The sequence below is a fragment of the Cupriavidus sp. F041 genome (assembly GCF_057814235.1).
Window position 1 is genome coordinate 1 of the sequence record NZ_JBVASY010000002.1, and the last position, 111,065, is coordinate 111,065.

At 65.1% G+C, this 111,065-nt stretch carries 108 protein-coding genes, 1 tRNA gene and 2 pseudogenes (1 of these 111 running past the window's edge); 63 read left to right on the forward strand and 48 right to left on the reverse strand.

Going from position 1 to position 111,065, the window contains the following annotated elements; all coding sequences use genetic code 11:
- Nucleotides 1–9 precede the first annotated feature (9 nt).
- A protein-coding gene (locus ACZY0R_RS16985) for an IS5 family transposase (protein WP_488859801.1) occupies nt 10–761 on the reverse strand; the annotation gives its coding sequence in 2 pieces (ribosomal slippage) (nt 10–441 and nt 444–761; 750 coding nt in all).
- A 425-nt stretch (nt 762–1,186) separates the two neighbouring features.
- The gene (locus ACZY0R_RS16990; RefSeq protein WP_488859803.1) at nt 1,187–2,341 is read right to left on the reverse strand and encodes an IS110 family RNA-guided transposase; all 1,155 of its coding nucleotides are present in this window, start codon (nt 2,339–2,341) and stop codon (nt 1,187–1,189) included.
- A gap of 228 nt (nt 2,342–2,569) precedes the next feature.
- Between ACZY0R_RS16990 and aptA the strand changes: the two genes are divergently transcribed.
- From aptA to bcaP, 3 genes are all read left to right on the forward strand, one after another.
- On the forward strand, nt 2,570–3,901 hold the full coding sequence (gene aptA, locus ACZY0R_RS16995) for an omega-aminotransferase AptA (protein WP_488859805.1): 1,332 nt from the start codon (nt 2,570–2,572) through the stop codon (nt 3,899–3,901).
- 39 nt (nt 3,902–3,940) lie between these two features.
- Nucleotides 3,941–5,458: a CoA-acylating methylmalonate-semialdehyde dehydrogenase gene (locus ACZY0R_RS17000; protein ID WP_035869886.1), complete on the forward strand. Its 1,518-nt coding sequence runs from the start codon at nt 3,941–3,943 to the stop codon at nt 5,456–5,458.
- A gap of 226 nt (nt 5,459–5,684) precedes the next feature.
- Nucleotides 5,685–7,076 (forward strand): branched-chain amino acid transporter BcaP, encoded by a 1,392-nt coding sequence (gene bcaP / locus ACZY0R_RS17005; RefSeq protein WP_488859807.1) that lies wholly within the window; start codon nt 5,685–5,687, stop codon nt 7,074–7,076.
- Nucleotides 7,077–7,089: 13 nt separating this feature from the next.
- Here the strand turns inward: bcaP and ACZY0R_RS17010 are convergent, their stop codons facing one another.
- Nucleotides 7,090–8,496, reverse strand: a complete 1,407-nt coding sequence (locus tag ACZY0R_RS17010; protein WP_045236130.1) for an aminotransferase-like domain-containing protein — start codon at nt 8,494–8,496, stop codon at nt 7,090–7,092.
- 180 nt (nt 8,497–8,676) lie between these two features.
- On the opposite strand from ACZY0R_RS17010, the gene ACZY0R_RS17015 reads away from it, so the two are divergent.
- The 6 genes from ACZY0R_RS17015 (at nt 8,677) to ACZY0R_RS17040 (ending at nt 16,206) form a co-directional block, all read left to right on the forward strand.
- The gene (locus ACZY0R_RS17015; RefSeq protein ID WP_488859809.1) at nt 8,677–9,015 is read left to right on the forward strand and encodes a DUF2917 domain-containing protein; all 339 of its coding nucleotides are present in this window, start codon (nt 8,677–8,679) and stop codon (nt 9,013–9,015) included.
- A gap of 368 nt (nt 9,016–9,383) precedes the next feature.
- On the forward strand, nt 9,384–12,686 hold the full coding sequence (icmF, locus tag ACZY0R_RS17020; protein ID WP_488859811.1) for a fused isobutyryl-CoA mutase/GTPase IcmF: 3,303 nt from the start codon (nt 9,384–9,386) through the stop codon (nt 12,684–12,686).
- A gap of 169 nt (nt 12,687–12,855) precedes the next feature.
- A complete protein-coding gene (locus tag ACZY0R_RS17025) occupies nt 12,856–13,278 on the forward strand; it encodes an HIT family protein (protein ID WP_441630684.1) in 423 nt (140 codons plus the stop codon).
- A gap of 75 nt (nt 13,279–13,353) precedes the next feature.
- Nucleotides 13,354–14,208, forward strand: a complete 855-nt coding sequence (locus tag ACZY0R_RS17030) for a 3-hydroxybutyryl-CoA dehydrogenase (RefSeq protein ID WP_045236126.1) — start codon at nt 13,354–13,356, stop codon at nt 14,206–14,208.
- A 17-nt stretch (nt 14,209–14,225) separates the two neighbouring features.
- Nucleotides 14,226–14,498: a hypothetical protein gene (locus tag ACZY0R_RS17035; protein ID WP_488859814.1), complete on the forward strand. Its 273-nt coding sequence runs from the start codon at nt 14,226–14,228 to the stop codon at nt 14,496–14,498.
- A 163-nt stretch (nt 14,499–14,661) separates the two neighbouring features.
- Entirely contained in the window at nt 14,662–16,206 is a 1,545-nt protein-coding gene (locus tag ACZY0R_RS17040) for a methyl-accepting chemotaxis protein (protein ID WP_488859816.1), read from the forward strand.
- 58 nt (nt 16,207–16,264) lie between these two features.
- On the opposite strand, the gene ACZY0R_RS17045 is transcribed toward ACZY0R_RS17040, so the two are convergent.
- Nucleotides 16,265–16,933 carry a Crp/Fnr family transcriptional regulator gene (locus ACZY0R_RS17045; RefSeq protein WP_035875771.1) on the reverse strand — a complete coding sequence of 223 codons (669 nt, stop codon included), beginning with the start codon at nt 16,931–16,933 and terminating at the stop codon, nt 16,265–16,267.
- Nucleotides 16,934–17,170: 237 nt separating this feature from the next.
- On the opposite strand from ACZY0R_RS17045, the gene ACZY0R_RS17050 reads away from it, so the two are divergent.
- From ACZY0R_RS17050 to ACZY0R_RS17080, 7 genes are all read left to right on the forward strand, one after another.
- Nucleotides 17,171–19,141 carry an AMP-dependent synthetase/ligase gene (locus tag ACZY0R_RS17050; RefSeq protein ID WP_488859818.1) on the forward strand — a complete coding sequence of 657 codons (1,971 nt, stop codon included), beginning with the start codon at nt 17,171–17,173 and terminating at the stop codon, nt 19,139–19,141.
- Nucleotides 19,142–19,155: 14 nt separating this feature from the next.
- Nucleotides 19,156–20,067 carry an ABC transporter ATP-binding protein gene (locus tag ACZY0R_RS17055; protein ID WP_488859820.1) on the forward strand — a complete coding sequence of 304 codons (912 nt, stop codon included), beginning with the start codon at nt 19,156–19,158 and terminating at the stop codon, nt 20,065–20,067.
- A 36-nt stretch (nt 20,068–20,103) separates the two neighbouring features.
- Nucleotides 20,104–21,018: a branched-chain amino acid ABC transporter permease gene (locus tag ACZY0R_RS17060; RefSeq protein WP_035875777.1), complete on the forward strand. Its 915-nt coding sequence runs from the start codon at nt 20,104–20,106 to the stop codon at nt 21,016–21,018.
- A 26-nt stretch (nt 21,019–21,044) separates the two neighbouring features.
- Nucleotides 21,045–22,121: a branched-chain amino acid ABC transporter permease gene (locus ACZY0R_RS17065; protein ID WP_035875779.1), complete on the forward strand. Its 1,077-nt coding sequence runs from the start codon at nt 21,045–21,047 to the stop codon at nt 22,119–22,121.
- 96 nt (nt 22,122–22,217) lie between these two features.
- Nucleotides 22,218–23,552 carry an ABC transporter substrate-binding protein gene (locus ACZY0R_RS17070; protein ID WP_488859823.1) on the forward strand — a complete coding sequence of 445 codons (1,335 nt, stop codon included), beginning with the start codon at nt 22,218–22,220 and terminating at the stop codon, nt 23,550–23,552.
- Nucleotides 23,553–23,646: 94 nt separating this feature from the next.
- Nucleotides 23,647–24,462, forward strand: coding sequence for an ABC transporter ATP-binding protein (locus tag ACZY0R_RS17075; RefSeq protein WP_045236120.1), 816 nt, complete (start codon nt 23,647–23,649; stop codon nt 24,460–24,462).
- 87 nt (nt 24,463–24,549) lie between these two features.
- Nucleotides 24,550–25,800 (forward strand): phenylacetate--CoA ligase family protein, encoded by a 1,251-nt coding sequence (locus tag ACZY0R_RS17080; RefSeq protein WP_488859825.1) that lies wholly within the window; start codon nt 24,550–24,552, stop codon nt 25,798–25,800.
- Here the strand turns inward: ACZY0R_RS17080 and ACZY0R_RS17085 are convergent.
- From ACZY0R_RS17085 to ACZY0R_RS17115, 7 genes are all read right to left on the reverse strand, one after another.
- On the reverse strand, nt 25,791–26,228 hold the full coding sequence (locus ACZY0R_RS17085; RefSeq protein WP_488859827.1) for a YbaN family protein: 438 nt from the start codon (nt 26,226–26,228) through the stop codon (nt 25,791–25,793). The two genes, ACZY0R_RS17080 and ACZY0R_RS17085, sit on opposite strands and share 10 nt — an antisense overlap.
- A 35-nt stretch (nt 26,229–26,263) precedes the next feature.
- Entirely contained in the window at nt 26,264–27,241 is a 978-nt protein-coding gene (locus ACZY0R_RS17090; protein WP_045236117.1) for an NAD(P)H-dependent flavin oxidoreductase, read from the reverse strand.
- A 495-nt stretch (nt 27,242–27,736) separates the two neighbouring features.
- Nucleotides 27,737–28,930, reverse strand: coding sequence for a class I SAM-dependent rRNA methyltransferase (locus tag ACZY0R_RS17095; RefSeq protein WP_488859829.1), 1,194 nt, complete (start codon nt 28,928–28,930; stop codon nt 27,737–27,739).
- Between the two features lie 295 nt (nt 28,931–29,225).
- Entirely contained in the window at nt 29,226–29,531 is a 306-nt protein-coding gene (locus ACZY0R_RS17100) for a YbeD family protein (RefSeq protein WP_488859831.1), read from the reverse strand.
- 16 nt (nt 29,532–29,547) lie between these two features.
- Entirely contained in the window at nt 29,548–30,756 is a 1,209-nt protein-coding gene (locus tag ACZY0R_RS17105; protein WP_488859833.1) for a D-alanyl-D-alanine carboxypeptidase family protein, read from the reverse strand.
- A 72-nt stretch (nt 30,757–30,828) separates the two neighbouring features.
- Nucleotides 30,829–31,473: an alpha/beta hydrolase gene (locus ACZY0R_RS17110; RefSeq protein WP_488859835.1), complete on the reverse strand. Its 645-nt coding sequence runs from the start codon at nt 31,471–31,473 to the stop codon at nt 30,829–30,831.
- 87 nt (nt 31,474–31,560) lie between these two features.
- Entirely contained in the window at nt 31,561–31,881 is a 321-nt protein-coding gene (locus ACZY0R_RS17115) for a (2Fe-2S) ferredoxin domain-containing protein (protein ID WP_488859837.1), read from the reverse strand.
- A gap of 412 nt (nt 31,882–32,293) precedes the next feature.
- Here ACZY0R_RS17115 and ACZY0R_RS17120 point away from each other — a divergent pair, with 412 nt between their 5' ends.
- From ACZY0R_RS17120 to ACZY0R_RS17130, 3 genes are all read left to right on the forward strand, one after another.
- Nucleotides 32,294–33,595 (forward strand): dicarboxylate/amino acid:cation symporter, encoded by a 1,302-nt coding sequence (locus tag ACZY0R_RS17120; RefSeq protein ID WP_488866000.1) that lies wholly within the window; start codon nt 32,294–32,296, stop codon nt 33,593–33,595.
- An 82-nt stretch (nt 33,596–33,677) separates the two neighbouring features.
- Entirely contained in the window at nt 33,678–35,663 is a 1,986-nt protein-coding gene (locus tag ACZY0R_RS17125) for a sensor histidine kinase (RefSeq protein ID WP_488859839.1), read from the forward strand.
- A gap of 8 nt (nt 35,664–35,671) precedes the next feature.
- Nucleotides 35,672–36,988: a sigma-54-dependent transcriptional regulator gene (locus tag ACZY0R_RS17130; RefSeq protein ID WP_488859841.1), complete on the forward strand. Its 1,317-nt coding sequence runs from the start codon at nt 35,672–35,674 to the stop codon at nt 36,986–36,988.
- Nucleotides 36,989–37,011: 23 nt separating this feature from the next.
- Here ACZY0R_RS17130 and ACZY0R_RS17135 read toward each other — a convergent pair whose 3' ends face one another.
- The 3 genes from ACZY0R_RS17135 to ACZY0R_RS17145 all read right to left on the reverse strand — a co-directional run bounded on the left by ACZY0R_RS17135 (nt 37,012) and on the right by ACZY0R_RS17145 (nt 40,440).
- Nucleotides 37,012–39,129 (reverse strand): ATP-dependent helicase, encoded by a 2,118-nt coding sequence (locus tag ACZY0R_RS17135; RefSeq protein WP_488859843.1) that lies wholly within the window; start codon nt 39,127–39,129, stop codon nt 37,012–37,014.
- A 184-nt stretch (nt 39,130–39,313) separates the two neighbouring features.
- The gene (locus tag ACZY0R_RS17140) at nt 39,314–39,868 is read right to left on the reverse strand and encodes a TlpA disulfide reductase family protein (RefSeq protein WP_045236111.1); all 555 of its coding nucleotides are present in this window, start codon (nt 39,866–39,868) and stop codon (nt 39,314–39,316) included.
- Nucleotides 39,869–40,005: 137 nt separating this feature from the next.
- On the reverse strand, nt 40,006–40,440 hold the full coding sequence (locus ACZY0R_RS17145; RefSeq protein WP_488859845.1) for a thioredoxin fold domain-containing protein: 435 nt from the start codon (nt 40,438–40,440) through the stop codon (nt 40,006–40,008).
- A gap of 236 nt (nt 40,441–40,676) precedes the next feature.
- Between ACZY0R_RS17145 and ACZY0R_RS17150 the strand changes: the two genes are divergently transcribed.
- The 3 genes from ACZY0R_RS17150 to ACZY0R_RS17160 all read left to right on the forward strand — a co-directional run bounded on the left by ACZY0R_RS17150 (nt 40,677) and on the right by ACZY0R_RS17160 (nt 42,323).
- On the forward strand, nt 40,677–41,321 hold the full coding sequence (locus tag ACZY0R_RS17150; RefSeq protein WP_488859847.1) for a hypothetical protein: 645 nt from the start codon (nt 40,677–40,679) through the stop codon (nt 41,319–41,321).
- Between the two features lie 75 nt (nt 41,322–41,396).
- Nucleotides 41,397–42,047, forward strand: a complete 651-nt coding sequence (locus ACZY0R_RS17155) for a LysE family transporter (RefSeq protein WP_488859849.1) — start codon at nt 41,397–41,399, stop codon at nt 42,045–42,047.
- Between the two features lie 105 nt (nt 42,048–42,152).
- Nucleotides 42,153–42,323, forward strand: coding sequence for a hypothetical protein (locus ACZY0R_RS17160; protein WP_200876850.1), 171 nt, complete (start codon nt 42,153–42,155; stop codon nt 42,321–42,323).
- Between the two features lie 24 nt (nt 42,324–42,347).
- On the opposite strand, the gene ACZY0R_RS17165 is transcribed toward ACZY0R_RS17160, so the two are convergent.
- The 4 genes and pseudogenes from ACZY0R_RS17165 to ACZY0R_RS17180 all read right to left on the reverse strand — a co-directional run bounded on the left by ACZY0R_RS17165 (nt 42,348) and on the right by ACZY0R_RS17180 (nt 44,272).
- On the reverse strand, nt 42,348–42,818 hold the full coding sequence (locus tag ACZY0R_RS17165) for a magnesium chelatase subunit ChlI family protein (RefSeq protein WP_488859852.1): 471 nt from the start codon (nt 42,816–42,818) through the stop codon (nt 42,348–42,350).
- Nucleotides 42,819–42,879: 61 nt separating this feature from the next.
- Nucleotides 42,880–42,945, reverse strand: a pseudogene (locus ACZY0R_RS17170) (ATP-binding protein); the annotation flags it as partial.
- 55 nt (nt 42,946–43,000) lie between these two features.
- Nucleotides 43,001–43,885: pseudogene (locus ACZY0R_RS17175) on the reverse strand (ATP-binding protein); the annotation flags it as partial.
- A gap of 123 nt (nt 43,886–44,008) precedes the next feature.
- Nucleotides 44,009–44,272, reverse strand: a complete 264-nt coding sequence (locus ACZY0R_RS17180) for an accessory factor UbiK family protein (RefSeq protein WP_045236107.1) — start codon at nt 44,270–44,272, stop codon at nt 44,009–44,011.
- 377 nt (nt 44,273–44,649) lie between these two features.
- Between ACZY0R_RS17180 and ACZY0R_RS17185 the strand changes: the two genes are divergently transcribed.
- The 12 genes from ACZY0R_RS17185 to mnmH all read left to right on the forward strand — a co-directional run bounded on the left by ACZY0R_RS17185 (nt 44,650) and on the right by mnmH (nt 56,568).
- Nucleotides 44,650–45,459: a TorF family putative porin gene (locus ACZY0R_RS17185; protein WP_488859854.1), complete on the forward strand. Its 810-nt coding sequence runs from the start codon at nt 44,650–44,652 to the stop codon at nt 45,457–45,459.
- 64 nt (nt 45,460–45,523) lie between these two features.
- Nucleotides 45,524–45,862, forward strand: coding sequence for a P-II family nitrogen regulator (locus ACZY0R_RS17190; protein WP_006159494.1), 339 nt, complete (start codon nt 45,524–45,526; stop codon nt 45,860–45,862).
- A 31-nt stretch (nt 45,863–45,893) separates the two neighbouring features.
- On the forward strand, nt 45,894–47,426 hold the full coding sequence (locus tag ACZY0R_RS17195; RefSeq protein ID WP_488859857.1) for an ammonium transporter: 1,533 nt from the start codon (nt 45,894–45,896) through the stop codon (nt 47,424–47,426).
- Nucleotides 47,427–47,948: 522 nt separating this feature from the next.
- Entirely contained in the window at nt 47,949–49,244 is a 1,296-nt protein-coding gene (gshA, locus tag ACZY0R_RS17200) for a glutamate--cysteine ligase (RefSeq protein ID WP_488859859.1), read from the forward strand.
- An 86-nt stretch (nt 49,245–49,330) separates the two neighbouring features.
- Nucleotides 49,331–50,284: a glutathione synthase gene (gshB, locus tag ACZY0R_RS17205; RefSeq protein WP_488859861.1), complete on the forward strand. Its 954-nt coding sequence runs from the start codon at nt 49,331–49,333 to the stop codon at nt 50,282–50,284.
- A 90-nt stretch (nt 50,285–50,374) separates the two neighbouring features.
- Entirely contained in the window at nt 50,375–50,830 is a 456-nt protein-coding gene (locus ACZY0R_RS17210) for a PTS sugar transporter subunit IIA (RefSeq protein WP_035860999.1), read from the forward strand.
- The gene (locus tag ACZY0R_RS17215; RefSeq protein WP_035861002.1) at nt 50,799–51,068 is read left to right on the forward strand and encodes an HPr family phosphocarrier protein; all 270 of its coding nucleotides are present in this window, start codon (nt 50,799–50,801) and stop codon (nt 51,066–51,068) included. The genes ACZY0R_RS17210 and ACZY0R_RS17215 overlap by 32 nt, the downstream gene beginning before the upstream one ends.
- Nucleotides 51,069–51,205: 137 nt before the next feature.
- The gene (gene ptsP / locus ACZY0R_RS17220; RefSeq protein WP_045241378.1) at nt 51,206–52,981 is read left to right on the forward strand and encodes a phosphoenolpyruvate--protein phosphotransferase; all 1,776 of its coding nucleotides are present in this window, start codon (nt 51,206–51,208) and stop codon (nt 52,979–52,981) included.
- A 244-nt stretch (nt 52,982–53,225) separates the two neighbouring features.
- Nucleotides 53,226–53,522, forward strand: a complete 297-nt coding sequence (locus ACZY0R_RS17225) for a (2Fe-2S)-binding protein (protein WP_045241377.1) — start codon at nt 53,226–53,228, stop codon at nt 53,520–53,522.
- Between the two features lie 111 nt (nt 53,523–53,633).
- Nucleotides 53,634–54,113 (forward strand): bacterioferritin, encoded by a 480-nt coding sequence (gene bfr / locus ACZY0R_RS17230; protein ID WP_488859864.1) that lies wholly within the window; start codon nt 53,634–53,636, stop codon nt 54,111–54,113.
- 275 nt (nt 54,114–54,388) lie between these two features.
- The gene (selD, locus tag ACZY0R_RS17235) at nt 54,389–55,456 is read left to right on the forward strand and encodes a selenide, water dikinase SelD (RefSeq protein ID WP_488859866.1); all 1,068 of its coding nucleotides are present in this window, start codon (nt 54,389–54,391) and stop codon (nt 55,454–55,456) included.
- The gene (gene mnmH / locus ACZY0R_RS17240) at nt 55,456–56,568 is read left to right on the forward strand and encodes a tRNA 2-selenouridine(34) synthase MnmH (protein WP_488859868.1); all 1,113 of its coding nucleotides are present in this window, start codon (nt 55,456–55,458) and stop codon (nt 56,566–56,568) included. Before selD ends, mnmH begins: the two co-directional genes overlap by 1 nt.
- A 7-nt stretch (nt 56,569–56,575) precedes the next feature.
- Here the strand turns inward: mnmH and ACZY0R_RS17245 are convergent, their stop codons facing one another.
- The 3 genes from ACZY0R_RS17245 to gpmA form a co-directional block, all read right to left on the reverse strand.
- On the reverse strand, nt 56,576–57,346 hold the full coding sequence (locus ACZY0R_RS17245) for a HesA/MoeB/ThiF family protein (RefSeq protein WP_488859870.1): 771 nt from the start codon (nt 57,344–57,346) through the stop codon (nt 56,576–56,578).
- A gap of 51 nt (nt 57,347–57,397) precedes the next feature.
- Nucleotides 57,398–58,990, reverse strand: coding sequence for a S41 family peptidase (locus tag ACZY0R_RS17250; protein ID WP_488859872.1), 1,593 nt, complete (start codon nt 58,988–58,990; stop codon nt 57,398–57,400).
- Between the two features lie 165 nt (nt 58,991–59,155).
- The gene (gene gpmA, locus ACZY0R_RS17255; RefSeq protein WP_045241372.1) at nt 59,156–59,902 is read right to left on the reverse strand and encodes a 2,3-diphosphoglycerate-dependent phosphoglycerate mutase; all 747 of its coding nucleotides are present in this window, start codon (nt 59,900–59,902) and stop codon (nt 59,156–59,158) included.
- A gap of 140 nt (nt 59,903–60,042) precedes the next feature.
- Between gpmA and ACZY0R_RS17260 the strand changes: the two genes are divergently transcribed.
- The 5 genes from ACZY0R_RS17260 (at nt 60,043) to ACZY0R_RS17280 (ending at nt 63,802) form a co-directional block, all read left to right on the forward strand.
- Nucleotides 60,043–60,456, forward strand: coding sequence for a rhodanese-like domain-containing protein (locus ACZY0R_RS17260; RefSeq protein ID WP_035861019.1), 414 nt, complete (start codon nt 60,043–60,045; stop codon nt 60,454–60,456).
- A 135-nt stretch (nt 60,457–60,591) separates the two neighbouring features.
- The gene (gene grxC / locus ACZY0R_RS17265) at nt 60,592–60,849 is read left to right on the forward strand and encodes a glutaredoxin 3 (protein WP_488859875.1); all 258 of its coding nucleotides are present in this window, start codon (nt 60,592–60,594) and stop codon (nt 60,847–60,849) included.
- Nucleotides 60,850–61,010: 161 nt separating this feature from the next.
- On the forward strand, nt 61,011–61,529 hold the full coding sequence (secB, locus tag ACZY0R_RS17270) for a protein-export chaperone SecB (protein WP_441626966.1): 519 nt from the start codon (nt 61,011–61,013) through the stop codon (nt 61,527–61,529).
- A gap of 108 nt (nt 61,530–61,637) precedes the next feature.
- A complete protein-coding gene (locus ACZY0R_RS17275) occupies nt 61,638–62,654 on the forward strand; it encodes an NAD(P)H-dependent glycerol-3-phosphate dehydrogenase (protein ID WP_488859877.1) in 1,017 nt (338 codons plus the stop codon).
- Between the two features lie 140 nt (nt 62,655–62,794).
- Nucleotides 62,795–63,802, forward strand: coding sequence for a Bug family tripartite tricarboxylate transporter substrate binding protein (locus ACZY0R_RS17280; RefSeq protein WP_488859879.1), 1,008 nt, complete (start codon nt 62,795–62,797; stop codon nt 63,800–63,802).
- Nucleotides 63,803–63,822: 20 nt separating this feature from the next.
- On the opposite strand, the gene trmL is transcribed toward ACZY0R_RS17280, so the two are convergent.
- Complete coding sequence (gene trmL, locus ACZY0R_RS17285; RefSeq protein ID WP_441626972.1) at nt 63,823–64,293, reverse strand: tRNA (uridine(34)/cytosine(34)/5-carboxymethylaminomethyluridine(34)-2'-O)-methyltransferase TrmL; 471 nt, start codon at nt 64,291–64,293, stop codon at nt 63,823–63,825.
- A gap of 128 nt (nt 64,294–64,421) precedes the next feature.
- Complete coding sequence (locus ACZY0R_RS17290; protein WP_488859881.1) at nt 64,422–65,354, reverse strand: double zinc ribbon domain-containing protein; 933 nt, start codon at nt 65,352–65,354, stop codon at nt 64,422–64,424.
- Between ACZY0R_RS17290 and ACZY0R_RS17295 the strand changes: the two genes are divergently transcribed.
- The 8 genes from ACZY0R_RS17295 (at nt 65,343) to ACZY0R_RS17330 (ending at nt 72,078) form a co-directional block, all read left to right on the forward strand.
- The gene (locus ACZY0R_RS17295; protein WP_488859883.1) at nt 65,343–66,293 is read left to right on the forward strand and encodes a methyltransferase domain-containing protein; all 951 of its coding nucleotides are present in this window, start codon (nt 65,343–65,345) and stop codon (nt 66,291–66,293) included. The two genes, ACZY0R_RS17290 and ACZY0R_RS17295, sit on opposite strands and share 12 nt — an antisense overlap.
- A 264-nt stretch (nt 66,294–66,557) precedes the next feature.
- On the forward strand, nt 66,558–67,067 hold the full coding sequence (locus ACZY0R_RS17300) for a DUF2244 domain-containing protein (RefSeq protein ID WP_488866002.1): 510 nt from the start codon (nt 66,558–66,560) through the stop codon (nt 67,065–67,067).
- A 58-nt stretch (nt 67,068–67,125) separates the two neighbouring features.
- Nucleotides 67,126–68,391 (forward strand): cytochrome c oxidase subunit II, encoded by a 1,266-nt coding sequence (gene coxB, locus ACZY0R_RS17305; protein ID WP_488859885.1) that lies wholly within the window; start codon nt 67,126–67,128, stop codon nt 68,389–68,391.
- A gap of 23 nt (nt 68,392–68,414) precedes the next feature.
- Entirely contained in the window at nt 68,415–70,019 is a 1,605-nt protein-coding gene (ctaD, locus tag ACZY0R_RS17310; protein ID WP_488859887.1) for a cytochrome c oxidase subunit I, read from the forward strand.
- A gap of 60 nt (nt 70,020–70,079) precedes the next feature.
- Nucleotides 70,080–70,211 (forward strand): cytochrome oxidase small assembly protein, encoded by a 132-nt coding sequence (locus tag ACZY0R_RS17315; RefSeq protein ID WP_276265928.1) that lies wholly within the window; start codon nt 70,080–70,082, stop codon nt 70,209–70,211.
- A gap of 17 nt (nt 70,212–70,228) precedes the next feature.
- Nucleotides 70,229–70,843: a cytochrome c oxidase assembly protein gene (locus ACZY0R_RS17320; RefSeq protein WP_488859889.1), complete on the forward strand. Its 615-nt coding sequence runs from the start codon at nt 70,229–70,231 to the stop codon at nt 70,841–70,843.
- Between the two features lie 31 nt (nt 70,844–70,874).
- Entirely contained in the window at nt 70,875–71,087 is a 213-nt protein-coding gene (locus ACZY0R_RS17325) for a DUF2970 domain-containing protein (protein ID WP_035861042.1), read from the forward strand.
- A 130-nt stretch (nt 71,088–71,217) separates the two neighbouring features.
- The gene (locus ACZY0R_RS17330) at nt 71,218–72,078 is read left to right on the forward strand and encodes a cytochrome c oxidase subunit 3 (RefSeq protein ID WP_045241362.1); all 861 of its coding nucleotides are present in this window, start codon (nt 71,218–71,220) and stop codon (nt 72,076–72,078) included.
- A 167-nt stretch (nt 72,079–72,245) separates the two neighbouring features.
- Here ACZY0R_RS17330 and ACZY0R_RS17335 read toward each other — a convergent pair whose 3' ends face one another.
- Complete coding sequence (locus ACZY0R_RS17335) at nt 72,246–72,455, reverse strand: twin transmembrane helix small protein (RefSeq protein WP_035861044.1); 210 nt, start codon at nt 72,453–72,455, stop codon at nt 72,246–72,248.
- An 84-nt stretch (nt 72,456–72,539) separates the two neighbouring features.
- Here ACZY0R_RS17335 and ACZY0R_RS17340 point away from each other — a divergent pair, with 84 nt between their 5' ends.
- The 5 genes from ACZY0R_RS17340 (at nt 72,540) to ACZY0R_RS17360 (ending at nt 76,893) form a co-directional block, all read left to right on the forward strand.
- Nucleotides 72,540–73,283 carry an SURF1 family protein gene (locus ACZY0R_RS17340; protein WP_488859892.1) on the forward strand — a complete coding sequence of 248 codons (744 nt, stop codon included), beginning with the start codon at nt 72,540–72,542 and terminating at the stop codon, nt 73,281–73,283.
- Between the two features lie 132 nt (nt 73,284–73,415).
- On the forward strand, nt 73,416–74,072 hold the full coding sequence (locus tag ACZY0R_RS17345) for an SCO family protein (RefSeq protein ID WP_488859894.1): 657 nt from the start codon (nt 73,416–73,418) through the stop codon (nt 74,070–74,072).
- A gap of 7 nt (nt 74,073–74,079) precedes the next feature.
- Nucleotides 74,080–75,183 (forward strand): COX15/CtaA family protein, encoded by a 1,104-nt coding sequence (locus ACZY0R_RS17350; RefSeq protein WP_488859896.1) that lies wholly within the window; start codon nt 74,080–74,082, stop codon nt 75,181–75,183.
- Nucleotides 75,180–76,115 (forward strand): heme o synthase, encoded by a 936-nt coding sequence (locus ACZY0R_RS17355; protein ID WP_488859898.1) that lies wholly within the window; start codon nt 75,180–75,182, stop codon nt 76,113–76,115. Before ACZY0R_RS17350 ends, ACZY0R_RS17355 begins: the two co-directional genes overlap by 4 nt.
- Before the next feature lie 148 nt (nt 76,116–76,263).
- The gene (locus ACZY0R_RS17360; RefSeq protein ID WP_488859900.1) at nt 76,264–76,893 is read left to right on the forward strand and encodes an SCO family protein; all 630 of its coding nucleotides are present in this window, start codon (nt 76,264–76,266) and stop codon (nt 76,891–76,893) included.
- Nucleotides 76,894–77,006: 113 nt separating this feature from the next.
- Here the strand turns inward: ACZY0R_RS17360 and rpoH are convergent, their stop codons facing one another.
- Nucleotides 77,007–77,903, reverse strand: a complete 897-nt coding sequence (gene rpoH, locus ACZY0R_RS17365; protein ID WP_488859902.1) for an RNA polymerase sigma factor RpoH — start codon at nt 77,901–77,903, stop codon at nt 77,007–77,009.
- 391 nt (nt 77,904–78,294) lie between these two features.
- On the opposite strand from rpoH, the gene ACZY0R_RS17370 reads away from it, so the two are divergent.
- On the forward strand, nt 78,295–79,170 hold the full coding sequence (locus ACZY0R_RS17370; protein ID WP_441626989.1) for a pirin family protein: 876 nt from the start codon (nt 78,295–78,297) through the stop codon (nt 79,168–79,170).
- Nucleotides 79,171–79,187: 17 nt separating this feature from the next.
- Here the strand turns inward: ACZY0R_RS17370 and ybiB are convergent, their stop codons facing one another.
- The 5 genes from ybiB to ACZY0R_RS17395 all read right to left on the reverse strand — a co-directional run bounded on the left by ybiB (nt 79,188) and on the right by ACZY0R_RS17395 (nt 84,470).
- Nucleotides 79,188–80,198, reverse strand: a complete 1,011-nt coding sequence (gene ybiB / locus ACZY0R_RS17375) for a DNA-binding protein YbiB (protein ID WP_488859904.1) — start codon at nt 80,196–80,198, stop codon at nt 79,188–79,190.
- Between the two features lie 114 nt (nt 80,199–80,312).
- On the reverse strand, nt 80,313–81,116 hold the full coding sequence (locus tag ACZY0R_RS17380) for an ABC transporter ATP-binding protein (protein WP_488859906.1): 804 nt from the start codon (nt 81,114–81,116) through the stop codon (nt 80,313–80,315).
- A gap of 34 nt (nt 81,117–81,150) precedes the next feature.
- A complete protein-coding gene (gene ntrB, locus ACZY0R_RS17385) occupies nt 81,151–81,978 on the reverse strand; it encodes a nitrate ABC transporter permease (protein WP_488866004.1) in 828 nt (275 codons plus the stop codon).
- Between the two features lie 200 nt (nt 81,979–82,178).
- Nucleotides 82,179–83,498, reverse strand: a complete 1,320-nt coding sequence (locus tag ACZY0R_RS17390) for a CmpA/NrtA family ABC transporter substrate-binding protein (RefSeq protein WP_488859908.1) — start codon at nt 83,496–83,498, stop codon at nt 82,179–82,181.
- Between the two features lie 324 nt (nt 83,499–83,822).
- Nucleotides 83,823–84,470, reverse strand: coding sequence for an ANTAR domain-containing response regulator (locus ACZY0R_RS17395; RefSeq protein ID WP_045241354.1), 648 nt, complete (start codon nt 84,468–84,470; stop codon nt 83,823–83,825).
- A 210-nt stretch (nt 84,471–84,680) separates the two neighbouring features.
- Here ACZY0R_RS17395 and ACZY0R_RS17400 point away from each other — a divergent pair, with 210 nt between their 5' ends.
- Together ACZY0R_RS17400 and maiA are read left to right on the forward strand one after the other, a co-directional pair.
- A complete protein-coding gene (locus tag ACZY0R_RS17400) occupies nt 84,681–85,382 on the forward strand; it encodes a fumarylacetoacetate hydrolase family protein (protein ID WP_488859911.1) in 702 nt (233 codons plus the stop codon).
- 4 nt (nt 85,383–85,386) lie between these two features.
- Nucleotides 85,387–86,034 carry a maleylacetoacetate isomerase gene (gene maiA / locus ACZY0R_RS17405; protein ID WP_488859913.1) on the forward strand — a complete coding sequence of 216 codons (648 nt, stop codon included), beginning with the start codon at nt 85,387–85,389 and terminating at the stop codon, nt 86,032–86,034.
- An 82-nt stretch (nt 86,035–86,116) separates the two neighbouring features.
- Here maiA and ftsY read toward each other — a convergent pair whose 3' ends face one another.
- On the reverse strand, nt 86,117–87,298 hold the full coding sequence (gene ftsY / locus ACZY0R_RS17410) for a signal recognition particle-docking protein FtsY (RefSeq protein WP_488859915.1): 1,182 nt from the start codon (nt 87,296–87,298) through the stop codon (nt 86,117–86,119).
- 60 nt (nt 87,299–87,358) lie between these two features.
- Between ftsY and ACZY0R_RS17415 the strand changes: the two genes are divergently transcribed.
- The 5 genes from ACZY0R_RS17415 to ACZY0R_RS17435 all read left to right on the forward strand — a co-directional run bounded on the left by ACZY0R_RS17415 (nt 87,359) and on the right by ACZY0R_RS17435 (nt 91,999).
- A complete protein-coding gene (locus tag ACZY0R_RS17415; RefSeq protein ID WP_488859917.1) occupies nt 87,359–88,885 on the forward strand; it encodes a M16 family metallopeptidase in 1,527 nt (508 codons plus the stop codon).
- Nucleotides 88,886–88,905: 20 nt separating this feature from the next.
- Nucleotides 88,906–90,267, forward strand: coding sequence for a M16 family metallopeptidase (locus ACZY0R_RS17420; protein WP_488859919.1), 1,362 nt, complete (start codon nt 88,906–88,908; stop codon nt 90,265–90,267).
- Between the two features lie 72 nt (nt 90,268–90,339).
- Entirely contained in the window at nt 90,340–90,993 is a 654-nt protein-coding gene (gene rsmD / locus ACZY0R_RS17425) for a 16S rRNA (guanine(966)-N(2))-methyltransferase RsmD (RefSeq protein ID WP_488859921.1), read from the forward strand.
- A 191-nt stretch (nt 90,994–91,184) separates the two neighbouring features.
- Nucleotides 91,185–91,670: a pantetheine-phosphate adenylyltransferase gene (gene coaD / locus ACZY0R_RS17430; RefSeq protein ID WP_035861092.1), complete on the forward strand. Its 486-nt coding sequence runs from the start codon at nt 91,185–91,187 to the stop codon at nt 91,668–91,670.
- Between the two features lie 68 nt (nt 91,671–91,738).
- On the forward strand, nt 91,739–91,999 hold the full coding sequence (locus tag ACZY0R_RS17435) for a YfhL family 4Fe-4S dicluster ferredoxin (RefSeq protein ID WP_035861094.1): 261 nt from the start codon (nt 91,739–91,741) through the stop codon (nt 91,997–91,999).
- Between the two features lie 99 nt (nt 92,000–92,098).
- Here the strand turns inward: ACZY0R_RS17435 and pth are convergent, their stop codons facing one another.
- The 7 genes from pth to ACZY0R_RS17470 form a co-directional block, all read right to left on the reverse strand.
- Nucleotides 92,099–92,692, reverse strand: coding sequence for an aminoacyl-tRNA hydrolase (pth, locus tag ACZY0R_RS17440; protein ID WP_488859924.1), 594 nt, complete (start codon nt 92,690–92,692; stop codon nt 92,099–92,101).
- 452 nt (nt 92,693–93,144) lie between these two features.
- On the reverse strand, nt 93,145–93,741 hold the full coding sequence (locus tag ACZY0R_RS17445) for a 50S ribosomal protein L25/general stress protein Ctc (RefSeq protein WP_183032821.1): 597 nt from the start codon (nt 93,739–93,741) through the stop codon (nt 93,145–93,147).
- 117 nt (nt 93,742–93,858) lie between these two features.
- Entirely contained in the window at nt 93,859–94,812 is a 954-nt protein-coding gene (locus ACZY0R_RS17450) for a ribose-phosphate pyrophosphokinase (RefSeq protein WP_017229695.1), read from the reverse strand.
- 103 nt (nt 94,813–94,915) lie between these two features.
- A tRNA-Gln gene (locus ACZY0R_RS17455) sits at nt 94,916–94,992 on the reverse strand.
- Between the two features lie 60 nt (nt 94,993–95,052).
- A complete protein-coding gene (gene ispE / locus ACZY0R_RS17460; RefSeq protein ID WP_488859927.1) occupies nt 95,053–95,931 on the reverse strand; it encodes a 4-(cytidine 5'-diphospho)-2-C-methyl-D-erythritol kinase in 879 nt (292 codons plus the stop codon).
- Entirely contained in the window at nt 95,928–96,542 is a 615-nt protein-coding gene (gene lolB / locus ACZY0R_RS17465; protein WP_045241344.1) for a lipoprotein insertase outer membrane protein LolB, read from the reverse strand. Before lolB ends, ispE begins: the two co-directional genes overlap by 4 nt.
- A gap of 84 nt (nt 96,543–96,626) precedes the next feature.
- Nucleotides 96,627–98,519 carry a tetratricopeptide repeat protein gene (locus tag ACZY0R_RS17470; RefSeq protein WP_488859929.1) on the reverse strand — a complete coding sequence of 631 codons (1,893 nt, stop codon included), beginning with the start codon at nt 98,517–98,519 and terminating at the stop codon, nt 96,627–96,629.
- Between the two features lie 139 nt (nt 98,520–98,658).
- Here ACZY0R_RS17470 and mutM point away from each other — a divergent pair, with 139 nt between their 5' ends.
- The 3 genes from mutM to mutY all read left to right on the forward strand — a co-directional run bounded on the left by mutM (nt 98,659) and on the right by mutY (nt 103,054).
- Nucleotides 98,659–99,573, forward strand: coding sequence for a bifunctional DNA-formamidopyrimidine glycosylase/DNA-(apurinic or apyrimidinic site) lyase (gene mutM / locus ACZY0R_RS17475; RefSeq protein ID WP_488859931.1), 915 nt, complete (start codon nt 98,659–98,661; stop codon nt 99,571–99,573).
- A gap of 273 nt (nt 99,574–99,846) precedes the next feature.
- Nucleotides 99,847–101,790 (forward strand): dynamin family protein, encoded by a 1,944-nt coding sequence (locus ACZY0R_RS17480; RefSeq protein ID WP_488859933.1) that lies wholly within the window; start codon nt 99,847–99,849, stop codon nt 101,788–101,790.
- Nucleotides 101,791–101,881: 91 nt separating this feature from the next.
- On the forward strand, nt 101,882–103,054 hold the full coding sequence (gene mutY / locus ACZY0R_RS17485) for an A/G-specific adenine glycosylase (protein ID WP_488859935.1): 1,173 nt from the start codon (nt 101,882–101,884) through the stop codon (nt 103,052–103,054).
- 28 nt (nt 103,055–103,082) lie between these two features.
- Here mutY and ACZY0R_RS17490 read toward each other — a convergent pair whose 3' ends face one another.
- The 10 genes from ACZY0R_RS17490 to lptC form a co-directional block, all read right to left on the reverse strand.
- Nucleotides 103,083–103,763: an LON peptidase substrate-binding domain-containing protein gene (locus ACZY0R_RS17490; RefSeq protein WP_488859937.1), complete on the reverse strand. Its 681-nt coding sequence runs from the start codon at nt 103,761–103,763 to the stop codon at nt 103,083–103,085.
- A gap of 65 nt (nt 103,764–103,828) precedes the next feature.
- Complete coding sequence (gene rapZ / locus ACZY0R_RS17495) at nt 103,829–104,746, reverse strand: RNase adapter RapZ (protein ID WP_488859939.1); 918 nt, start codon at nt 104,744–104,746, stop codon at nt 103,829–103,831.
- Between the two features lie 110 nt (nt 104,747–104,856).
- On the reverse strand, nt 104,857–105,243 hold the full coding sequence (locus ACZY0R_RS17500; protein WP_488859941.1) for a PsiF family protein: 387 nt from the start codon (nt 105,241–105,243) through the stop codon (nt 104,857–104,859).
- Nucleotides 105,244–105,417: 174 nt separating this feature from the next.
- Nucleotides 105,418–106,389: an HPr(Ser) kinase/phosphatase gene (gene hprK / locus ACZY0R_RS17505; RefSeq protein WP_006159437.1), complete on the reverse strand. Its 972-nt coding sequence runs from the start codon at nt 106,387–106,389 to the stop codon at nt 105,418–105,420.
- A gap of 78 nt (nt 106,390–106,467) precedes the next feature.
- Entirely contained in the window at nt 106,468–106,923 is a 456-nt protein-coding gene (gene ptsN / locus ACZY0R_RS17510; protein WP_006159436.1) for a PTS IIA-like nitrogen regulatory protein PtsN, read from the reverse strand.
- A 381-nt stretch (nt 106,924–107,304) separates the two neighbouring features.
- The gene (hpf, locus tag ACZY0R_RS17515; protein ID WP_006159435.1) at nt 107,305–107,655 is read right to left on the reverse strand and encodes a ribosome hibernation-promoting factor, HPF/YfiA family; all 351 of its coding nucleotides are present in this window, start codon (nt 107,653–107,655) and stop codon (nt 107,305–107,307) included.
- A gap of 49 nt (nt 107,656–107,704) precedes the next feature.
- Complete coding sequence (locus ACZY0R_RS17520) at nt 107,705–109,180, reverse strand: RNA polymerase factor sigma-54 (RefSeq protein ID WP_488866006.1); 1,476 nt, start codon at nt 109,178–109,180, stop codon at nt 107,705–107,707.
- A gap of 147 nt (nt 109,181–109,327) precedes the next feature.
- Nucleotides 109,328–110,113 carry an LPS export ABC transporter ATP-binding protein gene (gene lptB / locus ACZY0R_RS17525; RefSeq protein WP_045241335.1) on the reverse strand — a complete coding sequence of 262 codons (786 nt, stop codon included), beginning with the start codon at nt 110,111–110,113 and terminating at the stop codon, nt 109,328–109,330.
- A gap of 36 nt (nt 110,114–110,149) precedes the next feature.
- Nucleotides 110,150–110,794: a lipopolysaccharide transport periplasmic protein LptA gene (lptA, locus tag ACZY0R_RS17530; RefSeq protein WP_488859944.1), complete on the reverse strand. Its 645-nt coding sequence runs from the start codon at nt 110,792–110,794 to the stop codon at nt 110,150–110,152.
- Between the two features lie 189 nt (nt 110,795–110,983).
- Nucleotides 110,984–111,065, reverse strand: the 3' portion of a protein-coding gene (gene lptC / locus ACZY0R_RS17535) for an LPS export ABC transporter periplasmic protein LptC (RefSeq protein ID WP_488859946.1). 542 nt of this gene lie beyond the right edge of the window; 82 of the gene's 624 nt are visible here — the last part of the coding sequence; its start codon lies beyond the right edge, outside the window; its stop codon occupies nt 110,984–110,986.

The window sequence follows — 111,065 nt, forward strand, 5'->3', positions numbered from 1 at the left end:
TGTTGACAATCAGCAGACCCAGATGAATGCGGCGGCGAGCGCAACGAACGATGAGAAACGTTCGGAGAGCTTGTCGTAGCGCGTGGCAACGCGGCGGAATTGCTTGATGCGGCAGAAGAAGCGTTCGACCAAATTTCGTGAGGCATACAGATGCTCGTCCAGGGGGCGTTGTTCAAGACGATTGGCGCGACTGGGGATGACGGCTTGAATACCCGCGGACTGCAGGTGTTGCAGGATCGCGTTCGAATCGTAGGCTTTGTCGGCGGCCAGACTGGCGGGCTTCAGTTCGTCAAGCAAAGGCAGCGCTTCGGGGCTGTCTCCGGCCTGGCCGCCGGTCAGGCGAAAGCGCGCGAGCATACCCAATCCATCGACCAGCGCATGAATCTTGGTGGTCAATCCGCCACGCGAGCGGCCGATCGCCTGATCGCCTTTTTTTGGGGCGCGCCGGCGGCATGCTGGTGGGCACGCACAATGGTGCTGTCGATGAAGACTTCCTCGAAGTCGGCGTCGCCCCCAAGCTCAGCAAACACCATGTGCCACACCTGCGCCCGAGACCATCTGGCAAAGCGCTGGTACACACTGTTCCAAGGTCCGAAATCGGGAGGTAGATCGCGCCATGGGCTGCCGGTACGCGCCATCCACAGCACGGCCTCGACAAACAGTCGATTGTCTGCCGCCGTTCGACCCGGGTCCGTTGCCTTGCCGGGCAGCAAGGGGGCGATCCGTTCGTATTGTTCATCGCTGAGCATCAACCTTGGCATCCTGTCTTTCCGCAAAAGACAGGATGTAAACAGATTTCTTCACAAGTTAACAGCCCACTCGTTGCTGATTGTCAACAGGCCCTTCTATGAGCAGTCCCTTGTCAAGCCGTTTTGCAAACTGACTGATTGATCGATATACGAATCCTCCCTTATCGCGACAGAGCGGGTTGGCTCCGTTGCGGTGAAACACGATGGCCCGAAGCCGGGTCTTGCGCTCGTGAGAAATGACGTCTCACCACCTTCTATCCGCTGGCGTGAAGCCAGCCTCATCCTGCATGCGCATTACGCCGGAATTGTCACCGGGAGCATGCCCCATCTAGAAAATCGGTTGCCTGTGCAACCCGGGTCTGTTACGGGCATGTTCACTTCAGGCTGTATGGATTGCGTATCACCATCCCCTGCATCTTCCTCCAAACCTCAATGGATTAAGCCGGCTTCAGTTGTGCCCCTTCGGGGATCACGCCATCCTTCAGATAGCGCCACATCGCAATCGCGAGACGTCGTGCCACCGCGACGATCGCAATCCGTCGGGCCCTTCGGTTCGGGCCTGTGCTCTGGGTGCGCTGGTTGAACCACTGCGTCAGTGCGCTCTCTGGCTGGTAGCGGATCCAGGACCACGCCATCTCGATCAGGAGTGCCCGCACCCGTCGGTTTCCCTGTTTGCTAATGCCCTGGTCCACCTGGCTCTCGCCGCTGTCGTAGGGTTGCGGTACAAGGCCAACGCACGCACCGACCTGGCGGCGGTCGCTGAATTCCCGCCAGAACAGCTCGAGCGCCAGTCGCGAGCCGCCAACCGGTCCGATGCCTTTCAGGCGAGTGAGGTGATCGACCCGGGCGCGTGCTGGCGCAGGCAGCTTCGTCGGAAGCGTCTGCTCCAGTGCGGTCAGTTGCTGCTCGGCTACTGCTAGCCGTTCGCACTCGCGTACCAGTCGATCGTTTAGCTCTGCTGGCAGTGGTGTGCCATCGTGACACCGTACCTCGCCGCGGGCGAGTCGGCCGGCGAACTTCCTGCTGTCGACCTCATCCCAGCAACCGAATGTGGCCAGCAGTTTGCGCATGCGGTCGCGGTGTTGCAGGATTTCTTTTTGCAGTTGTCCGCGATCGCGCATGAGATGGCGGGACGCTTCGTCCTGCAAAGAGGGCACCCGGATTGCGCGCATCCGGTCGCGTTCGCCGCGCAGCCAGGCACGTAGGTTGATCACCAGCTTGATCGCATCGAGGCGATCCGTCTTCGCGCGCCGTTTCTGGCGCTCAACGGGAATGCTCGCGGGATCGACGACATGACATTCGATCCCGCGAGCCTGCAGCGCGCGACAGATCCAGAATGCGTCCTGGCCGGCTTCATAGCTCACGACAACCCGTACATCCGCCGGCAGCGACCACTCCTCCTTGTACCGTTCAGTCAGGGCCAGCGCTGCCTGCAGCCGCAGCGTAGCCTGCGGTTGCGCGACAGTGTGTACTGTAGGACTATCACGACGGCCGTCGTGCAGTGCAACCATCCACTTGGCCGCCGCCAGCTCAAGTGACACCGCCAGCACCATGTGCCCGGTGTACGTCGTATCTGCCAGATCTGTGCGCATGATGCCCTCCATTAGGTCAAGCCTCGACACGCTGATTCTATCTATCCGTTGATTGCCTCTCCTGCTACATAGGATCTAGTCTTAACTGTACGGTCAGGCGATGTTCTGCCGACCGTATATTCTTTAAGCTGCACCGGGCCGCTACAGTGGCCGCATTCACCAGAATCACTCGACAACCCCGGTGCGGCGCAACCGCCGCCGCCCGAGCCAATGCCCTGAGGAGGACGTATGGATGCCGCCAAGACCGTGATCCCCGATCTCGATGCCCTGTGGATGCCGTTTACCGCCAACCGCCAGTACAAGGCGGCGCCGCGCCTGCTCGCCTCGGCCAGCGGCATGTACTACACCTCGCATGACGGCCGCCAGATCCTCGACGGTTGCGCCGGCCTGTGGTGCGTGGCTGCCGGCCACTGCCGCAAGGAGATCTCGGAAGCGGTCGCGCGCCAGGTGCAGACCCTGGACTATGCGCCGCCATTCCAGATGAGCCACCCGCTGACCTTTGAGGCCGCCACCAAGCTGGCTGCCATCATGCCGTCCGGGCTGGACCGCATCTTCTTCACCAATTCGGGTTCGGAATCGGTCGACACCGCGCTGAAGATCGCGCTGGCGTATCACCGCGCGCGCGGCGAAGGCCAGCGCACCCGCTTTATCGGCCGCGAGCGCGGCTATCACGGCGTGGGCTTCGGCGGCATGGCAGTGGGCGGCATCGGCGGCAACCGCAAGGTCTTCTCGGCCAACCTGATGCCCGGCACGGACCACCTGCCGGCCACGCTCAATATTGCCGAGGCTGCCTACTCCAAGGGCCAGCCGCAATGGGGCGGGCACCTGGCCGAGGACCTGGAACGCATCCTGGCCCTGCACGATCCGTCCAACGTGGCTGCCGTGATCGTCGAGCCGCTGGCCGGTTCGGCCGGCGTGCTGGTGCCGCCGGTGGGCTACCTGGAAAAGCTGCGCGAGATCACCAGCAAGCACGGCATCCTGCTGATCTTCGACGAAGTCATCACCGCCTTCGGCCGCCTGGGCGCGGCCACCGCCGCCGAGCGCTTCAAGGTCACGCCGGACCTGATCACCATGGCCAAGGCCATCAACAACGCGGCCGTGCCGATGGGCGCGGTGGCGGTCAGGCGCGAAGTGCACGACACCGTGGTCAATTCCGCCGCGCCGGGTGCGATCGAGTTCCTGCACGGCTACACCTATTCCGGCCATCCGCTGGCAGCGGCCGCGGCCATCGCCACGCTGGATATCTACAAGAACGAGAACCTGTTCGGCCGTGCCGCCGAACTGGCGCCCAAGTTTGAAGCCGCTGTGCACGCCGTGCGCGGCGCCCCCCACGTGAAGGACATCCGCAACCTCGGCCTGGTGGCCGGCATCGAACTGGAACCGCGTCCCGGCCAGCCCGGCGCGCGCGGCTACGAGGCCTTCCTCAAATGCCTGGAACGCGGCGTGCTGGTGCGCTACACCGGCGATATCCTCGCCTTCTCGCCGCCGTTGATCATCACGGAAGAGCAGATCGGCGAAATGTTCGACACCGTGAAGAAGGTCCTGCAAGAAGTGCAGTAAGTACGCACGCATGGCAGGAACAACACAAGGAACACTGACGTGAACATCGCAGAAAACCGGCAGATCGCCGACATCGCGCACTACATCGGCGGCACCGTGCGCGCCGCCTCGTCGGACCGTTATGCCGACGTATTCAACCCCGCCACCGGCGCGGTGGCCGGGCGGGTGGCGCTCGGCTCCGCGCAGGACGTGGATGCCGCGGTAGCCGCCGCGCATGCGGCCTTCCCGGCGTGGTCCGAGACTGCGCCGCTCAAGCGCGCCCGCATCCTGTTCAAGTTCAAGGAACTGCTCGACCGCCACCATGACGACCTCGCCGCGCTGATCACGCGCGAGCACGGCAAGGTGTTCTCGGACGCCAAGGGCGAAGTCACCCGCGGCATCGAGGTGGTGGAATTCGCCTGCGGCATTCCCAACCTGCTCAAGACCGACTTCACTGACAACATCGGCGGCGGCATCGACAACTGGAACCTGCGCCAGCCGCTGGGCGTGGTGGCCGGCATCACGCCGTTCAACTTCCCGGTGATGGTGCCGATGTGGATGTTCCCGGTGGCGCTGGCCTGCGGCAACACCTTCGTGCTCAAGCCGTCCGAGCGCGATCCCTCGCCCTCGCTGCTGATCGCCGACCTGCTCAAGCAGGCCGGCCTGCCGGATGGTGTGTTCAACGTGGTGCAGGGCGGCAAGGAAGCCGTCGACGCGCTGCTGGCGCACAAGGATGTGCAGGCGCTGTCCTTCGTCGGCTCGACCCCGATCGCCGAGTACATCTATACCGAGGGCACGAAGCATGGCAAGCGCGTGCAGGCCCTGGGCGGCGCCAAGAACCACCTGGTGGTGATGCCCGACGCCGACCTCGACCAGGCCGTGGACGCGCTGATCGGCGCGGCCTATGGCTCGGCAGGCGAACGGTGCATGGCGATCTCCGTAGCCGTGGCGGTGGGCGACGTCGCCGACAAGCTGGTCCCGCGCCTGGCTGAACGGGCACAGTCGCTGAAGATCCGCAACGGCATGGAAGCCGATGCCGAGATGGGTCCGCTGGTGACCGCCGCGCACAAGGCCAAGGTGGAAGGCTATATCGCCAAGGGCGTGGAAGAGGGTGCGAAGCTGGTGACCGATGGCCGCGGCCACAAGGTCGAAGGGCATGAAGATGGCTTCTATGTCGGCGGCACGCTGTTCGACAATGTCACGCCGGACATGACGATCTACAAGGAAGAGATCTTCGGGCCGGTGTTGTCGGTGGTTCGGGTGCATGACTTTGCCCAGGCGGTGGACCTGATCAACGCGCACGAGTATGGCAATGGCGTGTCGTGCTACACGAGCGACGGCGGCGTGGCGCGCGCTTTCTCGCGCCAGATCCAGGTTGGCATGGTAGGCATCAACGTGCCGATCCCGGTGCCGATGGCATGGCACTCCTTTGGCGGGTGGAAGCGTTCGCTGTTCGGCGATCACCATGCCTATGGCGAGGAAGGCATCCGGTTCTATACGCGCTACAAGAGCATCATGCAGCGCTGGCCGGACAGCATCGGCAAGGGCGCGGAATTTACGATGCCGGTGGCTAAGTAGGTTTCACGCGCATCGCTTGACGATGGGACTGGAAAGCACGGGTTTGCGCCCGTGCTTTTCTTGTTCCTGGGGCATGCAACGTGGCGCAAGCCTTCGGATGGCTATCAATGGTTGCCGATGGCTAACGCGGCAAGCCACGTAATCCAATGTGACGAGTCCGCCGGCTCCACGCGCTAGAATACGGCGCTTTTCAAAGCCGCCCAGCGCGCCCCAGGAGTACCCGCCGATGAGTCTCTTCCGCACCAAGAACATCGAGGCCATGCTGGCCGCCGCCCGCGACGATGGCCTCAAAAAAGTGCTCGGACCGGTGGACCTGATCCTGATGGGCATTGGCGCCATCATCGGCACCGGCATCTTCGTGCTCACCGGCACCGGCGCGCTCACCGCCGGGCCCGCGCTGACCGTGTCCTTCGTCATCGCGGCGCTGGCGTGTGGGTTCGCCGCGCTGTGCTACGCCGAGTTCGCTTCGGCGATTCCCGTCTCCGGCTCCATCTATACCTACAGCTACGCCACCCTCGGCGAGATCGTGGCGTGGATGATCGGGTGGGACCTGCTGCTCGAATACGGCCTGGCGACCTCGGCGGTGTCCGTGGGCTGGTCGGGTTACTTCCAGTCGCTGATGGCGGGCTTCGGCCTGCACCTGCCGGCCATGCTCACCGCGGCGCCGGGCGCGGTGCCAGGTGTGCAGACGCTGTTCAACCTGCCTGCCGCGCTGATCATGCTGGCCATTACGTGGGTCGTGTCCTATGGCGTGCGCGAGTCCACGCGCCTCAACAATGTGATGGTGGCCATCAAGATTGCGGTGGTGCTGCTCTTCATCGCGGTGGGCGTGTGGCACGTCAAGCCGGCCAACTGGCACCCGTTTGCACCGTTCGGACTGGACGGCATCTTCAATGCGGCGGCGCTGGTGTTCTTCGCTTTCATTGGCTTCGATGCCGTCACCTCGGCCGCCGAGGAAGTCCGCAACCCGCGCCGCGACCTGCCTGTCGGCATCATCGGCTCGCTGGCCGTGTGCACCGTGCTGTACGTGACGGTGGCAGCCATCATGACGGGCATAGTGCCCTTCGCCAAGTTCGCCGGCATCGATCACCCGGTCTCGCTTGCGCTGCAGTACGCCGGGCAGAACTGGGTGGCGGGCTTCGTCGATCTTGGCGCCATCCTGGGCATGACCACGGTGATCCTGGTGATGACCTTTGGGCAGACGCGCATCATCTTTGCCATGTCGCGCGACGGCCTGCTGCCGGAGCGCTTGTCGAAGGTGCATCCCGTGCATGCCACGCCGTTCTTCGCCACCTGGACGGTGGGCATCGTGTTCGCGTTTATCGCGGCGTTCGTGCCGCTCAACGTGCTGGCGGAGCTGATCAATATCGGCACGTTGTCGGCCTTCACGCTGATCTCGGTGGCGGTGCTGGTGCTGCGCAAGACCCGGCCGGACCTGCCGCGCGCTTTCCGCTGCCCCGGTGTGCCGGTGGTGCCGCTGCTGTCCGTGGGCTTCTGCCTGTTCCTGATGGCTCACCTGCAGGCACTGACCTGGATCGCGTTCTCCAGCTGGCTGGCGATCGGGCTGGCCATCTACTTCCTCTACGCGCGCCGCAACGCGGTGCTGCACGGCGGTTGACGCCGCCCCGCCGTCACCGTTCGCGCGCGCCGGCCTCCCGCAGGAAGGCCAGTGCGCGTGGCTCCTCGACAAATGCGGAGTTGATGCGGATCCATGCCGAGGTTTCGCCACCCGGCCGGAAGTAATTGCCGGGCGCCAACGTCACGCCGTGCCGCTCCGCGAGCGTCACCAGTTCGCGCGAATCATCGATCCCGCGTGTGCGTGCCCATAGGAAATTGCCCCCCGCCGGTTCGCAAAACACCTCCCAGCCAAACTCGCCCAGGCGCCGCACCGCGCCGGCGGTGGCCTGCCGCACCCGCAGGCGCAGCCGTTCCATGTATTTGCGATAGGCGCCCCGCTCCAGCAAGGCCGTGGTGACGGCTTCCGCGAAATGCGAGCCGGCCACGCTGGTCAGCACCTTCACATCCACCAGTTCCTTCACCAGCGCCTTGTCGGCGACCAGGTAGCCGATCCGCAGCGAGGCCGACACCGTTTTGGAAAAACCGCCGATATAGATCACATGTTCGAGCTGGTCGAGCGTGGCCAGGCGATCGGTGAAGTGGGTCTGGAAGTCCGAGAAGATATCGTCCTCGACGAAGCGGAAGCCATGCCGCCGTGCCAGTTCGAGCAGGCGGAATGCCACCGGCGGCGCCATGGTCGAGCCGGTCGGGTTCTGCAGCACGCTGTTGGTAAAGAACAGCTTGGGCTTGTGCTCGCGCAGCAGCGCCTCCGCGGCGTCCGGGTCCGGGCCATTGCGGGTTTGCGGCACGCCCACCAGCCGCACCCCGTGCAGGCGCAGCAGGCCGAACAGGTTGTAGTAGCCGGGATCTTCCACGAATACCGTATCGCCTGGCTTGAGCAGGCGGCGCACCACCAGGTCCAGCGCCTGGCTAGCGCCGGTGGTGATCAGTACCTGCGGCAGTTCGGCGGCGATGCCGAGTTGCCTCACGCGGGTCAGCACATGCTGGCGCAGTTCCGGAAGGCCCATTGGCGTGGCGTAATGGATCACGCTGCAGACGTCGGTGCGCGAGACCTGGCGGATCGCCTGCGTCAGCCCGTCCAGGTCGCGCCAGGTCTCGGGCACGAAGCCGCCCGCCAGCTTGAGGGTGGCGCTGGGGTGGTTGAACTGTTCCAGGATATGGTCCGACAGGTCCTCGGCCAGCTTCGGATCCGACCAGCCATTGGCGGCCCGCGCCAGCAGCGGGCTGTCCGCGACAAAGAAGCCCGAGCCGTGGCGGGAGTCGAGCAGACCCTGCGACACCAGCCGGTCATAGGCCTCGATCACCGGGAAACGGCTGATGCCATGCTCCGCCGCCAGTTGGCGGATCGACGGCAGGCGGGCGCCGGGACGCACCTCGCGCGTGCTGATCCAGGTCTTGACCTCGTTGACGATCTGGTCGGTCAGGGGCACGCCGGTGGCGGGGACTAGGGTCAGCTTCATGACGGGCGCGCTTGCAAAGTGTCAGGAAAAACTACTGAACAGTGCATAGAAAACTGTTCGCAACTGTTCATGGGATTGTAGTAGCCGCTGTGAATAATGGAAGGCATGCGGAGGAGGGTGCCGGCACCGGCCAGGCCGGGCGGCACGAGACATCACCGCAATGCAGAAAGGAGTGGCGAAATGCGCGAACTACGGATCTTCGAACTGGATGAACCCGGCCGGCCGGTGAGCTGGCGCGCCCCCGAAGGGCAGAGCGTGAAGGTGCTGGAAGGGCACCTGTGGCTGACACTGGAGGGCCATCACGCTGATATCTGGCTGCTGCCGGGCGCCGTGTACTCGCTGCCAGCCGGCGCGACGGTATGGCTGTCGGGAGAAAGCGAAGGCGCGCGATTCACGCTCGCCGAGTCGGCCGCCCCCCTGTGGTGGCGCTGGCTGGGCGGGTTGACTGGCGCGCTGAAGCGCCGGTTTGGCGAGCGCCGGGGCAACGGCGCGGGCGAATGCCCGGAGCCGGGTCTCTGACGTGATGCAGGCTGGCTGGCGCGGGCGAGTGGCCCCCCGCCGGCCGGCAACGGGCGCGCCGGTTCCCGGCCCGCCCGCGGAGCCCGAGGCCGCTTGCGCGCGCCGCGGATGCCTCCGCCCCGCCCGTTTTCCCCCCTCAGAATCCATCACACCGCCTCGCCAACTGTGCGAGGATGTCCGTCATGGCAGCCCGCGCCGCGCGGTAGGCAGGGTGTCCCTGGCTTGATTTCCGTTAACGTAAACGTCATATAATCAAGCCGCCGGGCCGGCGCCAGCCAGACCGCTCGCATGCGGGATCCGAGCCGCCTCCAGAGCGGCAGCCATGGACGTCATGCGACCAGCCAGAACACCGAACATGGTGGAGACAAATGACCGATCTTTCCGATGTGCAGAAGGGTGCCCAACCCGGCGTTTCCCATCAGGCGCAGGGACCGAAAGGCCCCGTCAACAAAGTGCGCTTCGTCACCGCGGCTTCGCTGTTCGACGGCCACGATGCCTCCATCAACATCATGCGGCGCATCCTGCAGTCCTCGGGCTGCGAGGTGATCCATCTGGGGCATAACCGCTCGGTGCAGGAAGTGGTCAGTGCGGCTCTGCAGGAAGACGTGCAGGGCATCGCCATTTCCAGCTACCAGGGCGGCCACGTCGAGTACTTCAAGTACATGATCGACCTGCTGCGCCAACGTGGCGGCGGGCACATCCAGCTATTCGGCGGCGGCGGGGGCGTGATCGTGCCGGACGAGATCCGCGAACTGCAGGCCTACGGCGTGGCGCGCATCTTCAGCCCGGAGGACGGCCAGCGCATGGGCCTGGCGGGCATGATCGCCGACATGGTGCAGCGCTGCGATATCGACCTCGCGCGCTATGCGCCGACCGCGCTCGACGCGGTGAAGGGCGGCGACCGCCGCGCGCTCGCGCAAGTGATCACCGCGCTGGAAAACGGCAAGGCGGAACCGTCGCTGGCCGACGCGCTGCGCGCCGAAGCGGCAAAGGTGAAGACGCCCGTGCTCGGCATCACCGGCACTGGCGGCGCCGGCAAGTCCTCGCTGACCGATGAACTGATCCGCCGCATCCGGCTGGACCAGCAGGATGCGCTGTCGATCGCGGTGATCTCGATCGATCCCTCGCGCCGCAAATCCGGCGGTGCGTTGCTGGGCGACCGCATCCGCATGAATGCGATCAATCATCCGAACATCTTCATGCGCTCGCTGGCCACGCGCGAGGCCGGCTCCGAGATTTCGCAGGCGCTGCCGGATGTGCTGGCAGCGTGCAAGGCGAGTGGCTTCGACCTGATCATCGTCGAGACCTCGGGCATAGGCCAGGGCGATGCGGCCATCGTGCCGCATGCGGACCTGTCGCTGTATGTGATGACGCCCGAGTTCGGCGCCGCCAGCCAGCTCGAGAAGATCGACATGCTGGACTTCGCCGACTTCGTCGCCATCAACAAGTTCGACCGCAAGGGCGCGCGCGACGCGTGGCGCGACGTCGCCAAGCAAGTGCAGCGCAACCGCGAGCAGTGGCATGCAAAGCCCGAGGAGATGCCGGTGTACGGCACCCAGGCGTCCCGCTTCAACGACGACGGCGTGACCATGCTCTACCAGGGCCTGCGCGAAGCGCTGTGCGCGCGCGGCATGCGCGCGCCGGCGGGCGTGCTGCCGCTGCTGAGCGGACGCATCTCCACCGGCCAGAACGTGATCGTGCCGCCGGCGCGCAACCGCTACCTGGCGGAGATTGCCGACACCGTGCGCGCTTATCACCACCGCGTGGAAGCGCAAAGCCAGCTGGCGCGCGAGCGCCAGCAATTGCGCGAGGCACGCCGCATGCTGCTGGCCGCGCCGGAGCCAACGCCGGGCGATGCCGGCGACGCGCTGCAGGCGCTCGCCACGGAACGCGACGCCGCGCTGGGCGCGCAGGAGCGCAAGCTGCTGGCGATGTGGCCGGAGATGCGCAAGGCCTACAGCGGCGACGAGTACGTGGTGAAGATCCGCGACAAGGAAATCCGCACCACGCTCACCTCCAGCACCTTGTCCGGCACCACGGTGCGCAAGGTGGTGCTGCCGCGCTTCGCGGACGATGGCGAGGTGCTCAGGTGGCTGATGCGCGAGAACGTGCCCGGCAGCTTCCCCTACACTGCCGGCGTGTTCGCCTTCAAGCGCGAGAACGAAGACCCCACCCGCATGTTCGCCGGCGAGGGCGATGCCTTCCGCACCAACCGCCGCTTCAAGCTGGTCTCCGAAGGCATGGATGCCAAGCGCCTGTCCACCGCCTTCGACTCGGTCACGCTGTACGGCGAGGATCCGCATACGCGACCGGATATCTACGGCAAGGTCGGCAATTCGGGCGTGTCGATCGCCACGCTCGACGACATGAAGGTGCTGTACGACGGCTTCGACCTGACCAGCCCGTCGACCTCCGTGTCGATGACCATCAACGGCCCCGCGCCCACCATCCTGGCGATGTTCATGAACACCGCCATTGACCAGCAGCTCGACAAGTTCCGCGCCGACAACGGCCGCGATCCCACCAGCGACGAGGAGGCCAAGATCCGCGCCTGGGTGCTGCAGAACGTGCGCGGCACGGTGCAGGCCGACATCCTCAAGGAAGACCAGGGGCAGAACACCTGCATCTTCTCCACCGAGTTCTCGCTCAAGGTGATGGGCGATATCCAGGCCTACTTCGTGCACCACCAGGTGCGCAATTTCTACTCGGTCTCGATCTCCGGTTATCACATCGCGGAGGCTGGCGCGAACCCGATCTCGCAACTGGCATTCACGCTGTCCAACGGCTTCACCTATGTGGAGGCGTATCTCGCGCGCGGCATGCATATCGACGATTTCGCGCCCAACCTGTCGTTCTTCTTCTCCAACGGCATGGACCCGGAATACAGCGTGATGGGCCGCGTGGCGCGCCGTATCTGGGCCGTGACGATGCGCGAAAAATACGGCGCCAACGAACGCAGCCAGAAGCTCAAGTACCACATCCAGACGTCCGGCCGCTCGCTGCATGCGCAGGAGATCGACTTCAACGATATCCGCACCACGCTGCAGGCGCTGATCGCGATCTACGACAACTGCAATTCGCTGCACACCAACGCCTACGACGAAGCCATCACCACGCCCACCGGCGAGTCGGTGCGCCGCGCGCTGGCGATCCAGCTCATCATCAACCGCGAATGGGGCGTGGCCAGATGCGAGAACCCCAACCAGGGCAGCTTCCTGATCGATGAGCTGACCGACCTGGTGGAGGAAGCGGTGATGCAGGAGTTCGAGCGCATCGCCGAGCGCGGCGGCGTGCTGGGGGCGATGGAGACCGGCTACCAGCGCGGCAAGATCCAGGAGGAGTCGCTGTACTACGAGCAGCGCAAGCACGACGGCACGCTGCCCATCATCGGCGTCAACACCTTCCGCAATCCCAACGGCGAGCCCGCCACGCAGACGCTCGAACTGGCGCGCTCCAGCGAAGAGGAGAAGCAGGGACAGCTCGCGCGGCTGGCGGATTTCCATGCGCGCCATGCGGATGCGGCGCCTGCGATGCTGCAGCGCCTGCGCCAGGCCGTGATCGACAACGACAATGTGTTTGCGGTGCTGATGGATGCGGTGCGCGTGTGCTCGCTGGGGCAGATCACGCATGCGCTGTTCGAGGTGGGAGGACAGTACCGGCGCAATATGTGATGTGTCAGCCGGGGGCTGTTTCGTGCGAGGCCCCTGCGTTAAACTTGACGTTTGCATAAGGCCATAACGCGGCCATAACGCGGCCATAGCGCGGCCGTCGAGCGCCAGGGCCAAGCCAATACCAAGACAAGATCAAGACAAGATCAAGACAAGACCAATCAGGAGCACCGTGTACGATCCAAACAATATCTTCGCCCGCATCCTGCGTGGCGAATTGCCTTGCAACAAGGTGTATGAAGACGCCGACACCGTTGCCTTCATGGACATCATGCCCCAGTCCGACGGCCACGTACTGGTGGTGACCAAGGAGCCGGCCGCGGAGATATTCGACCTCTCCGACGCCGGCGCCGAAGCCGCCATCCGCACCACCAAGCGCGTAGCCCGCGCGGTGCGCGCCGCCTTCAGGCCGGACGGCATCTCGATCGGCCAGTTCAACGGCAGCGCCGCGGGCCAGACCGTCCCGCACGTGCATTTCCACATCGTGCCCCGCTATGCCGACCGCACACTGCGCGGCCACGGCACCGACATGCAGGATCCGGAAATCCTCAGCCAGCACGCCGATCGCATCATCGCCGCGCTGCGCGACGCCTGACCCTATGAAACACCGGTCCGCCGCACCCGCGGCGGGCCGGATCTGCATCAAGCAACCAGCAACAAGGAAGAGAAGATGGGAATCAGGACAGTTGGCATCGTAGGCGCCGGAACCATGGGTAACGGCATCGCGCAAGCATGCGCCGTAGTGGGCCTGGACGTGGTGATGGTGGACATCAGCGACGCAGCGGTGAACAAGGGCATCGCCACCGTTGCGGGCAGCCTGGACCGCCTGATCAAGAAGGACAAGATCAGCGAAGCCGACAAGGAAGCCGCACTGGCGCGCATCAAGGGCTCGACCGCCTATGAATCGCTCAAGGCCACCGACATCGTGATCGAAGCCGCCACCGAGAACTTCGACCTCAAGGTCAAGATCCTCAAGCAGATCGACAGCATTGTCGGCGACAACGTGATCGTGGCGTCCAACACTTCGTCGATCTCGATCACCAAGCTGGCGGCGGTCACGACCCGGCCGGGCAACTTCATCGGCATGCACTTCTTCAATCCGGTGCCGATGATGGCGCTGGTGGAACTGATCCGCGGCCTGCAGACCAGCGATGCCACGCATGCGCTGGTGGAAGAACTCTCCAAGGCGCTGGGCAAGTACCCGATCACCGTGAAGAACAACCCGGGCTTCGTGGTGAACCGGATTCTCTGCCCGATGATCAATGAGGCGTTTTGCGTGCTGGGTGAAGGCCTGGCGTCGCCGGAAGAGATCGACGAAGGCATGAAGCTGGGCTGCAATCACCCGATCGGCCCGCTGGCGCTGGCCGACATGATCGGCCTGGATACGATGCTGGCGGTGATGGAGGTGCTGTACACCGAATTTGCCGACCCGAAATACCGTCCGGCCATGCTGATGCGCGAAATGGTGGCAGCGGGCTATCTCGGCCGCAAGACGGGCCGCGGTGTGTACGTCTACAGCAAGTAATATTGAAGCAGTAAGAGATGGAAAGTCCCCCTTCCCCAGGGCGGGGGAAGCTAAGAAAGCTGGCAACGGAGCGATCCGTTGCCAGCTTTTTTTCGTTTGCGGAACGCCCCTGCCTGCCGGTTCTCCAGCATGTCGTGATCAATGAACCATGCCCCTTCCGGTACCTGACGATTTGCTGTCTGCTTGAATTTTCAAACAAGAATCGATATCAATATGAATTAAATAGAACGAACGTATTAAAAAATATTGTCAAGCCTTTGGCGGCGATAAAGCCGATTAACACCGAGTGAAATCAATCTCGATCCAAGTGAAACCGGGTGAATGTCTTCATTTGTCCCTAATCGCTAAAGCTTTGCACAGACATTTCCGTAAACGCTGAAATGCACTACGCGCCGCCGCAGTCGTGGCACTGTCTGTGCGTCGCGTGCTTTGGAAAACCGATGGGGAATCTTTATGCGCAACAACCAACCCGTCTCGCAGCGCGAATACGAACTGTCTGAGAATGCGACGCTGATGTCGACCACCGACACCAAGGGCCGCATCGCCTACGCCAATGCGGCCTTCGTCGATGTCAGTGGCTTCACGCGCGAGGAAATCCAGGGGCAGCCCCACAATATCGTGCGGCACCCGGACATGCCGGCCGAGGCGTTCGCCGACATGTGGGCCACGCTCAAGGGCGGAGAGCCCTGGACGGCGCTGGTAAAAAACCGGCGCAAGGACGGCGACCACTACTGGGTACGCGCCAACGCCATGCCGCTGGTGCGCAACGGCAAGCCGGTGGGGTACATGTCGGTGCGCACCAGGCCCTCGCGCGAGGAGATTGACGCCGCCGGGCGGCTCTACCAGGACTTCCGCGAGGGTAGTGCGGGCCAGCGGCGCTTTCACAAGGGCTTGATCATTCAGGGCGGCTGGAAGCGGTGGGCATCGGCCTTCAAGACCATGCCGGTGCGCTGGCGCATCCGCGGCGCCCTGGCGACCTTGCTGCCGGCCTCGGTCATTGGTGCGGCGGCGCTTGGCATGAGTGGGATGCCGCTGGCCGGCCTGGGCGGCATCGTCGCCGCCATGCTGCTGCTGGTCTCCGGCTGGCTGGAGGCGCAGATCTCGCGGCCGCTGGAGCGGGTCATGGCACAGGCCTTGCGCGTCGCGTCAGGCGAAAGCCAGCAGGTCGAGCATATGGACCGCGTGGACGAGATCGGCATGACCCTGCGCACGATCAGCCAGCTTGGCCTGATGTTCCGCTGGCTGATCGACGACGTGAGCGAGCAGGTGCTGAACGTGCAAGGCGCAAGCAGCGAGATCGCGCAGGGCAACAGCGACCTGAGTCAGCGTACCGAGCAGGCGGCATCCAACGTACAGGATACGGCGTCGTCGATGACGCAGATGACGGCCACGGTCAAGAGCAATGCCGAGACCGCGGCCCAGGCAAACGAGCTGTCCGGCTCCGCCAGCACCGAGGCGGCCAAGGGCGGCAAGGCGATGTCGCAGGTGGTGGCGACCATGGAGGAAATCAGCAGCAGCTCGAAACGGATCGCTGACATCATCAGCGTGATCGACGGCATCGCCTTCCAGACCAATATCCTTGCGCTGAATGCCGCGGTGGAAGCCGCGCGGGCGGGGGAACAGGGCAGGGGCTTCGCGGTGGTGGCCGGTGAGGTGCGCGGGCTCGCGCAGCGCAGCGCCAGCGCGGCCAGGGAGATCAAGGCGCTGATCGGCGCCAGCGTGGAAAAGGTCGACTCGGGGGCGCAACTGGTCAACGACGCCGGCCAGACCATGGACAACATCGTGGCCCAGGTCAGGCGCGTCTCCGACCTGATCGCCGGGATCAGCCTGGCTACGTCCGAGCAGAGCGCGGGCATCAGCCAGGTTGGCGATGCCATCGGCGACCTCGACCGCATCACCCAGCAGAACGCGGCGCTGGTGGAGCAGAGCGCGGCCGCCGCACAGAGCCTGAAACGGCAGGCCAACCGGCTGGTGGAGGCGGTCGGCGTATTCCGTTGATTGCGCGACAAACCGCGTCGGGCCATGGCGCAAGGTGGCCGCGAGGGGCGCGGCGGTCCTATTCGCCGTACTGCCGCAGCCCTTCCAGGTCCAATACCTCGATCACGCCATAGTCGACCTTCACCAGTCCCTGCTGCTCCAGCACCTTCAACGCCTGATTGGCCCGCTGCCGCGATATGCCCGCCAGCAGGCCGATTTCTTCCTGCGAAATCTCCAGCGTGGTTCCCAGGCCGGGGTACAGGTGCTCGTTGAACAGCGACGACACCGCGCGTGCCACCCGCGAATCGATATCGAGCAGCCGTTCGTATTCCACGGCGGCAATGAACTGCCCCAGCCGCTCGTTGAACTGCGTCAGCAGGAACCGCGTGAACGGCAGGCTGGTATCCAGCAACCACTGAAAAGTCTCGCGCGGAAGAAAAGCAATCCGCGAGCGCCGCAGCGCCATCACATCGTATTTGCGGATCTCGGCCTTGAGCACGGCGCCTTCGCCGAACCAGCCGCCGGTAGGCACGCCGGTGAATGTCACCGACTTGCCGGAAGGCGACACCGTAGTGATCTTGACGATCCCTTCCAGCACCCCCAACCAGTGCTCGGCCTTGTCACCCTTGTGACAGACGTAATCGCCCTGGCTATATTCGCGCACGCACATGGCGCGGCGGACCACGTCGCGTTGTTCCGGACTGAGGTCGGCTGCCCACACGCAGCGGTCGACAAAATCGTTGAGCATGAGCTGGAAAACCTTCCCGTAGGGATTAACCCGGAATTGTCATCGGCGTGACAACCGGGGGAAATGGCATGCACTATCTTACGATCACACCAACCGCGAGTGCGTGCCAGGACAAGGCACGACGGACTTGTTGCGCTGCGGCAGAAACCGCGCGGGGCAAAACAGGCCAAGTATAACCAGCGGAAGCAGGCTTGACACCGGTGGCGGATCCCCGCCCCGGAGGGACAGGAGACAGCGATGCAGGAACCGTCGGCGACGACCTTCCCGCGCCTGCTGCTTGCGCATGCGCAGCAGCGGCCGGAAAGCCCGGCTTACCGCGAGAAGGATCTCGGAATCTGGCAAACCTATAGCTGGGCGCAGACCGCGCAGGAGGTCCGTGCGCTGGCGTGCGGGCTGGCCGCGCTGGGCTTTGCGCGCGGCATGAACCTGGCGGTGGTCGGTGACAACCGGCCGCGCCTGTACTGGGCCATGAGCGCGGCGCAGGCACTGGGTGGCGTGCCCGTGCCGCTGTACCAGGACGCGATCGCGGGCGAGATGATCTATGTGCTCAACGATGCCGAGATCGATTTTGCCATCGTCGAGGACCAGGAGCAGGTGGACAAGCTGCTCGAAGTGGAGGAGCAGCTCGCCGCGCAGGGCCGCAAGGTGCGGCACATCATCTATGAAGACCCGCGCGGGTTGCGCGACTATGATCATCCGGCGCTGATGTCCTACCAGCGCGTGCAGGAAATCGGCCGTGAATTCGATCGCGCCAATCCGGGCTTGTTCGACCAGGCCGTTGCCGCGGGCGCGCCCGACGACACTGCCATCATCCTCTACACCTCCGGCACCACCGGCAAGCCCAAGGGGGTGTGCCATTCGCACCGCGGCCTGATCGGCTCGGCGCGCAACGGTTGCGCTTTCGACGGCCTGACCGCGAAGGACGATGTGCTGTCCTACCTGCCGATGGCGTGGGTCGGCGACAACCTGTTCTCCTACGCGCAGGCCCTGACGGCGGGCTTTACCGTGAATTGCCCGGAATCGCGCGAGACGGTGATGACCGATCTGCGCGAGATCGGTCCCACCTATTACTTCGCGCCGCCGCGCATCTATGAAAACCTGCTCACGCAGGTGATGATCCGCATGGAAGACGCGGGCTGGATCAAGCGCAAGCTGTTCCACTGGGCGATGGACGTGGCGCGCCGCTGCGGCACCGACATCCTCGACGGGAAGCCGGTGGCGCTGGCCGACCGGCTGCGCTACGCCGCGGGCGAAGCGCTGATCTTCGGGCCGCTGCGCAACGTGCTGGGCATGAGCCGCATCCGCGTGGGCTACACGGCGGGCGAAGCGATCGGGCCGGACCTGTTCCGCTTCTATCGTTCGATCGGCGTCAATCTCAAGCAGTTCTACGGCCAGACCGAAACCTGCGCCTATGTCTGCCTGCAGCCGGACGGCAAGGTCAAGTTCGATTCGGTGGGGCCGGCCGCGCCGGGCATGGAGATCCGCATTGCCGACAACGGCGAGGTGCTGGTGCGTGGCGTGGGGCTGCTGAAGGCTTACTACAAGCGCGACGATGCCACCCGTGAGGCGATCAACGACGATGGTTACTTCATGACCGGCGACGCGGGCGTGATCGATGGCGACGGCCATCTCAAGATCATCGACCGCGCCAAGGATGTGGGCAAGTTGTCGGACGGCGCCATGTTCGCGCCCAAGTACATCGAGAACAAGCTCAAGTTCTTCCAGTACATCAAGGAAGCGGTGGCGTTCGGCACTGGCCGCGACAGCGTGTGCGCTTTCATCAATATCGATTTCGAAGCGGTCGGCAACTGGGCCGAGCGGCGCCACCTGGCGTACGCGGGCTACATCGATCTTGCCGCGCAGCCGGAAGTGATCGCCATGATCGCCGAGTGCGTCGAGCAGGTGAATGCCGATCTCGCCACCGATGCCATGCTGGCCGGCTCGCAGATCTCGCGTTTCCTGATCCTGCACAAGGAGCTGGATCCGGACGATGACGAGCTCACGCGGACCCGCAAGGTGCGGCGTGGCTTCATCGCCGAGAAGTACGGCGTGCTGGTCGAGGCGCTGTACGCCGGCAAGACGGAGCAGTTTATCGAGACGCGCGTGAAGTTCGAGGATGGCCGCGAGGGCAGTGTATCGGCCACGCTGAAGCTGGTTGACGTGAAGCGCATCCCGCCGGCCTCCGCCGGCGCGGCACGCGCGGCATGAGCAGGGGCGGGAGGATGACGCAAATGGCATGGAAAGGCGTGGAGCGCGGCGGCGACGGCCAGCCGGTGTGGAGCGGCGCGTCCGCGGTGGCGGGAGCCACGGCGGAGCTGCAAGGCGGTGTGCAGGCCGGGCATGCGCAGGCGCAGGCGCGGCAGGCCGGCGAGGTGATACTCGACCTGCAGCATATCTCGCTGTCCTTCGGTGGCGTGAAGGCGCTGACCGATATCTCCTTCGATGTGCGCGAGCATGAGATCCGCGCCATCATCGGACCCAACGGCGCGGGCAAGAGCTCGATGCTCAATGTGATCAACGGGGTCTATCACCCGCAGCAGGGCCGCATCGTGTTCCGCGGCGAGGAGCGGCGCAAGATGCATCCCACCGCCGCGGCCCGCCAGGGCATCGCGCGCACCTTCCAGAACATCGCGCTGTTCAAGGGCATGACCGTGCTCGACAACATCATGACGGGGCGCAACACCCGGTTCCGCAGCGGCCTGCTGGCCAATGCGCTGTGGTGGGGCCCCGCGCGCAACGAAGAAATGCGCCACCGCCAGAAGGTCGAAGAGGTGATCGACTTCCTTGAAATCCAGGCCATCCGCAAGACGCCGGTGGGACGCCTGCCCTACGGTTTGCAGAAGCGCGTGGAGCTGGCGCGCGCGCTGGCGGCCGAGCCCTCCATGCTGCTGCTCGATGAGCCGATGGCAGGCATGAACGTGGAGGAGAAGCAGGACATGTGCCGCTTCATCCTGGACGTGAACCACCAGTTCGGCACCACCATCGTGCTGATCGAACACGACATGGGCGTGGTGATGGACATCTCCGACCGCGTGGTGGTGCTCGACTACGGCAAGAAGATCGGCGACGGCACGCCGGAGGCGGTAAAGGCCAACCCGGACGTGATCCGCGCCTACCTCGGCGCTGGTCACTGACGCAGACGCAACGCACGGAACGATACAAGGATAACCATGACGTTCTTCTTTGAAATCCTGATCGGCGGCCTGTTGTCGGGATTGATGTACTCGCTGGTGGCGCTGGGCTTCGTGCTGATCTACAAGGCTTCGGGCGTATTCAACTTCGCGCAGGGCGCGATGGTCTACTTCGCCGCGCTGGCGGTGGTCGGGCTGATGGACAAGGGCCTGCCGATGTGGGCGGCGGTGATCGGCGCATTCGGCGTGATGGTGGTGGTAGGCATCAGCACCGAACGCCTGGTGTTGCGCAAGCTGGTCAACCAGCCGCCGATCACTCTGTTCATGGCGACCATCGGGCTGTCCTTCTTCCTCGAAGGACTGGGGCCGCTGCTGTTCGGCAATGAAGTCCGCCCGATCAACCTCGGCATCGTCGACGAGCCGATCGAATCCATCCTGACGCGCTTCAATATCGTGGTGTCCAAGTTCGACCTGGCGGCGGCGGGCATCGCCGGCCTGCTGGTGGGCACGCTGGCGCTGTTCTTCCAGTACACCAAGGTGGGCCGCGCGCTGCGCGCCGTGGCTGACGATCATCAGGCAGCGTTGTCGCTGGGGATTCCGCTGCAGCATATCTGGGCCATCGTGTGGGGCGTGGCGGGCTTCGTCGCGCTGGTGGCCGGCATGCTGTGGGGCTCGCGCAATGGCGTGCAGTTCGCGCTGACGCTGACGGCGCTCAAGGCGCTGCCGGTGCTGATCCTCGGCGGCTTTACCTCGGTGCCGGGCGCCATCGTCGGCGGCCTGATCATCGGTGCCTCGGAGAAGCTCGCCGAGATCTACATCCCGCCCGTATTCCAGTCCGCCTTCGGGGGCAACTTCGGTGGCATCGAGGGCTGGTTCCCGTATGTGTTTGCGCTGTTGTTCCTGCTGGTGCGGCCCGAGGGGCTGTTCGGTGAGAAACATATCGATCGTGTCTGACCGGCCTTTGCCCCAGGAGACAACCCATGTTCTACCGTGAATCCGGCCAGTTCAAGACCAGCTACCTGGCCGATAGCCAGATCTTCCCCATCCGCCAGGACCGCATCGGCTTTGCGGTGCTGATGGCGGTGGCCTTTATCGCGATTCCCCTGACCGGTTCGGAATACTGGTTCTCGGCCATCCTGATCCCGTTCCTGATCTTCGCGCTGGCCGCGCTCGGGCTGAATATCCTGACCGGCTACGCGGGACAGCTCTCGCTCGGCACGGCAGCCTTCATGGCCGTGGGCGCCTATGCCGCCTACAACTTCCAGTTGCGCATCGAAGGGCTGCCGGTGTTGCTGACCTTCATCCTCGCGGGATTGTCGGCGGCGCTGGTGGGTGTCGCCTTCGGGCTGCCGTCGCTGCGCATCAAGGGCTTCTACCTCGCTGTCGCGACGCTTGCCGCGCAGTTCTTCGTGGTGTGGGCGCTGACCAAGTTTCCCTGGTTTTCCAACAACAGTTCCTCCGGCGTGATCACCGCGCAGCAGCTGAACCTGTTCGGCATCGCCATCGACACCCCGGTAAAGAAGTATCTGTTCGTGCTGATGCTGGTGACGGTGCTGGCCATCGCCGCCAAGAACATGGTGCGCTCGTCCACCGGGCGCGCATGGATGTCGGTGCGCGACATGGACGTTGCGGCCGAGGTGATCGGCATTCCGCTGATGCGCACCAAGCTGCTGGCCTTCGCCGTCAGCTCGTTCTACTGCGGCGTGGCCGGCGCGCTCTATGCGTTCTGCTACCTGGGTTCGGTCGAACCCGACGGCTTCTCGCTCGACCTGTCCTTCCGCGTGCTGTTCATGATCATCATCGGCGGCGTGGGCAGCATCCTCGGCTCTTTCCTCGGCGCGGCCTTTATCCTGCTGCTGCCGATCTTCCTGGACAACGCGCTGCCGCCGCTGGCCGCGCTGCTGCACCTGCCTTTTACCAATGCCGCGGTGTCGCATATCCAGTTGATGGTGTTCGGCGCGCTGATCATCTTCTTCCTGGTCGTGGAGCCGCACGGTCTCGCGCGGCTGTGGCAGATCGCCAAGGAGAAGCTGCGGCTGTGGCCATTCCCGCATTAAGTACCAACGCATTGACGCTTTGACGTTTTCTAGGCCGGATCAAGCAAACGGGTATTCCATAACAAACACACACCTGCCAAGGTGAAGGAGACAGTCATGACCATCCTGATTCGCAATCTGCAGCGCATTGCCCTGGCGGTGGGAGCGTCCGCGGCGTTGCTGGCGCCGCTGGCGGTGCAAGCGCAGAGCGGCGAGCAGTTCGTCGCCCTGCCCAGCTATCGCGTCGGCCCCTATGGCGCCAACGGGCAGTCCTTTTACGGCGGCTTCGTCGACTACCTTAACTACGTCAACCTCAAGGAAGGTGGCGTGAATGGCGTCAAGCTCTCGTGGGAAGAGTGCGAGACGGAGTACAACAACGCCAAGGGCGTGGAGTGCTATGAGCGGCTCAAGAGCAAGAGCGCCGCCAGCAAGGGCACCGCGTATCACACCATGTCGACCGGTATCTCCTACGCGCTGGTGGACAAGACCGCGGCCGACAAGGTGCCGCTGGTCATGATGGGCTATGGCCGCACCGATGCGGTCGACGGCTCGGTGTTCCCCTATGCCTTCCCGCTGGTCACCACCTACCAGATGCAGGTCTCGGCCATCGTCAAGTACCTGGCCTCCAAGAGCGGCGGCTCGCTGGCGGGCAAGAAGATCGTCTACCTGTATCACGACTCGGCCTATGGCAAGGAGCCGATCGTGGCGCTGGAGGCCGAAGCCAAGCTCGGCAAGTTCAACCTCGTCGAGATCCCGGTGGCGCACCCTGGCAACGAGCAGGGCGCGCAGTGGCTGAAGATCCGCCAGGAGAATCCTGACTACGTGATCTTCTGGGGCTGGGGCGTGATGAACCAGACCGCGCTCAAGGCCGCGCAGAAGGTGGGCTTCGCACGTGACAAGATGGTCGGCTCCTGGTGGGCTGGCTCCGAGGAAGACACCTTGCCCGCCGGTGACGCAGCCAAGGGCTATATGAGCGCGACCTGGAACGTGGCCGGCAAGGGCGTGCCGGTGATCGCCGATATCGACAAGGTGGTCTACGGCGCCGGCAAGGGCAATATGCAGGACCGCAACAAGGTCGGCTCGGTGCTCTACAACCGCGGCGTGTCCGCCGCGGTGGTGACCGTGGAAGCGATCCGCGTGGCGCAGGCCAAGTATGGCAAGGGCAAGGTCATGAGCGGCGACGACATGCGCTGGGCCTTCGAGAACCTGAACCTGACCAATGCGCGGCTTGCCCAACTGGGCGCGACCGGTCTGCTGCCGGAGATCAAGACCAGTTGCGATAACCACGAGGGTTCGGGCAAGGTGAAGATCCAGCAGTGGGATGGCACCAAGTGGGTGGTGGTGTCGGACTGGATCGAAGGCAACAAGAACCTGATCCATCCGCTGTTCAAGGCGAGTGCCGCGCAGTTCGCGAAAGAGAAGGGCATTTCGCCTACGTGCATGAAGTCTTGAGCGGGCGCCGCGAGGCGTTTGTTGTTGACTCCGCTCTCCCGCGCACGGGGGAGCGGGGATGAAGCAAGCCAGGAACCACCAACCGAGCCGCATCATGAGCCTGTTGTCCGTCAACAATATCGAAGTCATCTACGACCACGTCATCCTGGTGCTCAAGGGCGTTTCGCTCGACGTGCCGGAAGGGCGGATCGTGGCGCTGCTGGGCGCCAACGGCGCGGGCAAGACCACCACGCTCAAGGCCATCTCCAACCTGCTGCATGCCGAGCGAGGCGACGTCACCAAGGGCTCGATCGAATATCGCGGCAACCGGGTCGACCGGCTCACGCCCAACGAGCTGGTCAAGCGCGGCGTGATCCAGGTGATGGAAGGGCGGCATTGCTTTGCCCACCTGACGCTGGAAGAAAACCTGCTGACCGGCGCCTATACGCGCGGCCTGTCGCGCAGCGAGACGCGCGATGCGCTGGAACGCATCTACGAGTACTTTCCCCGCCTGAAGACGCGCCGCAAATCGCAGGCGGGCTACACCTCCGGCGGCGAGCAGCAGATGTGCGCGATCGGCCGGGCCATGATGGCCAAGCCCAGCATGATCCTGCTCGACGAGCCGTCGATGGGCCTGGCGCCGCAGATCGTCGAGGAGATCTTCGAGATCGTGCGCGACCTCAACCAGCGCGAGAAGGTCAGCTTCCTGCTGGCCGAGCAGAACACTATGGTGGCGCTGCGCTATGCGGACTACGGCTACATCCTGGAGAACGGCCGCGTGGTGATGGATGGCGCGGCCGAGGCGCTGCGGACCAATGAGGATGTGAAGGAGTTCTACCTGGGCGTGGCGGCGAACGATGGAGAGGGCGGCGGGCGGAGTTCCTTCCGCGACGTAAAAAGCTATCGCCGCCGCAAGCGCTGGCTGGCCTGAGAAGAGCTCTCGGTCTTAAACACAACGCCGATCGGTGAGCGCTGCCTCACGCGGTTCATCACGCGACTACTACGCGAACTACGCACCATGTCTGAACACTTCGATTCGCTCGAAACGCGCGCCCCTGAAGTCCGCTCGCAGGCTTTGCTGGCGGCCTTGTCGCGGCAAGTCGCGCATGCCAAGGCGCATGCCCCTTATTTCGCTGAGGTCTTGCGCGATGTGGATCCGCGTGCGCTGGATTCCCGCGCGGCGCTGGCGGCACTGCCGGTGACGCGCAAGTCCGAGCTGACGGCGCGGCAGAAGGCGATGCCGCCGCTGGGCGGGCTCAATGCGACCCCGCTTGGGGGCTTGCGGCATATCTTCCAGTCGCCGGGGCCGATCAACGAGCCGGACGGGCACGACGCCGACTGGTGGCGCATCGCGCGCGCCATGTTCGCGGCAGGCTTCCGTTCTGGCGATCTGGTCTACAACACCTTCTCCTATCACTTCACGCCAGCCGGCATGATGATGGAAACCGGTGCCCATCGCCTGGGCTGCTGCGTGTTTCCCGCCGGCGTGGGCCAGACCGAATCGCAGGTGCAGGCGCTGGCCAGCCTGCAGCCGGCGGCCTACGCGGGCACGCCATCGTTTCTGAAGTTGCTGCTGGAGAGGGGCGACGAACTCGGCCTGCCTTGCCGCAGCCTGGGCAAGGCGCTGGTGTCCGGCGAGGCGCTGCCTCCCTCGCTGCGCGCGTGGTTTGGCGAGCGCGGCATCCGGGTGCAGCAGATGTATGGCAGCGCCGATGTGGGCCTGATTGCCTATGAGACCCAGGGCGGCGATGGCTGGGTGGTGGACGAGAACGTGCTGGTCGAGATCGTCGAGCCGGGTGGCACGCAGCCGATGCCGGAGGGCGAGACCGGCGAGGTGGTGGTGACCGTGCTCGGCAACGGCGACTATCCGCTGATCCGCTTCGGCACGGGCGACCTTTCGGCGTTCGTGGCCGGTTCGGGCGAGCGCGCCAGCCCGTGCGGGCGAACCAACCTGCGCCTGAAGGGCTGGCTTGGACGCGCCGACCAGACTACCAAGGTCAAGGGCATGTTCGTGCATCCCGGCCAGGTGGGCGAGGTGGTGCGGCGCCATCCCGAGGTGCGCGCCGCGCGCCTGGTGGTGACGGGCAGCGTTGGCGCCGACGTGATGACCCTGCATTGCGATGCCACGCGCGACGATGCGAGCCTGGGGCGAGCCATCGGCGAATCGCTGCGTGAAGTCATGCGCCTGCGTGGCGAAGTGCGCTTCGTGGCGGCGGGTTCGCTGCCGCAGGATGGCAAGGTGATCGAGGACGCGCGCAGCTACGACTGAGCGCGATCGCCAGTTTGCTCGGGCGGCGCGGCGTGGCCGCCCGGTGGGCGCGTCGGCAGCCGTAGCAGCCACGCGCTGACGGCCGCCGCGGTGGCAACCAGCGCCAGCGACGCCAGCGGGCGCTCGCGCATCAGCCACGCGGTGATGCCCATCGACGGCCACATCATCCCGATGGCCAGGCACTTGGCACGCAGCGGCACGCTGCGGTGCACCTGCCAGTCATGCACCAGCGGGCCGAAGCGCGGATGCGCCAGCAGCCGCGCATGAAAGCGCTCCGAGCCGCGCGCGAAGCAGGCGGCGGCCAGCAGCACGAACGGCGTGGTCGGCAGCACCGGCAGGAAGATGCCGGCAATGCCCAGCAGCAGGCTGAGCACGCCAAGCACCACCCATAGCGCGCGCAGCGCCCGCTGCCTGCGGCCGCGGATCATGCCGGCTCCGGCGGCGCCGGGCGGGGACATTGCGCTCAGACCGCCAGCCCCAGGCGGGCGCGGGCCTCGTTGTACTCGGCCTTCATGCGCGCCACGATTTCGCCGGCGGTGGGGATGTCGTGGATCTGGCCCACGCCCTGGCCGGCGCCCCACACGTCCTTCCATGCCTTGGCCTTGGAGGCGCCGCTGGAGAAGTCCATCTTGGTCTTGTCGGCCACGGGCAGGTTCTCGGGATCCAGCCCCGACGCCTCGATGCTCTCGCGGATATAGTTGCCGTGCACGCCAGTGAACAGGTTGGTGTAGATGATGTCGGCCGCGGCGGAGGTGGTGATCGACTGCTTGTAGGTCTCGCTGGCGTGCGCTTCCTGCGAGGCGATGAAGCGGGTGCCCACATAGGCGAAGTCCGCTCCCATGGCCTGCGCGGCCAGCACGGATTCGCCGTTGGCGATCGAGCCCGACAGCGCGATCACGCCGTCGAAGATCTTGCGCACTTCGCCCACCAGCGCGAACGGCGACAGCGTGCCGGCATGCCCGCCGGCGCCGGCCGCGACCAGGATCAGGCCGTCCACGCCGGCTTCGATCGCCTTCTCGGCGTGGCGGATGCTGATGACGTCGTGCAGCACGATGCCGCCATAGCTGTGCACCGCGTCGATCATCTCCTTGGGCGGCGCGCGCAGCGAGGTGATGAAGATCGGCACCTTGTGGTCCACGCACACCTTGATGTCGTGCTCTAGCCGCGCGTTCGAGACGTGCACGATCTGGTTGACCGCGATCGGTCCAACCGGCTTGTCCGGATTGGCGGCGCGGAAGCTGGCGAGTTCCTCTTCCATCTGCGTGAGCCACTCGCCCAGCATCTCGGCCGGGCGCGCATTCAGCGCGGGGAAGGAACCGACGATGCCGGCCTTGCACTGCGCCAGCACCAGCTCGGGGTAGCTGACGATGAACATCGGCGAGGAAATCACGGGCAGCGCCAGGTTTTGCAGGACCTGGGGCAGTTGTTTGGCGGCGGGCATGGCGTCTCCTGGACCACGTACGGGCGCCGGTGGCGCCCTGGATATGAACGATCGTTCGATTATAGGGAGTTTCGGCTTGCGGGCGTTAGAAGGGGCAATCTACGCCGCGGTGATCGCTCTCTCTTCACCATAGACGACCGGCGGCATTGGCGAAGCCGGGCGGCCTGGCCATGGCGGCACCGGACGCTGCCACTTAGCGGATGCACATGGGGTGCCCTGCCATGTCCTTCCGTTGACGGCTCATCGCTTCGTCGCCGACAAACGGCCGGAGCAAAAAAAACCCCGCTACGCCGCGGGGCCAACTACCACGAAGACTGATAGGAAGAGGCGGAAGGGCACCTGCCAATGCCGCGTCCGCACACCGGACTATAGGTGGCGTTTGTGACGAGCCGAAGACGCTCGCGTGAAGGCGGGATGACCGTTGCGCGCGCCTGGCTTGCCCATGAAAAACGGCGCACGCGGGCGCCGTTCATCCTTGGCCGAGGCGCCCGGATTTCAGATCTTTTCCAGCAGGAGGCCCTTGAGATACTCGCCTTCGGGGAAGGCGGCCAGCATCGGGTGATCGGTGCCGGCCGAGAGGCGGCGCAGGATGCGCGCATCGGCACGGGCGTCGGTAGCCGCGCCAGCCACGATCTTCTGGAACAGCTCCATGCTGATCGCACCCGAGCACGAATAGGTGAACAGCAGGCCGCCCGGACGCAGCAACTGCAGGCCGACCAGGTTGATTTCCTTGTAGGCGCGCGCGGCGCGGTCGATGTGCTGGGCGGAGGGCGCGAACTTGGGCGGGTCCAGCACCACCAGGTCGAACTGGCGGCCTTCGGCGCGGAACTGGCGCAGCGACTTGAATACATCGGCATCGAGCCAGCTCGCGCGCTCGGGGTCGAAGCCATTCAGGGTGACGTTGCCAGCGGCGGTCTTGAGTGCTTCGCCGGAGGAGTCGATCGAGGTCACCGCGGTGGCGCCGCCACGCAGCGCCGCCAGCGAGAAGCCGCCGGTGTAGCAGAAGCAGTTGAGCACCTCGCGGCCGTTGGCGAGGTCGCCCACCAGCTTGCGGTTGTCGCGCTGGTCGACATAGAAGCCGGTCTTGTGGCCGCTGCGCACGTCCACGTAGTAGCGCACGCCGTGTTCGGTCACGCTGAGTTCAGGATCGGGTTCGGCGCCGGCCAGCACACCCGTCACCAGCGGCAGGCCTTCGCGTTCGCGCACGGCGGCGTCGGAGCGCTCGTACACGTTGGGGCAGCCGGTTTCCTTGACCAGCGCCTGCACCAGCGCGTCCTTCCACGCTTCGACGCCGGCGGCGTTGAATTGGCACACCAGCTGGCCGTTCGCGCCGCTGCCGTAGTAATCGACGATTAGTCCAGGCAGGCGGTCGGCTTCACCGAACACCAGGCGCACCGCGTCGCTGTCCCTGACCCACTGCTTGCGATGGGCGACGGCGGCGGAGACACGCCGCTTGAACATGGCGTGATCGACCGGCTCGTTTTCGTCGAAGCTCCACACCCGCACGCGAATCTGGGAGCTAGGGCTGTAGGCCCCGCGCGCCAGGAAGCGGCCGTCGGCGGCGCGCACGATCACGGTGCTGCCGGATTCACAGCGGCCTTCGATGGTGTCCACGCCGGTGGCATAGACCCAGGGGTGGCGGCGCAGCAGGGATTTTTCCTTGCCGGGCTTGAGGGTGATGGTGTTCATGGTTTGTTGTTTTAGGCGCCAGACGAAGCCGGGCGAATAGGCCAACCCGGTCCGAAGTGCCTGATTGTTGTTACTCCCTCTCCCCTCAGGGGGCCTCAGGGGGAGAGGGGCGGGGAGAGGGGTGGCTTAGCCAGGAGCCACAACGAGCAGAGCCAAGTTCTTGTCCAGCACGGTAACATTGGATACGCCCGCCCTCTCCCCCAGCCCCTCTCCCGCCAGGCGGGAGAGGGGAGCCACGCAGTGCATGGCGGGAGGATTGTGGCAAGCTGGCCGGCCCGCTACACCGCCCAACCGCTTAGAGCACCACCTTCACCATCGGGTGGGAAGTCAGCGCGCGGTACAGGTCGTCGAGCTGTTCGCGGCTGGTGACCCATACCGTGACGGTCAGGCCGAGGTAGTTGCCCTTGCTCGAAGGACGCATTTCCATCTTGCCGGCGTGGAAGTCGGGATCGAAGCCCTGCACCAGCGTCACGATGGCTTCGGCGAAGCCATCCTGCATGCTGCCCATCACCTTGATGGGGAAATGGCTGGGATACTCGATCAGCGACTCGCGCGGCGGGACGTTGCCCGGCTTGCCCTGGTCGGACTTGTCGTTGCTCATTTCAAGGCCCTCCAACTTACTTGCGCTTGAACCACAGGCGGATGGTATCCCACAGGCGGCCGAAGAAGCCTGCCTCGGGCACGTCTTCCAGCGCCACTACCGGGAATTCGGCCACCTTGGTGGCGCCGTCCATCAGCTTGACCGTGCCGACCTGCTGGCCGGCCGCGATCGGGGCCAGCAGCAGTTCCTGGCGTTCCAGCACCGGCTTGATGCGGCCGCCCGTGCCCTTTGGCACGGTGATGTACGTTTCGTCCTTGACGCCGATCTTGACGGTGGATTCCTTGCCCTTGTAGATCTCCGGCGTGGCCAGCACCTGCCCGCGGTCGTACAGGCGCAGGGTGTCGAAGAACTGGAAGCCGTAGTTGAGGATCTTCAGGCTTTCCTGCGTGCGGACCGCTTCGGTGGTGGTGCCGATCACGATCGAGACCAGGCGGCGCGAACCGTTCGGCACATTGGCCAGCGGACGCTTGGCCGAGGAGATCAGGCAGTAGCCGGCCGACTTGGTGTGGCCCGTCTTGACGCCGTCCACGGTCGGGTCGATGTAGAGCAGGCGGTTGCGGTTGGGCTGGCGGATCTTGTTGTAGGTGAATTCCTTCTGCGAGTACATGCTGTAGTACTCGGGGAAGTCCTTGATGATGCGCGTGGTCAGCGTGGCCAGATCCATGGCCGTGGTGTAGTGGTTCGGATCGGGGATGCCGTCGGTGTTGGTGAAGTGGGTGTTCTTCATTCCCAGTTGCTGTGCTTCGCGATTCATCATCGCCACGAAGCCTTCCTCCGAGCCGCCTACCGCTTCGGCCAGCGCCAGCGCAGCGTCGTTGCCCGACTGCACGATCAGGCCCAGCAGCAGGTCGCGCACGCTCACCGGCTTGTTGGGCTCCAGGAACATGCGCGATTCGTCGCTCTTGACCTTCAGGACCAGCGTGGTCGGCACCACGGTCTGGTCGATCGTGAGGCGCTTTTCCTTGATAGCGGCAAACGCCAGGTAGGCGGTCATCAGCTTGGTCAGCGAGGCCGGCTCGATGCGCGCATCGGCGTTCTGCGAAGCCAGGGCCTGGCCGCTGGTGACGTCGTACAGCATCCAGGACTTGGCCGCGACCTGCGGCATCGGCACGCCCTGGGCGCGCACGGGCGCTGAGGCAAGTACCGTGGCCGCGCCGACGATGGCGGCGGTGACGATGGCGGACGTGTTGGCGGACGCGAAAAGCGGCGTGGCTCTATTCAACATGTTTCAGTTTCCGACAAAAAAAAGGGGCGGGGAATGCATCCGGTGACATGGCAGGGCGGCGCGCCGCTCCCGTCACTGGTCCCACGCATTGACGACGAGCTGCTTGATCAGGTGCAGCTTGCGATGAAAGAAGTGGTCGGCGCCGGGGATCACGATCACAGGCAGTTCCTGCGGGCGGGCCCAGTCGAACACGCTTGCCAGCGGTACGGTGTCATCCTGCTCGCCGTGTATGACGATAGTGTCGGCCGGCACCGTGGCCACTTCCCAGCGGCTGGCGGCGGTCCCCACCATGACCAGGCGCTGCGCCGGCGTGCCGGCCTCGGCCAGGCGCCGGGCCACATGGCTTGCCACGAAGCTGCCGAAGGAGAAGCCGCCCAGCGCCAGCGGCAGCGTGGCGGCATCCGGCGACCACGCGGCCTGGGTGCGCATCCAGGCAATCACCGCCAGCAGGTCGTCCTGCTCGCCCACGCCGTTGTCATGGCTGCCCGCGGTGCCGCCGACGCCACGGAAGTTTGGGCGCACGGAGGCGTATCCCAGCTGCACGAAACTGCGCGCCAGCGTTTGCGCCACCTTGTTGTCCTTGGTGCCACCAAACAGCGGATGCGGATGGGCCACCAGCGCGAGGCCGCGCGGGGCGCCGGCCTGGGGCAGGTCGACCGAAATGTCGATGGCGCCGGCTGGGCCGGCAACGGTAAGTACCTGGGTATGCGCGTTCATGGAAACAGGAAGCGGGTGACTGGCTAAAGCGCGGCTGCGCCCGGGGTTCAGCGGCTTATCGGTTCAGCGTATCTGCGTGGCCGCCGGTCAGCGATCGAGCATCAGGCGTTCGACCGGCTTGCCGCCCACCAGATGGCTGTCGATGATTTCGTCGATGTCATGCTCGTCGACGAAGGTGTACCAGACGGCCTCGGGATAGACCACCAGCACCGGCCCGAGTTCACAGCGGTTCAGGCAGCCAGCCTTGTTGATGCGCACCCGCCCTTCGCCGCCGCTGATGCCGAGCGCCTTGCAGCGTTTCTTGGCGTATTCCTGCATGGCCTTCGCATTGTGGTCAGCGCAGCAAGCGCCGCCATCCTCGCGCTGGTTGAGGCAGAAGAAAACATGGTGCTCGTAGTAGCTGCTCATGCGTGGTGGGCGTTCGGCGGCTTGCGGCACCGCAAGGCAAAGGTGCCCCGGGCGCGCGCCGGCCGCCAGGGAATGGGTGGAAGGGCTGAATTATACGGTGTGAAGCGGGGCGGTTCGACGCTTTGGGCCCCGGCTTAGATGCCGCGGGCGCCGTGCCGCCGGCATGGGTGGCGTAGCGCGCACCCGCGCGGACTGGATCGTCCGGATCCCCGGACGCGCATTTTCCGGATTTCCGGAAAGCCGGAGTGAACGCGCGGCCGCTTTTCCAGCTTCCCTTTGAAATCAGGGACTTGGCGCGGCGTGACGGGCTGGCATGGCGGTTGCGATTACTAAGGCAGACGCGTTCCATTTGCAGGGCGCGCGAACCTGCCGCCGCTGCGGCGGCGGGCACGGTCAAAATACCGAGGACGACATCATGAGGAAACCCTTCTACAAGATCCTGTACGTGCAGGTGCTATTCGCCATCGCGGTGGGCATCGTGCTCGGGCACTTCTGGCCCGCTACGGGCATTGCAATGAAGCCGCTGGGCGACGGCTTCATCAAGCTGATCAAGATGATCATCGGGCCGATCATCTTCTGTACCGTGGTGTCCGGCATCGCCGGCATGCGCGACATGAAGAAGGTGGGCCGCGTGGGCGGCAAGGCGCTGCTGTACTTCGAGGTGATCTCCACCTTTGCGCTGCTGATCGGCCTGCTGTCCGCGCACATACTGAAGCCGGGCGTCGGATTCAACATCGATCCGGCCACGCTCGACACCAAGGCGATCTCGCAATACGTGACGCAGGCGCACGGCCAGAGCACGGTCGAGTTCTTCATGCACATCATCCCGGACACGATGGTCAGCGCGTTCGCCAACGGCGACATCCTGCAGATCCTGCTGATTTCGCTGTTCTTCGGCTCGGCGCTGGCGGCGATGGGCGACCGCTCGAAGATCGTGTTCGACTTCGTCGAACAGGTATCCAAGGTGTTCTTCCACATCGTGCATGTGATCACCAAGGTGGCGCCGCTCGGCGCGTTCGGCGCGATGGCCTTCACCATCGGCAAGTACGGCCTCGGTTCGCTGGTGCCGCTGCTCAAGCTGATCGGCACCTTCTACTTCACCGCGATCGTCTTCGTGGTGGTGGTGCTGGGTACGGTGGCGCGCCTGACGGGTTTCAACATCTTCCGCTTCATCTCCTACATCAAGGAAGAACTGCTGATCGTACTGGGCACCAGCTCGTCGGAAGCCGCGCTGCCGCACCTGATGGAAAAGCTGGAAAAACTGGGCTGCTCCAAATCGGTGGTGGGGCTGGTGGTGCCCACGGGTTACTCCTTCAACCTGGATGGCACCAACATCTACATGACCATGGCGGTGCTCTTCATCGCCCAGGCCACCGGCATCGAGCTCACGCTGCTGCAGCAGCTCACCGTCCTGGGCGTGGCGATGATCACCTCCAAGGGCGCCAGCGGCGTGACCGGCTCCGGCTTCATCACGCTGGCCGCCACGCTGGCTGTGGTGCCGGATATTCCGGTGGCGGGCATGGTGCTGATCCTGGGCATCGACCGCTTCATGAGCGAATGCCGTGCGCTGACGAATATCATCGGCAACGGCGTGGCGACGGTGGTCATGTCGGCGTGGGAGCATGAACTTGACCGCGTGCAGCTTGACCGCGCGCTGCGCCCTGGCGGCGATGAAACGGACGAACTTGCCGAAGCCGGCGCCGGCGCCCGCTGAGGTCCCGGCCTCCGGGGCGGCGGCGCCAGCCGGCGCCGCCCGCCAGCGGGTATCATCGGCGCGTGTCCCTTCGCGTGCGCCGATGTCACATTCCGACGATTTCCTCGCTGTGCATGATCCCGCTTCCGCCCGCCTGGTGCATGCGCCGGGCGATGGCGGCGGAAGCTGGCGAGGCTTTGCCGCGGCGTTGATCGTCGGCCTGCTGGCGCTGTGCTCGCTGACCTGGCTGGTTTCGGTGCAGCGCGGCGTCGATGGCCTGCAACAGACCACGGCGACCCGCGCCGATCGCTACGCGGCCACGCTGGAAAGCACGCTCGACCGCTACGAGTTCCTTCCCGCGCTGGTCTCGCTCCATCCTTTCGTTCACGACCTGCTGGCCGCGCCCGCCGATCCCGCGCGGGTGGCGGCGGCCAACCGCTACCTGTCCGACGTCAATCGCCGCGCGCGCGCCTCGGCCACCTATGTGATCGCCGCCAACGGCCTGGCGCTGGCCGCCAGCAACCATGACCAGCCGGGCAGTTTCGTCGGCACCGACTATCGTTTTCGCCCCTATTTCCAGATCGCCTCGCGCGGGGAGGTCGGGCGCTTCTACGCCATCGGCATCACCAGCGACGAACCCGGCTATTACATCGCCCAGCCCGTGAAGGTGGGCAGCCGGGTGGTGGGCGTGACCGTGGTCAAGCTCAACCTGGAGTGGTTCCAGCGCGCGGGCGCCGGCGGCGCCGAGCCGGTGATGGTGAGCGATGACCACGGCGTGGTTTTCCTTTCTTCGGTGCCGGCCTGGCAGTACCGCACGCTGCGGCCGCTGCCGCCCGAGTTGCAGCAGGAGCTGGACCGCACCCGCCAGTACCACGACCAGGCGGTCAAGCCGCTGCCGCTGGAGGCGCTGCAATCGCCGGTCACGCGCTGGCTCGGCCATACGGTGCTGGGCGAGGGCGCGCGGCTGGTGCGCATCGGCACAGGTGGCAGCGCCGAGCGTTACCTCGAGATCAGCCGCAAGGTGGGCCCGGCCGACTGGACCATGCACGTGATGGCCTCGCTGGACCCGGTGCTGGCGAGCGCGCGCAATGTCACCGTGGGCGCGGCGCTGGCCTATGCCTGCATGTGCCTGCTGCTGTTCAACTGGCGCCAGCGCCGCCAGCGGGCGCGCGACATCGAATACGGCAGGCGCCTGCTCGAAGCCGCTTACGACGAACTCGAGCGGCGCGTGGAGGCGCGCACGGCTGACCTGATGGCCATCAACGAGCAACTGGAAGCCGAAGTGGCCGAACGCACGCGCGCCGAGGGCGAACTGCGCGCGGCACAGGACGAACTGGTGCAGGCCAGCAAGCTGGCGGCGCTGGGCCAGATGGCGGCGGGCATTACCCATGAGCTGAACCAGCCGCTGGCGGCCCTGCGCACCTTTTCCGACAACACCCGCGTGCTGCTGGAGCGCGGCAAGTTTGATGCGGTGACCGACAACCTGGCCGCCATTGCCGATCTCACGGCACGCATGGGCAAGATCACCGGGCAGCTCAAGCTGTTCGCCGGCAAGGCGCGCCAGCGCCGCCACGCGGTGCATGTGCGCGCCGCGCTGGATCACGTGCTGGCGCTGATGGCGCCGCGGCTCGCCCACGTCACGCTAAGGGTGGAGGGCTTGTCGCAGCCGCCCGGGCCTGCGGTGTGGGCCGACGAGCTAAAGCTTGAGCAAGTGCTGCTCAATCTCATCGGCAACGCGCTGGATGCGCTGGCCACCGCTGCGCCGGATGCGCCATGCGTGGAAGTGGCGGTTAGCGAGCACGGCGACACCGTCAGCATCGCGGTGCGCGACAACGGCACCGGCATTCCGGCCGACGTCTTGCCCAGGCTGTTCGAACCCTTCTTTACCACCAAGGAAATCGGCCAGGGCCTGGGCCTTGGACTGGCCATCTCCACCTCCATCGTGCGCGAATTCGGCGGCCAGCTGAGCGCGGCCGACCAGCCGGATGGCGGCGCCGAATTCGTGGTGGTGCTGCGGCGCGCACCTGCGCCCGATGGCGCCGCGCCCCGCGCCGCGCCAAGATCCACCTCCCCCACCCATACTGAGTGAGCATCGCCATGCAAGACGGATTGCGTGTCCTGTTCGTCGAAGACGAACCCCTGGTACGCCAGGCTACCGCGCAGAGCCTGGAGCTGGCTGGCTTCTCCGTGCTGGCGCTGCCTTCGGCCGAAGCCGCCATGCCGCACCTGTCGCCGGAATTTCCCGGCGTGCTGGTGACGGACGTGCGGCTCACCGGCGCCAGTGGCCTGGACCTGTTGCAGCACTGCCGCAACGCGGCGCCGGGCGTACCCGTGATCCTGGTCACCGGCCACGGCGACATCACCATGGCGGTACAAGCCATGCGCGAAGGCGCCTATGACTTTATCGAGAAGCCCTTTGGCGCCGACCGCCTGACCGAGACCGTGCGCCGCGCGCTGGAACGGCGCGCGCTCGAACTGGAAAACCGCGCCCTGCGGCGCGAGTTGGCCGGCCCGGCCGCGGGCACCCGTATCATCGGGCGCTCTCCGGCCATCGAGCAGGTGCGCATGCTGGTGGCCAACGTGGCCGCCACCGACGTGCCGGTGATGATCAACGGCGAGACCGGCACCGGCAAGGAGCTGGTGGCGCGCAGCCTTCATGCCTTGTCGCCCCGGCATCAAGCACCGTTCGTCGCGCTGAATTGCGGCGCGGTGCCGGAAGCCATTTTCGAGAGCGAGATGTTTGGCCACGAGGCGGGCGCTTTCACCGGCGCCGGCAAGCGCCGCGTGGGCAAGCTCGAGCATGCCTCGGGCGGCACCCTGTTCCTCGACGAGATCGAAAGCATGCCGCTGGCGCTGCAGGTCAAGCTGCTGCGCGTGCTGCAGGAGGGCACGCTGGAGCGGCTCGGGTCCAATGCGTCGATCGGGATCGATGTGCGCATCGTGGCGGCGGCAAAGGGGGATATGGAGGCGCTGGTGGCGCAAGGCACGTTCCGCCAGGATCTCTACTACCGGCTCAATGTCGTCACCATCCCGCTGCCCCCGCTGCGCGAGCGGCGCGAGGATATCGTGCCGCTGTTCGAGCACTTCATGCTGGTGGCGGCGGTGCGCTACCAGCGCCCCGCTCCTATCCTCTCCGAGCTGCAGCGCCAGGCGCTGATGCAGCGCGCCTGGCCCGGCAATGTGCGCGAGTTGCGCAACGCCGCCGACCGTCTGGTGCTGGGCGTGCCGGAGGGCGGCACGCGCGCCGATGCGCCCGATGACTCCACGCCGCTCAAGGAGCGAATGGAACACTACGAGCGTGCTGTCATCGCCGATACGCTGGCACGCACCGGCGGCGCGGTCAGCCAGGCCGCGGACCTGCTGCAGGTCGGCAAGGCCACGCTGTACGACAAGATCAAGCGCTACGGGTTGTAGGGCAGCCTGCTGTCAACGGCGGCTCAACGCCACATATCCCGCATGCGCCCGGCCAGGTCGAGCCTGGGCAACGGCGCCCTGGCTGGCGCGTCCGCCACCGGCGGGGGCGGCGGCCAGGCGCGGCTGTGGAACAGCGGCATCACCCGGTTGGGCAGGAAGCGCGTGCGCGAAGCGTAGACGTGGCGATCCCCGTAGCCGGTTTGCTGGTGCACATAGAAGCGCTGCGGCACCACGATGTCGAGGTGGTCGCGGGCGCGGGTCATCGCCACATACAGCAGGCGGCGCTCTTCCTCGATTTCCTCGGTGGTGCCGGTGGCCAGGTCCGAAGGCATGCAGCCGTCGACGGCGTTGAGCACGTAGACCGCCTTCCATTCCTGGCCCTTGGCCGAGTGGATGGTCGACAGGATCAGGTAATCCTCGTCGCGCAGTGGCACGCCGGATTCGTCGCTCGATGCATCCGGCGGGTCGAGCGTGAGTTCGGTCAGGAAGCGCTCGCGCGAGGCGTAGGTGGCGGCGATCCGTTCCAGTTGCTGGAGATCGGCCGCGCGTGCGGGAGCGTCGTCGTGCAGGCGTTCCAGATGCGGCTGGTACCACGCCACCACCTGCTCGAAGGCGGAGGGCCACGGCGCGGCCGGCGCCATCAGGCTGCGCGCCAGCGCCAGCAGATCGGGCCATGCCTCGGCAGCGGCCGGCGGTGCATCAAAGGATTCCAGCGCGAACAGCGGCTCGGTGGCGATTTCCACCGCGTCCAGCGCACGCGCGGCGGTTTTTGGTCCCACGCCGGGCAATAGCTGCAGGCTGCGGAAGCCCGCCATGCGGTCGCGCGGATTTTCCAGCCAGCGCACGACCGCCAGCACATCCTTTACGTGCGTGGCTTCCAGGAATTTCAGGCCGCCGAACTTGACGAAGGGGATGTTGCGCCGGACCAGCTCGATCTCGAGCTGCGCGCTGTGGTCGGCGGCGCGGAACAGCACGGCCTGCGACAGCAGCGCCAGCCCGGCCTCGCGCCGCGCCAGGACCTGCTCGACCACGTAGCGGGCCTGGTCCGCTTCGTCGTTGACCACGACGATCTCCGGCTTCTCGGCCGAGCCGCGCTCGGACCACAGGTCCTTGGTATAGCGTTCGGCCGCCAGGCCGATCACCGCATTGGCGGCGGCCAGGATGGGCTGGGTCGAGCGATAGTTCTGCGACAGCGTGACCACGTCCGCGGCCGGTGTGAACTGTCCGGGGAAATCGAGGATGTTGCGCACCGTGGCGCCACGGAAGGCATAGATCGACTGGGCATCGTCACCCACCACGGTCAGGCCGCGTCCGTCGGGCTTGAGCGCGAGCAGGATGGCGGCCTGCCGCGCATTGGTGTCCTGGTACTCGTCCACCAGCACATGGTCGAAGCGCGCGCCCATGTCCTGCGCCAGCACGGGTTCGGCCAGGGCCTGCGCCCAGTAGAGCAGCAGGTCGTCGTAGTCGAGCACCTGCTGCTTCTGCTTGGCCTCCACATAGCCGGCGAACAGCCCGCGCAGCGCATCCGTCCACATGGCATAGCGCGGGAACCATTGCTTGAGCACGTCTTCCAGCGGGGCCTGCGTGTTGACCACGCGCGAGTAGATCGACAGGCAGGTTTCCTTGCGCGGGAAACGCGAGGCCTGCGCGGACAGGCCGAGGTCATGGCGCACCACATTCATCAGGTCGGCGGCATCGCCGCGATCGCAGATGGTGAAGCTGGGCGACAGGCCGAGCGTCTCGGCGTACTCGCGCAACAGGCGCGCGCCGATGGCGTGGAAGGTGCCCGACCACGTCAGCGCGGCGCGGCCCGCGCCGGAGGTCTGCATGCCGAGCGCCTGATCCACGATGCGCTCGACCCGCCGCCCCATCTCCGACGCCGCGCGGCGCGAGAACGTCAGCAGCAGGATGCGGCGCGGATCGGCGCCGCCCAGCACCAGGTGCGCGACCCGGTGCGCCAGCGTGTTGGTCTTGCCCGAGCCGGCGCCGGCGATGATCAGCAGCGGCGCGGCGGGCTCGTGGGTCACGGCCGCGCGCTGTTCCGGGTTCAGGGTGGACAGGTAGGCGGGCGTGGCGCAGGCATCCTGCCTGTTGGCGGGTGCATCGCAAAGCACGGCGCTGGGATCGGGGTCGAGTAACACGGCGGGGCCTTTGGGGATGCCGGGCGTGCAAGTGCGCTGGCCGGCATGGGCGGGGAAAACTGCCGGTAACTGTATATCCATACAGGCGAACTGTGCAAGGCCGGGGCCGTTGCGTGGAGGCTGCCGCAATAAAAAAGGTGCCATGGAAGGCACCTTTCTGGCGGATTCGGGCGGGCTGCGCGGATCAGGCCGCCTTGGCGAGCGCGCCGTCGAGCAGCTTGTGCAGCGCATCCCACTCCGGTTCGCCGACATAGCGCTTTAGGATGCGGCCGTCCTTATCGATCACAAAGGTGGTCGGGGTCAGTTGCACCTCGCCGAAAGCCTTGGCCGCCGCGCCGTCGGAGTCCATCGCCACCTTGAACGGCAACTTGCGGGTTTGCGCATAGTTCATCACGTACATCGGCGGGTCGTAGCTCATTGCCACCGCCACGAACTCCAGGCCCTTGTCCTTGAACTTGTCATAGGTCTTGACCATGTCCGGCATTTCCTTGACGCAGGTGACGCAACTGGTGGCCCAGAAGTTGACCAGGTAGACCTTGCCCTTGAGATCGGCGGTGCTGACCTTCTCGCCCGACAGCAGCGTGAAGGTGGCGGGCGGTGCCGCATTGGCAGGGGCGATGGCGCGGTAGCCGAACCAGCCCAGCACGGCAACCAGCAGCACGGCGGCGATCGCGGGCCAGAGCTTGCGCCGGGCCGGGCTTGCCGCGGGAGGGGCGGTTGGGGAAGTGGAGGTCGTCATGATGCTCGCCGACAGGTCAGACAAGCCGCTATTCTACTGCCGCTGCCGCGGCGCTGCCGGATGCGTGCATGGAGGCGCCCGCGCTGCGGCGATTAGCCGCAGCGCGGGCGTGGATGGTGGGCCGTCCGCCCCGCAGTTCAGTCCGGCGTGGCGGCCAGCGCCGAGCGGGCCTTATCCAGCGCCTGTTCCAGGTAGGCACCGTAGAAGTCAGGCTGCATGCCGCGCAACGGGGTGGCCAGCGAGCGGCCGCGCGCGTCCAGGAAAAGCACCGTGGGCGCCACCGTCACGTTGCGGCTGCGGGCCCATTCACGCGCCGTGGTCATGCTGCCATCCGCATTGCGCAGCGGCGTGTTGGCGGTCATGTCGAGCTCCCGCGCCACGATCTCGCCCGCCGCGGCCTGCGGGCCGAGATAGTTGCGGCGCACGGTTTCGCAGTAAACGCAGTCGGGCAGCGTGACCAGCACCACCAGCGGTTCGCCGCGGGTGGCCGCTGCCTTGGCCTGGGCGGCCAGGTCGGTTGCCGCGGGCAGGTGGGTGCTGGCGGCCAAGGCGCCATGGCTTGTCGTGACCATGAGGGCACCCATCACCGCCGCCGCGGTGCGCAATGCACGGCGTGCGGGCGTCCGGCGCGGTTGCGGCGTGGACGGGACTGACGGGAGGCCTGGCGACGGGATTTGCATGGGCTGGCAATGTGGATGCGCGCTGGCACGCAGGTTCCCCGATAATAGCGGCTTCCGTCCGCATCCGTGGTGCCGCGCCCGCGCGCCCAGGATGCGGGATCGCACAATCCCGGGCACTGTCCCCGGCAATGTCCGCCGAACCGTTGCCGCACGCTGCCGTACCCACTGCCGAGATGTCCCACCGCCGGTTTTCCCGCTTGTTACCGTCCTCGCTTGCTACCGCCCTCGCCGTGACCGCGCTCGGCGCCACGCTGATCGCCTGCTCGCCGCGCTATGACTGGCGCACCATTCAGTCCAACGAAGGCGCGTACGCCGCGCTCTATCCGGGCAAGCCAAGCGGCGCCGCCCGCGAAGTGGCCATTGCCGGGCGCAAGCTGCCGATGACGATGGACGCGGCCCGGATCGACGAAACCCTGTTCGCCGTTGGCGTGGTGACCTTGCCCGCCGACGATGCCGCGATGCGGCAGGCCGCGCTTGAATCGATGCAGGCGGGGTTGCTTGGCAACCTCGGTCCCCACCCCGCGGAAGCGGTCAAGACGCGCAAGGTGAAGGTGATGTCGGCAGCGACACCCGCCGTGGCGCTTGACGGCGTGGAGGTGCAGGTGGCTGCGGTCTCGCCGCAGGACCAGTCGCCTCGCAGGCTGACGGCGCGGCTGGTGGCTTCCGGTGTGCACGTCTACCAGGCGGTTGTGCTGGAGGCCGGCGATGCCGCGCGCGACCAGCGCCAGGCGGAGCAGGTCGACCAGTTCCTCACCGGTTTTCATCCGTTTTAAGCGCTACCGAGCTTTATTGCGCTTTAGCCGGCCCGCAATGCGCGGGCCGATCAGTCCGTTCAAGGGAGTTCATTCATGCGTTGGGAAGTTTGGCTGGCTTATTTCGCGGCCTGTTGGGTGATTGCCGTTTCGCCGGGTTCGGGGGCGGTGCTATCGATGAGCCATGGCCTGTCGTACGGGCTGCGCAAGACCACCACTACGATCTTCGGCTTGCAGACCGGCCTGGTGATCATCCTGCTGGTGGCGGGCGGCGGCCTGGGCGCGCTGCTGCTGGCGTCCGAGCATGCGTTCGCCGTGGTCAAGACGATCGGTGCGCTCTACCTGATCTACATCGGCGTGCAGCAGTGGCGCGCCCGCGTGGATAGCGCCCCGGATGAGGCGGCGCAGGGCCAGGAGGCGCCGCGCGTTGCCGCGCTGAGTCCGCGCCGCCGTTTCGCCACCGGCTTCCTGACCAATGTGACTAATCCCAAAGGCATCATCTTCATGGTCGCGGTGCTGCCGCAGTTCATCGACCCGGCCCATGCGCTCGCGCCCCAGCTCGCCATCCTGGCCGTGACGATGTGCGCCGTGGACCTGGTGGTGATGCATGGCTACGCGTTGCTGGCCTCGCGCATGCGCGGCCTGTTCCGCAATGCGCGCGCGGTGCGCTGGCAGAACCGGATCTTCGGCAGCGTGCTGGTGGCCGTGGGCACCGCGCTGTTCTTCGTCCGGCGCCATCCGGCTTGAAGAAGCGGGGCCGGCATCCGCGCCGGCCCGCTCTGCCGATCTGGCGCTAGCTTCCCGCAGGTGCGTTTGCTTCAATAGGTAGGACGACCCAAGCGGAGGTAAGCAATGCGAAGCTCTTCCACCCTGCAGGCCAGGTTGCATGCACGCCCGGCCCATACCGTGCCGCCGGACGAGGAGCCGCCGCCGCCGGGCATTCCGCCCGATCTCCCACCCATCGAACACCCACCGCCGCCGACGGAGCCGCCGGTGGCGGTGCCTCCGCCCCGGCGTGGCTGAGTGCGAACCGGACGCGCGCCGTTGCTACGGCGTGCGCAGCGCCCGCCGGTACTGGATGGCCTCGCCCACATGGCTGGGCTGCAATAGCTCGGCTCCCGCCAGGTCGGCAATCGTGCGGGCGATCTTCAGCGCCCGGAAATAGGCGCGCGCCGACCAGGCCAGCTTGGTCATGGCGCCGCGCAGCAAGGCTTGCGCCTCGGGCGTGAGCGGACAGTGCTCGTCGATCTCACGTCCTGAGAGCGCCGCGTTGGGTTTGCCCTGGCGCGCGTGCTGCAGGGCGCGGGCGGCCAGCACGCGCTGGCGCACCTCGGCGCTGGACTCGCCGGGAGGGCCATCGAGCATTTCGCGCTGATCCTGGGCAGGTACCTCCACTTGCAGATCGATCCGGTCGAGCAGCGGCCCCGACAGCCTGGACTGATAGCGCAGCACCTGGTCCGGCGTGCAGCGGCAGGGACGCGACGGGTGTCCCAGGTAGCCGCACGGGCACGGATTCATGGCGGCCCTCAAACTGGAACCGGGCGGGGAAGTCGGCCTGGCGCGTGGCGCGCGAGATGGTGACGCGGCCCGATTCGAGGGGCTCGCGCAGGACCTCCAGCACCCGGCGGTCGAATTCCGGGTTCATCCAGGAACAGCACGCCTTGATGGGCCAGCGAGATCTCGCCGGGGCGAGGGTTGCTGCCACCGCCCACCAGCGCCGCCGCCGAAGCGGTGTGGTGCGGCGACCGGTAGGGCCGCTCGCGCCAGCGGGCGGGGTGGAAGCCGGCGGCGGTGAGGCTCTGCACCGCGGCGGATTCCAGCGCTTCCTCCAGCGTCATCGGCGGCAGCAGGCCGGGAAAGCGCTGCGCCAGCATGGATTTGCCAGTGCCAGGCGGTCCGACCAGCAGGGCCGAGTGCTGTCCAGCGGCCGCGATTTCCATGGCGCGGCGCGCCTGCGGCTGGCCTCGGACGTCGCGCATGTCCGGACCGGCGGGCTCGCCTTCGCCGATCTGCGCAAGCGGTTCCGCACGCGCCAGCCGGGCTTCCGGCAGGGGGCCCAGGTGGGCGCAGACTTCCAGCAGGGAGCGTGCTCCGTAGACCGTGACCCCGTCGATCAAGGCGGCTTCCGGAGCATTTTCTGCGGCTACCACGAAAGTTCGGGGCGGGCCTGCGCCCGATATCTGCCGCGCGGCGTTGTCGCGCCCCAGGCTCATTGCCATGGCCAGCGCCCCGCGCACGGGGCGCAACTCCCCGGATAGCGACAACTCGCCGGCGAACTCGCTGGCATCCAGCCCGTCCAGCGGGACCTGGCCACTGGCGGCCAGGATGCCGAGTGCGATCGGCAGGTCGAAGCGTCGATTCCTTGGGCAAATCCGCGGGGGCCAGGTTTACCGTTGCCGGCTGGGAAACTCGAAGCGGCTGTTGAGGATGGCCGGGCGGACCCGCTCACGGCTTTCACGCACCTCGGTATCGGCCAGCCCGACGATCGTGAAGGCGGGAAGGCCGTTGGCCAGGTGCGCCTCGACCGATACCAGCGGTGCCTCAAGGCCGGTCAACGCGCGGCTACGCAGCAGTGCGAGGCTCATCTCACTCCGAAAGCGTCAAGGATGTGTTAACGAAAATGGCCGCCGGAATACGGCGGCCATCGGTCGGGATCTTGGCCCAGGTTCATCTGACCACCTGGGCGAGCGTGCGGCGCAGCAAGGGCTTCAGCCGGAAACAGGCGTGTCGGACCCGCCTGCCGCGCGGCTTTCCAGCGCCTGCACGCGGGCTTCCAGTTCTTCCAGCCGCGCGCGGGTGCGCGCCAGCACCTGCGATTGCACATCGAATTCCTCGCGGGTGACCAGGTCGAGCTTGGAAAACCCTTGCGTCATCATGCTGCGCACGTTTTTCTCGATGTCCTTGGCGGGCGAGTTGCGCAAGGCCTCGCTGATCTTGGCCTGGAAATCGTTGAACAGGTCGGTGGGCTTCATTGTGATTCTCCTTTTGCACCGCCTTGGTGCGTGTAATTGGGTGAGCGGATTCGGCGTGCAGCATCGCGGTGCACCGTAATGGGGTGCGGACGAAGGCGGTGCGCGCACGGCACTTGCCGCCGGCATGGGCCGATTATCGCGCTTCAGGCGTCGCCGGGAAAGCGCCGGCGCGGGCTGGTAACACCTTTTAACGTTACTGCGCTCGCCGGGAGCTAGCCAGTACAGTCATTCAAAGCGTCTATATGGGCACAAATAATAATTTGTAATCATCGTTTTCAGCCTGGCACGGCAGTTGCAGTAATGGTGGCGGGAGTGTCGTTTCGCAGATCCTTCTTAAACACACAAATACCGAGCCAGAGGAAAAGGAGAGCAAACCCATGAAGAAGTTGGCCCTTGCAGTCAGCGCCAGTGCAGTTGTGCTTTGCGGGCTCACCCCCGCAGCATTCGGCCAGAGCAGCGCGCAGGAGGGCGGTGCACCTGCCGACGCCGCTGCCGCCGCCGAAGCCTCGCCGCACACCTTCACCGCCAACGTGACCTTGGCCAGTGAGTATCGCTATCGCGGCTTGATGCAGACCAACCGCCGCCCGGCCATCCAGGGCGGGTTTGACTACGCGCATTCGAGTGGCTTCTACGTGGGCAACTGGAACTCGAGCATCAGCTGGCTCGGTGACAGCAATCCGCAAGTCTCGGCGCCGATCGAGATGGACTTCTACGGCGGCTTCAAGAACACGGTGACGCTGGGCGGCCTGGAGTGGAACTATGACGTAGGCGTGCTGCAGTACTACTACCCGGGCGACTACCCGAACGGCTTTACGCGCCCGTACACCACGGAAGTGTATGTCGGCGCCGGCTACGGTCCTGTGTTCTTCAAGTATTCGCAGGCGCTGACCAACCTGTTCGGATTCGCCGACAGCAAGTACAGCTACTACGCCGACCTGTCGGCCAATGTGCCGCTGAATTTCTGGGACCTGACGCTGAATGCCCACGTGGGCTACCAGAACGTGAAACACGTGAACAGCGCCTCGTACACGGACTGGAAGCTGGGGCTGACCAAGGACCTGGGCAAAGGCTTCGCACTGGCGATCGCCTATATCGACACCAATGCCCACAACTCGGTCTACACCAATACGTCCGGCCGCTATGTCGGCAAGGCGACGGCCTGGGCTTCAATCACCAAGACTTTCTAAACACGCATCAGGTTGAGCGGGCGCCGGACGCACGCCGGGCCGTCCCGCTCAGAGGAGAAATCGGATGAAACTGATCATCGCCGTCATCAAGCCGTTCAAGCTCGACGAGGTGCGCGAAGCGCTCTCGGATGTGGGCGTGTCCGGCATCACCGTGACTGAAGTCAAGGGCTTCGGTCGCCAGAAGGGTCACACCGAACTGTACCGGGGCGCGGAGTACATCGTGGATTTCCTGCCCAAGGTGAAGATCGAAGTGGCCGTCCCGGACGACGTGGTCGATCGGGCCATCGAGGCGATCGAGAAATCGGCGCGGACCGGCAAGATTGGCGACGGCAAGATCTTTGTCGCGCCCATCGAGCAGGTCATCCGCATTCGTACCGGCGAGACCGGCGGCGACGCGCTGTGACGCACAGCCCAACGACAAGAGGTTAATCACAATGAAATCCTGGTTCAAGCGCATCCTGACAACCGGCGCCGTGGCGCTGGCCCTGGGCACGGCCGGCATCGGCCTGTCCACCCACGCCGTGGCGCAGGACAAGCCCGCGCCCGAAGCCTCCGCGCCGGCCGCTGCCACCGCCGTACCTGCAACTGCCCCTGCTCCCGCGGCAGCGGCGGCTGCGCCTGCAGATGCTGCCGCTCCCGCCGCAGCGCCGGCACCGGTGCCCAACAAGGGCGATACCGCGTGGCTGCTGGTTTCCACGGCCTTCGTGATCCTGATGACGCTGCCGGGCCTGGCACTGTTCTACGGCGGCCTGGTCCGCTCGAAGAACATGCTGTCGGTGCTGATGCAGTGCCTGGTGATCTTCTCGCTGGTGTCGCTGCTGTGGGCCATCTACGGCTACAGCTTCGCCTTCACCGAGGGCAACGCCTTCTTTGGCGGCACCGACCGGCTCTTCATGAAGGGGCTCAACGTCGATGCCGTGGCTGCCACCTTCAGCAAGGGCGTGGTGGTGCCAGAACTGGCTTACTTCGCATTCCAGTGCGCTTTCGCGGCCATTACCTGCGGCCTGATCATTGGCGCCTTCGCCGAACGCGCCAAGTTCTCGGCCGTGCTGGTGTTCGTGGTGCTGTGGTTCACCTTCTCGTACATCCCGATGGCCCATATGGTCTGGTTCTGGCCCGGTCCTGACCTGTACACCGACGCGGCAGCAGGTACCGCAGCCACCGCCAAGGCTGGCTGGCTGTTCCAGAAGGGCGCGCTCGATTTCGCCGGCGGCACGGTGGTGCACATCAACGCAGCCGTCGCTGGCCTGGTGGGTGCCTTCATGTTCGGCAAGCGCATCGGTTTCGGCCGTGAGGCCCTGCGTCCGCACAGCCTGACCTTCACCATGGTCGGCGCCTCGCTGCTGTGGTTCGGCTGGTTCGGTTTCAACGCCGGTTCGGCGCTGGAAGCCAACGGTTCGGCCGCGCTGGCCTTCGTCAACACGCTGCTGGCGACCTGCGCCGCAGTGCTGTCCTGGACCTTCGGTGAATGGATCAGCAAGGGCAAGCCCTCGATGCTGGGCGGCGCTTCGGGCGCGGTGGCAGGCCTGGTGGCCATCACCCCGGCGGCCGGCTTCGTGGGCCCGATGGGCTCCATTGTGATCGGTATCGCCGCTGGCCTGCTGTGCCTGTGGGGCGTGACCGGCCTGAAGAAGCTGCTGGGCATGGACGACTCCCTGGATGTCTTCGGCGTGCACGGCGTGGGCGGCATCCTGGGTGCGTTGCTGACCGGCGTGTTTGCCTCGCCGAGCCTGGGCGGCACGGGGATCTACGACTACGTGACCAACAAGGTGGCGGACGACTATTCGATCATGGGCCAGTTGTGGATCCAGTTCGAAGGCGTGCTCACCACCATCGTGTGGTCGGGCGTGGTGGCCTTCGTGGCCTTCAAGCTGGTGGATATGCTGATCGGCCTGCGGGTGCCGGAAGAAGAAGAGCGCGAGGGCCTGGATATCACCTCGCACGGCGAGACCGCGTATGAAGCCTGATTGTAAAGGTGTTGTGCTGGAGAGCTGATTGGGAATCTTCTCTCAGGAGTTTCGCCCGGCCTTGTGCCGGGCTTTTTTCATTCAGGCGCCCGCTTTGTGGCGGTATCGGGGCGCATCCTGCCGTCATTGGCCGGGATGGCGGCACTGTTCTTCGCAAAGTGCTTAAATCCGATCTTAAAAAGCTTCAATTGTTTTCAGGGGGTAGCGCACATACAGTGCGAGTGAGGCAGTTTCCTCCACCTGCAGAACGCTCCCCGTATCTGTCAGGCCATTTGAAAGCGCGGCTCCGGTCGCGCTTTTTTTTTCCTGCCCGCGGCCCTCGCCGGCAGGTCGCCCGGAAGTGCCTCCGATTGCTCCTGCGCCCACCCCCCTTTTATTCCTGAGCCGCACCCCCATATCCGTATCCCTTATCCCTTATCCCTTATGCTGTCGCTCGCATATGCTTATTCAGGCGGCGCCAGCAGCCAATTGGCCGTTCCTCTACAATCTGGGCGAACGATAAAGACGATCACTAGGATGTATATGGTCCCGCATCTCATCACCGCGCTGAACGGTCCGCTGCTCGAGCTGGAAAAAAAGATCCTGGATGCGACGCCGTCCATCGAGCGCTGGTTCAGGCTGGAATGGCAGGAACATACGCCTCCGTTCTACTGTTCGGTCGACCTGCGCAATGCCGGCTTCAAGCTGGCCCCGGTCGATACCAACCTGTTCCCCGGCGGCTTCAACAACCTTGCGCCCGAAATGTTGCCGCTGGCGGTCCAGGCGGCCATGGCGGCAATAGAGAAGATCTGCCCGGACGCCAAGAACCTGCTGCTGATCCCCGAGCGCCACACCCGCAACATGTTCTACCTGCAGAACGTGGCGCGGCTGTCGCTGATCATGCGCCAGGCCGGTCTTAATGTCCGCCTGGGCTCGCTGTCCGAAGACATCACCGAACCGACCCCGATCGAGTTGCCCGACGGCCAGACGCTGGTGGTGGAGCCGCTGGCCCGCCTGGGCGCGCGCGGTCGCCGCCTGGGGCTGAAGGACTTCGATCCCTGCTCGATCCTGCTCAACAACGATCTCTCCGCCGGCATTCCGCCGATCCTGGAGAACATCAACGAGCAATACCTGCTGCCGCCGCTGCACGCGGGCTGGTCGACGCGCCGCAAGTCGAGCCATTTCGCCGCCTACGACGAGATTGCCAAGAAGTTCGCCAAGCTGATCGACGTCGATCCGTGGATGGTCAACCCGTACTTCGCCAAGTGCTCGGGGATCGATTTCCACGAGCGCGTGGGTGAAGAGGCACTGGCCGACTCGGTCGAAGGCGTGCTCAAGAAGATCGCCAAGAAGTACCGCGAGTACGGCATCAAGGAAACCCCCTATGTGGTGGTCAAGGCCGATGCCGGCACCTACGGCATGGGCATCATGACCATCAAGGATCCTTCCGAAATCAAGGGGCTGAACCGCAAGGAACGCAACAAGATGAGCGTCGTCAAGGAAGGCCTTGAGGTCAACGACGTCATCATCCAGGAAGGGGTGCACACCTTCGAGAAGGTCAACGAGGCGGTGGCCGAGCCGGTGGTGTACATGATCGACCGCTATGTGGTCGGCGGCTTCTACCGCGTCCATACCGGCCGCGGCAACGACGAGAACCTGAATGCGCCGGGCATGCATTTCGTGCCGCTGGCCTTCGCGCCCAACGGCATTCCCGACAGCCATGCCAAGCCTGGCGCGGCGGTGCCGAACCGTTTCTACATGTACGGCGTGGTGGCGCGGCTGGCCTTGCTGGCGGCGTCGCTGGAACTCGAGAAGACCGACCCGAATCCGATTCTCTGAATTGCCTGAGATGGCGCTGTCCTGGTGGCGGCGCCTTGACGCGCCGCGCAATTCGCGCGGCAACCCTGCGACCGGGACGAGCCATCATGCGTATTCTGTTTATTACCGACCCGCTGCACACCTTCAAGACCTACAAGGATTCGACCTACGCCATGATGGTCGAGGCGGTTGAGCGCGGGCACGAGCTGTTTTCTTGCCTGCAGTCGCAGTTGTCGCTGTCGGCCGACCAGGTAGAGGCGGTCGTGCATCCGCTGCAACTCACAGGCGATCCGCATGACTGGTACCGCACCGGCGAGGCCAGCCTGCAGCCCCTCACCGGCTTCGACGCCGTGCTGATGCGCAAGGATCCGCCGTTCGACATGGAATACGTCACCAGCACCTGGCTGCTGGAACTGGCGGAGTCGCAGGGCGCCAATGTGTTCAACAAGCCGCAGGCGGTTCGCGACCATTCCGAGAAGCTGGCGATTGCCCAGTATCCCGAATTCATTACGCCGACGCTGGTCACGAGGGATGCCGATCGCATCCGCGCTTTCCACGCGGAGCATCGCGATGTCATTCTCAAGCCGCTCGACGGCATGGGCGGGATGGGAATCTTCCGGGTTGGCCCGGACGGCATGAACCTTGGCGCCATCATCGAGACCCTGGGCGAGGACGGAGCGCGCACCCTGATGGTGCAGCGCTATATCCCCGCCATCAAGGACGGCGACAAGCGCATCCTGCTGATCGGCGGCGTGCCCGTGCCGTATTCGCTGGCCCGCATTCCCAAGGATGGCGAAGTGCGCGGCAACCTGGCCGCGGGTGGTACCGGGCGCGCCCAGGAGCTTTCCGCGCGCGACCGCGAAATCGCCGAGTCGCTGGCGCCGGGCCTGTGGGAGCGCGGTTTGCTGCTGGTCGGGCTGGATGTGATCGGCGATTACCTCACCGAAGTAAATGTGACGAGTCCAACCTGTTTTCAGGAAATCACCCAGCAGACCGGCTTCCAGGTCGCCGCCATGTTTATCGATGCGCTGGAGCAAGCCGTGCAGGCCCGTGGCCGCTGAGCTGTTGGCGCCGCGCCAAACCGGGGCGCCGAGCTGAATCTCCGGCCAGCGTGCCTGCTACAATCGCGTCAATCCAACGGATTCACCACCATGGCAGGCATCCTGATCATCGCGCACGCCCCGCTGGCTTCGGCATTGCGCGAGTGCGCCGCCCACGTCTACTGCGGCCAGCCGCAACGGCTTGAAGCCATCGACGTCATGCCCGACGCCGAGCCCGCGGCCGTGCTTGCCGAAGCCCGGCGGCGCCTGGCCGAGGTCAGCGAAGACAATGGCGCGCTGGTGTTGACCGATATCTTTGGTGCCACGCCGGCCAATATCGCGGCCCGCCTCGCCGAGCCGGGCCGCGTCAAGGTGCTCGCCGGCGTCAATCTTCCCATGCTGGTGCGCGCCATTTGCTACCGTACCGAGAAACTCGACCAGCTTGCCCTCAAGGCGCTGGCGGGAGGCTCGCAGGGTGTGTTGCAGGTAGGCTCCACCACCGTCCAGAACCAGATCGCAAATCATCCCGACAAATATGCTGCAGAGGGACACCAACATCATCAATAAGCTCGGGCTGCATGCACGGGCTTCCGCCAAGCTGACGCAACTGGCGGGTAACTTCGTCAGTCAGGTCAAGATGTCGCGCAATGGTCGGCAGGTCGACGCCAAGAGCATCATGGGCGTGATGATGCTGGCCGCGGGCATCGGCTCCACCGTGACCATCGAGACTGACGGGCCCGATGAGCAAGAGGCGATGGACGCGTTGCTGGCGCTCATCGCCAACCGCTTCGGCGAAGGAGAATAGGAAGCCGATCCGGGATGAAGGCGGCGGCACGGAACGCCGCGGCGCGCCTGGCCAGGGCCGCTTCGTTTCATCCTGGCACCGCTTCCAAGGTTGCTGGCCCTGGCCAGACTTTTTAAACGTTCCTGACGGAGCGGTACATGCCATTTGCCCTGCACGGCATCCCGGTCTCGCGCGGCGTCGCCATCGGGCGCGCGCATTTGCTGGCGCCTGCTGCGCTTGATGTCTCCCATTACCTGGTCGACGAAGACCGGCTTGAGGCCGAGGTGGAACGCCTGCGCTCGGCACGCGCGGCGGTGCGGGCCGAACTGGTCACGCTAAAGCGCGATCTCCCGCGCGAAGCCCCGGAAGAGCTGGGCGCCTTCCTTGATGTGCATGCGATGATCCTCGACGACGAGGCGCTTGCGCGCGAGCCCGAGGCACTGATCCGCAACCGGCGCTATAACGCCGAATGGGCGCTGACCACGCGGCTCGAAGAATTGATGCGGCAGTTCGACGAAATCGAGGACGAATACCTGCGCGAACGCAAGGCGGATATCCGCCAGGTGGTCGAGCGCATTCTCAAGGTGCTGGCCGGCGCGGCCGTGCTGGCGCCGGCCCCGGTGCCGCCTTCGTCGCTGGCGCCCGATGGCGAGCCGGCACCCGGCGTGATCGTGGTGGCCCACGACATCTCGCCGGCCGACATGCTGCAGTTCCGCCATACCGTGTTCCACGGCTTCGTGACCGATCTCGGCGGGCGCACCTCCCATACCGCCATCGTCGCGCGCAGCCTCGACATCCCTGCCGCGGTGGGCGTGCAAAGCGCCAGCGAACTCATCCGCCAGGACGACTGGGTCATCATCGACGGCGACGCAGGCCTGGTCATCGTCGATCCGTCGGCCATCATCCTCGAGGAATACCGGCACAGGCAGAGCGAGCGGGCGCTGGAGAAAAAGCGCCTGCAACGCCTGCGCCATACGCCTGCCGTGACGCTGGACGGGCTTGAGATCGACCTGCTGGCCAATATCGAGATGTCTGAAGACGCGACCGCGGCGCTGACCGCCGGCGCGGTCGGCGTGGGCCTGTTCCGCTCGGAATTCCTGTTCATGAACCGACGCGGGGAGCTGCCCGACGAGGAAGAGCAGTTCCAGGCATATCGCGGCGCGGTGGACGCCATGCATGGGCTGCCGGTCACCATCCGCACCATCGATATCGGCGCCGACAAGCCGCTGGATGGCCGGGAGGGACGCGATGGGCGCGGCGACGATTTCGAGACTGCGCTCAATCCGGCGCTGGGCTTGCGCGCGATCCGCTGGTCGCTGTCCGAGCCGGCCATGTTCCTGACCCAGCTGCGTGCATTGCTGCGGGCCTCGGCCTTCGGGCCGGTGCGGCTGCTGATCCCGATGCTGGCCCACGCGCGCGAGATCGACCAGACCCTGGACCTGATCGCGCAGGCCAAGCGCCAGCTTGACGTCCGTGGCCAGGCTTTCGACCCGTATATCAAGGTCGGGGCGATGATCGAGATCCCGGCCGCCGTGCTGATGCTGCCGCTGTTCCTGCGGCGCATGGATTTCCTCTCCATCGGCACCAACGACCTGATCCAGTACACGCTTGCCATCGACCGCGCCGACAACGCCGTGGCTCATCTCTATGACCCGCTGCATCCGGCGGTGCTGCAGCTGATCGCGCGTACCATCCGCGAGGCCAACCACGCCGGCGTGCCGGTGGCGGTGTGCGGCGAAATGGCCGGAGATCCCGCCATGACCCGGCTGCTGCTCGGTATGGGGTTGCGCGAGTTCTCGATGCATCCTTCGCAGTTGCTGCGGGTCAAGCAGGAAGTCCTGCATGCCGACTGCGAGCGGCTGGAACGGCTGGTCGAGCAGGTGCTGAGCGCCTACGAGCCGGAGGAACTGGCCTGCGCGCTGAAGCAGCTCTGATTGCGACTGACAACCCTGAGCGGACTAAGGTTTTTCGGGAAATACAACACTCTTTGCGGGCTTTGAAAATCACTTTTAGGCGACTTGTGACGCCACCTTAATCCACGATTTCCCGCGTAAGTGCCGTGTTATTGGCATGTACATTTTGTGGATTAATGGGAATTGTTATCATTTTCGATCTCTGATATTCTGACGTACATCGCGGGTGACATGCCGGTGTCACCCCTCTCCCAAGGAGGGATTTGTGTACGTTTGCATCTGCAATCAGGTTACTGACCGAGAAATCCATGGGGCCGCGCATCTTGGCGTGGCCACGCTCGACGAGCTGGCTGAAACGCTGGGCGTGGGCACCTGCTGTGGCCGTTGCCGCGAATGCGCGCAACAGGTCCTTTGCGAAGGCGTTGCCGCGGTCCGCAATGTCAAGGTCGCCACCATCCAGGTCGTGGACATTTCCTCCTGTTCGCCTTCGGGCCCACGTGCCATAATGGACACTCGGGACCCGGCAGTCGCGAACGATCAGCGTACCGAGCTGGTTGCTTGAACTCGCCCGTAACTATCAGGTTACGGCGTGTTTTCGCTTGTTCAGACTGCATGCGGCGCGTCTTGCGCCGCTTCGCGTTTTTGCGGGGGCCCGTAGCTACAGGAGCCTCCTATGAAAGGTGACAAGAAGGTCATCCAACATCTGAACGCGCAGCTGAAGAACGAGCTGACCGCGATCAACCAATACTTCCTGCATGCTCGCATGTACCGCCACTGGGGCCTCAAGAAGCTCGGCGACGTGGAGTACAAGGAATCCATCGGCGAGATGAAGCACGCCGATCGCCTGATCGACCGCATCCTCATGCTCGATGGGCTGCCCAACCTGCAAGACCTCAACAAGCTGCTACTGGGTGAAGACACCCCCGAAATGCTCAAGTGCGACCTGAAGCTCGAGCAAGGCGCGCATGCCACCGTCAAGGAAGGCATCGCTTACTGCGAATCGGTGGGCGACTACGTTAGCCGCGAGATCCTGGTCGACATCCTGACCGACACCGAAGAGCATATCGAGTACCTGGAAACGCAGCTCGACCTGATCGACAAGGTTGGCCTGCCGAACTATCTGCAGTCGCAGATGGAGCCGGGCGAGCAATAATCCGCCCAGCAGTCGGCCGCGGGTTCGCAAGAACGCAGTGGCCGCGCCCGCGCGGCGCCGTTCGGTGCTGCCGCCTCTCCCCGCATCCGGGTAGTAACCCTTCTCATTCGGATTCCCATTCCTTGCCAGTCGCTTCGCAGCCATCGCCGTTGCCGTGCCTGCGCCAGCTTGCCCGCAATTCGCGCGTGCAGCGGCGAGAGGCGCCAGATAGCATATAGGGTGCAGATGAGCCAGCGCACGCATTCGCAAACGCCACGAAACAGGAGCCGAGGATCATGGCAGAACCCATTCGCCTGACGCAGTACAGCCATGGTGCCGGCTGCGGCTGCAAGATATCGCCACAGGTGCTCGATGTGATCCTGGCCGGCAGCGGCAATCAGCATCTCGACCCACGCCTGTGGGTCGGCAATGCCTCCCGCGACGACGCGGCCGTCTACGCGCTGGACGGGCTGGATCACGGCCGCGGCGTGGTTTCCACCACCGATTTCTTCATGCCGATCGTCGATGATCCCTTCGACTTCGGACGCATCGCCGCTACTAATGCCATCAGCGACATTTATGCGATGGGGGGCGATCCGTTGCTGGCCATCGCCATCCTCGGCTGGCCGGTGAAGTTGCTGCCACCCGAGGTGGCGCGCGAGGTGGTGGCCGGTGGTCGGCGCGCCTGCGAGGATGCCGGCATCCCGCTTGCCGGCGGGCATTCCATCGATGCTCCGGAGCCCATCTTCGGGTTGGCGGTGACGGGCGTGGTCGACCGCGCGCACCTGAAGCGAAATGATACCGCCGCCGCGGGGTGCCGCCTTTACCTGACCAAGCCGCTGGGCATCGGCGTGTTGACCACGGCCGAGAAGCTGGGCCGGCTGCGCGCGCAGGATGCGCACCTGGCGCGTGACTGGATGTGTGTGCTCAATCGCCCCGGCAGCCGTTTTGGCAAGCTGGCCGGCGTGCGGGCCATGACGGATGTGACCGGCTTTGGCCTGCTAGGGCACCTGGTTGAAATGGCCGATGGCAGCCGCCTTACCGCTCGCCTCGACTACTCGGCGGTGCCGCTGCTGCCGGAGGTATTGCGCTATGTGGAGGCCGGCTGCGTGCCTGGCGGTACGCAGCGCAACTTCGATAGCTATGGCGCGCGGATCGGCGCCGGCATCGGCAACCAGGGCAGTGCGCTAAGCGAGGTGCAACGCGCCGTGCTGTGCGATCCGCAAACCAGCGGCGGTTTGCTGGTGGCGGTCGAGCCTGCGGGTGAAGCCGAATTCCACGCTGCCTGTGCCGAGTCCGGCCTGGCATTGGCACCGGTTGGTGAGATGGTGGCGCAGGGCCAGTACGCCGTCGAGGTAATCTGATGCGCGACGATGCGTGCGATTTCCGCCGGCTCTTCCTGTCCGGTGCCGCTTTGCTCGATGTACGCGCGCCGGTGGAATTCGCGCGCGGTGCGTTCCCCGGCGCGGTCAACCTGCCGCTGATGGACGACGACGAGCGCCACCAGGTGGGTTTGTGCTACCAGGAGCAGGGGCAGCAGGCCGCGATCGCGCTGGGCCACCGCCTTGTGAGCGGCGACGTCCGCGCCGCGCGCACCGCCGCCTGGGCGGCGTTTGCGCGGGCGCATCCGGAGGGCTATCTGTATTGCTTCCGGGGAGGCATGCGTTCGCAGATCGTGCAGCAGTGGCTGCGCGAGGATGCCGGCATCGCCTATCCGCGCGTGACGGGTGGCTACAAGGCAATGCGCGCTTACCTGATCGACGTCATCGATGCCGCCGCCGCCGAGTGCGGCCTGCTGATACTGGGCGGACTAACGGGCAGCGGCAAGACCGAGCTGATCGCCGACCTGATGGCCAGCCAGGATGCGGCCATCGACCTGGAGGGCGAGGCCCGTCATCGCGGCTCCAGTTTCGGCCGGCGCGCGGTCGCGCAGCCCACGCAAATCGATTTCGAGAACGATCTGGCGGTCGCGCTGTTGCGCCACCGCGCGAGCGGGCGTGCCGCCCTGGTGGTCGAGGACGAAGGGCGCTTCATCGGCGCCCGGAACCTGCCGCAGTCCTTCTACCTCGCCATGCAGGCGGCGCCGCTGGTCTGGCTCGAGGAGCCTTTCGAGGCGCGCGTGGATCGTGTGCTCGAGGACTACGTGCTTGGCCTGTCGCAGGAATTCATCGGGGCGCTTGGCGAGGAGGCGGGATTCGCCGCTTATGCCGCACGCCTGCGGGATGCGATGGCGGCAATATCCAGGCGGCTCGGCGGAGCCCTCTACGAGCGGCTCTCGGACTTGCTGGGGCAGGCGCTGGAGCGCCAGGCCGAGTCGGGCCATACCGAGCTGCACCGGGGATGGATCGGGGTTTTGCTGCGGCAATACTACGATCCCATGTATGCCTACCAGCGCGAGCGACGCGAGGCCAGGATCGTGTTCCGCGGCGAGCGCGCCGCCGCGCTCGCCTTCCTGCGCGAGCGCACGCGCGCATGACTGGCGCTTAGTGGCCGGCGTCCCCGTGGGCCTCGCCGCCGCAGACTTCGCAATCCGGCACGCGCCCAAGGCGCATGGTGGTCCATTCCATGCCGAGCGCATCGACCATCAGCAGCCGGCCGGCCAGGGTGGTGCCGATCCCCATCAGCAGTTTGAGCGCCTCCGCCGCTTGCACGGTGCCGACCATGCCCACCAGCGGCGCGAATACGCCCATGGTGGCGCAGGCCACTTCCTGCGCCGGCTGTGAGGGCGGGAACAGGCAGGCATAGCAGGGCGCGCCCGGCTGGCGGCGGTCGAACACGCTGATCTGCCCGTCGAAGCGCAGCGCAGCGCCGGATACCAGCGGCACGTTGTGCCGCACGCAGGCGCGGTTGACCGCTTGGCGCGTGTCGAAGTTGTCGCAGCAATCGAGCACCACATCGGCCCCGGCCACCAGTTGCGCCAGTTCGGCGGCGCCCACGCGAGCCCGCACCAGGCGGACGTCGATGCCGGGGTTGATGCGCAGCATGCCTTCGCGCGCGGATTCCACCTTGGGCCGGCCGACATTGGCGGTGGTGTGGATGACCTGGCGCTGCAGGTTGGTCAGGTCGACCACGTCGTCATCGACCACGGTAATGGTGCCAACGCCGGCGGAGGCCAGGTAGGGCAGGGCTGCGGCGCCCAGGCCACCGGCGCCAATCACCAGCGCGTGGCTGGCCAGCAGCCGGCTCTGTCCCTCGATGCCGAGTTCGTCGAGCAGGATATGCCGCGAATAGCGCAGCAGTTGATCGTCGTTCATGGCGTGCAATGCAAAAGCGGCCCCGCGGGGCCGCTGTCGTCCATCAGGTTTTCAGGGAGCCTTGCCGGTCGGCGTGCCCAGCGGCGTTCCAATCGGAGCGCTCGCCGGCGGGGCGCTGGCCGGTGTCTTGCCGCCAGCTTTGGCCGGGTTGGTGCCAGACTTCGCGGATGCCGGCTTGGCCGGCTTGTCCGACACGGCCACGGCTTCGAGCTTGGACTTCGAACGCTTGACCGGCTGCCCTTCGAGCTGCGCGATCGCCTGCTGCAGCATGAAGTCCTCGGCCGAACCGAATTCGATCGGCTTCTTCTTGCGTTCCTTGTCGCGCTCTTCCGGCGACTTCTTGGCGTTTTCTTCTTCCAGCCGGCGCAGCTCCTCGACGCGGCGCTGCTCGCGCTCGTTCATCTCGGGCTCCTCCGATTCCTGCTTGTTATGCAGGTGGCGCTCGGTGTCGATTTCGCGCGTGATCAGCGCGTCGTCAGGATCGCCTTCCGGGTTCTGGTCGACCGGGATGTCCGGGCGGATGCCCTTGGCCTGGATCGATTTGCCCGTCGGCGTGTAGTAATACGCGATGGTCAGCTTGATGCCGGTGTCGTTGGTGAGCGGACGCACGGTCTGCACCGAGCCCTTGCCGAAGGTGGTCTTGCCCATGATCAGCGCACGCTTGTGATCCTGCAGCGCACCGGCGACGATTTCGGAGGCCGACGCCGAGTAGGCGTTGGTCAGCACCACCATCGGGATCTTCTTGTACAGCGCCGGCAGGCTCTTGAGCGGATCGTCTTCGAGGGACGACAGCCGGTAGTTGTTGAACGTGGTCTTATAGACGCGCTTGGCGTCGGGCACCTGGCCGTTGGTCGAGACCACGGTCACATCTTCGGGCAGGAACGCTGCCGCCACCCCGACCGCACCTTGCAGCACGCCGCCGCCGTTATTGCGCAGGTCCAGGATCACGCCCTTCAGGTTCGGGTTCTTTTGCGCCAGTTCGTCCAGCTTCTTGCCCAGGTCCGCCACGGTGCGTTCCTGGAAGCTGGTCAGCCGCACCCAGGCGAGCTTGTCGTTGTCGATGAGCTTGGCCTTGACCGACTGCACGCGGATCTCGGCGCGCGTGATCGACACCGGGAAAGTGCGTTCCTCGCTCTTGCGATAGATGGTCAGCGTGACCTTGGTGCCAGGTTCGCCGCGCATGCGCTTGACAGCCTGTTCGAGCGGCAGGCCGCGCACGGGTTTGTCGTCGATACGGGTGATCAGGTCGCCGGGCTGGATGCCGGCACGGAAGGCGGGTGTGTCTTCGATCGGGTTGATCACCTTGACCAGCCCTTCTTCCTGGGAGATCTCGATCCCCAGGCCGGCGAAGCGGCCGCGCGTGCCTTCCTGCAGTTCCTTGAAATCCTTCTCGTCCAGATAGGCCGAATGCGGATCCAGGCTGGCGACCATGCCCTTGATGGCTTCAGTCAGCAGCTTCTTGTCATCGACCGGCTCTACGTACTCGCGCTTGATCTGGCCAAAGATGTCCGCCATCAGGCGCAGTTGCTCCAGCGGCAGGGGCCCTGAAGAGTTCTGCGCAGTGGCGGATAGCTGCAGCGTGGCGAGCACGCCGGCAACGAGTCCGGCAGAAACAAGACTTATGTTCTTGAGCGTCTTACGCATGAGGGCTGCCTGAACGTGTGAGGATTGTGCTGTGTCGGAGCCGGCCTGGCGTATCACACCGGCCGGTTTTGTCCGACAGTATAAGAGGGAGCGGCAAAAAAGGCCTGATCCACTGCATGAGGCGGCCGGGCGATGCACCTGGGCGGCGCCCGGCCGGCCCTTGCCTCAGCGTGCCTTGCCCTGGTTCGCCACGGCGGCCAGGGAGGCGGCGATCGCTTCCTGGTCGCCCAGGTAGTAATGACGCAGCGGGCGCAGGTCGGCGTCCAGCTCGTACACGAGCGGGGTGCCATTGGGGATATTGATGCCAACGATATCGTCATCCGAGACCTGGTCCAGGTACTTCACCAGCGCACGGATGCTGTTGCCATGGGCTGCGATCACCACGCGCTTCCCCGATTTGATGTCTGGCGCAATGGATTCGTTCCATAGCGGCAGCACGCGGGCCACCGTGTCCTTCAGGCATTCGGTCAGCGGGATCTGCTCGTGCGGCACCTGGGCATAGCGCGGATCGTCGTACGCGGCGCGCGGATCGTCCGTTTCGAGCGCCGGCGGCGGCGTGTCGTAGCTGCGGCGCCATACCAGCACCTGCTCGTCGCCGAACTTGGCGGCGGTCTCGGCCTTGTTCAGGCCCGACAGCGCGCCGTAGTGGCGTTCGTTCAGGCGCCATTCGTTCCGGACCGGGATCCACATCAGGTCCATTTCGTCCTGCACGTGCCACAGCGTGCGGATAGCGCGCTTCAGCACCGAGGTATAGGCTACGTCGAAGCCCAGGCCGGCTTCGCGCAGCAGCTTGCCTCCCAGCTTGGCCTGGGCCACGCCGGTGTCGGTCAGGTCGACGTCGACCCAGCCAGTGAAGCGGTTTTCGAGATTCCACGTGGATTCGCCGTGGCGGATGAGAACGAGTTTGTACATGCTGCTTCCAAAGCGTGAGAAACGTGTGTGCGCCATGCCACATACCGCCGCAGTTGTGTCAAGTAGGAGACAATGGCGGGTCGCGGGCACGAAACCGTCTATTTTATAATGCCGCCGACTCAACCCACCGGAATGCCAACGTGAATTTCTTCGCCGACTACAACAACCTTGCCTTGATCGCCCTCGCCGTGGTGTCGGGCGGCCTGCTGGCCTGGCCCGCCATCACGCGCGGAACCGCCGGCAAGACCGTCAATCCGGCCGCCGCGACCCAGCTGATCAACAAGCGCAATGCGGTGGTCGTGGATATCCGGGAAGCCACCGAATACGCCAAGGGTCACCTGCCGCAAGCCAAGAGCGCGCCACTCGCGGACCTTCCCAGCCGTGCCGCCGGCCTTGCAAAGGACAAATCCGTCCCAATCATCGTCGTGTGCCAGACCGGCCAGCGCTCGGGTAAGGGTCAAGCAGCCTTGAAGGAAGCCGGTTACAGTGAGATCTATTCGCTCGAAGGCGGCCTGGCCGCCTGGCAGCAAGCCGGCCTGCCCGTAGTCAAGTAAGGGGCGCCTGAAGCGGTTCCGGGGGCACGCCCCGTCGCCGCGCCAGCAGGGCGCCCGTCTTTGTCCGGTGTGGCGCAGTCCTGGCTTGCCGGCACCCGAGCTACGTCCAAAATCCCGTTTTTCAAGGAGAACCGCATGGCCCGCGTTGTGATGTACAGCACGGTAGTTTGTCCGTATTGCCAGATGGCCGAGCGCCTTCTGAAGGCCAAGGGCGTGGAGGCGATCGAGAAGATCCTGATCGATCGCGAGCCCGGCAAGCGCGAGGAAATGATGACGCGCACAGGCCGCCGCACCGTGCCGCAGATCTACATCGACGAGACCCATGTGGGCGGCTTCGACGACCTCTCGGCGCTCGATCGCCAGGGCGGGCTGGTGCCCCTGCTGGTTGCCTGAAGGCCCCCCAGCCTCGGCGCGGGTGAATTCGTCACCCGCGTCATGTACCATATGCGTTTTCCAACCGGGTGCCGACCCGGGCCGTTAGCCAGGGCCATTCCAGCCCGTGGCGCAGATGGTCCGTACGCCAGGTGCCCAACGCCTCTTTCCGGAAGCCTTTCATGAGCGACCAGCAAAACAATCAGCAGGAAGACCAGCCGTTCTTCAACATCCAGCGTGTGTACCTGAAGGACATGTCGCTCGAACAGCCGAATTCGCCCGGCATCTTCCTCGAGACCGAAGCACCGGCCGTGGAAGTGCAGGTGAACGTGGGTGCCTCGCAGTTGCAGGAAGGCATCTTCGAGGTGGTGGTGACCGGTACCGTGACCACCAAGGTGCAGGACAAGGTTGCCTTCCTGGTGGAAGCGCACCAGGCCGGCATCTTCGATATCCGCAACGTGCCGGTGGAGCAGCTCGACCCGCTGCTGGGCATCGCTTGCCCGACCATTCTCTACCCGTACCTGCGTGGCAATATCGCCGACGTGATCACCCGCGCCGGCTTCCAGGCCATCCACCTGTCGGAAATCAACTTCCAGGCGCTGTACGAGCAACGCCTGCAGGCAGCCATGGAAGAAGCCGAAGCCGCCCAGGGCGGCAGCAGCGGCATCGTGATGCCCGACGGCAGCCAGGCTCGTCACTGATCCTGCGGTAGTCAGTTGCAAAGACGGGGCCTCGGCCCCGTTTTGTCTTTCCGGCCCGCGTTACGTGACGAATGCGGCTTTGAAGCTGAATCAGCGAGGCGAACCGCCATGAAAATCACTGTCTTCGGTGCTGGTGCCTGGGGCACCGCGCTCGCCAGCCATGCCGCCGCGGCCCACGATGTGGTGCTGTGGGGGCGTGACGCCACGCAGCTGGCAGGCATCGGCGCCGACCGCGTCAATGCGACCTACCTGCCCGGCGTACCGTTGACCGGGCGGCTGGCGGTCGAGCCGGATTTCGAGCGTGCCGCGGCGCATGCCGATGTTGAACCCGATGGTCTCGTGATCGTGGCCACGCCGGTCTCGGGCCTGCGCGAAATGACGCGCAGGCTGGCAGCGCGCCAGACCGGGGCGTTGCGCATGCTCTGGCTGTGCAAGGGCTTCGAGGCAGGCACCAATGCACTGCCGCACCAGATGGTGCGCGAAGAGCTCGATGCCGCCGGCCGTCTGCATGACACCAGCTACGGGGTGCTGACGGGCCCCAGTTTCGCCCGCGAGGTGGCGCTTGGCCTGCCGTGCGCGCTGACCGTGGCGGGCACGTCGCCCGCGCTCGCGGAACTGGCGCAGCATGCATTCCATCACCATGCCATGCGCATCTACGGCAGCGACGACCTGGTCGGCGCCGAGGTAGGCGGCGCGGTCAAGAACGTGCTGGCGATCGCCACAGGCGCCAGCGACGGGCTGGGCCTGGGCCTGAACGCGCGCGCCGCGCTGGTGACGCGCGGCCTGGCCGAGATGACGCGGCTGGGCATGGCGCTGGGCGGCCGTGTTGAAACCTTCATGGGTCTGGCGGGCATGGGCGACCTGATCCTGACCGCCACGGGCGACCTCTCGCGCAACCGCAAGGTTGGTCAGCAACTGGCCGAGGGCAAGACGCTGGCGCAGATCCTGGCCGAACTGGGCCACGTTGCCGAAGGCGTGCGCTGCGCGCAGGCGGTGGCGGCGCTGGCAGCGGCAAAGGGCGTCGATATGCCGATCACGCGCGCGGTTTGCGCGGTGCTCTTCGAAGGGCTGCCCGCCGCCGATGCGGTGGCGCAGCTGCTGCAGCGCGACGCACGCTATGAGTGAGCGTGTGCTGACCCGGCAGCCATCGCGGATCTCCCGCGCCTGGCCGGTCGCTGCGATTTGCCAGGGGCGCGAGCCCCTTCCCGATTGATTTCATTGAATCCGGCGGCGAAACGCTTGCGCATTTGCCACCGCCTTGCATCATGTCCCAAGACTTCATCGCGGCCCGCCGCCGCACCCTGATCGCCCTTGCCGCCGGCGCCATGTCCGGCATGGCAGGGACGGTAACGGCTTCGCCTGCGGCCGCCCAGCCCTGGCCAGCGCGCCCGATCCGCATGGTGGTGCCGTTCCCGGCCGGGTCCTCGCCCGACCTGATCGCGCGCCTGCTGACCGAGAAGCTGGCCGTCGCGCTCGGGCAGCCCGTGGTAGTGGAAAACCGCCCGGGCGCCGGCGGCAATATCGGCACCGGCATGGTGGCAAGGGCCGCGCCGGACGGCTATACCTTGCTGCTGACCATTAATGGCCCGCTAGTCACGGCGCCAACCCTGTCGCGCCATCTTGGCTACGACCCGGTGCGCCAGCTCGCGCCCGTGTCGCTGGTGGCAACCTCGCCCAATGTCCTGGTGGTGGATGCCCGCCTGCCGGTGCATGATGTACGCGAGTTCGTGGCGCTGGCACGGTCCCGTCCGGGCGCGCTGAACTACGGGTCGGTCGGCAACGGCAGCGCTTCCCACCTGGCGATGGAGCAGCTCAAGGCCGCGGCGGGGATCGACCTGCAGCACATTCCCTATCCGGGCTTCGCGCAGATCACCACCGCCATGGTCGGCGGCCAGGTGCAGGCTGGCTTCATGGTGCCGGCCATCGCCATGCCCCTGGTGACTGCCGGCAAGTTGCGCATCATCGCGGTCACCACCAGCGGGCGCACCAGCCTGTTGCCCGCGGTGCCAACCGTGGCGGAATCCGGCTATCCCGGCTTCGAGGCGATCTCGTGGCAAGCGGTGCTGGCGCCGGCGGGAACGCCCGCGCCGGTGATCGACCGGCTCTATCGCGAACTGGTGGCCATCATCGGCAGCGAGGATGTGCGCGCCAAGATGCGAGCCCAGTATTTCGTGCCGGCAGGGACGGCGCCACAATCGCTGCGCCAGACCATGGCGAGCGAAAAAGCGCGCTGGGACAAGGTGATTCGCGTCGCCGGCGTGCAGCCGGAATAAAGCGCTTTCGTCAGCCCGGATCAGGCGCCGCCGGCAAAGCCGTTCTGGCGCCAGGCTTCGAACACCACGACGGCGACGGTATTGGAGAGGTTAAGGCTGCGGTTGTCCGGCCGCATCGGCAACCGGATGCGCTGCGTGGCGGGAAACCACTCGCGCCGCTCAGGCGCCAGCCCGCGCGTTTCCGAGCCGAACACGAACCAGTCGCCAGGCTGGAAGCCGACCTGTCCGAACGGCGTCGAGCCGTGCGTGGTCAGCGCGAACATGCGGGTAGGGTCGGGTTGTTCGCTTTCCATCAGCGCATCCCAGTTCTCGTGCACGCGCATGCTGGCGTACTCGTGATAGTCCAGCCCGGCACGGCGCATGCGCGCATCCTCGAGCGGAAAGCCGAGCGGCTTGACGAGGTGCAGGCGCGCGCCGGTGTTGGCGCACAGGCGTATCACATTGCCGGTATTCGGGGGGATCTCTGGTTCGACCAGGACGACATTGAACATGGGAGTGGGCGGGCCGGAGGCGCCGCAGCCTTGAAACGCTGCGCAGCTTACCCTGCCGGGGGCCGGCTGTCACGCCGGGCAGTGGCGAGGAGGGTCAGCGCGTACTTCACTGGATTGCGGCGCCGGGCCTAGGGTGTGCGCAGCGGCACCAGCAGCGTCACACGCGTTGCGCCGTGGGCCTTCAGGACCCGCGCCGCCTCGCCCAGGGTGGCGCCGCTGGTCATCACATCGTCGACCAGGCCGACATGCAGGCCCGCGACATCGTTCCCGGGGCCGAGGCCGAATGCATCTTGCAGGTTGGCCTGGCGCGCGGCCAGATCCAGCGTGGCCTGCGCCGGGGTATCGCGCAGGCGCGCCAGCAGCGTCGGCGCGGCGCGCACGCCGAGACGGCGTGCCAGTGGCCGTGCAATTTCCCAGGACTGGTTGAAGCCACGTTCCGCCAGCCGTCGCGGGGACAGCGGAATTGGCGCCAGCACATCGGGCAGAGCCAGTCCGCACGTGGCGGAAGCGGCCTGCCAGCGGCTTGCCAGTTCGCCCGCGAGCCAGTCCGCCAGCGGCAGCACGCCGCCGAATTTCAGCGCCAGCACCGTGCCGTCCTGCGGGCTGGCGTAGTCGCCGAGCGCGAGGGTGGCATCGAAGGGCGGCGGTTCATAGCGGCATTGGCTGCAGATCGGCGCATTGCCGGGCCCCGCGGCGCGTCCCAGGGGGCGGGCGCAGCAGCGGCAGCGCGGCAGCGGCGCCAGCAGTTCCTCCGCGCAGCCGGCGCAGACGGTTTCGTCCTGCATCGTGCCGCACAACGCACAGGCCGCCGGCAGCAGCGCGCGCATCCAGCGCCGCGCATGCTGGCGCAGTGTGCTGTCGCCGGGGCATGCCGGCAAGTGCAATGCGGGCGTGGAAGCCGGATGTGTTGCCGGGCCGCCGCCGGCAGGCGCGGCGGCGGGCGCGTATACTTGCGGTCCGGTCGCGCTGTCCGCTGGCGCGCGCACCGTTTCCCGGACGGGCGCATCGCTGCGGCCGCCATCCCCATTCTCTTGCCGCCTGGTTTGACCGTGTCCCTGCATGACGCCGACTCCCCCGATGCCTATTTGCCGCCCACGCGGCTGACCCGCCTCGCCTTCGACCGGCGCAGCGCCGGTTTCGGCCAGCTCGATTTCCTGCTGGGCGAGATCGGCCAGCGCATGCAGGAGCGCATGCAGATGATCCGGCTGGCGCCGGCGCGCGCGCTCGACATTGGCTGCGGCCACGGCCGCGGCCTGGCCGCGCTGCGCGCCCAGTACCCGGATGCGCAGATCGCCGGCCTCGATATCTCCGGCGCCATGCTCCGCGAAGCGGCACAGCGCGATCCCCAGCGCCAGTCCGGGTGGCTGGGGCGCCTGCTCGGCAAGCGCCCCACATTCGACCTGGTGCAGGGCGATCTTGCCACATTGCCCTTCGCGCCGGCCAGTTTCGACCTGTTGTGGTCCAACCTCGCGCTGCACTGGCATCCCGAGCCGCATCGGGTCTTCCCGGAATGGCACCGGGTCACCCGCGACGAAGGCCTTGTGCTGTTCTCCTTGTTCGGGCCCGATACGCTGGCGGAGTTGCGCGCCGCGTTCGCCGAAGTGGATGGCGACACGCATTCCCTGCGTTTTGTCGATATGCACGATATCGGCGACATGCTGGTGCACAGCGGCTGGTCGACGCCCGTGATGGACATGGAAACCCTGACCGTCACCTACGAGTCGCCGCGGACCCTGCTGCGTGAAGTGCAGGCCTTCGGCGGCCTGCGCCTGCCGCCGGTGGCCGGCAAGCGCAGGGGCTTGCGCGGGCGCGCCTGGCTCGACGCGCTGCTGGCAGCGCTCGAGCGGCGCCGCAATGCCGATGGCCTGATCCCGCTCACGTTCGAGATCGTCTACGGTCATGCCTGGAAGCTGGCGCCGCGCGGCAAGCAGGCCGTCGACGAGCTGGGGCATGCTGTCGTCCCGCTCGACAAGATCGGCCGCGCACGGCAGCGCAAGTAAAGTGGCCGGCGCCGTTGCATGCATCGCTCGCGCAGTCAAGCAGGCTTTCGCACGCACCGCGCTGAAGCACAAAAACTTGTCGCGCGCTAGCCCGTTGGTCAAGTAGCGGCCTTGTCCGTGTAGGCGAAGCGCCCTATAATGCGCCAGTTTGTCGCAGTGGTCTCCCTGGCACTATTTGCCCGAAATCGCACCCCAATGGTGCGTCCCAGGCGCAATCGTCCAGGCGTGCATCCGGTCACAGCGGTTGGCGATGCAAGGTTGGCGATGCAAGACTTGGGTATCGCATTCCAGACGGCGCAAGACGAATCCGACGGCAGGTCCGGCGGATCCGGCGCGCCGGACAAAGACTGGCTGATGAAGCGGAATTGCTCGCTGTCTCCACGCCAGGTTGGCTGGTTTTACCTCTCGATCGTCAGCGTTTCGCTTGCCATTGCCTTGTTTTTTGCGTGGCGAGGGTCGTGGCTCGTCCTTCCCTTTGCCGGGTTGGAGCTGCTTGGGCTGGGCATTGCCCTGCTGGTGCATGGGCGGCACGCGTCGGACTACGAGCGCGTCAGCCTGGCCGACGGCAGGCTGGTAGTGGTTTCGGTCAGTGCAGGGCAGCTGACACGGCATGAGTTCAACCCGCTGTGGGTGCGGGTCGAGCTGGATGAATCATTACGAGCGCTGGTGTTGCTGCGCTCGGGCGGGAGCGCTGTGCAGGTGGGGTGTTTTCTGGACCCGTACAAGCGGCGAAAGTTCGCGCAGGAACTCGTATCGGCTTTGCGTTATCTCTGAGAGGCAGCGAGGGCCCCGCGAGTGACAGATTTGAATCTGTAAATTGGGTAGATAACAAATGAAAATGTGGAAGAAGGCATCCGCAGCGTGTCTGGTGGGCGCGTCCCTGCTCACTAGTCATGCAGCCCTGGCAGTGGAAGACATGCCAGGCGGCCCTGCAGTGCGTCAGCTCAATCTGACCGAGCCGGTCACCAAGATCGCCGAGCAGATTCACTGGCTGAATTGGATGATGCTGATCATGTGCACCGTGATCTTCATCGGCGTTTTCGCGGTGATGTTCTACTCCGTGTTCAAGCACCGCAAGTCCAAGGGCGCGAAGTCGGCTTCCTTCCACGAAAGCATCACCGTCGAGGTGATCTGGACCATCATCCCGTTCCTGATCGTCATCGGCATGGCCCTGCCCGCCACCAAGACGGTCGTGGCGATGAAGGACACCACCAATGCCGACATCACCATCAAGGCCACTGGCTACCAGTGGAAGTGGGGCTACGACTACCTGAAGGGCGACGGCGAAGGCATCTCCTTCGTGTCCACCCTGACCACCCCGCGCGAACAGATCAACAACGAGGCCCCCAAGTCGAACACCTACCTGATGGAGGTGGACAACGAGATGGTGGTGCCCGTGAACAAGAAAGTCCGCATGGTGCTGACGGCCAATGACGTCATCCATGCCTGGATGATCCCGGCCTTCGGTGTCAAGCAGGATGCGATCCCCGGCTTCGTGCGCGACACCTGGTTCAAGGCCGAGAAGGTTGGCGTGTACCGTGGCCAGTGTGCCGAATTGTGCGGCAAGGAACACGCCTTCATGCCCATCGTCGTGCGCGTGGTTTCGGATGCCGACTACGCCAAGTGGGTCGACGGCAAGAAGAAGGAACTCGCCGCCAAGGCCGACGACCCCAACAAGACCTGGACCCTGGAAGAACTCAAGGCCCGTGGCGAGAAGGTCTACACCGCCAACTGCGCGGTCTGCCACCAGCCGAACGGCAAGGGCGGCGGCGCGTTCCCGGCCCTGGACGGCTCCAAGGTTGTCAACGGTCCCGATGCTGGCCAGATGCACATCCTGCTGGAAGGCAAGGGTGCCATGCCGGTCTGGAAGCACCTCTCCGATACCGAACTCGCTGCCGTCATGACCTACACCCGCAACAGCTGGGGTAACAAGACTGGCGAAGTGATTCAACCGAGCGATTTCGTGAACGCCCGTGCCGGCAAGTTCCGCGAAGGCGGTGGCGCACCCGGCGCCAGCGGCGGCGACGCTGCACCGAAGACGGAAGACAAGCCCGCTGCCAAGCAGGCAAGCGCCGCGGGTGACCGCGCGGCAGGCTGAACAGGATTTCAGGAGTTTTCGCGATGAGTACTGCTACCCCGGACGCGCTCGCCCACCCGCACGACCACGCCCACGATGAGCACCACGATCATCCGCACGGCTGGCGCCGCTGGCTGTTCGCCACCAACCACAAGGACATCGGTACGCTGTACCTGCTGTTCTCGTTCACCATGCTGTTGTCTGGCGGCGCGCTGGCACTGCTGATCCGTCTCGAACTGTTCGAGCCGGGCCTGCAGTTCTTCCGCCCGGAACTGTTCAACCAGTTCACCACCATGCACGGCCTGATCATGGTGTTCGGCGCGATCATGCCGGCCTTCGTCGGCTTCGCCAACTGGATGATCCCGCTGCAGATCGGCGCATCCGACATGGCCTTCGCGCGGATGAACAACTTCAGCTTCTGGCTGATGCCCCCGGCGGCCCTGCTGCTGGTGCTGTCGTTCTTCGCACCGGGCGGCGCCACCGCCGCCGGCTGGACCCTGTACGCGCCGCTGTCGGTGCAGATGGGCCCCGGCATGGACATGGCGATTTTCGCCATGCACATCATGGGCGCCTCGTCGATCATGGGTTCGATCAACATCATCGTCACGGTGCTCAATATGCGCGCACCCGGCATGACGCTGATGAAGATGCCGATGTTCTGCTGGACCTGGCTGATCACCGCCTACCTGCTGATCGCCGTGATGCCGGTGCTGGCTGGCGCCATCACCATGGTGCTGACCGACCGTCACTTCGGCACGAGCTTCTTCTCGGCGGCCGGCGGCGGCGACCCGGTGATGTACCAGCACATCTTCTGGTTCTTCGGCCACCCCGAGGTCTACATCATGATCTTGCCAGCCTTCGGGATCGTCTCGCACGTCGTGCCGACCTTTGCCCGCAAGCGCCTGTTCGGCTATAGCTCGATGGTCTACGCGACCGCCTCGATCGCCATCCTGTCGTTCATCGTGTGGGCTCACCACATGTTCACGACCGGCATGCCCGTGACCGGCCAGTTGTTCTTCATGTACGCCACCATGCTGATTGCGGTGCCGACGGCCGTGAAGATCTTCAACTGGATCGCTACCATGTGGCGCGGCTCGATGACGTTCGAGACCCCGATGCTGTTCGCTATCGGCTTCATCTTCGTGTTCACCATCGGTGGTTTCACGGGCCTGATGCCGGCGGTTGCACCGATCGACATCCAGCTGCAGGACACCTACTTCATCGTGGCGCACTTCCACTACGTGCTGGTGGCGGGCTCGCTGTTCGCGATGTTCGCGGGCTTCTACTACTGGGGTCCGAAGTGGAGCGGTTTCATGTACAACGAGACCCGCGGCCAGATCCACTTCTGGGGCTCGATGATCTTCTTCAACATCACCTTCTTCCCGATGCACTTCCTCGGGCTGGCCGGCATGCCGCGCCGCTATGCCGACTACCCGACGCAGTTCGCGGATTTCAACGCGATTGCTTCGATCGGTGCCCTGGGCTTCGGCCTGATGCAGGTGTATTTCTTCTTCTTCGTCGTGCTGCCGTCCTACCGTGGCGGCAAGGCGGCCGGAGACAAGCCTTGGGATGGCGCCGAGGGCCTGGAATGGACCGTGCCGTCGCCGGCCCCGTTCCACACCTTTGAAGTTCCTCCGCAGGTCAAGTAAGCAATGATGCGCGGAAGGATGGGCACGGCCCGTCCTTCCGCGTCACGCAGGCAAGGTGTTATGCAGGATCCAAACAAAAGTCCATCGCAGGCAGACCGCAAGGCCTCGAATCGTCGTCTCGGCCTGATCCTTTTCTCCATCGTGATGGTTTTCTTTTTGGGTTTCTTCGCCAAGATGATTCTTCTTGGCTGAAGCTGCAGGGTATTGAGATGAGCGTGAACCAGCAGTCAAACGATGCCACCGACAAGAAGTTCAACCGCGGGATGCTGCTGCGTCTGCTGGTGGTGGTGGCGTTGATGTTCTCGTTTGGCTATGCGCTGGTGCCGCTGTACAAGAAGATCTGTGAACTCACCGGCCTGAACGTGGTGACCACGCGCGATCTGTACGGCGGCCAGGTCAAGAATACGCAGGTGGACAAGACCCGCACGATCACGGTCGAGTTCGATTCCAACGCGCGCGGTCCGTTTGCCTTCCGTCCGGTCAAGAGCAGCATGGAAGTGCACCCGGGCGAAATGACCACGATCGTCTACGAAGTGGCGAACGGGCGGACGCGCGATATCTCGGCGCAAGCCATCCCGAGCTACCTGCCCAAGCTGGCCACGCAGTATTTCAAGAAGATCGAGTGCTTCTGCTTCAAGGAACAGACGCTGAAGGCGAAGGAAGCACGCGAGATGCCGGTGGTGTTCGTGATCGATCCGGACCTGCCGAAAGACGTGAAGAACATTACGCTGTCCTACACCTTCTTCGAGATCGGGACGCCGGTGGCCCAGGTGCCACAGGGCCCGCTCGAGGCGCAGCCGGCCGGAGCGGGCAAGGGCATTTGAGTAGCAGGTGAAGTGGTTGTAAGGGGTAGCCGTGGATGAGATGAAGGACGCGGTCAAGCGCAAGCTGTCTTTTGCGCAGACCCTGCGCGCTGTGTTCTGGTCGTTTATCGGCCTGCGCAAGGGCAGCGAGCATGAACGCGACATGGCACAGCTCAACCCGGTCCATGTGATCATCGCCGGCCTGATCGGGGTAGCCATCCTGATCGCCGTGCTGATCACCGTCGTGCGTGTGGTGGTCGGGTAGACAGACTGTTGCGTGCGGGACCGGGCAGGGAGAAGTAAAAGCAGGCAAAAGCATGCCGCCGGCCAGCAGTCGGGGCCGGATGTGCGGATAACGATTACTGAATCAAAGACTCTGAGCTGGAGATAAAAGAATGAGTGCGAATCGCGCAAACGCTCCGTACTACTTCGTACCGGGCCCCTCGCGCCATCCGATCACGGCAAGCTTTGGCTTGTTGCTGACGGCTGGGGGTGCTGCTGGTTGGGTAAACGGGCAGAGCTGGGGGCCGTATGTCTGCATCCTGGGCCTGGTGTGGTTCCTGTTCGTGCTCAAGAGCTGGTTCGGCGACGCGATCAGCGAGTCCGAGACCGGCAAGTACGGCAAGAACATCGACCTGTCCTTCCGCTGGTCGATGGGCTGGTTCATCTTCTCCGAAGTGATGTTCTTCGCAGCATTCTTCGGCGCGCTGTTCTATGCCCGCAACATCGCCATGCCGTGGCTGGGCGACCTGAACAACAAGATCCTGTGGCCCGACTTTTCCGCCGTGTGGCCTAACTTCGGCCCGGCGGGGGTCGTCGAGTCCTTCCAGACCATGGGCCCGTGGCCGATCCCGACGATCAACACGGCGCTGCTGCTGATGTCCGGCGTGACGCTGACCTGGGCGCACCATGCGCTGCTGGCCAACAAGCGCAGCCAGTTGATCCAGGGCCTGGTACTCACCATCCTGCTGGGTGCGGTCTTCATGTGCTTCCAGGTGTACGAGTACCACCATGCGTACACGGAACTGAACCTCAAGCTGACCTCGGGCATCTACGGTTCCACTTTCTTCCTGCTGACCGGCTTCCACGGCTTCCATGTGACCATGGGCGCGATCATGCTGACGGTGGTGCTGGTGCGCGTGCTGAAGGGGCATTTCACCCCCGATCATCACTTCGCCTTCGAAGGCGCGGCCTGGTACTGGCACTTCGTCGACGTGGTGTGGCTGTTCCTCTACATCGTGGTGTACTGGCTGTAAGCACCCGACTGCAGTGCCCGCCGGCGATGCCGGCGGAATCGCCGGGAGCGATCTCCTCCCGGCGAAGAACAACAAAAAACAAGCGCCGCAGGAGTTTAGCCACTGCGGCGCTTGTTTTTTGTGGTTCGAACGCGTGTAGCGCTGTCGCGCCGGCCGGCGCGCCAGGCTCAAGGCCCCATGCGGATGCCCGTGCTTTGTATCCAGCCCATCCAGTGAGAGAACAGGATGAAGACGAACAGCGCCACGGAAAAACCGACCCGGAACATCAGAGAGCGCATCATGTTTGGCGTCTTGCCGCGGTCGCGCATCATGAAGAATAGCGCCGAGGCCAAGCTGCCGATGATGAGGATGAACGCGATGATGATGACAATGCGCATGGAGGGCCCGCAAGTACGGGGTCGGCTAGAGATAATGTGCCATTATCGCATCGCCGCCCTCGAGGAAGCACTCGGGAGCCGCCCGTGAAGCTTTGGCGCGCGCTGAGCCCGGTACCCACCATCGCCGCGCTGGTGGTGATTGCCGTCACTTGCGCGCTCGGCAACTGGCAGCTTGACCGCGCCCATGAGAAGCTGGCGCGGGCTGCGCGGCTGGAGGCGCTGGCTGCGCAGCCGCCCCTGCTCGTGGGCAGTGCCCCGGTCGAAGGGCAGGTAGCGGAGCGCCGGGTGCATGTGCGCGGCCGCTTCGATGCGGCGCATACCGTTTTGCTGGACAATCGCCCACATGGCAACGGCACCGACAGCCGTGCCGGATTCATGGTGCTGACGCCACTGCGCGTCGTGGCGAACGATCCCGGCGCGCCGGCAGTGCTGGTGCTGCGTGGCTGGCTGCCGCGCGATGCGCAGGACCGTACGCGCATCGCGCCATTCCCGACCGCCGAGGGCGACGTGGAACTCGATGGCACCGCGCTGGCCGCGGTACCCAGGGTATTCAGCCTGGGCCAGGGCGCCAGTGCGGAGGCCGGGCAGAAGATCCGACAAAATGTGTATCTCGCTGCATTCGCGAAAGAACTCGGCGTGCCGCTGCAGCCCTTCGTGCTTGAGCAGCGCAGCGATAACGGCGACGGGCTGGCGCGCGATTGGGCACCAGCGGATACTGGCGCCGACCGCCACTATGGCTACGCCTTCCAGTGGTTCGGCCTGGCGGCGCTGACGCTGGTGCTGCTGGTGGCGTTGAGCTGGCGGCGTGCCGCCCGCATGGCGGCTTGAGAGACAGTTACGGCGGCAGACGGCACATACCAGCACGCGACAGGATTGCCGGCGCAACCACCAGCGAACCACAGCGGGAACGGCACGGTCAGATGACCGCAGCCGTCCCTAACGACAGACAGACGAAACACTATGCAACAGCCAGATCCCGCTTCCGCCCAGGCCGCCCGCGCCGCGCCGCAAGATTCGCGCATCGACGCCCGCACCCGCCGCGGGCGCATCCAGATGCTGTTGCTGCTGCTGGTGTGCGCTTCGCCTGTGATTGCCTCTTACCTCACTTATTACGTGTTCAGGCCGGCGGGCGGCTCCACCAACTATGGCACGCTGGTCGAGCCGCAGCGCCCGATGCCGGCGATGCAGATCGGCAACGAGCGGGCCGAGACCGTGCCGCTGGATAGCTTCAAGGGCAAGTGGCTGCTGGTCACGGCCGATGGCGCTGCCTGCGACGAGGCTTGCGCCAAGAAGCTGTTCACCATCCGCCAGATCCGTGCGGGGCAGGGGCAGGACCGCGAGCGCATCGTGCCGGTATGGCTGATCAGCGACGATGGCCCGATCGATCAGCGCCTGTCGGCCGCCTACAACGAGCCCTATGCTGGTGTGCGCTTCCTGCGCGCCAATCGCGAAACCATGCAGAAATGGCTGCCGGCGGAGCAAGGCGGGCGGATCGAGGACACGCTGTTCCTGGTCGATCCGCTGGGCAACCTGATGATGCGCTTTCCCAAGGACCCGGACCCCAAGAAAATGAGCTCCGACCTGAAGAAGCTGCTCAAGTACTCTCGCATCGGGTGAGGCGCGCATGCTGCTCCAACTCGCCATCATCGGCGTCCTGATCGCGCTGTTCCCGCTCAGCTACGTGCTGGTCAAAGGGGATCGCAGCAAGTACCGCAAGCTGGTGTGGATCACCGCCTTTCTGACGCTGGACCTGATCATGTTCGGCAGTTTCACGCGGCTGACCGATTCCGGCCTTGGCTGCCCGGACTGGCCGGGCTGCTACGGCCACTCCAATCCGCATGCCGCGCAGGAGCATATCCGCGCCGCCGAGACCGCCCTGCCGAGCGGGCCCGTGACCATCACCAAGGCGTGGATCGAGATGATCCACCGCTACTTCGCCATGGCGGTCGGCGTGCTGATCATCACGCTGATGGTGCTGGCCTGGGTCAAGCGGCGCGAACTCAGGCGGTCGCCCTGGTTCGCCACCGGCGTGCTGTTGCTGGTGTGCGTGCAGGGCGCGTTTGGGGCCTTTACGGTGACGCTCAAGCTCCAGCCCATCATCGTTGTCACGCACCTGATGTTGGGCATGGGCCTGCTCGCGGCATTGATCTGGCTGGGTTCGCGCAGCGACCCGCCGCTGGCGATCGCGCCGCAAGCGGGCGCGCTGCGCTGGCCGGCACGCATTGCGCTGGCGCTGCTGGTCATCCAGATCTTCCTGGGCGGCTGGGTGAGCACCAATTACGCGGTGCTGGCCTGCACCGACTTCCCGCTGTGCAACGGCCAACTGGTGCCGGACATGGACTTCCGCCACGGCTTCACCCTGTGGCGCCAGCTCGGCATGACCGCCGACGGCGATTACATTCCGCACTCCGCCCTGGTGGCCATCCACTGGGTGCATCGTGGTTTTGCCTTCGTCGTGCTGGCTTTCCTGGCCTGGTTCGGCCTGCAGGCGCGCCGCTTTGGCGGCCTGGCGCGCAGCGCCGGCTGGCTGCTGGGCGTGCTCGCGCTGCAACTGGCCACCGGCCTTTCGAACATCGTGTTCGACTGGCCGCTGGGCGCCGCGGTGGCGCATAACGGCGGCGCGGCGCTCTTGCTGCTGCTATTGGTTCGTCTCAATTACAATATAGGGCTCGCGGCCCGGTCCGCGAACATCGCTACGGACGTGCCGGCTGCCGCGCGCGCCACATGAAAGACAAGAACTCCCCAGTGGTTACTGCTACCCACACACATCCCTTCGGACGGGTTCGCCACCTGGTCCGCCAATACGCCGCCCTTACCAAGCCCCGTGTGACGCAGCTTGCCGTCTTCTGCGCCATCATCGGCATGTTCCTGGCCACGCCGGGCATGGTGCCCTGGCCGGTGCTGATCGGGGGCGCCGCCGGTATCTGGCTGCTGGCGGGCGCCGCTTTCGCCATCAACTGCCTGGTGGAGCAAAAGGTCGACGCGCTGATGCGCCGCACCGCATGGCGCCCCTCCGCCACCGGCGAGATCACAACCATCCAGACCCTGGTGTTCTCGGCGGTGCTGGGCGGCGCGGGGATGTGGCTGCTGCACGTTTATACCAACGATCTGACCATGTGGCTGACGGTTGCCACCTTCGTTGGCTATGCCGTGGTGTACACGATCCTGCTCAAGCCGGCCACGCCGCAGAATATCGTGATCGGCGGCCTGTCCGGCGCCATGCCGCCGGCGCTTGGCTGGGCGGCTGTCGCTGGCGAACTGCCGGCCGAAGCCTGGTTCCTGGTGCTGATCATCTTCACGTGGACCCCGCCGCACTTCTGGGCCCTGGCCCTGTATCGCCGCGCCGACTACGCCAAGTCCGGCTTGCCGATGCTGCCGGTAACGCATGGCGAGCGCTTCACGCTGCTGCACATCCTGCTGTACACGCTGATCATGATCGCGGCCACGCTGCTGCCTTTCGTGTACGGGATGTGCGGTTACATTTACCTGGCGGCGGCGCTGATCCTGGGGGGCGGTTTCCTCGCGTACTCCTGGAAGATGTACCGCAACTATTCCGACGCACTGGCGCAGCGGACTTTCCGCTTCTCGATCCTTTACCTCTCGCTCCTGTTCGCCGCGCTGCTGGTCGATCACTACTTCAAGTTCCTGCCGCAAGGCTGAGCGGCCGGACGGCGGCTTGCGACATCTTGTCGCGGCCTGAGCGCGCGGCGGCCCCAATCGGCGATACTGCATCACATCTGTTAATGTGACCTTGCCGCGTCCGGCCGATTGCCGGACGGTCATGGCTCGCCAAACCACCCGAACCCGCATGCTGAACCGCTTCCCTCCTGGCTTCCTGCCCACCTTCGCCACCTTCCGCCGGTTGTGCCTGCTGGCGTTGTGCTCGCTGCTGCTTGCTGCATGCGGCCAGCAGCGCGCGTCTTTCAAGAACGTAGATATCACCGGCGGCAGTGAATTCGGCAAGGATTTCGTCCTCACCGATCACAACGGCAAGGTGCGCTCGATCGCGGACTTCAAGGGCAAGGCGGTGGTGATGTTCTTCGGCTATACGCATTGTCCCGATGTGTGCCCGACCACCATGGCTGAGTTGAAGGCGGTCATGGAGCAATTGGGGCCGGATGCCGACAAGGTGCAGGTGCTCTTTGTCACGGTCGACCCCGAACGCGATACGCAGGCGCTGCTGGCGCAATACGTGCCGGCCTTCGATCCGCGCTTCCTGGGCATGCGCCCGGCCAACGACGCCGCGCTGCAGAAGGTCGCCAAGGACTTCAAGGTGTTCTACGCCAAGGTGCCAGGTACATCGCCGTCCAACTACACCATGGACCACTCGGCGGGCAGCTATGTGTTCGACCCTAGCGGGAAGCTGCGGCTGTTCATTCGCCACGGCCAGGGACCGGAGCCAATTGCGCACGACATCAAGCAACTGCTTGCTTCCTGAGGGGCGCGGCCGGTGTAACCGGCAGACAAAATGAAACAGGGCCGGTCGCGAGACCGGCCCTGTTGCTTTCGGGAAAGAGCGGGGGTGAAATGCCCGCCGCCGCCCGGCGCGCCTCAGGCAAATGCCTGCAGCGCTCCCTTCATCTTCTTCATCGCCGCGGTTTCGATCTGGCGGATACGTTCAGCGGAGACGCCGAATTCGTCAGCCAGTTCGTGCAGCGTGGAGCCGCCGGACCCGTCGTCGTTGACCTGCAGCCAGCGCGCTTCGATGATGCGGCGGCTGCGTTCGTCGAGCTTGGACAGCGCTTCCTCCAGGCCTTGCACCTGCATGCGGTCGTGGCGCTGGGCCTCGATCACGCGGGTGGGTTCGTTGTGGTTGTCAGCCAGGTAGGCGATGGGAGCGAATTCCTCTTCGCCGTCGTCGATCTGGCCTTCGAGTGCCAGGTCGCCACCAGACAGGCGGGTTTCCATCTCCATCACTTCTTCCGGCTTGACGTTCAGCTCGCGCGCAACCGCGTCGATCTGTTCCGGGGTGAAGGTATGGGCACCCTGCTTGTGGCTGCGCAGGTTGAAGAACAGCTTGCGCTGGGCCTTGGTGGTAGCCACCTTGACCATGCGCCAGTTCTTCAGCACGTATTCGTGGATCTCGGCCTTGATCCAGTGCATCGCATACGACACCAGGCGCACGCCCTGGTCCGGGTCGAAGCGCTTCACGGCCTTCATCAGGCCGATATTGCCTTCCTGGATCAGGTCCGCATGGGGCAGGCCGTAGCCAAGGTACTGGCGGGCGATGGACACTACCAGGCGCAGGTGCGACAGCACCATGCGGCGCGCCGCATCAACGGAGTCATGCTCGCGCAGCTCGCGCGCGAGCCGCTGCTCTTCCTCGGGGGTGAGCAGGGGAATACGGTGGACAGCCTGGATATAGCTGTCCAGATTTCCCAGCGTTCCGGGAAGCGTCAGCGCAAACGTGCCGGTACCTTGGGGCACCGTGGGCAGACGGTTGGTCATTTGGGTTTGGTCAGCAGATAGGACCGCGTTCACTCTGATTGCTCCTTTTGCATCCGGCGGGTGGGTTGCCCGCGTACGCCAACCCATGGGGGGCTACGCACTGCATTGCAACACATATTAGCACTCAAGCCGGGGGACTGCTAAGTTGGAGTAGTTATAGGGTTGATAGTTCCTGGTAATCGAAATCTGTTTTTGCATAGCGTTTTCTGCGCGGGGCTTTGCGTGATGTGGCGCGGCCACTATCTCAGGCGAGCCCTCGAACGATCCGACATGGATTAGAGGGAACACGCGCCCTTCGGTTCTATCGCCAAATGAGATGCAGTGTTTCTACAGCGGCTACACTCTTTTCATTTGCGCTAACCGCCAGCATCGACCGAAACGGGGAGAATTCATGTCTGCTATCGAACACTTGCTCAAGCCACATACGCGTGACCTTGGCGACTTTGCCGTCAGCCGGCTGCTACCCGCGGCGGCAACGCAGACCGTCGGGCCGTTTATCTTCTTCGACCATATGGGACCAGTGGCGATGCCTCCGGGGGAAGGTGCCGACGTGCGTCCGCATCCACATATCGGGCTGGCGACCGTCACTTACCTGTTCGAAGGCGAGATCCTTCACCACGACAGCCTTGGCAGCAAGCAGGTGATCAGGCCGGGCGACGTGAACTGGATGACGGCGGGAAAGGGCATCGCGCACTCGGAACGCTCGCCGCAGGCCGCCCGCGATGCCGGGCCGCGCCTGCATGGCATACAGACCTGGGTGGCGTTGCCAAAGGAGTTCGAAAACGTCGAACCGTCCTTCCATCATCACCCCGCCGCAACGCTGCCCAAGCTGGAGCGCCCCGGGGTGCGGATGACGGTGATCGCCGGAGATGCCTTTGGCGCGGAGGCTCCCGTGAAGGTGTTCAGCCGCACGCTCTATGTGGCCATCGAGCTGGATGCGGGTGCCAGCCTGGAGATTCCGCCGGAGCATGCCGAACGTGGCATCTATCCGGTGGACGGCAGCGTTGCGCTGGATGGCGAAATACTGCCGGAACGCCATTTGGCGGTGTTGGTGCCGGGCGTGCCGGTGACGCTGACGGCGCAGGCCCCTTCGCGCGTGATGCTGCTGGGCGGCGATCCGACCGACGGGCACCGATTTATCTTCTGGAATTTCGTCGCCAGCAGCAAGGAAGCGATCGAGGCGGCCTCCCAGCGCTGGGAGGATGACCAGTTCCCGCGCGTGCCTGGCGAGGACGATCGCATCCCGTTGCCGCAGCGCAAGCGCTGAAAGCGCCAGGGCCTGCCTCAGACCGGGCTGGCCCAGGTCACGCGCGTTCCCTGTTGCAGGCAGTCGCGGATCGCCTCGATCTGCGTAGCGATTGGAGCCGGGACGGATGCCTTGCCGTCCAGCACGAGGCGGATCCAGGCCGCAGTCTGGCCCACGTCGCTACCAGGTGGCAATTCCGGCACTTCGGTGATGGAGCCCGCGGTGGGATCGACCAGTGTGCGCTGATGTCCGTCGTGCAGCCAGTCGATGCGGCTGCTGCGCCGCGCATCGGCCACCACCTCGCCTTCGGTGCCGCGCGCCAGCAGCACATTGGCGGGTTCGCGCGAGAAGTAGTCGGTCAGCGTTTCGCGGTACTCGGGATGGGTGTAGCTGTACAGGCGCAGCGCCTCCGCCGGGGAGTGGGTGCCCACCGGCTGGAGCATCTTGACCACCGTGTGCGCGGAGTTGCGCAAGCCGATCTGCATGCGCCTGTCGAGCATGGCGGCCAGCGCCGGCGACAGCACGTCGATCGGCAGCACCGCCAGCGGGCCCGGCTGGCTGTCCTTGCTGCGAAGCTGGGCTTCGGCCTGCGCCACGGAACTGCACGGCGCGATGCCCAGCGCCTCGAACAGCGATAGGCTGGTCACGCGCCCGTTGAACTGGCGGCTGCCGTGCACCAGCACGGGAATGCCTTCGCGCGCCAGCAGCAGGGCCAGCAGCGGTACCAGGTTGGGCTGCTTGCGCGCGCCGTTATAGCTTGGGATGGTCACAACGATGCGGTCCGGCGGCGCGGCAAGCGGCAGGCAGTGCGCGTGCGCGGCATCGAGCATGCCGGCCAGCTCGTGCGGGGCTTCGCCCTTGATGCGATAGGCCATCAGCACCGCGCCCAGTTCGATATCGGCCACGCGGCCGGCCAGCATGGCATCGAACAAGGCCTGCGCGTCCTCGCGCGGCAGCGCGCGGGCGCCGTTGACGCCCCGGCCGATTTCCTTGATGTACTTCGCGGCAGCGAAAGTCGGGGCGGCGGGCGTGGCAGGCGTGGTGGTCATGGCGGGCTGGGGCAGTGTGGTTTGAGGTTCATGATAGCGGAGCGGACGAGCCGTGCCCATCGCATTGGCCAATGCCGGCCTGCCATGCCGCCGCGCCCGCTTGCCGGCGTCTGCTCAGGCGGCTTCCTTCAGCGCCGGATTGCGCTGCTTGCGATACAGAAAGTCCAGCACCGCGGTCCGGCACGCGTGATAGTTCTTGTCGTCGGCCAGCGCCATGCGCTCGCGCGGCCGTGGCAGGTCCACCTTCAGCACTTCGCCAATCGTGGCAGCCGGGCCGTTGGTCATCATGACGATGCGGTCGGCCAGCAGCACAGCTTCGTCCACATCATGGGTCACCATCACCACCGTGCTGCGGGTCTTGGCTACGATCTTGATCAGTTCGTCCTGCAAGTGCGCGCGGGTGAGCGCATCCAGCGCGCCGAAGGGCTCGTCCATCAGCAGCACCTTGGGCTCCATCGCGAGCGCCCGCGCGATGCCCACGCGCTGCTTCATGCCGCCCGAGATTTCCTGCGGATACTTGGATTCGGCATGGGTGAGCCCGACCATGGCCAGCGTGTTGTGGGTGCGCGCCTTCAGTTGCGCCTTGCTTTCGCTGCCGCCGAACACGCGTTCCACGCCAAGGTAGACGTTTTCGAAGCAGGTCAGCCAGGGCAGCAGCGAGTGGTTCTGGAACACCACCGCCCGATCCGGGCCGGGCCCGGCGATCTCGCGCTCGGCGCAGATCAGCGCGCCGGCGCTGGGACGGTCCAGTCCGGCCAGCAGGTTGAGCAAGGTGGACTTGCCGCAGCCGGAGTGGCCGATCAGCGTGATGAACTCGCCGCTGGCGATGGTCAGGTTGACATCGCGCAGGGCGACGAACGGCCCCTTCTTGGTCTTGAAGATCTGCCCGACGTTTTCGATACGGACGAACTTTTCCATGAGGTTCTCCTTGGCGCTGCGCGCGGTAGCCGTCTTAGTTGCCATAGCTGAAACGCTTCGCCAGGCTCAGCAATGCGTATTCGAGCAGCAGCCCGACCACGCCGATGATGAAGATCGCGATGACGATGTGCTCCACCTTCAGGTTGTTCCACTCGTCCCACAGCCAGAAGCCGATGCCGGTGCCACCGGTCAGCATCTCCGCGGCCACGATCACCAGCCAGGCCGTGCCGATCGACAGCCGCACGCCGGTCAGCATGTAAGGCAGGACGGCCGGCAGCAGCACGCGCGTGAACACCTTCCATTCCGACAGGTCGAGCACGCGCGCGACATTCAGGTAATCCTGCGGCACGCGCGTCACGCCCACCGCGGTGTTGATCACCATTGGCCAGATCGAGCAGATGAAGATGGCCCAGATCGCCGCCGGGTTGGCAGACTTGAACAGCAGCAGCCCGATTGGCAGCCACGCCAGCGGCGAGACCGGGCGCAGCAGGCTGATGATGGGCGCCATCATGGCGTTGAGAAAGGCGAAGCGGCCCAGCGCGAAGCCGGCCGGGATGCCGATCAGCGCCGCCAGCCCGAAGCCTGCCGCGACCCGTGCCAGCGACGCCAGCACGTTCCAGCCGATGCCCTGGTCATTGGGGCTGTTGCGGTAGAAGGGGTCGGCGAACAAGGGCACGGCGGCATGCCAGGTAGCGGCCGGCGTGGGGATGGCTGGGATCATCGTGGCAATACCGTGCCAGACCAGCAGGAACAGCGCAAAGCCGGCAGCAGGCGGCATCAGCTTCAGCACGATGGCCGCGAAGGCATCGCGCCGCGCCGCGCTGCGCCGGGCGCGTTCATGGGCCTGCTGGTCGCCAGGCACGGCGAGACCGGCGTTGGTGCCGCTGTCGGCGGGCGCGGCTTGGGTGCCGGCATGGGTGGCCGGCTGGGCAAGTGCATTCACGTCAGGCTCCTTCAGGGGCCGGCGTGTCGCCACGCCGGCGTTCAAGCGGCAATCAAATTGGAATCACTCGGCAGTCGAACGGTGAGGCCGGCGCGATATCACGCGATATCGCCCGGCGCTCAGGCCTTGATCTTGAAGCCGTCGGCGTAGGCCTTCGGGTCCTTGCTGGCGTCCCACACCACGCCGTCCAGCAGCTTCGCGGTGCGGAAGTCGCTCTTGGGTACTGGCACCTGCGCGGCCGCGGCAGCTTGCTTGTAGACGTCGATGCGGTTGACCTTCTTCGCCACCGCCAGGTAGTCGGGGTGGTCCTTGAGCAAGCCCCAGCGCTTGTGCTGCGTGAGGAACCACATGCCGTCGGAGAGGAAGGGATAATTGGTGCTGCCGTCCTGGTAGAACTTCATCGAGTCCGGATCGTCCCACGTCTTGCCCAGGCCATTGCTGTAGCGGCCAAGCATGCGGTCCAGGATGATGTCCATATCCGTGTTGACATAGGACTTGGCGGCAATCGTTTCCGCGGTCTTGCGGCGGTTGGAGGCCGAGGCGTCGATGTACTTCGATGCCTCCAGCACGGCGGCAACCATGGCGCGGGCCGTATTGGGGTACTTCTGCACGAACTCGGCGGTGGTGCCCAGCGTCTTTTCGGGGTGATCCTTCCAGATCGCCTGCGTGGTCTCGGCGGTAAAGCCGATCTTGTCGGCGATTGCGCGCGCGCCCCAGGGCTCGCCCACGCAGAATCCGTCCATGTTGCCCACGCGCATATTGGCCACCATCTGCGGCGGCGGCACGGTGATGGCCTTGGCGTCCTGCATCGGGTTGATGCCGTTGGCGGCCAGCCAGTAGTACAGCCACATCGCGTGGGTGCCGGTCGGGAAGGTCTGGGCGAAGGTGTAATCGCGCTTTTCCCTGGCCATCAGCGCTTTCAGGCTGGCGCCGTCCTTGACGCCTTTTTCCGCCAGCTTGGACGAAAGCGTGATGGCCTGGCCATTGTGGTTCAGGTTCATCAGCACGGCCATGTCCTTCTTGGGCCCGCCGATGCCGAGCTGCACGCCGTAGATCAGGCCGTACAGCACGTGTGCCGCATCCAGTTCGCCATTGACCAGCTTGTCGCGCACGCCGGCCCAGGAGGCTTCCTTGGTGGGCGTGATCTTGATGCCGTATTTCTTGTCGAAGCCGAGCGTGCCGGCCATCACTACCGAAGCGCAGTCCGTCAGCGGGATAAAGCCGATCCGCACTTCCGGCTTTTCCGGCGCATCCGAGCCGGCTGCCCAGGCTCCGGCGCGCACGAGCGGGTCGACCAGCGTGATTACGCTGGCGCCGGCGATGGTGGCCAGGGCGCGGCGGCGGCCGCTGCTGGCGGGCACCGCATCGGCGCCGGCGGCGCTGGCATCGGTGGCAACCGCGGCGTGCAGCGGCTTGGCAATCTTCAGGCGAGAGGGCATTCCACGGCTCCAAATGAAAAGCGTCCTGAACCGCGCCGCTTTCGCCAGGAATGCGGGGCAGGTCAGGACGCCGTTGTCCCGTGATGCGGCACGGCCGTCGTTGGCGGCGCACATCGGTTTGTGATCGGCCGTCGTTGGCCGATGTCCGGATTACGCAAGCCGCGTGCCAAGCTTGTTATGTGGGGGGGCAGGCAAAATTCGCGCGAGCGCGGCGACGCCATCGGCCGAACGGGCAGGGCGGCGGGCGGTACCGGTGCGCGGGCGGCAAGGCGGCAGCGCCATCCTTGTGCATTGCACCAAGCGCGTGCGGGGCGCGCCCACTCCTTAACTCATTACATCGATGACGCGCCGTGCCGCTTCGACGAGCTTGATGCCACGCTCCATGGCCATGCTGCGCAGCCGCTTATAAGCCTCTTCCTCGCTCATGCCGCGCTCTTTCATCAGCAGGCCCTTGGCACGTTCGACCTCCTTGCGCTCGGCCAGCTGCAGGCGCGTGGCATCCAGCTCGGCGCGCAACTCCTGATCCAGTTCGAAGCGCGCATACGCCACGTCGAGCACGGTCTTCACGCGATCGGCGCGCAGCCCGTCGACGATGTAGGCGGTAATGCCTGCCGTCAGCGCGGCCTTGATGCGCTGGGCGTCGTCGTTGTCCGTAAAGAGCACGATGGGGCGCGGCGCGTGCTGGGTGGAGACGCATACGTGCTCGACCGTATCGCGCGCCGCCGATTCCGAGGCGATGATGATCAGGTCCGGCTGCCGCGCGGCGATCGCGTCGGGGAGCCGCAGGTCGGCGTCCACCGTCTCGATGTCGGTGAAGCCCGCCGACACCAGCCCGGCATGGATCGTCTCGACGTTGAGCGGGTCGGCGTCGTGGGGATCGCGCACCAGCAGGATGCGCAGCGTGCGCGAACCCGCGGCGGAGGCGGGCGCGGGACTCGTCGGACTGGGAGGGGCTGGAGGGCGTCGGTTCATGGCGTCACTTGGGATCTCTCGTGCCATGCAAGATTCGCGCCGAGATGCTTCTAATTGTATTGCGGGGTTTCCCGGATTCAATGGTTTGCCGGCATACGCGGCGGGAACCGCCGGTGTATGCTATTGCCCTGCTGCGCGGCGGGGCGTCTGCTGGCGACGCCGCATGCCGGTGCGTAGCCCAAAACACAGTGCACAAGTCTGGAGAGAAGGATGACCGAATTCGTATTTGCCCCGCCGGCGCCCAACGGCGTGCCCGTGCGCGGCAGCAGCGCTCAGTTCCCGGTGCGCCGGGTTTACTGCGTGGGCCGCAATTATGCCGCGCATGCGCGTGAAATGGGTTCGGATCCCGACCGCGAGCCGCCGTTCTTCTTCTGCAAGCCCGCCGACGCGGTGAGCTACGTGGCCGACGGCAGCGAAGGCACCTTCCCCTATCCGCAGGGCACGGGCAACTGCCACTATGAAGTGGAGCTGGTCGTCGCCATCGGCAAGGGCGGCAAGGACATCGCCGAGGCGGACGCCGCCAGCCACGTGTTCGGCTATGCCCTCGGCCTCGACATGACGCGCCGCGACCTGCAGAACGAATCCAAGAAAACCGGCCGCCCCTGGGAAACCGGCAAGGCCTTCGACAAGTCCGCCCCCATCGGCCCGATTGTGCCGGTGTCCGCCATCGGCCATCCGGAGAAGGGCGCGGTGACGCTATCCGTCAATGGCGTCGAGAAGCAGCGTGGCGATCTTTCCGACCTGATCTGGTCGGTGCCCGAGATGGTGTCTTATCTCTCCAGGCTGTTTGAACTGCAGCCCGGCGACCTGATCTATAGCGGCACGCCCGAAGGCGTGGGCCCGGTGGTGAAGGGCGACGTCATGCTGTGCAAGATCGAAGGCGTGGGCGAACTCACCGTCAAGGTGGTCTGAGCCTATGTTCAAGCTCTACAGCTACTTTCGCAGCTCGGCGTCGTACCGGGTGCGCATCGCGCTGCGGCTCAAGGGCCTGCCTTATGAGTATGTGCCGGTGCATCTGTTGCGCGACGGCGGCCAGCAACTGCTGCCGGCCTACCGCGCGCTCAATCCCGATGCGCTGGTGCCGACCCTGGTCGACGATGACCAGGTATTGATCCAGTCGGTGGCGATGGTCGAGTACCTCGACGAGACGCATCCCGAGCCGCCCTTGCTGCCGGGCACCGCGCTGGATCGTGCCTACATTCGCGCGGTAGCGCTTGAGGTCGCGTGCGAAATCCATCCGCTGAACAACCTGCGCGTGCTGAAGTACCTCAAGCACACGCTGGGCGTGGCGGAGGAGGCCAAGGACGCCTGGTATCGCCACTGGGTCGAGCTGGGTTTCGAATCGGTGAATACCAACCTGGTGCGCTCGGGCAAGGCAGGGCGTTTCTGCTTCGGCGATACGCCGACGCTGGCCGATATCTGCCTGGTGCCGCAGGTGTTCAACGCGCAGCGTTTCAATATCGATGTTGGCCGCTATCCGGCCATTGCCAAGGTGTTCGAGTCCTGCATGGCGCTGCCCGCGTTCCAGCAGGCCGAGCCCAAGACGCAGCCGGATGCCGAGTAAGCCTGGCGCGCAGGCCAGGCGCAGGCAGGCGTAAAGAAAAAGCCCCGCAAGCAGTTGCGGGGCTTTTTCGTTGCCGCTGCGTTCAGCCCAGCAGCGCTTCGGCGAATTCGTCGGCATTGAAGGGCTGAAGGTCTTCGACCTTTTCGCCCACGCCGATGAAGTAGACCGGCACCGGCCGCTGGCGCGCGATCGCGGCCAGGATGCCGCCCTTGGCGGTGCCGTCGAGCTTGGTCACGATCAGCCCGGTCAGCCCCAGCGCATCGTCGAAGGCCTTGACCTGGGACAGCGCGTTCTGGCCCGTATTGGCATCGATCACCAGCAGCGACTCGTGGGGCGCGGTAGGCATCGCCTTGGCGATGACGCGCTTAACCTTCTTCAGCTCCTCCATCAGGTGCAACTGCGTGGGCAGGCGGCCCGCGGTATCGGCCATCACGATATCGATGCCGCGTGCGCGCGCCGCGTTGACCGCGTCGAAGATCACCGCGGCAGGGTCGCCGCTCTCCTGCGAGACCACGGTCACATTGTTGCGCTCGCCCCAGATCGTCAGTTGCTCGCGCGCGGCGGCGCGGAAGGTGTCGCCGGCGGCCAGCAGCACGGACTGGTGATAGCTCTGGAAGTGCTTGCACAGCTTGCCGATGCTGGTGGTCTTGCCGGCGCCGTTGACACCGGCGATCATCATCACCATCGGTTGCTCGCGGCCCAGCACCATGGTTTTCTCGAGCGGGCGCAGCAGCTCGGCCAGCAGTTCGCGCAGTGCGATCTTGACGCCCTCGGAGGTCTCGATGCGTTCGTTCTTGACGCGGCGGCGCAGCGCGCTCAGCAGGTGTTCGGTCGCCTCGACGCCCGTGTCCGCCATGATCAGGGCCGTTTCAAGCTCCTCGAACAGGTCTTCGTCCACCTTGACGCCGACAAACAGCGTGCCCAGGTTGCGGCTGGTCTTGGACAGGCCGGTGCGCAAGCGGTGCATCCAGCCGCGCTTGGCTTCGGCGGTAGCGGCCGGCGGCGGGGTCAGGACCATATCCCCGAAAGCGGGCTGGGCAGACGGGACGATGGGTGAGAAAACCGGTTGGGCGGCCGGCGCGCTGACGGCCGGCGCGTGTGCTGACGGGGCGGGAGGGGCGGAGGCCGGGCTGGGTTCAGCAGCGGGAACCGGGGCTGACGCGCCGGCGGGCGCCGGTGCGGGCGCTGCAGCGGGCGCGGGGACCTGCGCCTCGGGTGGCGCGCTGGCCGGTTCGGCCTTGCGCTTCTTCCAGAAACTAAACATTGGGAAAGGGGTCAATACCCCGGTAGAATCAATCGCCAAAATTCTAGCAGACGGGGTCGCATGAACCATTGTGCTGTCAGGTCCAGGTCGGGCGCCGCCCGTACCGCATCGCATCTTGCCGGCGCCGGCGCTATTCGCCCGGCCGCTTTCTCCCGGCGCCTTATTTCCGCCCTCCTGTTGATCGCCATGCCCTGGTTCGGCGCCGCTTACGCGCAGACCGGCGTGGTGGCGCCGCCACTGCCCACCGGCCAGGCCACCGCGTCGCAAAGCGCCGCGGCGGAGGCCAATACCACCGAATTCAAGCTGTCCAACGGCATGCGGGTCATCGTCAAGGAAGACCACCGCGCGCCCACCGTAGCACACCAGATCTGGTACCGCGCGGGCGGCATGGACGAGGTCAGCGGCACCACTGGCGTGGCGCACATGCTTGAACACATGATGTTCAAGGGTACACCAAAGGTCGGGCCGGGGGAGTTTTCCAAGCAGATAGCGGCGTTGGGCGGGCGCGAGAACGCCCTGACCAACCGCGACTTCACGCTGTACTACCAGCAGATCAGCAAACAGTACCTGCCCAGGATGATGGAGCTCGAGGCAGATCGCATGGCCAATCTCATCATCAAGAAGGATGAGTTCGAGCGGGAGATGAAGGTCGTGATGGAAGAGCGGCGCCTGCGCACCGACGACTCCGCGCGCGGCACCGTCTATGAGCAGTTGCTGGCCACCGTGTTCACTGCGGCGTCCTACCGCCATCCCGTGATCGGCTGGCCGGCCGACCTCGTCAATATGCGCGTCGAGGACGTGCAGGCCTGGTACAAGAACTGGTACGTGCCCGACAATGCCCTGCTCGTCGTTACCGGCGACGTCACGGCGGCCGAGGTCAGGACGCTTGCTGAACGCATCTACGGCAAGCTCAAGGCGCATCCCCTGCCGTTGCGCAAGGACCAGGTCGAGCCGGTGCAGAAGGGCATCAAGCGGATCTGGGTCAAGGCGCCCGCGGAGAACCCGTACATAGTGATGGCGTACAAGGTGCCGCGCCTGCACGATGTCGAGAAGGACGTCGATCCCTACGCGCTGGAGGTCCTGTCGGCCGTGCTGAACGGCTACGACAATGCCCGCTTGACGCGCGACCTGGTGCGCGAGCGCCGCATCGCCGATGACGTCAACGTTGGCTACGACAGCATCAACCGCGGCGAGTCCATCATGGTGCTCGATGGCACGCCGGCCAATGGCCACACCACCGAGGAGATCGAGCGTGCGCTGCGCGACGAGATCGCCCGCATCGCCCGCGAAGGGGTTTCGCCCGAAGAACTCAAGCGCGTCAAGGCGCAGGTCGTGGCGGCGCAGATCTACAAGCGCGACTCGGTGTTCGGCCAGGGCATGGAGATCGGCGTGGCCGAGATTTCAGGCATTTCCTGGCGCAAGCTCGACCGCATGCTGGAGAAGATCAAGGAAGTCACGCCTGCGCAGGTGCAAGCGGTGGCCGGCAAATACTTCAACGACGATAACCTGACCGTGGCGACCCTGCTGCCGCAACCGATCGACCCGAACAAGCCAAAGGCGCCGGTTGACTCCGGCTCGCTCCGCTAAAGCCTTTCAGAGGACCGACGATGTCTCTCTTTGCCCCGACGATCCCGTCGCCGCGCCTGCTGCGCCGCATCGCAGGCGCTGCCTTCGGCGCGCTTGCCCTGATCGCTTCGCAGGCCTCGCTGGCTGCCATCCCGATCGAACAATGGACCACCTCCACCGGCGCCCGCGTGTATTTCGTGCGCAGCCCGTCCATCCCCATGCTCGACGTCAATATCGATTTCGACGCCGGCAGCCGCTATGACCCGCCGGGCAAGGCCGGCCTTGCCACGCTCGCGTCAGCCCTGCTCGACAAGGGCGCAGCCGCGCAGGACGGCCAGCCAGCGCGCAACGAAGCGCAGGTTGCCGACGCCTTCGCCGACACGGGCGCTGATTTCGGCGGTGCCGCCAGCAGCGATCGGGGCGGTATCGGCCTGCGCACGCTGACCTTCGAGCCGGAGCTCAGCCAGTCGCTCGCGCTGGCTGGTCAGCTGATCAAGGCCCCGGTCTACCCAGACGCCGTGGTGGCGCGCGAGAAGCAACGCCTGATCACGGCGATCCGCGAGGCCGATACCAAGCCAGGGGTGATTGCCGACAAGATGGTGTCGAAGGCGATCTATCCCGCGCATCCGTATGGCGTTTCGCCGACCGCGGCCTCGGTCGAGTCGATCACAAGGGCCGATATCGAGCGTTTCTGGCGGGACAACTACGCGCCATCGCGTGCTGTTGTGACGCTGATCGGTGCCATCGACCGCAAGCAGGCCGAGACCATCGCCGAGCAGCTGACCCGCGGCCTGCCGGCCGGAGCCACGCCGCCCGCGATGCCGCCCGTGCAGCCAAAGATCCCGGCCAGCGAGCAGCGAGTGCCACATCCGGCGCAACAGGCTACCGTGGCGATTGGCCAGCCCGCCATTGCGCGTGGCGATCCCGACTACTTTGCCTTGCTGGTGGGCAACTACGTGCTCGGCGGCGGCGGGTTCAGCTCGCGCCTGACCGATGAGGTGCGGGAGAAGCGCGGCCTGACCTACGGTGTCGACAGCTACTTCGCGCCGGCCAAGCAGGCAGGGCCCTTCGGCATCGGCCTGCAGACCAAGAAGGCGCAGACCAACGAGGCATTGGCCCTGGTGCGCAAGGTGTTGGCGCAATACGTGGCGGAGGGCCCCACCGACGCCGAACTGAAGGCGGCCAAGGACAATCTCATCAACGGCTTCCCGTTGCGCATCGACAGCAACCGCAAGCTGCTGACCAATGTGGCCAATATCGGCTGGTACGGGTTGCCGCTGGACTATCTCGATACCTGGACCAGGCAGATCGGCAAGATCACGCGAACCCAGGTCAAGGAAGCCTTCCAGCGTCACGTGCATCCCGACGCCATGGCGACCGTGATCGTGGGCGGGCCGGAATGAGGGCGTGAGTGGTGCGGGCGCTTCGGTCCTTGGCGCTCGCGCGATCTGACCCGCAGGCTCTACAATCACGGCATGAATTCGCGTACCCGATCTCCCTCGCCCGCTGCCAGCGGGCGAACCTCTTCCCCCTCGCCGCGGCAGGCGCCCGCGCAGGTCCGCATCATCGGCGGCAAGTGGAAGCGCACGCCGCTGCCCGTACTCCACGCCGAAGGGCTGCGTCCCACGCCCGATCGCGTGCGTGAAACCCTGTTTAACTGGCTCGGCCAGGACATGTCGGGGCTGGCCTGCCTCGACCTGTTTGCGGGTTCTGGCGCACTTGGCTTCGAAGCCGCTTCGCGCGGTGCGCAGCAGGTCACGATGGTGGAAGCCAACCCGCGCGTGGCCAAGCAACTGCGCGACAACCAGTATCGCCTCGACGCCCAGCAGATCCAGGTTGTGCAGGGTGATGCATTTGCTACGGCGGCGCAGATGCCGTCCGCGAGCTTCGACGTGGTTTTTCTCGATCCGCCGTTTGCCGAGGACTGGCTGGGTCCTGCGCTGGAGCATGCGGCACGGCTGTCCCGGCCGGGCGGTGCCGTCTATGTGGAAACCGATCGTGCGTTGACCGGCCCGGATGCCCCAGTGCCGGCGGCGCTGGAGATCGTGCGGCATGCCCGCGCGGGCGCGGTGCATTTCCATTTGCTGCAGCACAGGAATAATCGATTCGGGGGGCCGGACGCGGCATGACCGGCCATCGCACGCTAGATGCGGCACTGCCGCGAAAGCGTGTTGCAATGGCTTCCAAGTACCGCGTTTAGAGTTACACTACGCCGCTGTTGCCAACGCTCGTCACGCAGCCTTGGCTCCAGCCCTCAACCATAGTGGGCGGGGTCGATCGGTCCATCCAGGACCGGCAGCGGGCAGAATAAGGAGGAAGCATGGTCGTCGCGGTCTATCCCGGCACTTTCGACCCAATGACCCGGGGCCACGAGGATCTGGTGCGCAGAGCGTCCAATATCTTCGATGAGCTCGTGGTCGGTGTGGCGTATAGCCCCAACAAGCGCCCATTCTTTTCCCTGGAAGAGCGCATAGGCATCGCTCGCGAAGTCCTGGGACATTATCCCAATGTGCGTGTCGAAGGTTTCTCCGGCCTGCTCAAGGATTTTGTGCGCAAGAACAATGCGCGGGTGATCGTGCGGGGTTTGCGCGCCGTCTCCGATTTCGAGTACGAGTTCCAGATGGCGGGCATGAACCGCTACCTGTTGCCGGACGTCGAAACCATGTTCCTGACGCCCTCCGACCAATACCAGTTCATCTCAGGCACCTTCGTGCGCGAGATCGCGGTGCTGGGCGGCGATGTCAGCAAGTTCGTATTCCCATCGGTCGAACGCTGGCTTCAGGAGAAGATTGCCAAACCGGAATAAAATAGAGCTTTGGGACATGCTGGCCGCGGCCGGTCGGGCGCGGGCATGTCTGGCTTAAAGGAAACACCATGGCACTGATGATCACCGACGACTGCATCAACTGCGACGTTTGTGAGCCCGAGTGCCCAAACGAAGCTATTTCGATGGGGCCCGAGATCTATGAGATCGACCCCAACAAATGCACGGAATGCGTCGGACACTTCGATGAGCCGCAATGCCAGCAGGTTTGCCCGGTGGCTTGCATCCCGAACGACCCCAACCGGGTCGAGACGCGCGATACCTTGATGCAGCGCTATCGTCTGCTGACGGCGGCCAAGCGGGTGGCTTGACGCGGGCATTGCGCCCTGCGGCACAAAAAAGCCCCGTCACCGAGAGGTGACGGGGCTTTTTCATTGGTCCGCCTGCGGTTTGCTGCTTGCGAAGCGCCTTCAGCGGGTGGTGTGCAACTCCAGCATGGCGCGTTCGCTCTCGCCCCTGGCCAGCAGCGCCAGCGGCGCCAGGCTACGGTCGATGGCTTCGTCGATGGCCTGCTGCTCCTCGCGGCGCGGCGGCTTCAATACATAGTTGATCACATCCTCGCGATCGCCGCCACCGCTTGCCGAGTTGCGCGGATGGCCCACGCCGATGCGCAGGCGCCAGTACTCCTGCGTCGTCAGGTGCGCGGCAATATCCTTGAGTCCGTTATGGCCGCCGGCGCCGCCGCCGCGCTTGAGCTTGACGGTACCGGGCGGCATGTCCATTTCGTCGTGGGCTACCAGGATTTCGTCAGGCAGGATCTTGTAGAAACGCGCCAGCGATACCACTGACTGGCCGGAGCGGTTCATGAACGTGGACGGCTTGAGTAGCCAGATGTCCTGGTCCCATAGCCGCGCGCGCGCGGCCAGGCCGTGGAAGCGGCCTTCAACGCGCAGGGTGACGCCGCCCATGCGGGCCAGTTGGTCGACCAGCCAGAAGCCGGCGTTGTGGCGGGTGGCTTCGTATTCCGCCCCGGGGTTGCCGAGGCCGACGATGAGTTTGATCATGGGTTGGACTGCTTGGTTGAAGGGACCAGGTTTGATGCGTGGGTGCGCTTGTTACTGCAACTGATTAACTTCAAAGTCAAAAGCAGTTTCACCACCCCTGCGGGGCGGCGACCTACTTTTTTGTCTTGCCAAAAAAGTAGGCAAAAAAGGCGCGCCGGATGGGGCGCCCCCCCCCTCGTCGGCAGACAAAAAGAGCGGCCGGGGGCCAAACTCACATCGCCTTAAGGCGATGTGAGTTTGGCCCCCTCTTTTCCGCTCTTTTTGCCTGCCGACGAGGCGCCCCATACGGCCTGGTACACCTTGACGGCTCACTTCGCATCGCGTGGGGGGGTTGTTCGCATCGCAAGGATACGCGATCCCTGGCACAAAAAAAAACCGCCGGCGCCGGCGGTTTTTTCTTGCGGCTGCGAGAGCCGTCCTGTTGCGCGGCCCGGAGGCCGCGTAAAGGGTACTCAGGCAGCAGGCGTTTCTTCGGCTGCAGCAACGCCGCCGGCCGGCAGCGAGATGCTGGCGATAGCGGGGTTTTCGTCGCCGTGGGTGATGGCGCTCACGCCCTTCGGCAGCTTGACGTCGGACAGGTGCAGGGTCTGGCCCAGTTCTGCATTGCCCAGGTCCACTTCGATGAACTCAGGCAGGTCGGCCGGCAGGCACGACACTTCCAGTTCGTTCAGGATGTGGTTGACGATGCCATGGCCCAGCTTCACGCCCGGGGCGTTTTCCTGGTTCATGAAGTGCAGCGGCACCTTGACGTGGATCTTGTCGGTGGCCGACACGCGCTGGAAGTCGACGTGCAGGACCAGCGGCTTGAACGGGTGCATCTGGAAAGCGCGCAGCAGGGCCTTTTCAGCCTTGCCTTCCACTTCGAGGTCGAGAATCGACGAGTGGAATGCTTCTTTCTTCAGTGCGTGGAACAGTGCGTTGTGATCCAGTTCGATCATCTTGGGCTCGGCTGCGCCGCCATAGATGATGCCGGGGGTCTTGCCGGCGTTGCGCAGGCGGCGGCTCGCACCCGTTCCCTGTACGCTACGCTCGAAGGCTACTACTTTCATGATGACTCCAAATGTAAGAGGGCTGTCCGCGACCAGACAGCCCGATGAATCGCGCCTGCACCGTAACCGGGGTGTCCCCGAAAAGCGGCCGCAAACGCGGTAAAGCCTTGGATTCTATCAGGAATCGGCAAACAGCGACATGATCGAGTCGCCCTTGACGATCCGGGTAAAAGTCTCTGCCAGCAGCGATGCGGTCGACAGTTGGCGAATCTTGCCGGACTGGATGGCATCGTCGCGCAGCGGAATGGTGTCGCACACCACCACTTCATCCAGCTCGGAGTCGGCGATGCGGGCAGCCGCGCCGCCGGACAGGACCGGATGGGTACAGTAAGCGAATACCTTCAGCGCGCCGCGTTCCTTCAGCACCTGGGCGGCCTTGCACAGCGTACCGCCGGTGTCGATCATGTCATCCATGATCACGCAGTTGCGGCCGTCGACTTCACCGATGATGTTCATCACTTCGGCCACATTGGCCTTGGGACGACGCTTGTCGATGATGGCCAGGTCGCAGTTCAGCTGCTTGGCCAGCGCACGGGCGCGCACCACGCCGCCGACGTCGGGCGAGACCACCAGCAGATTGCCGTAGTTCTTCTCGCGCAGGTCGCCCAGCAGAACCGGGGAGGCGTAGATGTTATCAACCGGGATATCGAAGAAGCCCTGGATCTGGTCGGCGTGCAGGTCCATGGTCAGGACGCGCTCGACGCCGGCGACTTCCAGCATATTGGCTACCACCTTGGCCGAGATCGCGACGCGCGCCGAACGCGGGCGGCGGTCCTGGCGGGCATAGCCGAAATAGGGCATGGCGGCGGTGATGCTGCGTGCCGAGGCGCGCTTGAGCGCATCGACCATCACCATCAGTTCCATCAGGTTGTCGTTGGTCGGCGCGCAGGTGGACTGCAGCACGATAACGTGCTTGCCGCGAACATTTTCCTGGATTTCAACTTGGACTTCGCCGTCGGAGAACCGGCCGACCTGGGCTTTCCCGAGCGGGATGCCGAGGTGCTGCACGACAGCCTCCGCGAGTTTGGGGTTGGCGTTGCCGGTAAAAACCATCAAGCCTTCGCTGCTCATTCGGTGCACCTGTCTTGCTTCTTGCTGCTGGAGGGGGAACGGTTGCTGCCGGCTAATGCCGGCAGCTTTTCGTGCAGGTCCGTTAGGACACTGTAGGATGTAATGGCAGGGGAAGAAGGATTCGAACCTTCGAATGCCGGAATCAAAATCCGGTGCCTTGACCAACTTGGCGACTCCCCTACACAACCGGGCACGTCCATCGTCACATTCAACTGCCTGCGACGCCGAACGAAAAACTATCTATGCGAGCGTTGCGAGCGGGTGGTGCGATAAACTCTTCGCACACCTGCCATCCCATTCGGGAGGCAACCGGTCTAGTACCTGCTGCGCCGTTTGCGAGTCGTTGAATCGCGCAAACACGCAGGCTCCGGAACCGGTCATCCTTGCATGGGGACTGTATTGTCGCAGCCATTCAAGGGCTCGGGCAACTTCGCCGAACTTCACTGTTGCTATCGCTTCCAGGTCGTTGCGACCGAAACCGAACTTGTTTGTGCATCCAGTGAAGTCCGCTATTATGCTGACGGGCGTATCCCTTGTCAAGCGTTCATCCGAAAAAATTGCAACGGTAGGAACATGCTGGCGCGGGTGGATGATCACGAACCAGCTTTCGGGCAATGCGACCGTCGTCAGCTCCTCGCCAACACCCTCGGCGAAGGCGTTTTCCCCGTGCAGGAAGAACGGCACGTCCGCGCCCAGCGCGAGGCCGATACGCTTGAGCTCATCGCGGTTCAGGTGCAGCCCCCACAGATGGTTCAGGGCCAGCAGCGTGGTGGCCGCATCCGAAGAGCCGCCGCCAATGCCGCCACCCATCGGCAGCCGCTTGGCGATGGCGATGTCTGCGCCAAAGCAGGTTCCGCTGGCCTGCTGCAGCGCCCGTGCGGCGCGCACGATCAGGTCGGTCTCGGCCGGGACGCCGGCTACCTCGGTGGTGCGCTCGATGCGGCCATCTTCGCGGCGGCGGAAGTCCAGCGTATCGCTCCAGTCCACCAGTTGGAACACCGTCTGCAACATGTGATAGCCATCGTCACGACGCCCGGTCACGTGCAGGAAGAGATTCAGCTTGGCGGGAGCAGGGCAGCCGCGCAGTTCAGCGGGGGGCAGGGTACGGGCAGTATTCATTGCGCTTGCTCCGGATCGATCACAAGGCGCACGGAGAGCGGGCTGCCGTCGCCATCGCGTGCCAGGTCGATACGGCGCGGCAGCGCCGTGGCTGCGGTTGCCGCGGCAGGGGTTTCCTGCCACGCCACATAGCGTACTGTCCAGCCGTTCTGCGCCAGGGTGGCCAGCCGCCCGCTATCGTCGCGTGTGGTGCGCGCCGGGCTGCCCGGCGCGGGGCGCGCGTGCAGCCAGTCGCGCATGCCGGCCACCGGCAGCGAGAAGCCAAGCGCCTCTTCCAGCAGGGTATCCACCTCGGGCGCGTTGCGCGGGGGCTGGTTGGGGAGGTCGAGCGTCGCGCCGGAAGGGGTGGACGTGACCACGGCGAGCGTCTGCCCCAGCGGCGAGATCAGGTCCAGCCGCACATTGCGGCCTTGCTCGTGCCATTGAAAGCTGCCCTGCACGCCTTCCTCGCGGCCGTAGCGCACGTAGTTGGCGGCGAAGCGTCCGCTGAGGTCGCGCGCCCTGGCGGTCTCGCCGGCGTCGAACTGCCGCGTGGGCGTGATGCTGGCGCAGGCGGCAAGCCAGACGGGGGCGCTCAGGCAGAGCAGGGCTAGGCGTCGGGATTTATGCATGTAGTCTTGCGCCCGCACCGGCGCAGCCGGGCGCCGGGCGTCCGGCCCGGCGGAGGATTGCGGGCTGTCGGATGAATCGGGAGATTACTTGAGCGCGGAGAGCGGCACGTTATAGCGCCGCAGCGTGTCGATCAGGATGACGTTGTCCGGCTCGATCTTGGCGGCTTCGTTCCAGGTCTTGCGTGCTTCGTCCTGCTGTCCGAGTTGCCACAGCACCTCGCCCAGGTGGGCCCCGATTTCCGCTTCGGGCGCCTTGGCATAGGCGTTCCGGAGCAGCTCGGCAGCTGGCTGCAACTGGCCCAGGCGGAATTTGACCCAGGCCAGGCTATCCATGATGTAAGGATCGTCCGGGCCCAGCGCGGAGGCCTTCTCCAGCAACTGGAGGGCTTCCGGCAGTCGCACGTTTCGGTCTGCAAGGGAGTAGCCGAGTGCGTTGTAGCCCTGCTTTGCGTCGGGCTGCATGGCGATCACCCGGCGCAGCCGCTTTTCCATGCTGTCGTAGCGCTTCTCGCGCTCGTCGAGCATGGCCAGCTCGTAGACCCAGTCCGAATTGTCGGGCTCGGCAGCGACGCGCTCCTCCAGCACCTTGCGGACGCGGTCGTAGGCTTTGGCATCGATCAGCATGCCAACCTCGGCTTGCCGGATCGCGGTCATGCGCTGCGCGCGCTGGTCGGGCTCGGCGATATCCTCGGCATCGGCCAACATATCGTTGAACACGGCCTGGGCGTCGTCGAGCTTGCCCATGCGGCCAAGCAGCTGGGCGCGCTTGACGGCGGCCGCGGGCGCCAGGCGGCTGTCGTCGATGCGGTCGAGCCACGCAACGGCGGCGGGGTAGTCTTTCTTTTCCTCGGCGATCTGCGCCAGGTACTGGTAGGCGATATCGGGGCTGGCGGCCGGCACCTGCTCGGCCAGTTGCAGATACTCTTTCAGGTACTGCTCGGCTTCGTCATAGCGTTTGGACTGCAGGCTGGTCAGGCCAAGGGCAAGCGGCACGCGCGGGTCCTTGGGCGCGATCTTGCGCAGGGTCTCGAACTCGGCGCGGGCGGCTTGCAGGTCGTTCTGCTGCAAGTACAGGCGCGCCAGCGTGATATGGCCGTTGACCGAAGCAGGGGCCTTGCCGACGAACGACTTCAGGCCGGCGATGGCCTCGTCCGGTGCGCTGTCGGCGCGCAATTCGGCCGCCATCAGCGCGGCGGCTTCATAGTCGGGGCGGATGCGCTGGGCCTCGTCGAGTTCGGCCAGGGCGCCGGGAATGTCGTTGGCGGCTTCCTTGGCGCGGGCGAGGGCAAGGTGGGTTTCGGCAGAGCGGGCGTCGCTCGCCGTCAGGCGCTGCAGCAGGGCGGCGGCACCGGCGGGATCGCTGGTTCGCGCAAGCTGCTGCTGCATCTGGAGGATCGCCTCCGGCCGGTGGCTCGGCGGCACGCCATTGAGCTGCAGGGCCAGCAAGGGTTCGGCTTCGTCCCAGCGGCCGCTCAGGACCAGCAGGGTGGAAAGGACTTGCCGCGCACCAGCCGAGGTGGGCGCGAGTTCGGTCCACAGGCGTGCAGCGTCGAGCGCTTGCTGCGCGCTGCGTGCATTGAAGGCGATCTCGGTGGCGCGCTGGGCAAAGCGCGGGTCGCGCGTATTGCGGGCCAGTTCCAGGTAAGTCTGGTAAGCCGGACCGACCACGCCGCGCTGGGCCGAGATTTCCGCCGCCAGGACCCGGTACAGGATGTCGGCGCTCAGCGGCACCGCCGGCAGCGGCATCTTCGGCGGCAACGGGTTCGAGCGGACTGGCGTGGCGGCTTCCGCCGCCACCTTCATCGCGGGCTTGCCCTCCGGGGGCGCGGCATGGCTGGCAAGCGGCGCCATGGCGCAGACCGCAAGCGCGGCCGCAGCCGTGGCTGCGAGCCTGTGACGCAGCGGCCGCCGGGTAGAGTGCCGGGTAGGAAGAATTTGAGCGATGGTCATCGGGGTACGGTCCAGGCGGTCCGACATGTGGGTGGGTGCTCCAGCACTCAAGGCGACGGGAATGTTAAAGGCATTGTAGCCTGCCGCTACAATGCCTTGCTTATCCGCATGGCACCAGTATGACTGGGTCTCTGGCGGTTGGAGTGGCACAAAAGGGAGAGGTTCGATGCCAGAGTTGCCGGAGGTCGAAGTGACCCGCCGCGGCTTGCTGCCGCACGTGGTGGGGCGGCGTATAGCCGACGTGGTGGTGCGCCATCGCGGCCTGCGCTGGCCGGTTGAACCGGACCTCGAGTCACAACTGACCGGCCGGGTGATCGCTCGCATCGAACGGCGCGGGAAATACCTGCTGCTGGAGTGTGTGCGCCAGGCTGCGGCCAGCCTTTTCCCGGATGGCTCTCCTTGCCTGCCGCCAGTGGATGACCGGGGCTGGTTGCTGATCCACCTCGGCATGACGGGTACCTTGCGGGTGCTGCCGCAAGCGCCGCCGCCGGGCAGCCACGATCACCTCGACCTGATCCTCGCGGACCCCGCCGACACGCACGCCGATACCGGCACCAGCCTGGTGCTTCGTTTTCGCGACCCGCGCCGCTTTGGCGCGGTGCTCTGGAGCCCGCTCGAAGAGTCGCAGTTGCCAACACATCCGCTGCTGCGCAACCTTGGTGTCGAGCCTTTCGATCCACGCTTCGACGGAGCTTGGCTGTACCGCCTCGGGCGCGGGCGCAGCGCAGCCATCAAGACGGTGCTCCTGGCGGGAGACGTCGTGGTGGGCGTGGGCAATATCTATGCGTCGGAGAGCCTGTTTGCCGCCGGCATCCGTCCCACCACGCCGGCTGGCCGGCTCTCCCTGGCGCGCTGCGAACGCCTTGCCGTCGCGGTGCGGAACACGCTGGCCCGTGCCATCGAGCGCGGCGGCAGCACGCTGCGCGACTTCGTCGGCAGCGATGGCAGCAGCGGCTACTTCCAGCTGGATTGCGCCGTGTATGACCGTGCCGGGCATCCCTGCCGGGTCTGCGGCACCACTATCCGGCAGATCGTCCAGGGCCAGCGCTCGACTTTCTATTGCCCTACCTGCCAGCGCTGAAACCGTGCCGCCTTCCTCACGGCCGACGCTCCACCGAAGTGTTTATAGAGTAACTTCCCGATTCTGTTTCGCCGGGCCGATGGGCCGGCGCAACAGCGAGGCCCGCAGGCGACGCGAATTTCACAAAAGTCCCACGGAAACCTGTATCTTCAATAAAGTAAAAAAGTGTTACAAAGACACCATGTCACCGCCCGGGTGCAGGCTATCGGACATCAAGACGCCAGGCCTGCAGCGCCGTCGCGGGGGCTTTTCGCCAAGCCGATCCCAGTGCCAATGACAACCCTCGCCCTTCAATTCGAACAATACGGCGCCTGGAGAACCGGGGTGCTCAATTCCCTGGCCGAATTCCGCTCCTGGCTGCAGCAGCACGATCTCTACGACGCCCAGGCCGACGAACGCGTCCAGCGCATCCAGGGCGTGCTCAAGAGCGACCGGCTCAAGGTAGCCTTCATCGCGGAGTTCTCGCGGGGCAAGAGCGAACTGATCAACGCCATTTTCTTTGCCGACTATGGCCGGCGCATCCTGCCGTCATCCGCCGGGCGCACCACGATGTGCCCGACCGAGCTGCGCTACGACGAGGCCGAGGCGCCGTGCATCCGCCTGCTGCCGATCGAGACGCGCCTGCAGGAAGCCTCCACTGCCGATTTCCTCGACGTCGACGTGCACTGGCATACCGTGCCGCTCGATCCTTCGTCGCCGGATGGGATGCTAGATGCGTTCCGGCACGTGATCGAGACCAACCGCGTCACCCGAGAGATGGCGGAGTCGCTGGGCTTGTATAGCGAGAACGATCCTGACGCCGCCTACGCGCTCGATGCCGATGGCATGGTGGAGATTTCCCGCTGGCGCCATGCGGTTATCAATTTCCCGCATCCGCTATTGCGCCAGGGCCTGGTGATCCTCGACACGCCAGGTCTCAACGCAATCGGCACCGAGCCCGAACTGACGTTGCGGCTGATTCCGGATGCGCATGTCGTGGTGTTCATGCTCGCCGCCGATGCCGGCGTGACCAAGAGCGACCTGGATCTCTGGCGCAGCCATGTGAGCGCCGGCCACCGCAAGGGCTGCCTGGCGGTGCTGAACAAGATCGACGGTCTGTGGGACCCGCTCAAGTCGCCGGCAGAGACCGCGGCCGAGATTACGCGCCAGGTCACCAACAGCGCCCAGGTGCTGGGGATCGACGAGTCGCGCGTCTATCCGGTGTCGGCGCAGAAGGGCTTGGTGGCCAAGGTCACGCACGATGACGACTTGCTGGCGCGCAGCGGCCTGCCGCAATTCGAACACGTCCTGTCGGATCAACTGATCCCGCAACGGCGGGAGATCGTCGCCGACCAGGTACAGCGTTCCGTGGAGGAAATGGCGCGTGGCGCGCAGCAATTGCTGCAGAGTCGCCGCCGCAGCATCGTCGAGCAGTTGTTCGAGCTGCGCGGCCTGCGCGGCAAGAACCACGCGATGGTCAAGCACATGCTGATGCGTGTGCAGTCCGAGAAGGAAGAGTTCGAGCAGAGCATCGCCAAGTTCCAGGCGCTGCGTCTTGTGTTCGGTCGTCACAGCGCCGACATCATCAAGAGCCTGCAACTGCGCGACGTGCGCCATACCATGCGCGAGCGCCGCGAGCAGATGAAGGAGCGCTTCTTCTCGCGCGGCATGCGCGAAGACATGGACGGGCTGTTCGCCCGGCTAGGCGAACTGGTCAGCGAGGCTGACCAGAAGATCGTCCAGCTCCACCAGCTCACCGACAGCATGTACCGCCGCTTCAATGCCGAGCACGGTTTTACGTTGCCGGCGCCGATCCAGTTCGTCACCGCGCGCTACGTCAGCGAACTGCAGCAGACGCTGGCACTGGCCCAGACGCACTTCGGCGCCATGAGCATGCTGACCCGCTCGCGTCCGCAACTGGTGCAAAACGCGTTCTCCACTGTTGCAAGCCGCGTGCTGGAAACCTTCCGCGATCTCAACCGCGATATCGAGATCTGGCTCAAGTCAGTGATGACGCCGCTGGAGGCGCAGGTACGTGAGCATCAGAAGCAACTGCGTCGCCGGGTCGACTCGATCGAGCGCATCCACGAGGCGACCGACACGCTGGAAAGCCGCATCGCTCAGCTGGAGGAAGTGCTGAACGGGCTGGACGAGCGCAGCGGACGCATCGAATCCTTCTCCCGGCAGATCCTGCGGCCTGACGCCGAAGACGGCCAGCTCAGGGCCGTCGCCGCCTGAAGCACGGCCGGCGCGCGGTGCCGGAGGCGGCAAGGCGGTATCATGACGCGCCGCCGCTTCCGGCGCTGCCGCCTTTCCCGTCACGTTCCCGATGCCCCGCAAGCCAGCCGCTACTCCTGCCGTTTCTTCCGCCGATCTTTCGCTGACCGCCGTTCCCGCTGATTTCGCCACGCGCGTGGTGGATTGGCAGCGCCTGCACGGGCGCCATGACTTGCCGTGGCAGAACACCCGCGACCCTTACCGGATCTGGTTGTCGGAGATCATGCTGCAGCAGACCCAGGTCAGCGCGGTGATCGAGTATTTCCAGCGTTTCGTCGGCCGCCTGCCTACCGTTGCCGCTCTGGCTGAGGCTAGCGCGGACGAGGTGATGGCGCTCTGGGCGGGGCTTGGCTATTACTCGCGCGCGCGCAACCTGCACCGCTGCGCCAAGAGCGTGATGAGCGAGCACGACGGCGTGTTTCCTACCGATCCCGAGGTACTGGTGACGCTGCCCGGCATCGGCCGCTCGACCGCGGCGGCCGTGGCCGCCTTCAGTGCTGGCGTGCGATCCCCCATCCTGGACGGCAACGTCAAGCGCGTCTTCGCCAGGTTCTTCGGCATCCATGGCCATCCGGGCGTCAAGGCGGTGGAGAACCGCATGTGGCAAATCGCGGAGGAGGTGTTGCCCGCGAAGGGGCCTGGACAGGCCGAGGACATGGTGTCCTACACCCAGGGCGTAATGGATCTCGGCGCCACCGTCTGTTCGCGCGGCAAGCCGGCCTGCCTTGCTGCCGCAGCGTCGTGCCCGCTGGTCAGCGACTGCGTGGCGCGACGCGACGGCCTGACCGCCGTGCTGCCCACGCCGAAACCGCGTGCAGCCATTCCCGAGCGCAGCACCGTCATGCTGCTGGTCCGGCGCGGCCGCGAAGTCCTGCTGGCGTTGCGACCCGATAGCGGCATCTGGGGCGGCCTCTGGAGCCTGCCTGAAATGCCGGTGGATACCGTGCCCTTCGATGCCGAACTGGCCGAAGACGCCGCCCTCGAACGCGCCCGCGATTTCGGCACGCCCGGCACCGCCAGCATGGTCGGCGAACTCACCCACGTCTTCACCCACTTCCGCCTGCTGATCCGCGCCATCCGCGTGGACGTCACCGGCCTGACCGCCCACGACGCAGTCAATGGCACCGCGCTACGCTGGCTCTCGCTGGACGATCTCGATGCGGTGGGCACACCGGCACCGGTACGAAAGCTGCTCGAAGCACAGGCGTTGGGGGGATTGTTCTAAAGCTAAAGCCCTTTGCCGCGTGGGAGGCTCAGAGAATATGGTGTTGACGCATGTACTTGTGCACGATCTCGATCCGCATCCCCGCGTCCGGCAGCGCCATCAGCATCTGCTTGGCCTTGAGCGGCACGGGCAGCAACTCGCATAGCCGATTGGCCACCCAGCTCGGGTCATCCCACAGGAACGGCTCGGCAAACGGAAGCTTGCCCGGATGCTCCGCGTGGAGCGAGGCGACGATACGGCGCAGCACAGCAAGGCATTCGCCCAGCAGTTCAAGCTTGCAGTCGATGATGTCGGGCGGCAGCAATTCCGCCTGGCCCACCAGCAAACCATCGGCGCGCACACTGTGGCCTAGCAGCCGGAAGCGCTGGCGCCCGCGCGCACTGATCAACAGCACGCCAAGCTGCTCCATATTGCAGTCGACGATATCCGCCAGGCAGCCGATGGTCTCGGGCATGGTGGGCTCATTGGGGCGAGCTACCTCGTTGCCGCTGGCGATCAGGCAGACGCCGAAGGGTGTGTGATCGCGCATGCATGCGCGCACCATATCCACATAGCGTGCTTCAAAAACGCGCAGCGGCAGAAGGCCATCCGGAAAGAGTACGGTGTGCAGCGGAAACAACGGCAGGCCATCCAGCACAGGCGGTACCGACGATGTACCGGACGAAGCGGTGGTCGAAGCGGATGGGCCGGGCGTGGCGTGTGAGGACATGCTGAGCCAGCAGAGTTTCGGGCGGGAATTGCCGAGCCTGGCCGCGAAACCTGCAGCTGCGGCGTTCAGCCGCCCGGTGCGAGCTCGCGGTGTCTCACCAGCACATTACCATGGGCGCGAAAATAGTTGGCAAGTCTTTCAGCGATGTACACGGAGCGGTGCTGGCCGCCGGTGCAGCCAATGGCGACGGTCAGGTAGCTGCGATTGTCCGCGATGAAACTTGGCAGCCACTTTTCCACGTAGGCACGGATGTCATCGGCCATGGCCAGTACCATCGGCTGGCTCTGCAGGAAGTCGATCACGGGCTCGTCACGTCCGGTCAGCGGTCGCAGGGCCAGGTCGTAGTAGGGGTTGGGCAGCGAGCGGACATCGAACACCAGGTCGGCATCGCTGGGTACGCCGTGCTTGAAGCCAAACGATTCGAACAACAAGGTGAGCTTCAGGTCATCGCCGCGCACGAATTCCTTGATCCACGCGCGCAGCGTATTGGTGCGCACGTTGCTGGTGTCGATACGGTGCGCGGCCTCCGCCAGCGGGCTGAGCAGCTCACGCTCCATCTCGATGGCTTCGATCAGGGACGTGTCGTTGTATGGCGCATCGAGCGCATTGCCTGCAACGCCCGCAGGTTCGGCATTGGCCGAAAGGGCCGCCTTGTCGATACGCATCGACAGCGGATGGCGCCGCCTCGTTTCCGAGTATCGCTGCACCAGCGCATCCGTATTGGCGGTCAGGAAAACCACCCGGACCTGGTGTTCGGAGGCTAGGTTGCGCAGCGTGCCGGGCAATTCGTCCAGCGATTCGCGGCTGCGGATGTCGGTAGCGACGCCAAGATGGGTGTAACCCTGGCTTGCGAGATAGTGAGCCAGCGCCGGAATAAACTGAGCCGGCAGGTTGTCAACGCAGTAGTAACCTGCGTCTTCCAGTACGTTCAAGGCAACGGATTTGCCGGAGCCGGAGATCCCGGTGATAAGTATGATGCGCATAGCATGACAAGCATAACATCAGGTGATGACGCCGTCATGACGGCGAGGCGCCAGCAAAAATGGCGAACCGAAGGGTTCGCCATGGCCGCATGGTAAGTGACGCGGAGGCTTTACTTGGAGAGGCACTCGCTCATGAAGGCTTTGCGCTCGTCGCCCTTCTTGCCGGTAGCGTCCTTGTTGCACGCCGTCATCTTTTCCTGCTGGCTGTTCTTGGCGGGAGCGGCGGCAGGTTTGTTGGACAGGCAGTCGCTCATGAAGGCCTTGCGCTCGTCGCCCTTCTTGCCGGCGGCCTGCGTATTGCAGGCCTTCATCTTGTCCTGTTGGGCATTTGTCGCCGCGGGCGCCGCCGGTGCTGCCGGTTTTGCGGAAGTTGCGGGTGCCGCGGGCGTTGCGGTTGCTGCGGGCGTTGCGGTTGCTGCGGCCGGTGCATTCTGGGCGAAGGCGCCGGTGGCGAAAAGCGGGGCTACCAGCACGCACATCGCGATCATTTTCTTCATGCTTGCTCTCCTGGCTGTGGAAAACTTCATGGCTGCTGGCCATGTCGGCACGGCAACTCGGGCTGGGTTCAATGCCCATTACTGCACAAAACGGCCTGTGCCCCAAACGCGTTGACGAGGGAAGAGCGGACGGATGTAATCAATTGAAAACAGCTCAGGCGCGGCGCTGGCTGCCTAGAGTAGCCGGCCCTGGCCTCGCGACGCCACATCGGCTTGCATTGCGGCGCGCTGGCGGTCCATGAAATCGCGCAGCGTGTCGATGCCGCGCAGGCGCAGGATGGTGTTGCGGACGGCGGCCTCGACCAGCACGGCGAGATTTCGGCCGGCCGCCACCTGGATCTTGACCATGTGGATGGGCAGGCCGAGCACATCCAGATACTGGGAATCAAGCGGCAGGCGTTCGAATTCGCCGTCGTTGCGGCGCACCAGTTGCACCACCAGTTTCAGCTTCATCTTCCGGCGCACCGCGGTCTCGCCAAAGATCGTCTTGATGTCGAGCAGGCCCAGGCCGCGCACTTCAAGCAGGTTTTGCAGCAGGGGCGGGCAGCGGCCTTCAATGAAATCGGGCCCGAGCCGGACAAAATCCACGGCATCGTCCGCCACCAGCCCATGTCCGCGTGAAATCAGCTCCAGGCCGAGTTCACTCTTGCCCAGGCCGGATTCACCCATCACCAGCACGCCCATGCCGAGGATGTCGAGGAATACGCCGTGCATGGTCACGCGCGGCGCGGAAATGCGCGACAGGTAGAGGCGCAGGTGATCGATCACCGCCGCCGAGGACACCGGCGTGGTGAACAAGGGCGTGGAGGAACGCGTGCAGCGCAGTTCCAGGTCGGGCGGCGGCTCCATGCCGTCGGCAATCACCAGGAAGGGCGGTTCCAGCAGGATCAGCTCACCCATCTGGCGCTTGCGCATCTCGTCGTCGAGACGCTGGTAATAAGTGATCTCGGGTTTGCCCAGGACCTGGATCCGGTTCGGGTGGATCAGGTTCAAGTGGCCGACGAGATCCGCCGCGGAAGTGGCTTCACGTGCGAACTCGACATCGAACGCCCGGTCGGCGCCCTCCAGGCCGGCTACCCAGGAGAGTTTGATATCGGCTGCGTTGTCGTCGAAGATCGACTGCGAGGTGACGCCAGTGAGTTCCATGCGGGTGCTTTCAGGAGCAAGCTTTCAGACAGCGGGGACAATTGCCCTGCTCGCCTGCGTAAAGATCGCCGAGGCCGGTCAGGGGTGCCATTGCGTCAGCAACTGGTGCACGTCATCGGGGGTGGGCAGGGTAGCCAGTCCTTCGCGCATCTCGCGGTCGGACAGCAGTTGGGCGATCTCCGAGAGAATCTCCAGATGCTGCTGGGTGGCCTGTTCGGGTACCAGCAGGAAGATCAGCAGCGCTACCGGCTTGCCGTCGGGAGATTCGAAGGGGATCGGCTCGGCCAGGCGCATGAAGGCAGCCAGTGGCTGCTTCAGTCCCTTGATGCGGCCATGCGGAATGGCAACCCCGGCGCCAAGACCAGTGGACCCCAGCGATTCGCGGGCGAACAGGTTGTCGGTCACGGTAGCGCGCGCCACGCCATGGTTGTTCTCGAAGAGGAGCCCGGCCTGTTCGAACACGCGCTTCTTGCTGGTGACGCTGACGTCGAGGTTGATGTTGCCGGGTGGCAGCAATTTAGCCAAACGATTCATGTGGAATGCGCAGGGTTTTCTAGTAAGCAGGCCCGGGGCCGGGAGGCGTCGCGCCGGGCAAAAAAGAAGAAAAAACCAAGGTCCGAAGTTTCACCGGGTGTCCCCCTGCCGGTGTCGGGCGTCTGGCCATTATAGAGCAGGCCCGCCCCCGCCTTGTGCATTGCAATACCCGATGCGCGGAAGCGGTGCCGCGTGCACGGAAAAATCGTTGAGGCTAAGAACTATGTATTGCACAGCATACACCGGTCCATATGCCTTGCGGAATCCCCCGCGTGGTCCCGGGCGAGCGCCAGGAACGAAAAAGCCGCGCTATGGGCGCGGCTTGATTCCGGTTTCAAGGGAGTGACACCGGCGGCCCGGTCTGTGGGCCACCAGGCACGGTCATTGCTGCATCTGCGATGCGGCCATCTGATACTTGACCGCTTCGCGGTCGTGGCTTTGCACGCGATCCTTATGGCGAATCACCTGCCGGTCGAGCTTGTCGACGAGCGCGTCGATAGCGGCATACAGGTCTTCATGATGCGCTTCGACAAAGATGTCCTTGCCCTTGAGATGTAGATTGATTTCCGCGTACTGCCGCCGGTCCTTTTCTTTTGTATTGTCGACAGAGAGCAGCACACTTACGCCAATGACTTGATCAAAATGCCTGACGATACGCTCCAGTTTCGTTTCCACGTACTCACGCAGCGGGGGCGTGATGTCCAAGTGGTGTCCACTGATCTTGAAGTTCATAGCGTTTCTCCTTCTGAAAGAGTTGCACCAGGCAGGCGATGCAACTCGGCTACAAAGTCTTACGGAGAGTAACTGCCGGAATCTTGAGCGCCTCGCGGTATTTGGCAACGGTACGCCGTGCCACTACGAAGCCTTGCTCGCCGAGCAATTCGGCAATCCGGCTGTCGGACAAGGGATTCCTGGCGTCTTCGGCTCCTATCAGTTGCTTGATCAACGCACGAATTGCCGTTGACGAGGCCGCGCCGCCGGTTTCTGTGGAAACGTGACTGCCGAAGAAATACTTCAGCTCGAAAGTCCCCATCGGCGTTGCCATGTATTTATTGGTAGTCACCCGAGAGATGGTGGACTCGTGTAAACCCAGTGTATCGGCAATCTCCCGCAAAACCAAGGGGCGCATCGCAATTTCACCGTGGGTGAAGAAGTTCTTTTGACGTTCGACAATTGCTTGTGCAACGCGCAATATCGTGTCGAACCTTTGCTGGATATTCTTGATCAACCAGCGTGCCTCCTGCAGTTTTTGCTGCAGTCCCGCGGCACCCGCATCGCCTTTTGCACCGCGCAATATCTGTGCGTACATGTCGTTGATACGTAGCCGCGGCATCACATCCGGATTGAGCTGCGCAATCCAGCCGCCATTCAGTTTTCGGACAAAAACATCGGGCACGACGAAGTCGGCTTCGGGACGGCTGTACGCATGGCCTGGATAAGGCGCCAGCGAGCGGATCAGTTCATGCGCCGACTTCAGTTCCGGCTCATCCACCTGCAACGCTTTTTTCAGGCGCGTGTAGTCGCGCACCGCGAGCAGTTCCAGGTGATTGGTGACAATGGTCAGCGCCAGGTCGCGCTGCGGATGCTTGAGGCGGCGCAATTGCAGCGCCAGGCATTCGGCCGCATTGCGTGCGCCGACACCAGGCGGATCGAAGCTTTGCAGCAGGGTAAGGACGGCCTGGATCTCGTCGACCTCGAATTCGAGTTCCTCCGGCAGTTCGCTGCAGATTTCCTCGAGCGAGGCGCTCAGGTAGCCGTCGTCGTCCAGCGACTCGACCAGGAAGATGGCCAGCCCCTTGTCGCGCAACGAAATTTTCAGCGGCGCGAGCTGTTCCATCAGATGTTCGCGCAGCGTGGGTTCGGCGTCGCGCAACTGCATCGGGGTCTTTTCGTCGTCGTCGCCTTGCGGGCGGCGGGCGAAGTCGTCGAGGCTCCAGTCGTTGCCGTAGTCCTCGTTGCTGTCGGAATAGCTGTCTTCGGCCTCGGGCGCGCCGTCGGGGCGGTTCTCGCTGGTGCCCTGGCCGTCGGCGGGCGCCGGCGCGGGAGCGCTCTGCATGTTGACCGAGCCGTCGGCCGCAACGCGCAACGGGCTGTCGAGCCAGTCGTTCTCGCGTTCGAGCAAAGGGTTCTCGGTCAGCGCCTGTTCCACTTCCTGCTGCAGTTCGAGCGTGGACAGTTGCAGCAGCCGGATCGACTGCTGGAGTTGCGGCGTAAGCGCGAGATGCTGCGAGAGGCGGAGCTGTAGCGACGGTTTCATGCGACCTATTTTATGCCCAACTTCCGTGCCGGTGGAACGGAAATTGCTATCGCTGATGACGCCGTGATCGTTGCAGGGTAAAAGGCGACACCGGGGCCACCTTGGGCACAAGGTCGCCGCAGCTGCCGCTTGCTGCCGTGCGCCGCGTTACATGCGGAAATTCTCGCCCAGGTAGACCTTGCGCACCGACTCGTTGGCGATGATGTCTTCAGGCCGGCCCGAGGCCAGCACAGCGCCTTCGCTGATGATGTAGGCGTGATCGCAGATGCCCAGCGTCTCGCGCACGTTGTGGTCGGTGATCAGCACGCCGATATTGCGCGCCTTGAGGAAGCTGACGATGCGCTGGATCTCGCCCACCGCGATCGGGTCGACGCCGGCGAAGGGCTCGTCGAGCAGGATGAAGCGGGGCGCCGAGGCCAGGGCGCGGGCGATTTCCACGCGGCGGCGTTCGCCGCCTGACAGTGAAAGCGCCGGATTGTCGCGCAGGTGGGCAATCTGGAGGTCATCGAGCAGCGTGTCCAGCCGGCGCTCGAGTTCGGCCTTGCCAAGTGGCTTGCCGTCCTGGATCTGCAATTCCAGCACCGCGCGGATGTTCTCCTGCACATTCAGCTTGCGGAACACCGAAGCTTCCTGCGGGAGGTAGGACAGGCCCATGCGTGCTCGTTCGTGAATGGCCAGGCCGCTGATGTGCTTGTCGTCGAGCACGATGTCGCCCTCGTCCAGCGCCACCAGTCCCACGATCATGTAGAAGGAGGTGGTCTTGCCCGCGCCGTTGGGCCCCAGCAGTCCGACCACCTCGCCGCTCTTTACGTCGAGGGACACATCCTTGACCACTGTGCGCGAGCCGTAGCGCTTTTTCAGGTGGCGCACGACCAGCGTGCTGCTGTCCTTCAGGGTGGCGGGCTGGGAGGGTGCGGTTTGGGTAACGGTCATGAAGGGTGAATCCGTGGATCGGGCGACGCGGCGGCGTCAGGGATTGACGGGGGCGGGCGCAGGCTTGAGCGGCAGCGGGGCGCCGGCGGCGCCGCTGGCGGGTTGCTCCTGGCGCGGCGACAACACGGCGCGCACGCGACCGGACGGGCTGCCCGCCGTCGCGTTCTCCGCGCCGCCGCTGGCGGTGTAGAACTCGTTGCGGCTGTCGTAGGTGATCACTGCGCCGCGGATCTCGTCGACCAGCTTGGCGCCGGCCAGCCGCGCCATGCGTGCGCGGCTGATCAGCTTGGACAACTCCTGCTTGCCGTCATACTCAATGCGGTCGCCCCAGCCGTCGATGTATTCGTCGACGTTGTCGCGTTTCTGGCGGATATAAGCCTGCTTGCCGCCCTTGGACGTAGCCACGGCGTACTGGTAGCCCTCGGGATCGGTGCGCACTTCGGCCGCGTCGGATTTCAGCACCATGGTGCCCTTGGTCAGCACCACGTTGCCAGTCAGCACATAAACCTGCTTGACGTCGTCATAGCTGGCGTTGTCGGCTTCCAGCACCAGCGGTTTCTCGCGGTCGGCTTTCTCCGCGCTGGCGGGCGCGGCCAGCGTGAGGCCGAGGACGGCTGCCAGCGTCAGCAAAGCGGCCGTGCTGCGGCGGCGACAGGACGATGTCGTCAGGAATGAATTCATGTTGGCGTGATGGCGGTTGGCGCGGACGGCTGTGGCCCGCGGGCGGCTTCGTTTCCTGGCGGCTGTTTCCGGGCAAAGCGGGCAGGGCTGCGCGGGCGGCACCCGCCTGGGTACCGTTTGCGCCCGCTCGCCTGGCCAGCACTGCTTCGCTTCATCTGGCAACAGCCTCTCGGGTCTTTGTTATCTGGGCTACTTCGCGGGACTCGCCGGCGGACCCGTAATAATGGTGCCGCGTACGTTACCCAGCAATTGTACTTCGCGGGTGACATTG

Excerpts from the sequence above, each read along its gene's own strand:
- ACZY0R_RS16990 (WP_488859803.1), bottom strand. The coding sequence starts at position 2,341 with ATGCGCACAGATCTGGCAGATACGACGTACACCGGGCACATGGTGCTG.
- aptA (WP_488859805.1), top strand. The coding sequence starts at position 2,570 with ATGGATGCCGCCAAGACCGTGATCCCCGATCTCGATGCCCTGTGGATG.
- bcaP (WP_488859807.1), top strand. The coding sequence starts at position 5,685 with ATGAGTCTCTTCCGCACCAAGAACATCGAGGCCATGCTGGCCGCCGCC.
- ACZY0R_RS17010 (WP_045236130.1), bottom strand. The coding sequence starts at position 8,496 with ATGAAGCTGACCCTAGTCCCCGCCACCGGCGTGCCCCTGACCGACCAG.
- ACZY0R_RS17015 (WP_488859809.1), top strand. The coding sequence starts at position 8,677 with ATGCGCGAACTACGGATCTTCGAACTGGATGAACCCGGCCGGCCGGTG.
- icmF (WP_488859811.1), top strand. The coding sequence starts at position 9,384 with ATGACCGATCTTTCCGATGTGCAGAAGGGTGCCCAACCCGGCGTTTCC.
- ACZY0R_RS17030 (WP_045236126.1), top strand. The coding sequence starts at position 13,354 with ATGGGAATCAGGACAGTTGGCATCGTAGGCGCCGGAACCATGGGTAAC.
- ACZY0R_RS17035 (WP_488859814.1), top strand. The coding sequence starts at position 14,226 with ATGGAAAGTCCCCCTTCCCCAGGGCGGGGGAAGCTAAGAAAGCTGGCA.
- ACZY0R_RS17040 (WP_488859816.1), top strand. The coding sequence starts at position 14,662 with ATGCGCAACAACCAACCCGTCTCGCAGCGCGAATACGAACTGTCTGAG.
- ACZY0R_RS17045 (WP_035875771.1), bottom strand. The coding sequence starts at position 16,933 with ATGCTCAACGATTTTGTCGACCGCTGCGTGTGGGCAGCCGACCTCAGT.
- ACZY0R_RS17050 (WP_488859818.1), top strand. The coding sequence starts at position 17,171 with ATGCAGGAACCGTCGGCGACGACCTTCCCGCGCCTGCTGCTTGCGCAT.
- ACZY0R_RS17055 (WP_488859820.1), top strand. The coding sequence starts at position 19,156 with ATGACGCAAATGGCATGGAAAGGCGTGGAGCGCGGCGGCGACGGCCAG.
- ACZY0R_RS17060 (WP_035875777.1), top strand. The coding sequence starts at position 20,104 with ATGACGTTCTTCTTTGAAATCCTGATCGGCGGCCTGTTGTCGGGATTG.
- ACZY0R_RS17065 (WP_035875779.1), top strand. The coding sequence starts at position 21,045 with ATGTTCTACCGTGAATCCGGCCAGTTCAAGACCAGCTACCTGGCCGAT.
- ACZY0R_RS17070 (WP_488859823.1), top strand. The coding sequence starts at position 22,218 with ATGACCATCCTGATTCGCAATCTGCAGCGCATTGCCCTGGCGGTGGGA.
- ACZY0R_RS17075 (WP_045236120.1), top strand. The coding sequence starts at position 23,647 with ATGAGCCTGTTGTCCGTCAACAATATCGAAGTCATCTACGACCACGTC.
- ACZY0R_RS17080 (WP_488859825.1), top strand. The coding sequence starts at position 24,550 with ATGTCTGAACACTTCGATTCGCTCGAAACGCGCGCCCCTGAAGTCCGC.
- ACZY0R_RS17085 (WP_488859827.1), bottom strand. The coding sequence starts at position 26,228 with ATGATCCGCGGCCGCAGGCAGCGGGCGCTGCGCGCGCTATGGGTGGTG.
- ACZY0R_RS17090 (WP_045236117.1), bottom strand. The coding sequence starts at position 27,241 with ATGCCCGCCGCCAAACAACTGCCCCAGGTCCTGCAAAACCTGGCGCTG.
- ACZY0R_RS17095 (WP_488859829.1), bottom strand. The coding sequence starts at position 28,930 with ATGAACACCATCACCCTCAAGCCCGGCAAGGAAAAATCCCTGCTGCGC.
- ACZY0R_RS17100 (WP_488859831.1), bottom strand. The coding sequence starts at position 29,531 with ATGAGCAACGACAAGTCCGACCAGGGCAAGCCGGGCAACGTCCCGCCG.
- ACZY0R_RS17105 (WP_488859833.1), bottom strand. The coding sequence starts at position 30,756 with ATGTTGAATAGAGCCACGCCGCTTTTCGCGTCCGCCAACACGTCCGCC.
- ACZY0R_RS17110 (WP_488859835.1), bottom strand. The coding sequence starts at position 31,473 with ATGAACGCGCATACCCAGGTACTTACCGTTGCCGGCCCAGCCGGCGCC.
- ACZY0R_RS17115 (WP_488859837.1), bottom strand. The coding sequence starts at position 31,881 with ATGAGCAGCTACTACGAGCACCATGTTTTCTTCTGCCTCAACCAGCGC.
- ACZY0R_RS17125 (WP_488859839.1), top strand. The coding sequence starts at position 33,678 with ATGTCACATTCCGACGATTTCCTCGCTGTGCATGATCCCGCTTCCGCC.
- ACZY0R_RS17130 (WP_488859841.1), top strand. The coding sequence starts at position 35,672 with ATGCAAGACGGATTGCGTGTCCTGTTCGTCGAAGACGAACCCCTGGTA.
- ACZY0R_RS17140 (WP_045236111.1), bottom strand. The coding sequence starts at position 39,868 with ATGACGACCTCCACTTCCCCAACCGCCCCTCCCGCGGCAAGCCCGGCC.
- ACZY0R_RS17145 (WP_488859845.1), bottom strand. The coding sequence starts at position 40,440 with ATGGTCACGACAAGCCATGGCGCCTTGGCCGCCAGCACCCACCTGCCC.
- ACZY0R_RS17150 (WP_488859847.1), top strand. The coding sequence starts at position 40,677 with ATGTCCGCCGAACCGTTGCCGCACGCTGCCGTACCCACTGCCGAGATG.
- ACZY0R_RS17155 (WP_488859849.1), top strand. The coding sequence starts at position 41,397 with ATGCGTTGGGAAGTTTGGCTGGCTTATTTCGCGGCCTGTTGGGTGATT.
- ACZY0R_RS17160 (WP_200876850.1), top strand. The coding sequence starts at position 42,153 with ATGCGAAGCTCTTCCACCCTGCAGGCCAGGTTGCATGCACGCCCGGCC.
- ACZY0R_RS17165 (WP_488859852.1), bottom strand. The coding sequence starts at position 42,818 with ATGAATCCGTGCCCGTGCGGCTACCTGGGACACCCGTCGCGTCCCTGC.
- ACZY0R_RS17180 (WP_045236107.1), bottom strand. The coding sequence starts at position 44,272 with ATGAAGCCCACCGACCTGTTCAACGATTTCCAGGCCAAGATCAGCGAG.
- ACZY0R_RS17185 (WP_488859854.1), top strand. The coding sequence starts at position 44,650 with ATGAAGAAGTTGGCCCTTGCAGTCAGCGCCAGTGCAGTTGTGCTTTGC.
- ACZY0R_RS17190 (WP_006159494.1), top strand. The coding sequence starts at position 45,524 with ATGAAACTGATCATCGCCGTCATCAAGCCGTTCAAGCTCGACGAGGTG.
- ACZY0R_RS17195 (WP_488859857.1), top strand. The coding sequence starts at position 45,894 with ATGAAATCCTGGTTCAAGCGCATCCTGACAACCGGCGCCGTGGCGCTG.
- gshA (WP_488859859.1), top strand. The coding sequence starts at position 47,949 with ATGGTCCCGCATCTCATCACCGCGCTGAACGGTCCGCTGCTCGAGCTG.
- gshB (WP_488859861.1), top strand. The coding sequence starts at position 49,331 with ATGCGTATTCTGTTTATTACCGACCCGCTGCACACCTTCAAGACCTAC.
- ACZY0R_RS17210 (WP_035860999.1), top strand. The coding sequence starts at position 50,375 with ATGGCAGGCATCCTGATCATCGCGCACGCCCCGCTGGCTTCGGCATTG.
- ACZY0R_RS17215 (WP_035861002.1), top strand. The coding sequence starts at position 50,799 with ATGCTGCAGAGGGACACCAACATCATCAATAAGCTCGGGCTGCATGCA.
- ptsP (WP_045241378.1), top strand. The coding sequence starts at position 51,206 with ATGCCATTTGCCCTGCACGGCATCCCGGTCTCGCGCGGCGTCGCCATC.
- bfr (WP_488859864.1), top strand. The coding sequence starts at position 53,634 with ATGAAAGGTGACAAGAAGGTCATCCAACATCTGAACGCGCAGCTGAAG.
- selD (WP_488859866.1), top strand. The coding sequence starts at position 54,389 with ATGGCAGAACCCATTCGCCTGACGCAGTACAGCCATGGTGCCGGCTGC.
- mnmH (WP_488859868.1), top strand. The coding sequence starts at position 55,456 with ATGCGCGACGATGCGTGCGATTTCCGCCGGCTCTTCCTGTCCGGTGCC.
- ACZY0R_RS17245 (WP_488859870.1), bottom strand. The coding sequence starts at position 57,346 with ATGAACGACGATCAACTGCTGCGCTATTCGCGGCATATCCTGCTCGAC.
- ACZY0R_RS17250 (WP_488859872.1), bottom strand. The coding sequence starts at position 58,990 with ATGCGTAAGACGCTCAAGAACATAAGTCTTGTTTCTGCCGGACTCGTT.
- gpmA (WP_045241372.1), bottom strand. The coding sequence starts at position 59,902 with ATGTACAAACTCGTTCTCATCCGCCACGGCGAATCCACGTGGAATCTC.
- grxC (WP_488859875.1), top strand. The coding sequence starts at position 60,592 with ATGGCCCGCGTTGTGATGTACAGCACGGTAGTTTGTCCGTATTGCCAG.
- secB (WP_441626966.1), top strand. The coding sequence starts at position 61,011 with ATGAGCGACCAGCAAAACAATCAGCAGGAAGACCAGCCGTTCTTCAAC.
- ACZY0R_RS17275 (WP_488859877.1), top strand. The coding sequence starts at position 61,638 with ATGAAAATCACTGTCTTCGGTGCTGGTGCCTGGGGCACCGCGCTCGCC.
- ACZY0R_RS17280 (WP_488859879.1), top strand. The coding sequence starts at position 62,795 with ATGTCCCAAGACTTCATCGCGGCCCGCCGCCGCACCCTGATCGCCCTT.
- trmL (WP_441626972.1), bottom strand. The coding sequence starts at position 64,293 with ATGTTCAATGTCGTCCTGGTCGAACCAGAGATCCCCCCGAATACCGGC.
- ACZY0R_RS17290 (WP_488859881.1), bottom strand. The coding sequence starts at position 65,354 with ATGCAGGGACACGGTCAAACCAGGCGGCAAGAGAATGGGGATGGCGGC.
- ACZY0R_RS17300 (WP_488866002.1), top strand. The coding sequence starts at position 66,558 with ATGCAAGACTTGGGTATCGCATTCCAGACGGCGCAAGACGAATCCGAC.
- coxB (WP_488859885.1), top strand. The coding sequence starts at position 67,126 with ATGAAAATGTGGAAGAAGGCATCCGCAGCGTGTCTGGTGGGCGCGTCC.
- ctaD (WP_488859887.1), top strand. The coding sequence starts at position 68,415 with ATGAGTACTGCTACCCCGGACGCGCTCGCCCACCCGCACGACCACGCC.
- ACZY0R_RS17315 (WP_276265928.1), top strand. The coding sequence starts at position 70,080 with ATGCAGGATCCAAACAAAAGTCCATCGCAGGCAGACCGCAAGGCCTCG.
- ACZY0R_RS17320 (WP_488859889.1), top strand. The coding sequence starts at position 70,229 with ATGAGCGTGAACCAGCAGTCAAACGATGCCACCGACAAGAAGTTCAAC.
- ACZY0R_RS17330 (WP_045241362.1), top strand. The coding sequence starts at position 71,218 with ATGAGTGCGAATCGCGCAAACGCTCCGTACTACTTCGTACCGGGCCCC.
- ACZY0R_RS17335 (WP_035861044.1), bottom strand. The coding sequence starts at position 72,455 with ATGCGCATTGTCATCATCATCGCGTTCATCCTCATCATCGGCAGCTTG.
- ACZY0R_RS17345 (WP_488859894.1), top strand. The coding sequence starts at position 73,416 with ATGCAACAGCCAGATCCCGCTTCCGCCCAGGCCGCCCGCGCCGCGCCG.
- ACZY0R_RS17350 (WP_488859896.1), top strand. The coding sequence starts at position 74,080 with ATGCTGCTCCAACTCGCCATCATCGGCGTCCTGATCGCGCTGTTCCCG.
- ACZY0R_RS17355 (WP_488859898.1), top strand. The coding sequence starts at position 75,180 with ATGAAAGACAAGAACTCCCCAGTGGTTACTGCTACCCACACACATCCC.
- ACZY0R_RS17360 (WP_488859900.1), top strand. The coding sequence starts at position 76,264 with ATGCTGAACCGCTTCCCTCCTGGCTTCCTGCCCACCTTCGCCACCTTC.
- rpoH (WP_488859902.1), bottom strand. The coding sequence starts at position 77,903 with ATGACCAACCGTCTGCCCACGGTGCCCCAAGGTACCGGCACGTTTGCG.
- ACZY0R_RS17370 (WP_441626989.1), top strand. The coding sequence starts at position 78,295 with ATGTCTGCTATCGAACACTTGCTCAAGCCACATACGCGTGACCTTGGC.
- ybiB (WP_488859904.1), bottom strand. The coding sequence starts at position 80,198 with ATGACCACCACGCCTGCCACGCCCGCCGCCCCGACTTTCGCTGCCGCG.
- ACZY0R_RS17380 (WP_488859906.1), bottom strand. The coding sequence starts at position 81,116 with ATGGAAAAGTTCGTCCGTATCGAAAACGTCGGGCAGATCTTCAAGACC.
- ACZY0R_RS17390 (WP_488859908.1), bottom strand. The coding sequence starts at position 83,498 with ATGCCCTCTCGCCTGAAGATTGCCAAGCCGCTGCACGCCGCGGTTGCC.
- ACZY0R_RS17395 (WP_045241354.1), bottom strand. The coding sequence starts at position 84,470 with ATGAACCGACGCCCTCCAGCCCCTCCCAGTCCGACGAGTCCCGCGCCC.
- ACZY0R_RS17400 (WP_488859911.1), top strand. The coding sequence starts at position 84,681 with ATGACCGAATTCGTATTTGCCCCGCCGGCGCCCAACGGCGTGCCCGTG.
- maiA (WP_488859913.1), top strand. The coding sequence starts at position 85,387 with ATGTTCAAGCTCTACAGCTACTTTCGCAGCTCGGCGTCGTACCGGGTG.
- ftsY (WP_488859915.1), bottom strand. The coding sequence starts at position 87,298 with ATGTTTAGTTTCTGGAAGAAGCGCAAGGCCGAACCGGCCAGCGCGCCA.
- ACZY0R_RS17415 (WP_488859917.1), top strand. The coding sequence starts at position 87,359 with ATGAACCATTGTGCTGTCAGGTCCAGGTCGGGCGCCGCCCGTACCGCA.
- ACZY0R_RS17420 (WP_488859919.1), top strand. The coding sequence starts at position 88,906 with ATGTCTCTCTTTGCCCCGACGATCCCGTCGCCGCGCCTGCTGCGCCGC.
- rsmD (WP_488859921.1), top strand. The coding sequence starts at position 90,340 with ATGAATTCGCGTACCCGATCTCCCTCGCCCGCTGCCAGCGGGCGAACC.
- coaD (WP_035861092.1), top strand. The coding sequence starts at position 91,185 with ATGGTCGTCGCGGTCTATCCCGGCACTTTCGACCCAATGACCCGGGGC.
- ACZY0R_RS17435 (WP_035861094.1), top strand. The coding sequence starts at position 91,739 with ATGGCACTGATGATCACCGACGACTGCATCAACTGCGACGTTTGTGAG.
- pth (WP_488859924.1), bottom strand. The coding sequence starts at position 92,692 with ATGATCAAACTCATCGTCGGCCTCGGCAACCCCGGGGCGGAATACGAA.
- ACZY0R_RS17445 (WP_183032821.1), bottom strand. The coding sequence starts at position 93,741 with ATGAAAGTAGTAGCCTTCGAGCGTAGCGTACAGGGAACGGGTGCGAGC.
- ACZY0R_RS17450 (WP_017229695.1), bottom strand. The coding sequence starts at position 94,812 with ATGAGCAGCGAAGGCTTGATGGTTTTTACCGGCAACGCCAACCCCAAA.
- ispE (WP_488859927.1), bottom strand. The coding sequence starts at position 95,931 with ATGAATACTGCCCGTACCCTGCCCCCCGCTGAACTGCGCGGCTGCCCT.
- lolB (WP_045241344.1), bottom strand. The coding sequence starts at position 96,542 with ATGCATAAATCCCGACGCCTAGCCCTGCTCTGCCTGAGCGCCCCCGTC.
- ACZY0R_RS17470 (WP_488859929.1), bottom strand. The coding sequence starts at position 98,519 with ATGTCGGACCGCCTGGACCGTACCCCGATGACCATCGCTCAAATTCTT.
- mutM (WP_488859931.1), top strand. The coding sequence starts at position 98,659 with ATGCCAGAGTTGCCGGAGGTCGAAGTGACCCGCCGCGGCTTGCTGCCG.
- ACZY0R_RS17480 (WP_488859933.1), top strand. The coding sequence starts at position 99,847 with ATGACAACCCTCGCCCTTCAATTCGAACAATACGGCGCCTGGAGAACC.
- mutY (WP_488859935.1), top strand. The coding sequence starts at position 101,882 with ATGCCCCGCAAGCCAGCCGCTACTCCTGCCGTTTCTTCCGCCGATCTT.
- ACZY0R_RS17490 (WP_488859937.1), bottom strand. The coding sequence starts at position 103,763 with ATGTCCTCACACGCCACGCCCGGCCCATCCGCTTCGACCACCGCTTCG.
- rapZ (WP_488859939.1), bottom strand. The coding sequence starts at position 104,746 with ATGCGCATCATACTTATCACCGGGATCTCCGGCTCCGGCAAATCCGTT.
- ACZY0R_RS17500 (WP_488859941.1), bottom strand. The coding sequence starts at position 105,243 with ATGAAGAAAATGATCGCGATGTGCGTGCTGGTAGCCCCGCTTTTCGCC.
- hprK (WP_006159437.1), bottom strand. The coding sequence starts at position 106,389 with ATGGAACTCACTGGCGTCACCTCGCAGTCGATCTTCGACGACAACGCA.
- ptsN (WP_006159436.1), bottom strand. The coding sequence starts at position 106,923 with ATGAATCGTTTGGCTAAATTGCTGCCACCCGGCAACATCAACCTCGAC.
- hpf (WP_006159435.1), bottom strand. The coding sequence starts at position 107,655 with ATGAACTTCAAGATCAGTGGACACCACTTGGACATCACGCCCCCGCTG.
- ACZY0R_RS17520 (WP_488866006.1), bottom strand. The coding sequence starts at position 109,180 with ATGAAACCGTCGCTACAGCTCCGCCTCTCGCAGCATCTCGCGCTTACG.
- lptB (WP_045241335.1), bottom strand. The coding sequence starts at position 110,113 with ATGACCGTTACCCAAACCGCACCCTCCCAGCCCGCCACCCTGAAGGAC.
- lptA (WP_488859944.1), bottom strand. The coding sequence starts at position 110,794 with ATGAATTCATTCCTGACGACATCGTCCTGTCGCCGCCGCAGCACGGCC.